The organism is Caulobacter sp. 17J65-9, assembly GCF_010975005.1.
Lineage (GTDB): Bacteria > Pseudomonadota > Alphaproteobacteria > Caulobacterales > Caulobacteraceae > 17J80-11.
The window spans coordinates 1-82,191 of record NZ_JAAIVC010000002.1 but is presented as its reverse complement, the minus strand read 5'-3'; the positions used below and the strand labels follow the sequence as shown (position 1 = coordinate 82,191).

Here is an 82,191-nt window from a genome sequence, read left to right as displayed (position 1 = left end):
CGCCGCCACCGCCGGCCTGCGCGCCGTGCGCCTGAAGCGCTCCACGCCGCCCAGCCGCCAGCTGTTCGACCTGACCCCGCCGGAGACGGCCCGTCCGGCCGCCGCCCAGCCCGCCCCGGCCCCGCAGCCGACCCGCACGGTCGAGCGCGTGGTGGAACGGGTGGTCGAGCGCGCCCGCGAGCGCCGCAAGCTCCCGGACCGTCGCAAGGGCTACATCCAGAAGGCCTCGGTCGGCGGCCACAAGGTCTACCTGCACACCGGCGAATACGACGACGGCGAAGTCGGCGAGATCTTCATCGACATGCACAAGGAAGGCGCCGCCTTCCGCTCGCTGATGAACAACTTCGCCATCGCGGTGTCGATCGGCCTGCAGTACGGCGTGCCGCTGGACGAGTTCGTCGACGCCTTCGTCTTCACTCGCTTCGAGCCGGCCGGCCGCGTGACCGGCAACGACTCGATCCGCTCGGCGACCTCGATCCTCGACTACATCTTCCGCGAGCTGGCGGTGTCCTACCTGGACCGCTCGGACCTGGCCAACGCCGAGCCCGAGACCGGCGCCGACGGCTTCGGTCACCGGGTCGACGCCGAGGAGGAAGAGGACGCGCCCCTGCCCGCCTCCAAGTTCATCTCCAAGGGCTTCGCCCGCGGCGCCGCCCCCGACAACCTGGTCGTGGTCCCGTTCGGGGCCAAGTCTCGCACCCGCGCCGCAGAAGAGGCCGCCCAGGCCGACGTCTGCTCGTCGTGCGGCGACCTGGCTGTGGTGCGCAAGGGACCGGACCTGGTCTGCGACAGCTGCGGCGCCACCCCGGCGGCGCGCGAGGACCTGGCGGGCTGATCCTCCCCCACCGCTTCGCTCGGGGGAGGAATGCTGGCCCCAATCCTGCTTGGCGCGCGGTGAACGTCCCGGAGCGACACCGCCCATGAAACCGCTGCTGCTCGCCGCCGCCCTCATGCTGGCCGCCGGCCCGGCCCTGGCCCAGAACGCGGCTCAGATCGAGCGCGCGCGCACCGGCGCGGCCTGTCCCAAGTGCAACCTGTTCCAGGCGGACCTGGGCGGGCTCGAGCTGCGGGCCCCGAACTTCGTCGGCGCGCGCCTGCGCCAGGCCGATTTCAGTCTCGCGACCATCGTCGGCGCGCGTCTGGCCGGCGCCGACCTGCGCGACATCGACGCCTACGGGGCGGTGCTCACCGGGGGGGACTTCTCCAACGCCGACCTGACCAACGCCTCCTTCGTGGGCGCGTACCTGAACCGGTCGAGCTTCGCCGGCGCGAAGCTGTCGGGGACCAACTTCTCCGGCGCCGACCTCAGCGGCGCGCGCGGACTGACGAGCGCGCAGTTGGTCGCAGCTTGCGGCGACGAGAGCACGCGCCTCCCGGCGGGCCTTCGGATTTCGGCGTGCCGCTGAAAGGCGCATTACCACGAATTAAGTGGCGTGCCGGGAACCGAGAGACCATGTCTGTTCCCATGGTTCTGCTTGGTTCCAGCTTGAAACTTTCGGCCCGCCTGGCCTCCGCCGCGCTCGCGCTTTCGCTCGCGGGGACGGCCCAGGCCCACGCCGATTCCGGCGATCGCGACGTCGCCCGCATGGTGTCGTTCGGCGGCTCCTGCGCGAAGTGCGAACTGTCGGGGCGCAAGCTGGCCGGCGCGACCTTCACCGGCGCCGACTTCGAAGGCGCCACCCTGGTCGGCGCCGACCTGCGCGGCGCGACCCTGATGGGGGTCAACTTCTCCGACGCCGACTTCTCGCGGGCCAACCTGACCGGCTCGGAAATGGTCGGCACGGTGTTCACCGGCGCCAACCTGACCGGCGCCAAGCTAGACGGCGTGGAAGCGCCGGCCGTGGTGTTCAACAACGCCGACCTGTCGGGCGCGCGCCTGACCGGGGCCGAACTGGTCGCCGCCAACTTCGTGCGCGCCAACCTGAACCACGCCAACTTCTCCAGCAGCGAACTGATCCACGCCCAGTTCACCAAGGCCGACGCCAGCCGCGCCGACTTCTCGGGCGCGGAGATGAACAACGCCGACCTGACCGCCGGGGTGTTCGAGCGCGCCTCCTTCCGCGGCGCCTCGCTGGAAGGCGCGCGGTTCCGCAAGGCCTCGTTCGGCGGTGCGGACTTCCGCGGCGCCTCGCTGGATGGCGCGGACCTGCGCTGGACCGACCTGTCGGACGCCCGCGGCCTGACCCAGGACCAGATCGACGACGCCTGCTCCGACCGCACCACCCTCCTGCCCAAGGGCCTGGTGGCGCACGAGTGCAGCAAGGTCATGCTGATCCGCCGCGAGGCGCCCAGGGCCCCGAAAGCGCCGGCCCCGCCGACGCCGCCCGTTCCGCCGCGCGACTGATCGGACGCATAAACAAAAAAGCCCCGCTCGAAAGAGCGGGGCTTTTGCTTATCCGACGGCTGGCGCCGGCTTACACCTTCACCGGCGGCACGATGCGGATGTGCAGCTCCTTGAGCTGCCTTTCCGTCACTTCCGACGGGGCGTTCATCATCAGGTCCATGCCCTGCTGGTTCAGCGGGAAGGCGATGACTTCGCGGATGTTCTCGGCGCCGGCCAGCAGCATGACGATGCGGTCGATGCCCGGAGCCAGACCGCCGTGCGGCGGCGCGCCGTAGCGGAAGGCGTTCAGCATGCCGCCGAACTTCTCCTCGACCACTTCCGGGCCGTAGCCGGCGATGCCGAAGGCCTTGAGCATGATTTCCGGACGGTGGTTCCGGATCGCGCCCGAGCACAGCTCCACGCCGTTGCAGACGATGTCGTACTGGTAGGCCAGCACGTCCAGCGGGTCCTTCGACTCCAGCGCTTCGAGCTCGCCCTGCGGCATGGAGAACGGGTTGTGCGAGAAGTCGACGCGCTTCTCGTCCTCGTTCCACTCGAACATCGGGTAGTCGACCACCCAGCAGAACTCGAAGCTGCCTTCCTTGGTCAGGCCCAGGTCGATACCGACCTTGGTGCGGGCCGAGCCGGCGAACTTGTGGAACTGGTCCGGGTCGCCGGCGGCGAAGAACACGGCGTCGCCGACGTTCAGGCCCAGCTGCTCGCGAATCGCGGTGGTGCGTTCCGGGCCGATGTTCTTGGCGATCGGACCGGCGCCGCCTTCCTCGCCCTCGCGCCAGAAGATGTAGCCGAGGCCCTTCTGGCCCTCGCCCTGCGCCCAGCTGTTCATGCGGTCGCAGAAGGCGCGGTTGCCGCCGGTCGGGGCCGGGATCGCCCACACGCGGTGCTTGGGCGAGGCGTCCAGGATCGAGGCGAACACGCCGAAGCCGCCGCCGCGGAAGTGCTCGGACACGTCCTGCATGCGGATCGGGTTGCGCAGGTCCGGCTTGTCGGAGCCGAACTGCTGAATGGCGTCGCGGTAGGCGATGCGCGGGAACGGGTAGTTCGTCACCGGGCGACCGGCCGCGAACTCTTCGAACACGCCGTACATGACGGGCTCGATGGCGGCGAACACGTCTTCCTGGGTGACGAAGCTCATCTCGACGTCGAGCTGGTAGAACTCGCCCGGCGAACGGTCGGCGCGGGCGTCTTCGTCGCGGAAGCACGGCGCGATCTGGAAGTAGCGGTCGAAGCCCGACACCATCAGCAGCTGCTTGAACTGCTGCGGGGCCTGCGGCAGGGCGTAGAACTTGCCCGGGTGCAGGCGCGAGGGCACCAGGAAGTCGCGCGCGCCTTCCGGCGAGGACGCCGTCAGGATCGGCGTCTGGAATTCCATGAAGCCCTGGTCGGTCATCCGGCGGCGGATCGAGGAGATCACGGCCGAGCGCAGGATGATGTTCCGGTGCAGGGTTTCCCGGCGCAGGTCCAGGAAGCGGTACTTCAGGCGCAGGTCTTCCGGGTAGTCCGGCTCGCCGAACACCGGCAGCGGCAGTTCCTGGGCCTCACCCAGAATCTCCGCCGACTTCGCGCGAACCTCGATCTGACCGGTCGGCAGGTTGGCGTTCACGGTCTCGGCCGTGCGGGCGACCACTTCGCCGTCGATGCGGATCACGCTCTCGGCGCGCAGCTTGTCGACCACGTCGAAGCCCGGCGTGCCGGGGTGCAGCACCAGCTGGGTCAGGCCGTAGTGGTCGCGAAGGTCCACGAACAGCAGACCGCCGTGGTCGCGCTTGCGGTGGATCCAACCCGACAGACGAACGGTCTGGCCGGCGTGTTCAAGGCGCAGCGCGCCACAGGTGTGCGAGCGATAGGCGTGCATGATCGTCGGGGGAGCGAACAAAAAAGGAAGCGCGGAAGGGCGCATGCAGGGCCTACCTTGTCAAGGTTCGCGGGAGAGGACGGGCAACTTCAAGGCGAAGCTCGCTGTTCCGGCTCTCCACAGCTGAACGCCAGATATCCACGCGCATCGCGCATCCGGCGCCCGCGCCTGCGTCGCCGCGCGGCGTGCGACTTGGTAAAGACGGCGCGTGAACGACGGCGTCCAACTCAGTCTGAAGCTCCAGCGGCCGGTCTCCTTCCGGCGCGAAGACTTCGTGGTCTCGCCGACCAACGAGGCGGCCGTGCGCGCGCTCGACGCCTGGCCCGACTGGCTGGGCGGCGCCCTCGCCCTGGTCGGGCCTGAGGGCGCGGGCAAGACCCACCTGGCCCGCGACTGGGCCGAGCGGACCGGCGCGGCCGTGCTGTCCCCCGAGGACGCCGGCGAGGTCGACCTGGCGGGGCTGGAAGGCCGGCCGGTGCTGGTCGACGACGCCGAGGGGCTCGACGACGAGACCCTGTTCCACCTGATCAACCTGGCGGCCCTGCCCGGCGGCGGCCTGCTGCTGACCTCGCGCCGCGCGCCGGCCGCCTGGGACAGCGCCCTGCCCGACCTGCGCTCGCGGCTGAACGCGCTGCGCGTCGTCGAGCTTGGCGGTCCGGACGACGTCGTCCTGCGCGGCGTGCTGCTGCGCTTCTTCGAGCAGAGCAGCATCCGCCCCTCCGAAGACCTGCTGGCCTATCTGGTGCGCCGCATCGAGCGGGCCGTGCCGAAGGCGCGAGAGGTCGTGGCCCAGCTGGAAGAAGCGGCCGGGCCGGAGCTTCGCCCGGTCACCCGGGCGCTGGCGCGCGAAATCCTCGACGCCGAGCCCGATCTTTTCGACTGACACACGTTTGAGCGACTTGCCCTGATAGGAAGGCGGCGCGCACACTCGCGCACTTCGTATTCCAAGGCCTGCCGATGACCGACGTTGCGATCGCCGACGCCGAGGTTCCTTCCTCCCACGCGCCCAAGTCCCGGCTGGACGAGGCGCTGATGGCGTCGCCGGAGCGCTTCTTCAACCGCGAACTGTCGTGGCTGGCCTTCAACCAGCGCGTCATCGAGGAGGCCGAGAACCCGCGCCACCCGCTGCTGGAGCGGCTGCGCTTCCTGTCGATCTCGGCCAACAACCTCGACGAATTCTACATGGTCCGCGTCGCCGGCCTGAAGGGCCAGGTGCGCGAGCGGGTGCGGGTGGTCAGCCAGGACGGCCTGACGCCCGGCGAGATCCTCGACAAGGTCAATGACGCGGCCGGCGCCCTGATGGCCCGCCAGCAGCGCCAGTGGCGGCTGCTGCGCGACCTCTTGGGCAAGGAGGGCCTGGAGGTTGTCCATCCGGACAAGGTCACCAAGTCCGAGCTGGCCAAGCTGGAGCCGGAATTCCTCAACCAGCTGTTCCCGGTGCTGACGCCGCTGGCGATCGACCCGGCCCACCCCTTCCCGTTCATTCCGAACCTCGGCTTCTCGCTGGCGTTGAAGCTGCGCCGCAAGGACGGCAAGCCGCTTTACGCCCTGGTGCCCGTGCCCCAGCAGGTGCACCGGTTCTGGGAGCTCCCCAACGGGGCCAAGAAGGTCGGCAAGGCGCACCGGCGCTACGTCTCGCTCGAAAACCTGCTGGTGCTGTTCATCGATCACCTCTTCCCCGGCTGCGTGGTCGAGGCCAAGGGCGTGTTCCGGGTCATCCGCGACAGCGACATCGAGCTGGAAGAAGAGGCCGAAGACCTGGTGCGCGAGTTCGAGGCCCTGCTGAAGCAGCGCCGCCTCGGCTCGGTGGTGCGCGTCGAGATCGAGGCGGCCATGGCCGCGGACCTGCGCGAGTTCATCGTCGAGCACCTGCACGCCGGCGCGCAGGACGTCATCCAGATCGACGGCGTGATCGGGCTGGCCCACGTCAACCAGCTGATCCCGGCCGACCGGCCGGACCTGAAGTTTTCGCAGTTCGAGCCGCGCTTCCCCGAGCGCATCCGCGACCACGGCGGCGACTGCTTCGCGGCGGTGCGCGAGAAGGACATCCTGGTCCACCACCCGTTCGAGAGCTTCGACGTGGTGGTCCAGTTCCTGCGCCAGGCCGCCCGCGACCCGAACGTCATCGCCATCAAGCAGACGCTCTACCGCACCTCGAAGGACAGCCCGATCGTGGCGGCCCTGATCGAGGCGGCCGAGAACGGCAAGAACGTCACCGCCCTGGTCGAGATCAAGGCGCGCTTCGACGAGGAGGCCAACCTGCGCTGGGCCCGCGCCATGGAGCGAGCGGGCGTCCACGTCGTGTTCGGCTTCGTGGAGTACAAGACCCACGCCAAGCTGTCGGTGGTGGTGCGCCGCGAGGGCGAGGCCCTGCGCACCTACTGCCACTTCGGCACCGGCAACTACCATCCGGTGACGGCCAAGATTTACACCGACCTGTCGCTGTTCACGACCGACCCGGCGATGGGCCGGGATTCGGTGCGGGTGTTCAACTACATCACCGGCTACGCCCGGCCCGAGACGATGGAGAAGCTGGTCGTCTCGCCGCTGGGCCTGAAGGCGCGCCTGATCGAGCTGATCGAGCAGGAGGTGAAGAACGCCCGGGCCGGCAAGCCGGCGGCCATCTGGGCCAAGCTGAACGCCCTGGTCCATCCCGAGGTGATCGACGCCCTCTACCGCGCCAGCCAGGCCGGCGTGCGCATCGAACTGGTGGTGCGCGGCATCTGCTGCCTGCGCCCCGGCGTGCCGGGCCTGTCGGAAAACATCCGGGTGAAGTCGATCGTCGGCCGCTTCCTGGAGCACAGCCGCATCGTCTGCTTCGCCAACGGCAAGCCCTTGCCCAGCGACGACGCGCGGGTGTTCATCTCCTCGGCCGACTGGATGCAGCGCAACCTCGACCGCCGCGTCGAGGCCCTGGTTCCGGTCGAAAACCCCACCGTCCACCGCCAGGTTCTGGACCAGATCATGGTCGCCAACCTGAAGGACGAGGCGCAAAGCTGGTATCTGGAACCCGACGGGCACTATCGCCGCTTCGATGTCGGCGGTATCGACAAGCCGTTTTCGGCCCACGAGTACTTCATGACCAATCCGAGCCTGTCCGGCCGCGGCCGTAGCGTCAAAGACCTGCCGGGCGCGATCGAGTATGCCGCACGCTGATCGGCCCGGACGCGACGCCGCCGTCGTCGACGTCGGGTCCAACTCCGTCCGCCTGGTGATCTACCGGCTGGAAGGCCGGGCGATCTGGACCGTCTTCAACGAGAAGGTCCTGGCCGGCCTCGGACGGGGTGTGGAGGCCACCGGCCGGCTGTCGCCGGACGGGGTTCGCGACGCCATGGCCGCGCTTCGCCGCTTCAAGGCGGTGATCGACGCCTCGCGCCCGGAAGAAATCCACACCGCCGCCACCGCCGCCGTGCGCGACGCCGAGGACGGGCCCGAGTTCATCGAGCGGGTCCGCCGCGAGATCGGCCTGGACATCCGCGTGCTCAGCGGCCCCGAGGAGGCCCGCTACGCGGCGCTGGGCGTGGTCGCCGGCTCCGCCGAGGCCGAGGGCGTGGTCGGCGACCTGGGCGGCTCCAGCCTGGAACTGACGCGGGTCGACCACGGCGACCTCTCGGCCGGCATCACCCTGCCGCTCGGGCCGTTCGCGCTCGGCGCGCCGAAGGGCTTCGACGCCGACGTGGTCCGGCGCACGGCGGTCGAGCGCCTGAAGGGCGCCAACGCCGACTTCAAGGGCCGCACCTTCCACGCGGTCGGCGGCGCCTGGCGTAACCTCGCCCTGATCCACATGCGGATGACCGACTATCCGCTGCAGATCGTCCACCAGTACGAAATCCCCGCCCGCGACGCCTCCGCCCTGGCCCGACTAATCGCAAAGCAGTCGAAGAGCTCGCTGGAACGCATTCCCGGCATTGCGAAAAAGCGACTCGACACCCTGCCCTATTCCGCCGTCGTGCTGGACGCCCTGGTCGACCGGCTGGGCTTCGAGCGGGTGGTGTTCTCCGCCTACGGCGTGCGCGAGGGCATGCTGTTCGAGGCCATGCCGCCCGAAGTGCGCCGGCTGGATCCGCTGGTCGAGGGCTGCTTCGCCATCGGCGCCCGCCAGGGGGCCTCGGAAGGCCTCGGCCAGGCGCTGGCGGCCTGGCTGCATCCGCTGTTCGACGATCTGGAGCCGGTTTTCGGCGACGGGCGCGACCGCATCGTGGTCGAATCGGCCGCGCGGCTGGCCGACATCGGCGCGCGCCTGCACCCCGATCATCGCGCCGACCTGGCCTTCACCCAGGTGCTGCGCGCGCCGGTGGGCGGCCAGAGCCACCCGGAGCGCGCCTTCCTGGCGACCTCCGTGTTCGCCCGCTACGGCGGCTCCGGCGCGACGCCGGAGCAGGATGCGATCAACCGGCTGCTCTACGACGAACGCGTCGACCGCGCGCGCGCCCTGGGCCTGGCCCTGCGGCTCGGCTGCGACCTGTCCGCCCGCAGCCCCGCCCTGCTGGCCCGCTCCGCCGTGTCGCTGCAAAGCGACGGCCGGCTGTGCCTGACCGCCCGGGCCGATTCGGCCGACATGCTGCTGGGCGAACAGACCGCCAAGCGCGCTCAGGCCCTGGCCACGGCGCTCGGCGTCGAATTGGTGATGAAGCCGGCCTGACCGGCCGGCTTCCGATCAGCCCGTCAGGCGCGTGCGCCAGGCGCGGCCCAGGACGTAGAAGGCGAAGTCCTGCCGGACGGCGGGGTCGGTGAGCTGAGAGGCCGGCAGCCCCAGGGCCGCGCCGAAGGCGTCGACACCCCGCTCGGCCGCGGCGTCGTCGTCAGACGTCGGCGGGGACCCGAGGGTCGAGAGCCTGTCCACCAGCGCCGACGGCAGGGCCGCGAACGCGGTGTCGAGCCGAGCGCGCGTCAGGCCGTGGCCGACGATCAGCTTGTTTTCGCTGTAGGTGAGCAAGCCGGAGATCCCGATCGCCCGGACCGCGTCCTGCTGGTTCACGTCGTCCAGGGATCGCGCGCAGCTGCGGGCGGCAGCCGCGACGCCCGACCCGTCGCTGAACAGCGTGCTCGCCGCCGCCTCCAGGTCGTCGACCTCAGCGCTCAGGAACGCCTGGCGCGCGCTCTCGGGGCGCGAGGCCCAATAAGCGTCCCAGAAGCAGACGTAATCGCGTCCGCTCCAGGCCTTCGCCTCAGCCTGCGCCGCGGCCGGTTGCGCGCCCGCCAGCGCCAAGACGACGGCGAACGCCGCCCAAAGCTTCGAAGCCATCTATCCCCCCTCGCGCCGAACGTGCCCCGGCTCAGCTCTCCAGTTCGACGACCTCGACCTTGGCGCCGTTCAGCACCAGGGCCAGCTCGCCGCGCTTCAGCTTCAGGGCGTCCTCGCCGAACACCTTGCGGCGCCAGCCGTTCAGTGCGTCCACGTCGGCCTTGTCGTCGACGGCGATACGCTCCAGATCGGCGACGGTGGCGATCAGCTTCGGGGCCACGCCGGCGTCCTCGGACTTGGCCTTCAGCAGCACCTTCAAGAGCTCGACCACGGCGCCCGGGGCCGGGTCGCGGCGCGGCTCGCGCTCGACTTCCGGCGCGTTGGCCTCCGGGTCCTGCAGGGCCTGCTTGAGGGTGATGATCAGGTCGGTGCCCAGCCGCGAGCTGCCGAAGCCCTTGGGCACGGCGCGCAGGCGGTTGAAGGCGTCCGGATCCAGCGGCAGCTGGGTCGCGATCTCGTCAATCGCCTCGTCCTTCAGGATGCGCCCGCGCGGCTGGTCGCGCTCCTGGGCGGTCCGTTCGCGCCACACCGCGGCGGCCTTGAAGGCGGCCAGGTACTTGGCCGCAAAACGCTTGGGTTTCAGACGCTTCCAGGCGTTTTCGGGATTGGTGTCGTAAAGCGCCGGATCGATCAGCGCCTTCATCTCCTCGGCCACCCAGGCCAGGCGGCCCTCGTTCTCCAGCCGCGCGCGCAGCTTCGGATACAGCTTGGCCAGGTGGGTCACGTCGGCCAGCGCATAGTCGTGCTGGGCCTGCGACAGCGGCCGGCGGCTCCAGTCGGTGAAGCGGCTGGCCTTGTCGATCTCGACCTTCAGCATCTGCCGGACCAGCGAATCATACGCGACCTGGTCGCCGAACCCGGCGGCCATGCCGGCCACCTGGGTGTCGAACATCGGTTGGGGAATCACCCCGAGGTTCGAGAAGATCTCCACGTCCTGGCGGGCGGCGTGGAACACCTTTTCGATCTTCGGATCAGCCAGAAGGTCCAGGAACGGCTTCAGGTCCAGGCCTTCGGCCAGCGGGTCGATCACCCCGGCCTCGTCCGGCGTCGCGGCCTGGATCAGGCACAGCTTGGGCCAGAAGGTGGTCTCGCGCATGAACTCCGTGTCCACGGCGACGAACGGAGACTTCGACAGGCGGGCGCAGAAGTCGACCAGCGCCTCGTTACTCGTGATGGGCGTCATAGAGGTGCTTATGGCCTCGCAAAGCCTTGAAATCTTGAAGATCCGGGTCGTCCGCCGTTAGTCCCGACCTGTCGGCTGAGCGAAAATCGGGCCGTCAAAGCAGCGCGTATCGGACGTTACCCCCGGTAATGCCGCTATCGCCCTCCAATCACAACAGGTCTCCGCAAGCTACCGCGTCCGCGCGAGGCTCCCCGCCCCCGGACTGCGACGCCAAAAGCCGCCCGACGGCCGCCTGGTTGGTTGTCATACGGTGCCTGAAGTCGTTATAGCCGCGCGTCGCGCGCGCTTGCGCAAGTGCACGCCCCAATTCGAGGTTTCCGTCATGACCGACCGCCCCAACGGCCTCACCTACGCGGACGCCGGCGTCGATATCGATGCGGGCGAGCGTCTCGTGGACGCCATCAAGCCGCTGGCCAAGTCGACCCGCCGCCCGGGGGCCGAGCCCTCGCTGGGCGGCTTCGGCGCGCTGTTCGACCTGAAGGCTGCCGGCTACGACGATCCGCTGCTGGTCACCACCACGGACGGCGTCGGCACCAAGCTGAAGATCGCCATCGAGACCGGCCGTCACGACACCGTCGGCGTCGACCTGGTGGCCATGTGCGTCAACGACCTGCTGGCGCAGGGCGCCGAGCCGCTGATGTTCCTGGACTACTACGCCACGGGCAAGCTGACGGTGGACGTGGCCAAGCGCGTGGTCTCCGGCATCGCCGAGGGCTGCCGCCAGGCCGGCTGCGCGCTGGTCGGCGGCGAGACGGCCGAAATGCCGGGCATGTACGGCGACGGCGACTACGACCTGGCCGGCTTCTCGGTCGGCGCGGTCAACCGCGGCGCCGTGCTGCCGGTGCTGGACCAGCAGAAGCCGGGCGACGTGCTGATCGCACTGGGCTCCTCGGGCCCGCACTCCAACGGCTATTCGCTGATCCGCAAGATCGTCGAGCGCTCGGGCCTGGGCTGGGGCGCCGACGCGCCCTTCGCCAAGGACCGCACCCTGGCCCAGGCGCTGATGGAGCCGACCCGCATCTACGTGAAGAGCCTGCTGCCCCTGATGAAAGGCGGCCTGGTCAAGGGCGGCGCGCACATCACCGGCGGCGGCCTGATCGAGAACCCGCCCCGCGCCATCGCCGAGGGCCTGGAGCCGAAGTTCGACTGGTCGGCCTGGGAGCTGCCGCCGCTGTTCCAGTGGCTGCAGGCGACCGGCGGCGTCAGCGAGCACGAGATGCGCCGCACCTTCAACTGCGGCGTCGGCTTCGTGCTGATCGTGGCCCCGGAGAACGTCGAGCCGGTGCTGGCCGCCCTGCTGAACGCCGGCGAGACCGCCTTCGTCTGCGGCGAGCTCCAGGCCGCATGAGCCGCACCAAGGTCGGCGTCCTGATTTCCGGACGCGGCTCCAATCTCAAGGCGCTGCTGGAGGCCGCGCGCGATCCCGCCTACCCGGCCGAGATCGCCGTGGTCGTCTCCAACCGCGCGGACGCCGGCGGCCTGGCTGTCGCCGCCGAGTACGGCGTCGAGCCGCTGGTGGTGGATCATCGCCCCTTCGGTCCGGACCGCGAGGCGCACGAACGCGCCATGCACGCGGCCCTGGTCGAGCGCGGCGTCGAGTTCGTAGCCCTGGCCGGCTACATGCGGGTGCTGACGCCCTGGTTCGTCGGCGCCTGGAGCGGGCGGATGCTCAACGTCCACCCGTCGCTGCTGCCGGCCTTCCCGGGCCTGGACACCCATCGCCGCGCGCTGGACGCAGGCGTGAAGATCCACGGCTGCACCGTGCACCTGGTCAGCGAAGGCGTGGACGAGGGCCCGATCCTGGGCCAGGCGGCCGTGCCGGTCCTGCCGGGCGACGGCGTCGAGAGCCTGGCGGCGCGGGTGCTGGAGGCCGAACACCAGCTCTATCCCGCCTGCCTAGCGGCGCTGACCGGCCAGGCCTCAGGGTCCGAAGCCACGCCGGCGGCGCTGTTCAGCTACTAGAGGCGGGCGGCGGCCCGCGTCGAGATTTCCGAAGGAAATCCGAGAGCTCGGCGACCGAACTCGCCTGCCCCGGGAGGAGCGCCCGCGGCCGAGGCGCGGGGCGTCCGCCCTGGCACGTCAGCACTTGCCCTTCTTCTTGCAGTCGCTGACGACCGCACCACCGACCGCGCCGGCCGCGCCGCCGATGATGGCGCCCTTGCCGCCGCCGGCCAACGCGCCGATGCCCGCGCCGCCCAGGGCGCCGGTCGCCACGCGCTGCTCCGTCGTGGTTCCGCAGGCCGCCAGAAACGCCATCGCCCCCGCAATCGAAACAGCCGTAGCAACTCGTTTCACGTTCACCATCCCTATTCGTTCGCCGCAGTAACGGCTTCACAGGAATAGGAAAACGTGCCGCTGAAACGATGGTTTCACTGAGCCGCCGGAAACGAACCCAAGGCGAGCCTCAGAAACGAAAACGGCGCCGGCCGAGGGCCGACGCCGCAGACGTTCAAGAGCCGTCGGGCGAAGACCTCAGCAGTCGCCCGACTTCTTGCACTGGTGCACCAGGAACCCGCCGATGCCGCCGACCACGGCGCCCGGGATGATGCCGCCGCCCAGGACCGCGCCGACGGCCGCGCCGCCGAGCGCGCCGGTGGCCGCCCGCTGCTCCAGCGTGTGACCACAGCCGCTCAACATGGCCGAGGCGCCCAGCACCGCAGCCACCATCACCGTCGTCTTCTTCATGGAGAACTCCCCTACGAAACTCGCGTCACAGGGGAAAATCGATAGCCAAGCTTGAACCGTCGCTGAACGAAAAAGGCTAACGGCGCCGCTATCGGCCGCACCCGCAAAGCTACGGACAAACAAAAACGGCGCCGGTTCGCACCGGCGCCGTCTTCATGTCCGAGGCCCGGCGTGCCGGGCGCTCAGTTCAGCCTCAGCCGACGATGTCGGCGTCGGTGAAGAACTGGGCGATCTCGATCTTGGCGTTGTCCAGGCTGTCCGAACCGTGCACCGAGTTCTCGCCGACGTTCTTGGCGAACAGCTTGCGGATGGTGCCCTCGTCGGCGTTGGCCGGGTTGGTGGCGCCCATGACTTCGCGGTAGCGGGCCACGGCGTTGTCGCCTTCCAGCACCTGGACGACGACCGGCGCCGAGGTCATGGAGCCGACCAGCTCGCCGAAGAACGGGCGTTCCTTGTGGATCTCGTAGAACTTCTCGGCCTGAGCCTGGCTCAGGCGGACGCGGCGCTGGGCGACGATGCGCAGGCCGGCGTCTTCGATGACGGCGTTGATCTTGCCGGTCAGGTTCCGCTCGGTGGCGTCCGGCTTGATGATGCTGAAGGTGCGTTCGGTCATGTCACACACGAAAGTTGGTGTTTGAAAGGTCGCGGGCTTATAGCGGCGCGCCTGCGTCTCGCCAACACCGGGCGACGCGGCGTCGCAAAACCTTCTCGCGGCCTTCGCGGCGCCTTGCTCGGGCGCTATGCAAGCCGACCGCCCAACCTCGTGCTTCCGTCCCCATGCTGCAGATCAAAGACCTGACCTTCGACGCCTGGGGACGCCGCTTCCTCGACAGCGCCAGCGTGACCATTCCGCCGGGCATGAAGGCCGGCCTGGTCGGCCGCAACGGCGTGGGCAAGTCGACCCTGTTCAAGCTGATCCTGGGCGAGCACTCGGCCGGCGGCGGCGACATCCTGACCCCGCGCGGCTGGCGGGTGGCCACGGTCGACCAGGAGGTGGCCGCCTCGCCCACCCTGCTGCTGGACGCGGTGCTGGCCCTGGACACCCGTCGCGCGCGCCTGCTGGCCGAGGTCGAGACCGCCCCGCCGGAACGCCAGGCCGAGCTGCACGCCGACCTCTACGCCATCGGCGCCGACCGCGCCCCGGCCCGGGCGGCGGAAATCCTCAACGGCCTGGGCTTCACCAACACCGACCTGTCGCGGCCCATGTCGGACTTCTCCGGCGGCTGGCGCATGCGCGCGACGCTGGCCGGCGCGCTGCTGGCCGAGCCCGACCTGCTGCTGTTGGACGAACCGACCAACTATCTCGATCTGGAAGGGGCGCTGTGGCTGGAGGCGCGGCTGAAGCGCTATCCGAACGCGGCGCTGGTCATCAGCCACGACCGCGAGCTGCTGAACAATTCGGTGCAGGCCATCATCCACCTGCGCGACGGCAAGCTGGACTTCTACCAGGGCGGCTACGACCAGTTCGAACGCCAGCGGGCCGAGAAGCTGCGCCTGCAGGAGGCCGCCCGCGTGAAGCAGGAGGCCGAGCGGGCCCACCTGCAGTCCTTCGTCGACCGATTCCGCGCCAAGGCGTCCAAGGCCAGCCAGGCCCAGTCGCGCCTGAAGCGCCTGGAGAAGCTGCAGCCGATCGCCGCCGTGGTCGAGGACCGGGTCGCGCCCTTCGTCCTGCCCTCGCCGGAAAAGCCGCTGGCCCCGCCGGTGGTGCGCATGGAGGCCGCCTCGGTCGGCTACGAAGGCAAGCCGATCCTGCGGAACCTGACGCTGCGGCTGAACCTCGACGACCGCATCGGCCTTCTGGGCGTCAACGGCGCGGGCAAGTCGACCTTCGCCAAGCTGCTGGCCGGCGCGCTGGAGCCGATCGGCGGCGAGGTCTGGAACGACCGTCGGCTCAAGGTCGGCTGGTTCCACCAGCACCAGATCGAGGCGCTGGATCCCAAGGAGACCCCGCTCGACATCGTCCGCCGCGCCCTGCCCGAGGCCACCGAGACCCAGCGGCGCTCCAAGCTGGGGCAATGGGGCTTCGACTCCGGCCGGGCCGAGACCACGGCCGCCAATCTGTCGGGCGGCGAGCGGGCGCGCCTGCTGCTCAACATGGTGGCGATGGACGCGCCGCACCTGCTGATCCTCGACGAACCGACCAACCACCTCGACATCGACAGCCGCCGCGCCCTGCTGGACGCGCTGAACGACTACGAGGGGGCGGTGGTGATCATCACCCACGACCGCTCGCTGATGGAGCTGGTGGCCGACCGGCTGTGGCTGACCGCCGACGGCGCGGTGAAGCCGTTCGACGGCGACATGGACGACTACGCCCGCTTCGTGCTGGAGCGCGCCAGGCAGGCCGCCTCGGAGGCCGCCGAGCCCAAGGCCGCCGTGGTGTCGAAGGTCGACCAGCGGCGCGCCGCGGCCGAGGCGCGCGCGCGCATCTCGCCGCTCAAGAAAAAGGTCGAGGCGATTGAAAAGCGGATGGAAACCTTCACCGTCCAGATCAACCGCCTGAACGACCAGCTGTCCGACCCGGCCCTGTTCACGAAGAACGCCGCCAAGGCCGCGGAGCTGGGCCGCGAGCGCGCCCGCGCCGAGGACGGGCTGGCCGCCGCCGAAGCCGAATGGATGGAGGCGGCCGAAGCCTACGAGACCGCCAAGGCCGAAGCGGGGGTCTAACCCCCGCCTACCCGCAGCTGACCTTGGTCACCACGCCTGTGGTCTCGTCGTAGACGATGTTCAGCCGCTCGGGGTTGTAGTCCATGGTCATGGCGCAGGTGCTGCAGACCACCCGCCAGGTCGCGCCGGCCGGCTTGGCCGGGATCTCCGACTTCCGACGCCCGATCAGGTTCTGGTAGTCCGACGCATGGCACTGGTTCTCGCCCATGGCGGGCGTGGCCGGGCCTTCGGCGGCCGGGGCGGCGCAGGCCGCCAGGGCGGCGGCGGCGGAAAACGCGAGGGCGACAAGCTTCATCGACGGAGCCTCCTGGTCAGCCGCAGCGGACTTCCTTCACCACGCCGCTCTTCAGATCATACAGCACGTTGACCCGCGCGGGATCGTACTCGGCCGGAGCCGGACAGGTCGTGCAGGTGATCCGCCGGCGCGACATGTCGGCGGTGACCGGGGCCATGGTCCGCAGGCGGCCGACCAGCCACTGCAGATCGTCGGCCCCGCACAGATCGTCGGCGCCGGCCGGCGCCTTCGGCTCCTGCTGGGGCCCGCCCTCGCCGCCGCGCGAGCAGGCCTGGACCGCAGCCGCGAGCGCCAGGACGACGGCCAGACGGATCAGGGGGCGCCGCCGCATCAGCCGCAGCGCACTTCGGTGACCAATCCGGAGCTCTGGTCGAAGAAGATGTTCAGCCGCTTGGGCACGAATTCCTCGGTGATCGGACAGGTGGTGCAGGCCACCCGGCGGTTGTCGACATCCACCGGAACCGGAATCTCGGTCTTCGGTTTCCCGATCAGGTACTGCAACGCTTGAGCGCCGCATTGGTCGGGGCCCCGAGGCGCGGAAACGACCGTCGGCGGATGCGGCGGCGGCGCGACCGCGGGCAGCGGCTCGGGCTTGGCTGGGGGCGAACACGAGGCGGCCGCGAGGGCCAGGACGAGGGCGGCGAGGGTCGCGCGCGTCATGCCTGCTTCTCCCACCTCCCCTGCTCGCTCTGGCGCCAGTAGGACACCGGCAGCCCCTCGGACTTGAACACCTTCCAACGCTGTCGGGCGTCGGCCAGGGCCTGCTCGTCGCGACCGTCGAACATGACGACGCAACGCGCGAAACCCTCCAATGGTCCCGCCTCGGCCCCGTCCACCAGGAACAGGGCGTGGGCGCCGTTGGGATTGTCCATGGCGGTGGTCAGCAGCACGGGCTGGCGCGGGGCTTCCTCTTCGCCGGCCACGCCGTGCGGCAGGAAGGCGTCCTCACGCCAGGTCCACAGATGCGAATCCAGGTGCTCGACGCGCTCGGCGCCGACCGTGCGCACCAGGGCGCGCCAGCCGCGCGCCAGCGTCTTCTCCAGGAGTTCGGGCAGGGCCTGGTCGAGCGCGGTGCGCTCGAGGTGATAGAACCAGACCTCGCAGGCCCCGCCCGTCATCCAGATCAGCCCTCGTACTTGGCCGCCACCATACGGTCGAGCATGCGCACGCCGAAGCCCGAAGCGCCGTCCGGCACGGTCGCGACCTTGGAATCCTTCTTCCAGGCGGTCGGCGCGATGTCGATGTGCGCCCACGGCACGCCGTTGGTGAACTTCTGCAGGAACAGGGCGGCGGTGATCGAGCCGGCCGGACGTCCGCCGGTGTTCTTAAGGTCGGCGCAGGCGCTCTCGATCTGCTTCTCGTACTGGGCCGGCAGCGGCAGGCGCCAGGTGTTCTCGCCAACCTCGGCCGAGCCGGCGGCGAGCGCCGCGGCCAGGTCGTCGTCATTGGCGAAAATACCTGCGTAATCGAGGCCCAGCGAAATGATCATGGCGCCGGTCAGGGTGGCCAGGTCGACCATGAACTTCGGCTTGAAGCGCTCCTGAGTGTACCAGAGCGCGTCGGCCAGAACGAGGCGGCCTTCGGCGTCGGTGTTGATGACCTCGACGGTCTGGCCCGACATCGACTTCACGACGTCGCCCGGACGCTGGGCGTCGCCGTCGGGCATGTTCTCGACCAGGCCCAGGACGCCGACGGCGTTGACCTTGGCCTTGCGGCCGGCCAGGGCGTGCATCAGGCCCGCGACGGCGGCGGCGCCGCCCATGTCGAACTTCATCTCCTCCATGCCCTCGGCGGGCTTGATGGAGATGCCGCCGGTGTCGAAGGTCACGCCCTTGCCGACGAAGGCGATCGGCTGGGCGTCCTTATCGGCCGCGCCGTTCCAGCGCATGACCACCAGCTGGCTTTCCTTGGCGCTGCCCTGGCCGACGGCCAGCAGGGTGTTCATGCCCAGCTTGGTCATTTCGGCTTCGCCCAGCACCTCGACCTGCAGGCCGAGCGGCTCCAGCGCCTTACAGCGGCGCGCGAACTCGGCCGGGTAAAGCACGTTGGGGACTTCGGAAACCAGGTCGCGGGCGAACAGCACGCCCTCGGCGATCGCGGCCAGCGGCGTGAAGGCGGCTTGGGCGGCGGCCGGATCGGCGGTCACGATCTGGACAGTCGCGATCGACGGCTTGCGCTCGGGCTTCTCGGTCGTGCGGTACTTGTCGAAGCGGTAGGCGGCCAGGCGAATCGCGAAGGCCGCGCGGGCGGCGTCGGCGGCGCTGCGGTCGGACAGGTCCAGCGCCAGGGTGTCGTGGCCCGACAGCTTCACCGACTGGTAGGCGTGGCCAGCGGCGCCTTCCAGCGCCAAGTCGTCGAACTTGTCCTTCGCGCCGGCGCCGACGGCGAGCAACTGCGGGGCCTCGAGCCCGTGCGGCGCGACCAGGGCCAGCGACGAGGCCTTGCCGCCGGTGAATCGGCCGCCGGCGACCGCGCGGGTCAGGGCGCCGCCGCTGCGTTGGTCGTAGGCCTGCGCCGGCGCGGAGAGCTCCCGCCCTTCATTGACCAGCACCGCGACGACCGCGGAGGGCGACGGCGCGCCGACGAACTCGATCTTCATTTTCTTATGGACTCCAACGGGACCGTGCGGTGAGGGGCGCCGCACGGACTGGACAGCTTGGCCGTCGCGGTTGTCCCCCGCGACTGGGCGCGTGTATTACATCTCTGCCCCTCCGGGCGCCAGCAACGCCTTCACCCGCCATATGACCCTGATCGAGCGATACCTGTTCCGCCAGATCCTCGGCCCGATCCTGGCCGCGGTGGCGGCTCTGGCGGCCGTAGCGCTGCTCAGCCAGGGCCTGCGTGGCCTGGATTTGATCGTCGAGCGCGGCCAGAGCGCCTGGATCCTGATCAAGGTCACGGCGCTCGCCCTGCCGCAGCTGATGACGATGATTCTGCCCATCGGCGTGTTCGTCGGCGCCCTGCTCTCGCTGAACCGTCTGCACACCGAACAAGAGATCGTCGTCTGCTTCGCCGGCGGCATGAGCCGCTGGCGCGTGATCTCGCCGGCCGTCCGGATCGCCGTGTTCGCCGCCCTGATCGCGCTGGCGGTGAACATCTGGGTCCAGCCGCTGGCTTCGCGCACCATGCGCGAGCAGCTCTACTCCGCGCGCACCGACCTGGCCGCCACCCTAGTGAAGGAAGGCGAGTTCGTTCAGGCGTCCAAGGGATTGACGGTCTACACCCAGAGCATCGACCAGAACGGCCTGCTGAAGAACCTGTTCATCAGCGTGGCGGGCGAGGACGGGCAGACGGTCTACACCGCCCAGGAAGGCCGCATCACCAAGAACGAGGGCAAACCGGTCCTCCTGATGCGCTACGGGTCGAGCCAGGAGTTCGCCAAGAACGGCGTGCTGAACTTCCTGTCGTTCGACGAATACGCCTTCGACCTGTCGCCTTACATGAAGAACGACGTCTACCTGCGGTACAAAACGTCGGACCGCTGGCTGCACGAACTGTTCTTCCCCAACCTGCAGGACCAGTGGGAGCAGCGCGACCAGCTGAAACTGCTGGCCGAGGGCCACGCGCGCCTGTCGGCGCCGCTCTACAACATCACCTTCATGGCGCTGGCCCTGGCCGCCGTGGTCGGCGGCGGCTTCAGCCGGGTGGGCTACGGCCGCCGGATCGCCGGCGCCGCCGGCATCGCCGCGGTCACCCGCATCGTCGGCTTCGGCATCCTGGCCGCCTGCGAGGACAGCGCCTGGCTGAACATCCTCCAGTACCTGGTGCCGGCGGTGACCGCCTGGTTCGCCTTCCGCGCCCTGTTCCGCCAGCGCGTCAACCGCTACGTTCCCGTGGCGTCCGATCAGGGCGCCCTGATGCCGAGCGCCTCATGAAGTCCGACTCGCTCCCCGGGGTATTCCGGAACTACCAGCGGCGGCTGACGCGCATCGAGCGCTACGTCCTGCGCCGCACCCTGTTCGCGGTCGGCGGCGCCCTGGCGATTCTCGCCGCGGTGATCATGCTGATCGACTTCGTCGAGATCTCCCGCACGGTGGGCGTGCGCTCGCAGACCTCGGCGCTGGACGTGTTCGGCCTGACCCTGATGAAGTCGCCGAACGTCATCCTGCTGCTGCTGCCGTTCAGCTTCCTGTTCGGGGTGCTGGCGGCGTTCGTGAACTTCAACCGCCGCAGCGAGCTGATCGCCATGCGCGCGGCCGGCGTGTCGGCCTGGCGCTTCATCTTCCCGGCCGCCGGCGCCGCCTTCCTGATCGGGGTGCTGACCATCCTGGCCCTGAACCCGGCGGCGTCCTGGCTGGACGGTCGGTTCGAGCGGCTGAGCGCGGCGCTGACCTCCGACTACCTGCCGGCCGCCAAGCAGCCGGGCGAGACCTGGCTGCGCCAGGGCGACGGGCGCACCCAGGTGGTCATCCACGCCCGCAGCCGCCAGTCGCCCGGCGACCGGCTGCAGGACGTGTCGATGTTCGTCTACACCATCAACAGCCAGGGCCGGCTGAACTTCCAGCGCCGAATCGAGGCGCGCGAAGCGGTGCTGCGCCCGGGCTTCTGGCAGCTGTACGGCGCGCGCGAGGCCGCCGCGGGCCAGCAGGCGGTCTACTACGACACCCTGTCGATCCCCTCGACCCTGGATCCGTCCACCGCCTACCAGGAGTTCGACCAGCCCCAGTCGGTGCCGTTCTGGGCGCTTCCGGGGGTGATTCAGAGGATCGAAGGCGCGGGCTTCTCGGCCACGTCATACAAGCTTAAATTCCACCAGTTGCTGGCGACCCCGATCCTGTTCGCCGCCATGTCGATCCTGGGCGCGGCCTTCTCGCTGCGTCTCATGCGGCTGGGCGGCCTGGCCCTGTTGGCCGGGTCCGGGGTGGCGCTGGGATTTGTGTTCTTCTTTTTCAACGAGTTGTGCGGCGCCCTCGGCAAGGCCGAGATCGTGCCGGCGGTCCTGGCGGGCTGGACCCCGCCCCTGTTAGCGCTTTTGTCCGGCTTCACGTTGCTGACCTATACGGAAGACGGCTGAACCGGCTAAGACGGATCAGCGTTACAGGGGACGAGGGGAAGGAATGCAGGACGCCGGTTCGCCGAGCCTGACGACCGCCGAGCCGGTGAAGGCGCGCCTGATGCTGGGCGCGGCCGCGCTGGTGCTCACCCTGTCGTCGCCGGCGTTCGCCCAGGTCGTCGCGCCCCCCGCCCCGTCCGCGCCCGCCGCGCCCGGCCCGGACGGCCTGGGTCCCGACGACCTCTACATCGAAGGCGACACGGTCACCGACGACCGCGAACACAAGGTTTTGGTGGCCAAGGGTAACGTTACGGCGCGGTATCGCGGCCGCACCCTGCGCGCCCAGGAAATCACCTACGCCACCGAGACCGGCCTGATCACCGCGCGCGGCCAGGCCCAGATCATCAACCCGGACGGCTCGGTCCAGTACGCCGACGAAGTGCACCTGGACGAGGACCTGAAGGCCGGCGTGGCCACCGGCTTCGCCACGCGCATGCCCGACAACTCCAAGCTGGCCGCCGCCGCCGCCGTGCGCCGCAGCGAGGACGTCAACGAGCTGCACCGGGCCATCTTCACGCCCTGCGAGATCTGTACCCCGGCGGGCAAGCCGAAGCAGCCCAGCTGGTCGATCCAGGCCGACGAGGTCATCCAGGACCGCCAGCGGCAGGTGGTCTACTACAAGAACGCCGTCATCAAGCTGAAGGGCGTTCCGGTCTTCTACTCGCCGGTGTTCTGGCACCCGGACCCGACCGCCGAGCGCAAGTCCGGCATGCTGGTCCCCAAGGCGTGGATCTCCGACCAGCGCGGCGTGTCCGTCGAGCTGCCGTACCTGTGGGTGATCTCGCCCTACCAGGACCTGGTCATCAGCCCGCAGATCTCGGCGAAGGTGAACCCGTTCCTGAACCTCGATTGGCGCAAGCGCTTCTATTCGGGGCAGATGCAGATCCGGGGCGGCTACACCTACGAGAAGAACTTCGGCGACGAGCCGGGCTTCACCGACCTGAACGGGAACGGCGTTCCCGGCGAAGACAGCGTCAAGTTCGGCCAGGAGACGTCGCGCAGCTACATCCTGGCCCAGGGCAAGTTCGACATCAGCCCGGAGTGGAAGTGGGGCTTCGCCGGCGAGCGGGCGTCCGACAAGACCATCTTCGACCGCTACGACATCGGCGACATCTACGAGAACCGGGGCCTGTTCTACGCCGACAGCCGGATGCTGACCTCGCAGCTCTACGCCGTGCGCCAGGACCAGCGGTCGTACTTCCAGGTCGCCGCCCTCAGCTTCCAGAGCCTGATCATCGGTCAGGACGACGCCCTGTTCCCGACCGTCGCGCCGCTGATCCAAGGCCGCTGGGAGCCGAAGCCGGACGTGCTGGGCGGGCGCCTGCGCTTCGCCGGCAGCGGCGTGGCCCTGTTCCGCGACGAGGACGCCGGCGGGCTTGAGCTGGTGCCCGGCGAGAGCGGAATGCGGACGCGCGCGCCGGATCCGAACCGCCCTGGCGTCGACAGCATGCGCGTCACCGGCGAGGCCGACTGGCGGCGCAACTTCACCACGCCGGGCGGCGTGCGCCTGGCGCCGTTCATCGACGTGCGCGGCGATTTCTACAAGCTGTCGGACGTCACCCAGACCAACCCCACGCCGCCGCCGAACTTTTTCGAGATCGGTAACGACACCGTCTCGCGCGGCACCGGGACGCTCGGCCTGGACGCCAGCTACCCGCTGATCAAGCGCGCGGGCACCATGTCGATCGTCATCGAGCCCATGGCTCAGCTCGCCCTGTCGCCGGACGCCGACATCAATCCGCACATCCCGATCGAGGACAGCTCGTCGCTGGAATTCGACGAGACCAATCTGCTCGACCCGAACAAGTTTCCGGGCTTCGACCTCTATGAGGGCGGCGTGCGCCTGAACGCCGGCGCGCGCGCCACGGTGGACTGGAGCGGCGGCAAATACGCGCGGGCCTTCGTCGGGCGCAGCTTCCGGGCCGAAGAAGAACCCGCCTTCCCGGTCAACACCGGCCTGCGCGAGACCGGCTCCGACTGGGTGGTGGCCGGCGAGACCGTCCCGATCGACGGCATTCGCGCCTGGACCCGGATGCGGATCACCGACTCCGGCCAGTTCCGCCGCGCCGAAGCGGCGATCAACTGGAGCCTGAAGCGCACCCGCGGCTACGCCCGCTACATCCTCAACGATCCGGACCTGGGCGCGCCGCTGCCCGCCGTCCAGCGCACCGAGGACCTGGTCGCCGGCGGCGAAGTGTTCGTCACCGAGCGCTGGGGCGCGATCTTCGACGTCAACTACGACCTGAAGGCGGAATCGATCCGGCAGTCTCAGGCCGGCATCGTCTACAAGGACGACTGCCTGCGCGCTGAGGTGGTTTACGAGCGAAATGAAACCATCTCGGGGCTACCAAGGGACGCAGTGTTTTTCCGTCTAAACCTCGCCACATTGGGCGACGCAGGATACAGAAGTTATGACGGCCGGTGACGGGACGCCGTGCGCGGCCGCGAAAGGAACGAGATCTGCCATGCGTTGGACGCGTTACGCGACGGGACTGGGGCTCGCCGCGCTTCTGGCTTACCCGGCCGCCGCCCAGCAGCAACCCGCCGGGGATCCGGCGGTTCAGGCCCAGCCTGTCCAGCGCAACGGCATGGCCGAAGGCGTGGCGGCTGTGGTCAACGACGAGATCATCTCCACCTACGACCTGCGTCAGCGGATGATGCTGCTGATCGCCACGTCCGGCGTGAAGGCCACGCAGGAGAACCTGCCGGCGCTGCAACAGAAAGCGCTGCGGTCGCTGGTCGACGAGCGCCTGCAGATGCAGGAGCTCAAGCGCTTCGACGTGAAGATCGACGACCGCGAAGTCGATGAAGAAATCGACGCCATGGCCAAGGACAACGAAATGTCCGGCGCCCAGCTGGTCGCGGGCCTGCGTTCGATCGGCGTCGCGCCCGACACCCTGCGCGAGCAGATCCGCGCCCAGATCGGCTGGCGTCACCTCGTGGGCGGCCGCTACGGCCAGCGCGCGCGCGTCGACGACAGCCAGGTCGACGCCACCCTGCAGCGCATCGCCGCGGCCGCGGCCAAGCCGCAGTACCTGGTCGGCGAGATCTTCCTCGACGCCTCCTCCACCGCCGGCGGCATGGACGGGGCGATGAACGGGGCCAACCAGCTCGTGCAGCAGCTGCTGCAGGGCGCGCCGTTCCAGGCGGTCGCGCGTCAGTTCTCCAACGCCTCGTCGGCCGCCAACGGCGGCGACGGCGGCTGGCTGATCTCGGGCGAGATCGTGCCCGAGGTGGAATCCGCGCTGGAGCAGCTGCAGCCGGGCCAGCTGTCGCGCCCGATCCAGACCGAGACCGGCGTCTACATCATGTACCTGCGCGAGAAGCGCAGCGGCGGCGGTCAGACCGTGGTCGACCTCAAGCAGGCCGCCGTGCGCCTGCCGGCCGGGGCCTCCGACGCCGACGTCGCCGCCGCCCAAACCAAGCTGAACGGCCTGCGCAACGGCCTGACCTGCTCGAACATCGAGGAGCGCGCCGGCAAGGTGGACGGCGTCGTCGCCGCGCCGCTGGGCGAAACCCCGGTCCAGGAACTGGCGCCGGCCTTCCGCGACATCGCCTCGGGCATGCAGGTCGGCCAGGTCAGCGAGCCGGTCCGCACCGACGTGGGCCTGCACCTGCTGGCCATGTGCGGCAAGCGCCAGGACGTCGCCGGCCTGCCCTCCAAGGACCAGGTCGAGAACCGCCTCTACAACCAGCAGATCTCCATGCTGGCCCGGCGCTATCTGCGCGACCTGCGCAACTCGGCCACCATCGAGACGCGGTGACGGCCGCGCCGCTCGCCGTCACCCTGGGCGACCCGGCGGGCGTCGGACCCGAGATCGTGGCGAAGACCTGGTCGGCGCTGAAAGGCGCCGGTCCGGCCTTCGTGGCCATCGGCGATCGCGACACCCTGGCCGCGGCCATGCCCGGCGCGACGGTCGAGCGTGTCGCCAACCTGGCCGAAGGCGCCGCCGTCTTTCCGAAGGCCCTGCCCGTCCTCGATCCGCCGTCGACCCGCGTCGGCGCCACCGCGGCCGAAGCCAAGGCGAGCGCCATCACCGGCTGGATCGAGACCGCCGTGGCTCTGGCCCTGGCGGGCGAAGCCTCGGGCGTGGTCACCGCGCCGATCTCCAAGGCCTCGCTCTACGCCGGCGGCTTCAAGTTTCCCGGGCACACCGAATTCCTCGCCGACCTGACCGCGCACGCCCCCATGGCGGGCGCGCGGGGGCCGGTGATGATGCTGACCGCCCGCGACCTGCGCGTGGCGCTGGTGACCATCCACACGCCCCTGCGCGACGTTGCCGACGCGGTCACGACCGAGCGGGTGATCCACACCGCCCGCGTCACCGCCGAGGCCCTGCGCCGGGATTTCGGGATCGAGCGCCCTCGCCTGGCCCTGGCCGGCCTCAACCCGCACGCCGGCGAGTCCGGCACGATCGGGCGCGAAGAGGTCGAGGTGCTGGCGCCGGCGGTGGCCGCCCTGCGGGCCGAAGGGATCGACATCACCGACCCGAAGCCGGCCGACACCCTGTTCCACGACGAGGCCCGGCGCGCCTACGACGCGGCCGTCTGCCTCTATCACGACCAGGCGCTCATCCCGCTCAAGACGCTGGACTTCTGGAGCGGCGTGAACGTCACCCTGGGCCTGCCGATCGTGCGCACCTCGCCCGATCACGGCACCGGATTCGACATCGCCGGGCGCGGGATCGCCCGGCCTGACAGCATGATCGCCGCCGTCCGCCTGGCCGGCCAGATCGCCAGCCACCGAAGCGTATGACCCTCGACAGTTTGCCGCCCCTGCGGGAGAGCCTGGCCCAGCACGGCCTGCTCGCCAAGAAGAGCTTTGGCCAGCACTTCCTCCTGGACCTCAACGTCACCCGCAAGATCGCCCGCCTGGCCGGCCCGTTCGAGGGCCGCGCCGTGATCGAGGTCGGGCCGGGGCCCGGCGGCCTGACGCGCGCCCTGCTGGAGAGCGACGCCTCCAAGGTGATCGCGGTGGAGAAGGACCCACGCTTCCTGCCCTTGCTGGCCGAGCTGACCGAGGCCACCAACGGCAAGCTGGTCGTGGTCGAGGCCGACGCCCTGGAGGTCGACGAAGCGGCCCTGCTGGCCGAGCACGCCGGCGGCGCGGCCGGGCACCTGGTGTCCAACCTGCCCTACAACGTCGGCACGCCGCTGCTGCTCAAGTGGCTGACCGGCCCGTGGCGGCCGCACGCGCTCACCCTGATGTTCCAGAAGGAAGTGGCCGACCGGGTCGCCGCGCACGCCGACGACGACGCCTACGGCCGCCTGGCGGTGATCTCCCAGGCGATCTGTGAGGCGCGCGTGGTCATGGACCTGCCGGCCCGCGCCTTCACCCCGCCGCCCAAGGTGGCCAGCGCCGTCGTCCACCTGACGCCCCTGCCCGTCCGCCCGTCCGACGCCGACCTGAAGGCGCTCGAGCGGGTCACCGCCGCCGCCTTCGGCCAGCGCCGCAAGATGCTGCGCTCCAGCCTGAAGGGCCTGGGCGGCGACGCGCTGTGCGAGAAGGCGGGGATCGAGCCCACCGCCCGCGCCGAGGAGATCGACGTGGCGGGATTCCTGCGGCTCGCGCGGGCGCTCTAAGCCCGGCCGGACCTACGCCGCCTCTGCTCAGTTGTCGGGCGAACTGAGGAGGCGGACATGCACAGGCGCACCTTTCTGGCGACGGCGGGCGCGATCGCGGTGGCCACAGCCGCTTTCCCAGCCGGCGCGGCGACGCCTGGCCTGCCGCCCTCGTTCAAGACCAAGACGGTCACCAGCGCCGACGGCACGCAGATCCACGTCGGCTACGGCGGATCGGGGCCCGCAGTCGTGCTCATCCACGGCTATGCCGACACCGGCGACATGTGGGGTCCGCTCGCCGCCGACCTGGCCAAAAACCACACGGTGATCGTCCCCGACCTGCGCGGCCTCGGCCGCTCGGCCCGCCCGCCGGGCGGCTACGACAAGAAGACCCAGGCCCAGGACATCCGCGCCGCCGTGACCGGCGTCGGGGCCGACCGGAGTTCGGTGGTCGCCCACGACATCGGCAACATGGTCGCTTACGCCTACGTGTCGACCTATCCCGACAAGGTCGACAAGCTCGTGGTGATGGACGCGCCCTTGCCCGGAGTGCCGCCCTGGGACGAGATCATCTGCAAGAACAAGCTGCTCTGGCACTTCAACGTCCGCGGCCCCGACATGGAGCGGCTGGTGGCCGGGCGCGAACGCATCTGGCTCGACCGGTTCTGGGACGAGTTCTCCGCCGATCCCAGCAAGATCGACGAGGCGACCCGGGCCCACTACGCCGCCCAGTACGCCCAGCCGGGCGCCATCCACGCCGGCTTCGAGCAGTTCGCCGCCTTCGACCAGGACGCCAAGGACAACCAGGCGTTCATGCGGACCAAGCTGACCGTTCCGGTGCTGGCGATCGGCGGCGAGAAGTCGTTCGGGCCCCAGATGGCCGCTCAGATGCGCAACGTCGCGACCAAGGTTCAGACGGTCGTCGTGCCGAACTCGGGCCACTGGCTGATGGAGGAGAACCCGGCGGGGACGGTCAAGGCGATCACGGACTTCCTGAACGCCCCGACCTGACGCCGTCGCCCGAGGAGATCGCGCGGATCACGCCGGCGCCGTTGCACCACGGCCCGGAACCCGATCAAAGTCGCAGGAACGACGTCGGAAGGATCCACTCACGCGATGGCTGACGAACCGATCAAGGGACCCGCGTCCTACTTCCCGTCCATCGAGAAGAAGTACGGGCGCCCCATATCCGAGTGGAAGGACGTGGTGCGGAAGCACTATCCGGCGAAGCACATGGAGCTGGTCGCGGTCCTGAAGACCGACCACGGCATGGGGCACGGCCACGCAAACGCGATCGTCGCGCACACCCTGGCGGAAGACCAGCCGTAGCCGGTTACGCGCGGACGGCTCAGACGTCCTCGTCCAGCAGGTGCTGGATGTAGGGGGCCAGCCACTCGTTGCGGCCGCGGTGGCTGCGCTCGGCGTGGTAGATGTGGGCCAGCTCGGCGTAGGAGCGGTCGAAGTCGTCGTTGACGACCACGTAGTCGTACTCGCGCCAGCGCTCGATCTCGCCCTTGGCGTTCTGGACGCGGCGCTCGATCACTTCGGGCTTGTCCTGGGCGCGGGCGACCAGGCGGCGGCGCAGCTCCGCGATCGACGGCGGCAGGATGAACACCCGCACCGCTTCGTCCGGGGCCTTGGCGGCGATGTCGCGCGCGCCCTGCCAGTCGATGTCGAACAGCACGTCCTGCCCCGAAGCCAGCGCGCGCTCCACCGGCTGGCGCGGCGAGCCGTAGCAGTTGCCGTGAACCTCGGCCCACTCCAGCAGGTCGTCGTCCTGGATCAGCAGGTCGAACTCGTCACGGGTGATGAAGTGGTACTCGCGGCCGTTCTCCTCGCCCGGGCGCGCCTGGCGGGTGGTCACCGAGGTGGACAGGACCAGGTCCGAATGGTCCGACATCAGGCGCCGGCACAGCGACGTCTTTCCCGCCCCCGAGGGGCTGGAGACGATCAGCATCAGGCCACGGCGGGGGGTACGCTCACTCGACATTCTGGATCTGCTCGCGGAGCTGTTCGATCACGGCTTTCAGCTCCAGGCCGACGGCGGTCAAGGCCGTGGTCGCGGACTTCGAGCACAGGGTGTTGGCCTCGCGCATAAATTCCTGCGCCAGGAAGTCGAGGCGACGTCCCGCCGCAGCCGGCGCGACGACCAGCTCGCGGGCCGAGGCGACGTGGCTCTTCAGCCGGTCCAGCTCCTCGCGCACGTCGGCCTTCACGGCCAGCACGGCGGCTTCCTGGACGATGCGTTCCTCCAGCTGGACGGCGTCGCCGACCAGCTCGGCCATGCGGCGCTGGAAGCGCTCGCGGATGGCGGCGGTCTGAGCCGCGGCCTCGCCTTCGGCCAGGTCGACCAGTTCGGCGATGCGGTCGATCTGCCCGGTCAGCACCGGGTGCAGGGCCGCGCCTTCCTGCAGGCGGGCGGCCTTCAGGCCGTCCATGGCGGCCAGCAGGGTCTCGGCCATGGCCGCCTCGACCGCGGCGCGGGCCTCGACGTCCTCGTCCTCCTCGGCCGCCTCCAGCACGCCGCGCAGCGCCAGCAGGCCGTCGGCGGTGGGGGCCAGGGCGACGCCCTTCGCCACCTGCTCGGAGGCCAGCTCGACGTAGCGGGTCAGCACGTCCTGGTTCACGCGAACGGCGACGGTCGCTTCGGCCCGCTTGGCCTGGACGCCGACGGTCACCTGGCCGCGTTGGAAGCGGGCCTGGGAGGCTTCGCGCGCCACCCGGTCCAGGCCTTCGAAGCCGGGCGGGCCGCGGAAGCGGGTTTCCAGGTTGCGGCCGTTGACCGAGCGGGCCTCGACGGCCCAGGTCCACGCTCCGCTCGCGCCCTCGACGCGGGCGAAACCGGTCATTCCGGATAGGCTCATCAGGTCCTCAGAGCGGCTTGTCAGCCGCCGGCGCGCCGGCGACGGCGGTCTGCGGCTTGGCGGCCGCCGCCTTGGCGCGGTCCGCTTCGATCCGCCGCCACTGGGCGACGTTCTTCAGATGCTGGTCGTAGCTCGCCGCGAACACGTGCCCGCCGGTGCCGTCGGCGACGAAGAACAGGTCCTGCGTCTTCGGCGGGTTCAGCACGGCGGCCAGGGCGTCGCGGCCGGGGTTGGTGATCGGCGTCGGCGGCAGGCCGGCGATCAGATAGGTGTTGTAGGGCGTGTCGCGCTCTTTTTCCGACAGGCGGATCCCGCGGCCCAGCGGCCGGCCCTTGGTGACCGGGTAGATCAGGGTCGGGTCCGACTCCAGGCGCATGCCCTTGTTCAGCCGGTTGACGAACACCGCCGCCACCTTCGGGCGCTCGCTGGCCAGACCGGTTTCCTTCTCGACGATCGAGGCCAGGATCACCGCCTCTTCCGGCGACTTCAGCGGCAGGCCGGCCTGGCGCTTGGCCCACAGCTCGGCCAGGGCCACGTCGCGGGCGACCTGCATGCGCTTCAGCACCGCCGCCCGGCTCTCGCCGCGGGTCAGTTCGTAGGTCTCGGGCAGGAGCGAGCCTTCGGCCGGGGCCTCGACCGTGCCGACCAGCACCGGCGAGGCGTTCAGCAGGTCCATGGCCTGGGCGACGCTGCGGCCCTCGGGCACCGTCAGGAACCAGCGGCGGACCTCGCCGTCGCGCATCATGCGCAGCACTTCGGTCAGCGGCGCGCGCGAGGGGAAGACGTATTCGCCCGCCTTCAGGCGGCGGTCGGCCTTGGTGATCTGGGCGGCCGCCTTGAACAGGTCGGCCGAACGGATCACGCCCTCGCGTTCGAGCTTGGCGGCGATCTCGGAGACGCCCGCGCCGTCGCGCATGACCACGACGGTCTCGGTCCCGTGGGGCGCCTTGGGGCCGGGGCCCCAGTAGAAGAACCACACTGCGACCGAAGCCAGGACGAGGCCGACGAAGATCGTGGCCGCGCCGCTGAGAATCGAGACGAGGAGGTTCGAGCGCCGGATCACGGCACCCGCTGGAACACGACCGAGGCGTTGGTGCCGCCGAAGCCGAAGCTGTTGGACAGCACCACGTCGATCTTCATGGGCTTGGCCTTGTTCGGCACCAGGTCCATGGCGGTTTCGACCGACGGGTTCTCGAGGTTGATGGTCGGCGGGGCGATCTGGTCACGGATGGCCAGGATCGAGAAGGCCGCCTCGATGGCGCCGGCGGCGCCCAGCAGGTGGCCGGTCGCGCCCTTGGTCGAGGACATGGTGATCTCGCCGACGTGGTTGCCCAGCATCCGCTCCACCGCGCGCAGCTCGATCTCGTCGCCGAGCGGCGTCGAGGTGCCGTGGGCGTTGATGTAGTCGATGTCGCCCGCGGTCAGGCCGGCGTCCTTCAGCGCGGCCTGCATGGCGCGGAAGCCGCCGTCGCCGTCTTCGGCCGGGGCGGTGATGTGATAGGCGTCGCCCGACAGGCCGTAGCCCTTCACTTCGGCGTAGATCTTCGCGCCGCGCTTCTTGGCGTGCTCGTATTCCTCCAGGACCAGGACGCCCGCGCCCTCGCCCATGACGAAGCCGTCGCGGCCCGTGTCGTAGGGGCGCGAGGCCTTGGTCGGTTCGTCGTTGTAGCCGGTCGACAGGGCGCGGCAGGCGATGAAGCCGGCGATGCCGATCGGCACGATGGCGGATTCAGCCCCGCCGGCGACCATCACGTCGGCGTCGCCGTACTTGATGATGCGGGCCGCGTCGCCGATCGCATGGGCGCCGGTGGCGCAGGCGGTGACGACGGAGTGGTTCGGTCCCTTGAAGCCGTGGCGGATCGACACCTGGCCCGAGGCCAGGTTGATCAGCGCCGAGGGGATGAAGAACGGGCTGACCCGGCGGGGGCCCTTCTCCTTGAGTTCGATGGCGGTCTCCGCGATCGGGCCGAGGCCGCCGATGCCGGAACCGATGATGACGCCGGTGCGCTCGCGCTCGTGCAGGTCCTCGGGCGTCCAGCCCGCGTCCTTCACCGCTTCGTCGGCGGCGGCGATCGCATAGAGAATGAAGTCGTCGACCCGCTTGCGGTCCTTGGCGGACATCACCTGGTCGGGATCGAACGAGCCCGGCACGTCGGGGCCGCCGCCGCCGCGACCGTCCACGGACGGGATCTCGCAGGCGACCTTGCAGGCGTAGTCAGTGGGGTCGAAGGCGGTGATGCGGCCGGCGCCCGATTCGCCCGCGAGCAGGCGCTGCCACGTGGTGTCCACGTTGGCGCCCAGCGGCGTGACCAGACCGATACCCGTGACGACGACTCGACGCATTCGCTTACTCCCCCGACTTTTCACCCAAAACGGAAAAAGGCGGCGCAGCCCCTATCGGAGCCGCGCCGCCCTCGATCCGTCAAGCTCAGGCGCCGAGCTTTTCGCCGATGAACTTCACAGCGTCGCCCACCGTCTGGATGTGCTCGGCGGCGTCGTCGGGGATTTCGATGTCGAACTCTTCCTCGAAGGCCATCACCAGCTCGACGTTGTCCAGGCTGTCAGCGCCCAGGTCGTCGATGAAGCTGGCCTTTTCGGTGACCTTGTCCGGGTCGGCGTCCAGGTGGTCGATGACGATCTTGCGGACGCGTTCGAGAATGTCGGACACTGAGTTGCCCCTTTTTAAAAACAGGTTGCCGTTACGTCGGCTTGCGCCGTTCGGTGTCACGCCGCCGCGGGTTTCGCAAGACCCTTTCGGGTCGGGGCGCACGCTTCGGCGCGAGCCCTAGCACATCCCCGCGGGGCGAGAAAAGCAGGGTCGCCCCCGTTAGACCATGGCCATGCCGCCGTTCACGTGCAGGGTCTGGCCCGTCACGTAGGCGGCCTGGTCGGACGCGAGATAGACAGCGGCGGCGGCGATTTCATCCCCGGTGCCCAGCCGGCCGGCCGGGATCTTGCCGAGAATCGCCTCGCGCTGCTGGTCGTTGAGGGCGTCGGTCATCGGGCTGGCGATGAAGCCGGGGGCGATGCAGTTCACGGTCACGCCCCTCGAGCCCACTTCCTGCGCGAGCGACTTTGAAAAGCCGATCATACCGGCCTTGGAGGCGGCGTAGTTGCTCTGGCCCGGGTTGCCGGTGACGCCGACCACGGAGGTGACGCCGATGATCCGGCCGGCGCGACGCTTCATCATGCCCTTCAGGGCGGCGCGCGACAGGCGGAAGTAGCTTTCCAGGTTCACCCGGATCACCTGCTCCCAGTCCTCGTCCTTCATGCGCAGCAGCAGGCCGTCCTTGGTGATGCCGGCGTTGGCCACCAGGATGTCGAGGCCGGCGCCGGCCAGGCCCTCGGCCTGCTCGACCAGGCCGTCGACGGCGGCGGCGTCGGACAGGTTGCAGACGGCGACGTGAACGCGCTCGCCGAAGCCCTTGGCCAGCTCCTGCAGCACCGCTTCGCGGGTGCCGGACAGCACCACGGTGGCGCCTTGCGCGTGCAGGGCGCGGGCGATGGCCCCGCCGATGCCGCCGGTCGCCCCGGTCACCAGGGCGGTCTTGCCGGTCAGGTCGAACATGCGTCGGCCTCCTTCGTATTTCTCGTGTTGGATCAGAGGGAAGCCGCGAAGCTTTCCAGGTCGGCCGGGCCGTTCAGGGCCACCGCCTCGGCGTCCGGCGCGATGCGCTTGGCCATGCCGGTCAGCACCTTGCCCGCGCCCAGCTCGGCGAAGCGGGTCACCCCGCCCTGCTCGGCCAGCCACTGCACGCTCTCGCGCCAGCGCACCCGCCCCGTGACCTGCTCGACCAGCAAGCGGCGGATCTCTTCCGGATCATGCACCGGACGGGCGGTGACGTTGGCCACGATCGGCACGCGCGGCGCGATGATCCTGGCCTCGGCCAGGGCGGCGGCCATTTCGTCGGCGGCCGGCTGCATCAGCGGGCAGTGGAAGGGGGCGGACACGTTCAGCGGAATCGCCCGCGCGCCCAGCTCCTTGGCCTTCTCGATGGCGCGGTCGACCCCGGCCTTGGCCCCGGAGATGACCACATTGCCCTGGTTGTTGTCGTTGGCGACCACGCAGACGCCCAGTTCGGCGCCGGCCGCGGCGGCCAGTTCGGCCAGCGCCACGTCGGTCTTCGGGCCGATCAGGGAGGCCATGGCCCCCTCGCCCACCGGCACGGCCCGCTGCATGGCCTGGCCACGCAGCTTCAGCAGGCGCGCGGTGTCGGCCAGGCTGATCGCCTCGGCCGCGGCCAGGGCGGAGTATTCGCCCAGCGAGTGGCCGGCGGCGAAGGCCGCGGCGGTCACGTCGACGCCGAAGTCGATCTTCAGGGTGCGCACGACCGCCAGGCTGACGGCCATCAGGGCCGGCTGGGCGTTCTCGGTCAGGGTCAGGTCGGCCTCGGGGCCTTCCTTCATCAGTCGCGAGAGGTGCTGACCCAGCGCCTCGTCGACTTCCTCGAACACGCGGCGGGCCGGCTCGAAAGCCTCCGCCAGCTCGACGCCCATCCCGACCGCCTGGCTGCCCTGGCCCGGGAAAAGGAAAGCGAGGCTCATCGACCCGTCCCTCTCGTTTGAATCGCGGCCGCGAGGGTTAGGGGAAAGGCGCCGCAGGGGCAAGTCGCCGCAGGCGTGTCGCCCCTGCTTAAGGCTCAGACGCCCGGTCAGGCGCAGCGAAAACTCAAGCTCGCCTGGACCGTAGAAATCCTGAACGCAGACACGCTCTTAGCCTGACAAGCGCAGGTCGGGGCTCAGCGAACCGCGCCGCCGCGTCGCCTCTGCGGAACAGCGCTCGCTTGACCGCGCCCCGACGCATTGCATATGCAATGATCAGGAGCATCGGCCATGTCGGACCCCACGCCGTCCCTTCCCTGCCTGTGCGCACGCGTGCGCCGGGCCTCGCGCGCCCTGACCCGGGCCTATGACGAGGCGCTGGCGCCGGCGGGCCTGACCGTCATGCAGTTCTCGGCCCTTCGGAACGTCGAGCGCATGGGCGACCCCACCCTGACCGTCCTGGCCCAGGCCACCGGCCACGAGCGCAGCGCCATGTGGCGCACCCTGCAGCCGCTGGCCCGCGAGGGCCTGCTGACGCTGGGCTCCGGCCGCGGCCGCGACGCCGGCAAGATCGAGATCACCGACGCGGGCCAGGCCCTCCTCGAACGCGCCCTGCCCTACTGGCAGGCGGCCCAGGACCGGCTGCACGTCGGCCTGGGCGAAGACCGCCGTCGCGCCCTGATCGCCCTTCTCTCCGAGGTGGAAGTTGTCCTCGCCTAGCCCCGCCGCCATCCCGTCCCGCGTCTGGTGGACCATCGCCAGCGCCGCCCTGATCGTCACCGTCGCCATGGGCGTGCGCCAGGCCTTCGGCCTGTTCCTGAGCCCGGTCAGCACGGACCTGGAGATCGGCCGACAGGCTTTCGGCCTGGCCATCGCCCTGAACAACCTGATGTTCGGCCTGGCCCAGCCGTTCATCGGCGCCTACGCCGACAAGCACGGGGCCGGGCGCGTGGTCGCGCTGAGCGCCGTGCTCTACGCCGTGGGCCTGGGGCTCACCACCCTGATCGGCGACGCGGTGGGCCTGAACCTGACCTTGGGCGCCCTGGTGGGCCTGGCCCTGTCGGGCACCACCTTCGTCGTCGTGCTGGGCGCGGTCGGGCGCGTGGTGGCGCCTGAGCGGCGCAGCCTGGCCTTCGGCGTGGTCACCGCCGGCGGGTCGCTGGGCCAGTTCCTGGTCGTGCCGGCCGCCTCGGGCCTCCTGGACGCGCTGGGCTGGCACGGGGCCATGCTGATGCTGGCGGCCTTCTGCGTGACCATGGTCGGCCTGGCCGTCGGTGTCGCCGGCAAGCCGCAAGCCCCCGCGCCGTCCACGGCGACGCCCGCGAGCGGCTCGCTGAAGGACGCCCTGGTCCAGGCCGCCGGTTCGAAGAGCTACTGGCTGCTCAACGCCGGCTTCTTCGTCTGCGGCTTCCACATCGCCTTCGTCGGCACCCACCTGCCCGCCTTCCTGCGCGACGGCGGGCTGGACCAGAACGTCGGCGCCTGGTGCCTGGCCCTGATAGGCCTGTTCAACATCCTGGGCTCGTGGCTGTGGGGCGCCTGGGGCGGCAAGCGCTCGAAGAAGCGCCTGCTCAGCGCCCTCTACTTCAGCCGCGCCGTCGCCGTGGTGATCTTCATCGCCGCGCCCCTGTCGGTCGCCTCGGCCCTGCTTTTCGCGGCGGTGTTCGGCTTCCTGTGGCTGGGCACGGTGCCGCTGACCTCTGGCCTGGTCGCCCAGATCTGGGGCGCGCGCTACCTGTCCACCCTCTACGGGATCGTCTTCCTCAGCCACCAGATCGGCAGCTTCCTGGGGGCCTGGCTGGGCGGCCTGGCCTTCGACGCGACCGGCTCGTACCTGTCGATCTGGCTGGCCTCGATCGCGCTGGGCCTGTTCGCGGCGGCCGTGCACTGGCCGATCGACGAGCGGCAGGCCGCGCCCCTGCCCCAGCCGGCCGCGGCCGAATGAAGCGCGCCCTGCCCTGGCTGATCGGCGCGGCCGTGCTGGCGGCCGGCGGCCTCTTGTGGTGGCGCTTCGGCGTGCCCGTGTGGTTGGCGCAGGCCGTGGCCTGGTGCACCTGAATCAAAAACGCCCCGCGCGATCGCTCGCGCGGGGCGTCTTCGCATCTGGCGCCAGCTCGGCGTCAGATCGGCTTCAGATCACTGGGCGAGGGCCTCGTTGTAGAAGCGCTCCAGGTCGACGCGCATCTGCTTCGCCACGTCCGGGCTCAGGTAAGCCATGTGGCCGGACGGGTAGTAGGTGAAGCTGACGTTGTTCTTGCGATCCCCGTCCAGGTGCATGTGGTTGAGGTCGTACTCGGTGCCGAAGAACGGCGTGGCCATGTCGTACCAGCCGTTCATCGACAGCACGTGCAGGTTCGGGTTGGTGCGCATGGCGTTGGCCAGGTCCAGCGCGGTGTCGGGCGCCAGCATCCGGCGGTTGTTGCCGCCGCCGTTCGGGAAGCGGTGACCCCAGTCCCAGGCGGCGTTCGCGCCGTCGGCCCGGGTCTTGTACTCAAGGTCGGTCTCGTAGCCGAGCTCGTTCTGCACGTAGTCGTGGTGGGTGGTGATGAAGGCGCTGGAGATCGCCGTCGACGACGGATCGGACTCCGGATCTTCACCGGCGGCGTCGCTGTCCACGCCCTCGAAGCGCGAGTCGAAGCGGCCGACGATCTTGCGCTCGTCACGCAGCAGCTCCTTGCGGAAGCGACCCAGCTCGACGCGCAGGTTGGCCGACTTCAGATAGTCGATCGACAGGCCGGTGTAGGCCGACAGCTGCTTGGCGATCGCGTCGCGCTCGGCGTCGGACAGGTTGTGACCCTTGGCCAGGGCGGCCGTGTACGGGCCGTCCGCCCAGGCGCGCACTTCCGCCAGGAAGGTCGGCAGGTCGGCCGGCTTGTTGGCCAGCTTGTCGTGATACCAGGCCGTGGCCGCATAGCTCGGCAGGTAGGTGGTGTAGACGCGGTCGTAGCCCGGCTGGCGCACGCCGTAGTTCAGGATCGACGACAGCAGCACCACGCCGTTGAAGTCGTAGCCGTCTTCCTGGAGCTTGTTGACCAGGGCCGCCGAACGGGTGGTGCCGTAGGACTCGCCGAACAGGAACTTGGGCGAATTCCAGCGCTTGTTGATCTCCAGCCAGCGCTCGATCGCCTTGGCGAAGGCGTCGACGTCCTGGTCGACGCCGTAGAAGTCCTTGCCCTTGGCCTCGCCCAGCGGGCGCGAATAGCCGGCGCCGACGGCGTCGATGAACACCAGGTCGGACTTGTCGAGCAGGCTGTAGGGGTTCTGCTCCACCGAATAGGGGGCCGGGGCGGTGTTGCCCGGCGAGCCGGTCTTCACCCGCACCGGGCCGACCGAGCCCATGGTCAGCCACAGCGAGGCCGAGCCGGGGCCGCCGTTGTACAGGAAGGTCACCGGCCGCTTGGCGCCCGGCGCGGCGTCGGCGGTGTAGGCGATGTAGAAGACGCTGGCGTTCGGCTTGCCCTCGCCGTTGCGGATCGTGACCGTGCCGGCGGTCGCCTTGTACTTGATCGACTTGCCGCCGACGTTCAGCACGTGGCTGGTGGTCTTGGCCTGTTCGACGACCGGCGCGGTCGCCGTGGCGGCCTCGACCTTCTCGACCTGGGCGTCCTTACCGCCGCCGCCCTTGTCGTCCGCGGCGAACGCGGCGGTGGCGGACGAGCTGAGCAACAGCGCCGCGAACGCGGCGTAGGCGACCTTACGCATTGTTGTTTCCCCGACTTTTTGTACCGCCGCAAAAAGCGGCGTTTCCCTTCGTTACGTTGAAACGGGGAAGCTGCGCAATTCCGTCGCGGAAACCGGTGTCGGGCCTCGGCTTTCCTATTCGATCACGTGCGGCACGAACCGCGCGGTGTTGTCGGTGATCGGCGAGGTCGATTCGCGCACGCCCATGCCGCAGGCCTGCCGGTTCACGACCCAGCTGCCCAGCACGGCCCAATTGCCGTCCGCCTGGGCCAGCTCGGCCCGGCGCTGGAACACGAACAGGTCGTCGTCATAGCTCCCGCCGCGGGCGGCCACCGGCGCGCCGGCCCGGACCACCTCGACGTTCGCGCCCTCGCGACCGCGCACCGGCTTCTTCACGTAGTCGCCCCAGGCCGCCGCCTCCGCCTGCGAGGTGGTGGCGTCCAGCAGGTACTCGCTGTCGGGGAACATCTCCTTCAGCGTCACCAGCAGGCGCTTGTTGGAGGCCACCATCTTCCAGGCCGGCTCGATCAGCTTCAGACGTCCGGCCTGCACCGCCTCGGCCAGCTTCGGCCCGAACGGCTCGTCCAGCAGCCATTCCCACGGGTAGAGCTTGAACAGGGCCCGGATCGGCCGGTTCTCGCCGTCGACGAAGCTCTCGCCGCGCAGGCCGATCTCGTGGATCGGCACGGCCAGGGGCTGGACGCCGGCCTCGGCCGCGCAGGCGGCCAGGTAGCCGACCGTGCCCTCGTCCTCGGGATGGGGGCTGACGCTGGCCAGGTGCAGGGGCGAGGCCGCTCCGCCGTGCCCGGCGTAAAGCTTCAGCGCGTCGATCAGCTTCTCGTGGATCGAGTTGAACTGGTCGAGCTCGGGGAAGCGCTCCTGCAGCCAGTACCACTGCACCACGGCCGCCTCGAGCAGCGAGGTCGGGGTGTCGCCGTTCAGCTCCAGGAGCTTCAGGTCCTCGCCGTCGAAGGCGAAGTCGAAACGGGCGTAGAAGGTCGGCTCCCAGCTGCGCTCGGCCCAGCTGCGCTCGATCAGGGCGATGGCCGGCTGCTCATAACCGAAGCCGGCCAGTTCGCGCCGCTCGATCACCCGGCCGACCGCGGCCAACACCATGTCGTAGAGCTCGGCGCTGGCCGCCTCGATCCAGTCGACCTCCTCGGCCGAGAAGGCCCAGTAGGCGCTCTCGTCCCAGTAGGGCTCGCCCTGGTCGGTGGTGTGCCACTGGAGGCCCAGATCCTCCACCCGCGTCCGCCAGTAGGGACGCGGGGCGATACGGACGCGGCGCACGCGCTCAGCCGCCGGCGTGTTCGCCGCGCGCGGTGGCGCCGAAGCCGCCCCGGCTGACGACGCCGCCGTTCGGCGTGGAGGTGACCGACACGCGGGCAGGCAGGGTCGCCTTGCCGTTGCGCACCGGCGCGTCCCCGACCCGATTACCGCCGGAATAGAGCCCGCCGCTGGGCGAGCCGTAGACCGGATAGCCGCCGCCCCCGAAGGCGCGGCCGATCAGGAAGCCCATCATCATCGGCATGAACACCGAGTGGCCGCCGGCGTGGACGGCGGGCTGCTCCTCGCACGAGCCCTCGCCCCAGTCGGCCTCGCAGGCCGTCTTGTCGGCGAACTTGGGCGCGGTCCTGGCGTGGTCGGCCCTGGCCTGCTGGAAGGCCGCGTCGCAGTCCTCGGCCATGTTCTCCCGCCGGCACTGCTCGACCGAGGCGTAGACCGGCGCCTCTTCGGCCGGCGTCTCGACCCGCTGCTCGCAGCCGGCCAGGACGGTCGCGGCCGACAGGCCCAGGACGGAGAAGCCGACGGAAGCGCTGCGACGACGGGAGGGCATAGGCATCAAATTTCTCAGGACTTTCCAGCCGACTTGGTGAGGCAACCGGCCTCGCGCTTGGTCTTGGCGCAGAACCGGGTTTCGTACTCGGTCATGATGGTCGGCGTCATCTCCTGCATCAGCTCCCCGCTTCGGGCGGCGAGCTGGTTGCCTTTCGCCAGCACCGACTGGCCGACGGGGCTTTCATAGAAGTCCACCATGGCCTGCAGCTCTTCGGCGCTGAAGACCCCGGCCACCATCAGCACGTAGTGCTCTTCGATCGCCCGGTAACCCGCGACGCTGGCCTCGCTCATCGACTCCATCATCGCCTGGCGGACTTCCGGAGACACGCTGTCGGACTTGGCCGTCATTGCGGAAAACATGCTCTCGCTCAAGGTGCGGAGCTTAGTCTCCACGTTGATCGCCTTGAAGTAACGCCGGGACAGCTCGAGCTTCCTGGCGTCGACGCCGGGGCCCGCGGTGGCCCGCGCCGTCGCAGCCGGGGCCGCCTGCGCGCCCGAGGGAGATTCCGCGGCCGCGACCGTGGACGAGACCAGCAACGCAGCGCAAACAACGACGGCCGAGACAAGACGCTTCATGACGCTCCCCCTAAAGCTGAGCCGTCACCTCGCACGCGCGCCGCGACGCGACAAGCCGGGGCGAAAGCGGGATTTCCCTTGCCGCCCCGGCGTTTTCCGTGTAGTCGCGCTCGCTTTCCTGGAAGGCGGTCTCTTCGCGGTTCCCAAGGAACGGGCTCTCGGTCCGTTCGCCGCGTCTAGATCCATCGGGACGGATCCGGGTCTTCCGCCGGCCGCTCCGCCGCCTTCCACCCGGAAGAGGACCAAATGGCACTCTACGAACACGTCATCATCGCGCGGCAGGATATCTCGCCGCAACAGGCCGAGGCCCTGAACGACACGCTCAAGGCCCTGCTCGAGGAACAAGGCGGCACCGTCGCCAAGATCGAGTACTGGGGTCTGCGTAACCTCACCTACCGCATCAAGAAGAACCGCAAGGGCCACTACTCCCTGCTCGCCATCGACGCTCCGTCGGCGGCGGTGAAGGAGATGGAGCGCCAGATCTCGCTCAACGAAGACGTGCTCCGCTACATGACCGTGCGCGTCGAAGAGCTCGACCTGGAACTGTCGCCGGTGCTGGCCCGTCGCGAGCGTGAACGCGAGCGCGGCGACCGTGACCGCGACCGTCCCGACCGCGGTCCCCGCGGCGGCTTCGAAGATATGGTCTGAGGAACCCGGACATGACCGACACGACCGCTCCGATCCCGGGCGCCCCGGCCGGCACCGGCCCCGCCCGTCGCCCGTTCTTCCGTCGCCGCAAGGTGTGCCCGTTCTCGGGCGCCAACGCGCCGAAGATCGACTACAAGGACGTGAAGCTGCTGCAGCGCTACGTCTCCGAGCGCGGCAAGATCGTCCCGTCGCGCATCACCGCGGTGTCCGCCAAGAAGCAACGCGAGCTGGCCAAGGCCATCAAGCGCGCCCGCTTCCTGGCCCTGCTGCCCTACGTCGTGAAGTGAGGACTGACCGATGAAAGTCATCCTGCTTGAACGCGTCGAGAAGCTCGGCACCATCGGCGACACGGTTTCGGTGAAGGACGGCTTCGCCCGTAACTTCCTGCTGCCGCGCCAGAAGGCCCTGCGCGCCACCTCGGCCAACCTGAAGCTGTTCGAAGCCCAGCGCGCCCAGATCGAGGCCCGCAACGCCCAGAACCGTACGGACGCCGAGAAGTCGGGCGAGAAGCTCGACAACACCCAGTACGTGATGATCCGTTCGGCCGGCGAAAGCGGCCAGCTGTACGGTTCGGTCGCGGCCCGCGACGTCGCCGAGGCCATCAAGGCCGAAGGCGGCAAGGTCGAGCGCAACCAGGTCGTCCTGGACGTGCCGATCAAGACGCTGGGCGTCCACTCGGTGAAGGTGAAGCTGCACCCCGAAGTGACGATCACCGTCACCGTGAACATCGCCCGTTCGGCCGACGAAGCCGAGCGTCAGGCGCGCGGTGAGAACGTGATCGCCTCGCAGTTCGAGGAAGAGCGCGCCTACGCCGCCGAAGCCGCCCAGGACATGCTGGAAGGCGGCGCCGGCCAGGCCGAGCGCGAAGCGGAAGCCTACTAAGCCTTTTTCCAAGGCTGAAAATTGAGACGGCGCGGGAGCTTCTCCCGCGCCGTTTTCTTTATTGCATCGCAAAAAATCTGTGCTTGACGCTGGCGCCGTTCAAGCGCAGCATTATCTCACTCATCGAGACCGGCTGAGGGACAGGCCCGAAGACGCCGGGGCAACCTGCGAACCGAATTCGCAAGGTGCCAACTCCTGCGGGGGCGCTTCGCCCGCGACAGATGAGACGGACACGCCCTACGGGCGCGAGGTCCGCTCCCTGCCGCAAACCGTCGGATTCTCTCGCGGAGCGTAGCGCAGGGGGCTTCAGTGTCTCAGATGACAGCGATGATCGAGCGACCGTACGCGGGCCTGCGCGCGCCGTGTTGTCGCTGCTGCTGTCCGGCTCGATGTAGCCTCTGACGGCCCGCGGCCCCGGCCGCACGTCTCTCACAACCGCATCATCGAAAATGTCGGCGACCGCTTGCTGCGGCGCCGAAACGACGGCGCACGAATGCTGCGCCGCGAAAGGCAACTGCAAATGTCTCTGTTCTCGACTCGCGCCCTGCTGCTGGGCGCCGTCTCGCTCGTCGCCCTCGCCTCGCCCGCCTTCGCCCAGGAAGCGGCCGACATCTCGCCCGAAGACGCCGCCGCCGTCGACGAGGTGGTGGTCACCGGCACCCGCGTCGCCGGCCGCTCGCGCCTGGACACCCTGGCCCCGGTCGACGTGATCCGCAGCGAGGCGCTGACCCGCCAGGGCACGACCGAACTGGCCGAGGCCCTGTCCACCACGGCCCCGTCGATCACCTTCCCGCGCGCCGCGGCGGTGGACGGCACCGACAGCGTGCGCCCGGCCGCGCTGCGCGGCCTCAGCCCCGACCAGACCCTGGTGCTGGTCAACGGCGTGCGCCGCCACGCCTCGGCCCTGGTCAACGTCAACGGCTCGGTGGGCCGCGGCTCGGCCGCCGTCGACCTGAACGCCATCCCGGTCACCGCGCTGGAGCGGGTCGAAGTCCTGCGCGACGGCGCCTCCGCCCAGTACGGCTCCGACGCCCTGGCGGGCGTGATCAACCTGCGCCTGCGCGAAGCCCGCGAAGGCGGCGGCGCCGCGGTGACGGTGGGCCAATACTTCACGGACGTGGACACCGCCCGCACCAGTCGCTCGGTGCAGGACGGCCAGACCGTCACCGTGTCCGGCTGGCAGGGCCTGCCGCTTGGCGCCGACGGCTTCCTGACCGTGTCGGGGGAGTACCGCGACCGCGAGCCGACCAGCCGCGGCGACCTCGACCCGCGGGTGACGCCCGCCCGGGTGACCTCGCGCTACGGGGATCCGGACGCGCAGGACCTGACCCTCTACGCCAACGCCGGCCTGCCGCTGACGAACGGCTGGGAGGCCTATGGCTGGGCCGGCCTGCAGAAGCGCGACAGCGAAAGCGCCGCCTTCTTCCGCATTCCGTCCAACTCGAACAACGTGCCGGCGATCTATCCGCACGGCTTCCTGCCGCTGATCGGGGTGGAGGTCGAGGACGTCTCGGCGGCGGCGGGCCTGCGCGGCGAAATCGGCGGCTGGAAGGCCGACCTGAACCTCAGCTACGGCCGCGACAAGCTCGACTACGGGGTTTCCAACAGCCTGAACCCGACCTACGGCGCCGCCTCTCCGACGTCCTTCGACGCCGGAGGCTTCACCTACGACCAGGTGGTGCTGGGCCTGGACGTGACCCGCGGCTTCGAGGTCGGCCTGGCCGGCTCGCTGAACGTGGCCTGGGGGCTCGAGGCGCGCAGCGAGAGCTATGAGATCCGCGCCGGCGACGCCAAGGCGTGGGACCAGGGCCCGATCGTCGGCCCCGCGCCGGGCGCCCAGGGTTTCCCGGGCCTGCGCCCCTCGAACGAGGTCGACGAGGACCGCCAGGCCATCGGCGCCTATGTCGACGTCGAGGCGCAGATCACCGACAAGTTCACCGCCTCGGCCGCGGCGCGGGCCGAGCACTATTCCGACTTCGGCGACTCCCTGACCGGCAAGCTGGCCGCCCGCTACGACTTCACCCCGGCCTTCGCGCTGCGCGGTTCGGTCTCGACCGGCTTCCGCGCGCCGTCGCTGCAACAGCAGTTCTACACGGCCACCTCGACCAACTTCACGGCGGGCGTGCCCTACGAGGTCGGCACCTTCCCGGCCGACAGCGCTGTCGCCCGCGCGCTGGGCGCCCAACCGCTGGACGCCGAGAAGTCGGTGAACGCCAGCCTGGGCGCGGTCTATCGCCGCGGTCCGTTCGAGCTGACCGTCGACGCCTATCAGATCAACATCGACGACCGCATCGTCCTGACCGACAACCTCGGCGGCGCCTCGCGCCCCGATATCGCCGCCCTGCTGACCCCCTTCGGCGTCACCCAGGCGCGCTTCTTCATCAACGGCGTGGACACCGAAACCCAGGGCGTCGACGTGGTCGCGCGCTATCGCTGGGACACCGACTTCGGCCGGTTCGACCTGACCGGCGCGGCCAACTTCAACTCGACCGACGTCACCCGCCTGCCCAGCACCAACGTGCTGTCCGCGCTGACGCCGCCGCCGGTCCTGTTCGGCCGGGTGTCGCAGAACATCATCGAGACCGGCACGCCGGAGAAGAAGCTGGTCGCCGCGCTGGACTGGCGCCTGGACCGCTGGGGCGCCAGCGCCAAGGCCACCCACTACGGCGAGGCGATCGAGCCGGGCTCGACCGCGGCCAGCGACATCTCGTCCGGCGACAAGACCCTGGTCGACCTCGAAGGTCGGTTCGACGTGACCGACAACTTCGAACTCGCGCTCGGCGTCGACAACCTGTTCGACGTCTATCCGGACGAGACCCCGGCGGCGCTCAACTCGACCGGCACGCTCGGCTTCACGCGCTATTCGCCGTTTGGCTTCAACGGCCGCTTCGCCTATGTGCGAGCGGCGTTCAACTGGTGAGCCCAGCATGTTGAAATTTCTGCTGAAACAGCCGCTCTGGCGGAAGGTGGCGGTCGGCTTCGGTCTCGGCGTTCTCGCCGGGGCCCTGGCCGGGCCGCAGGCCGAGCCCTGGTTCGGGCCGCTGGGCGACCTGTACGTGAACCTGATCAAGATGCTGGTCGTGCCGCTGGTGTTCTTCACCGTGGCCACCAGCCTCCCCAAGCTGGCCGGCGTCGGCAACGCCGCCCGCCTGGGCGGGCGCACCCTGGCCTGGTTCGTCGCCACCTCGACCCTGGCGGTCGGGGTGGGCCTGGGCTTCGGCCTGCTGTTCGATCCGGGCGCCGGGGTCTCCAACCTGGTGACCGAACCGGTCGTCCTGAAGGAGATCCCGACGATCACCGAAGTGCTGGTCGGCCTCGCGCCGGCCAACCTGTTCGCGGCCCTGGCCGAGGGCAAGGTGCTGCAGGTGCTGGTCGTCGCCGGCTTCGTCGGCGCCGGCCTGCTGGCGCTGGGCGACAAGACCGCCCGGCTTCGCGCCCTGCTGGACGAGGGCTCCAGCCTGATCTTCCAAATCACCCGCTGGATCATCCAGCTGACGCCCATCGGCGTGTTCGGCCTGATCGCCGGCGTGGTTGGCCATTACGGCCTGGCCTCGCTGGCCCCGCTGGCCAAGTTCATCGTCGCCGTCTACGTCGCCTGCCTGGTGCACATCGTCGTGGTCTACGGCGGCCTCCTGAAGCTGCACGGCCTGAAGGCCCTGCCGTTCTTCAGGGGCGCCCTGCCCGCCCAGCAGACCGCCTTCGCCAGCGCGTCGAGTATCGGCACCCTGCCGGTGTCGCTGCGCACGACCATCGACCGGCTGGGCGTGCCCCAGGCCTACGCCGGCTTCGCCGTGCCGCTGGGCGCGAACATGAAGATGGACGCCTGCGGCGCGATCTATCCGGCCATCGCCTCGATCTTCGTGGCCCGCTACTTCGGCGTGGAGCTGACCGGGGCGCACTACGGCCTGATCGCGCTCACCGCCGTCCTCGGCTCGCTGGCCACCGCCGGCGTGCCGGGCACCGCCACGGTCATGCTGACCCTGACCCTGTCCACCGCCGGCCTGCCGCTGGAGGGCCTGGGCCTGCTGGTCGCCATCGACCGCATCGTCGACATGATGCGCACGGCCACCAACGTCACCGGCCAGATGCTGGTGCCCGTGCTGGTCGCCCGCGAGGAAGGCCTCCTCGACGTCGCGGTCTACGAAGGACGGGTCGCGCAGACGGCGGAACCGGCGGCGTTGGCGGCGGAGTAGTCATGGGGCGTCGGGATCGGCAGGCAACTCCCCCTGCCCCGCTTGCCCCTTCACCTTGAAGGCGTAGCTGACGGGTTTCAGGTCTCGTGATCGCGAGTGCCAGAAGCGGATTTGGGTCTCCGTCCCCGGCGGGATCTCGAATCCGCTCCGCCGGACCCGGCGGCCCGTTTCACCGGCGTAGTGGTACGGGCCGTAGGCCTCGTTCGACTTGCCGGTGGCGTCCGATATGACGACGCTCAGGTCGCTGAGCTGCACCGTCGTCGGATCCTGGGTCCGATTGGTCAGCGACCATGTCGATTCCCAGTCCCCGTCGTCGCCCTTCTGGAGGCAGACGAAGGCCACGTCATAGGGTCCGATGCGCTGGGGCTTTCCGACCGGCGCCTGACAGGCGGCCGGACCGGTCTTGGCGGCCGTGTCGGCCACGCGCTTGCCGGAATAGGCGGTCGGCGGACTGGTTTTCGCGGTCGTGTAGACGCCCTGGCCCGTGAAACTCGAGGCGTCCGGTGCGAAACGGACCTCCAGATCAAGCCAGGCGTAGAGGCCCGGGCCGTTGGTTTCGCGCATGGCGCCTCTCAGGGCGCCGTCGGCGTAGAGTTTCAGCTTCACCATTTCCTTGGGGGTGGGATAGTCGACGGTCATGGCCTCGCCCGTCAGCTCGCCGTCGACGACCGCCAGCTTGATGATGGTGCCGCGGTTGGTGCGATAGCGCCCTTCGTATTTCTTCAGCTGTTCCAGGTCGGTGCTGACGGGCGGCAGGGTCGGCGCGGGCTTGACGCCGACGCTGCCGTCCAGGTTCAGGCGGTCGAGCGGGAAATCCTTCGCTCCCGCGTCGGTCACCACCGCCGGCGTGAGCGCCGAGCGGGGATGCTGCTCGATGATCGAGACGCTGTGCACCGTGCGCTGCCTGACGCTCTCCCCTACGTCGAAAACGAACCGCACCGTGATCCGGCCCTTGCGGGGGATCGGGCTCGTCGGTGGATAGTGCCACGCCGGCATGCGGGCTTCGTCAGTGTTGAGGTAGTCCATCCTGACAGGGGAAAGCCGCGTGTCGCCCGCGTTCAGCAAGGCCCGCACCGGCTTGGCGATCTTGTCCGAGAACGAATGCGTTTCGTTGCTGTCGTTGCGGAAGGTCATGGTGACGGCGACGTTGCGGCCCTTGCCGTCGTCGTATTCGACCTTGTCGACGCGCGCCGCCCACCAGTCGATACGAACGAAGCCGGTGTCGTCCGGCGGCCCGCCGGCCTCCTGGGCCGGAGCGCTGGAGGCAGGCCAGTCGGCGCGCTCGCCGATCTGGCGCATGAACAGATTGCGCCACGCGTCGGCCCCGTCACGCGCCAGGAAGAAGGCGCGCCCCTCGGCCTTCGTGGAACCGTGGGCCAGGCCTTGCCAGCGGTTGTCCCCGTCCATCGACGTCAGGAACCCCAGCATGGCGGTTTCGTAGGCGACGCCCTTGGGCATCTCCGGCGTCGTCAGCCCCTTGGCCTTCAGCGCCGCGAGCAGGTCGGCCATGCCCTTTTCGCTGAGGTACATCAGCTTGGTCATCTGGAGCGTGTTGAAGGCCGGCGCGAAGCCGTTCGGATCGAACTTCCGGTCCATGTGCTGGGCGCCCGGATCTGCGATCTTCAGGACGTCGCGGTTGAAGGCGGCCAGGGTCGTCAGGGTCGGAGCGCGCCCGCCGTACCCGCCGCCAGGCGCGTTCATCACTCGGTCGAAATGGGTCTCGGGGTTGCTGAGGTAGCCCTTGATCTCTTCCGGCGACATGCCGGTGGCTTGCTTCACCAGCCAGTTCAGCAACTCCTTCTTCAGCGCCTCAAGCGGCGCCAGCATGAAGTCGGGCAGAATGGCGTCGACCGTGTCGGCGATGAACTGGGCCGTGGCGATGACGGCGTCGGGCGCACCCGCCATGCTGAGCAGGTGGTCGCCCAGATAGGCCGAAGCGACTTCCTTGGCCCGGGCGATGTCCGCACCGTCGCCGTCGGGATTGTAGACGATCGCCTGCGAGATCTCGTGCGATACGCGCGGCCAGGCGCGCAGCCCCCGGTCGATGTCCGCGATCCAGGCGCGCTTGTATTCCGCCACCGGACCGTTGGCGGTGGAATAGGCGACGCGCGACGGGCCTGAGCGCGCCAGGCGCTCGCGATCGTAGCTGTCGACGTCCCGCTGCAAGCCGTTGCGCAGGTTGGAAAAGATGGAGGGAACCGACGCCTGCGTGCCGCCCCGGAGCAGCCGCTCTTCCAGCACCGAGCCGGGATAGGCGCGAACCATGTAGCGGTAGATGAACTCGTCCACGCCCTCGATGCTGGTCCGGGCGTGCGTGTCGGGCGTGCGCTTGCCGACATAGCCTTCCAGCACCACGTGCTTGATGGCGTTGCGCGGGTCCGGCTGGATCGCGAAGTCGCCACCCGCATAGTGATTGACGAAGGTGTGCATGAACATGTCGCCGGCGGCGTGCGTCATGTAGCCGGCCACGAAGGCGCGGATCTCGGGCGTGTCCGTCGGCGGAGCGACTTCGCCTAGCGGACCGCGGTTCAGCGCCTCGCGCACCCGCTCGGCGTTCGGGTCCTTTCGGCCGTAAGCCAGTCGCCAGAGATAGGTCAGCCAGGCGTCGGCGCCGCCGACGCTGGCGGGCTCGTTGTGAGCCGGATCGCCCAGCAGGCTGGGGTTGGTGCCCGGGTGAATGACCTGTTGTCCGGTCATCAGGTCGGGGTACGCGTCGGGACCGACGACGCCGGCCAGATACTGCTCCGGCTTGGCTCTCATCGCCGCCACCACCTCGGGGCGGACTTCGAAATCGCCCAGCGGGCCGATGATCCGGCCCGTGGCGTAGTCGGTCTGGTAGATCGTCACCTTGCCGTCGTCGACGGCGTCCCGCATCGCCAGCTCGGCCAGATAGACGTGCGTCTTGGGCTTCCACGCAAGGGCGGGCGTGGGCAGCGCCCCCAGGACCGCGGTGAGCGCCAGGCCGAAGGCGACCTTTCGCGACCGGCGAACGAATTGCATTGCGGCTCCCCGCGCGGACCACGCGTCCGAAGGCGGACTTCAAATCCTGGCTGCACACGGGGAAAGCCGACCGCGACCAACCCGGACGATTTGCGGTGAACCTGGTCCGCACGAAGCGTCCGCAAAGGTCTCCATAGCCGCAAGTCCGCTTGGTGGACGGCCTGCGACACCGCGCCGCCCGGCGTTCGCCGAACGCCCGGGCCTTGCGCCGAAAGGAGAACATCCACAGGACAGGGCCAATTGTTAACGGCTGCGGCGCGTCGCCGACTCGCCTGCGCGGCAGGCTCCGGTATGCCTTTCGCCCATGACGCTCCCCGCCTTCGCTCCGGGGGTGGCCGCGGACGGTTCCGCGATCACCCAGCTGCCGCACAACCTCGAAGTCGAGCAGGCCCTGCTCGGCATCCTGCTGTTCGACAACTCGGCCTACGAGCGCCTGCCCGACACCCTGTCGGCGCGCCACTTCTACGAGCCGTTCCACCAGCGGCTCTACACCGCCGTGGAAGACCACGTACGCAAGGGCATGCTGGCCGAGCCGGTGGTGCTGATGGAGCGCTTCAAGCGCGACCCGGCGTTCGAGGAGCTGGGCGGCCTGCGCTACCTGGCCGACCTGGTCGACCGCGCGCCGCCGGCGGCCAACGCCTTCGACTACTCCACCCTGATCTACGACCTGGCGCTGCGTCGCGACCTGATCCGCATCGGCGGCGAGATCTCCAAGGTGGCCATCGAGGGCGGCGACCCGGATCCGAAGACCGCGCGCGACCAGATCGAGAGCGCCGAACAGCAGCTCTACGTCCTGGCCGAGAGCGGCTCGTCCTCGACCGGCTTCGTCAGCTTCGGCGACGCGGTGAAGGGCGCCGTCGAGATGGCGGCCGAGGCGTTCGAGCGCGACGGCGGCCTGGCCGGCATCTCCACCGGCCTGATCGACCTGGACCAAAAGCTCGGCGGCCTGCACCCGTCCGACTTGCTGATCCTCGCCGGCCGCCCGTCGATGGGTAAGACGGCGCTCGCCACCAACATCGCCTTCAACATCGCCCGCAACTACGCCTACGAGATGCAGCCGGACGGCACGCGCAAGACCGTGCGCGGCGGCGTGGTGGCCTTCTACTCGCTGGAAATGAGCGCCGAACAGCTGGCCATGCGTATGCTGGCCGACGCCTCGGGCGTGTCCTCGGACAAGCTGCGTAAGGGCGAGATCGACGCCTCCGAGTTCGGCCGCCTGCGCGACGCCGCCATCGAGATCCAGGAAAGCCCGTTCTACATCGACGACACCGGCGGCATCTCGATCTCCAAGCTGACCGCCCGCGCGCGCCGCCTGAAGCGCCAGGTCGGCCTGGACCTGATCGTGGTCGACTACCTGCAGCTGGTCACCGCCTCCGAGCACAAGCAGGGCCAGGGCCGCGTGCAGGAAGTCTCGGAAATCACCATGGGCCTGAAGTCCCTGGCCAAGGAACTGGCGGTTCCGGTCATCGCCCTGTCGCAGCTGTCGCGTCAGGTCGAACAGCGCGAGGACAAGCGTCCGCAGCTGTCCGACCTTCGTGAATCCGGCTCGATCGAGCAGGACGCCGACGCCGTCATGTTCGTGTACCGCGAGGCCTACTACCTGGGCCGCTCCGAGCCGCGCGAGGGCACGCCCGAGCACCTGACCTGGCAGGAGAACATGGACCGCATGAAGGGCGTGGCCGAAGTGGTCATCGGCAAGCAGCGTCACGGTCCCATCGGCACCGTGCGCCTGTCGTTCGACGACAACACCGTCCGCTTCGGCAACCTGGCCCGCGACGGCCGCTTCGACAACTACCAGAACTACGAATAAGGGCGGTTCGCCGCACGCGGGCCCCTTCGCTTCCGCCGCGCGGGCGGATAGGACAGGGCCCGCCTCCCCCCTTCGAGTCCCCTTGATGTCCTACGCCCCGGCGACCGCCCGCCTGACCGTCGATCTCGACGCGCTCGCCGCCAACTACCGCCTGCTGATCGGCCAGTCCGGACGCGCCGAGGTCGCTCCGGTGGTGAAGGCGGACGGCTACGGCATGGGCGCGGCGCCGGTGGCGCGCCGGCTGTGGGCCGAGGGCGCGCGCACCTTCTTCACCGCGCGGGTGGCCGGCGGCGAACACCTGCGCGAGGCCCTAGGCCCGGACCGGCCAGCGACCATCTACGTGCTGGACGGCTGCCCGGACGGCCAGGCCGCCCGCCTGCACGCCGCCGACCTGATCCCGGTTCTCAGCAGCGTCGCGCAAGCCGCGGCCTGGCAAGCCTATTCGCGCGGGACCGGCGTGCTCCCCGCGGCGCTGCACGTCGACACCGGCATGAACCGGCTGGGCGTGCGGCCCGAGGAGCTGGAGGCCATGGCCCTGTCGCCCGACCGGCTGTCGGGCCTGGACGTGCGCATGGTGATGAGCCACCTGGCCTGCGGCGGCGAGCCGGGCAATCCGATGAACCGGCGCCAGCGCGGCCGTTTCGCCGAGGCCGCCGCCCTGTTCCCCAACGCCCGCGCCAGCCTGGCCAATTCCGGCGGCAGCTTCCTGGGCGACGACTACCTGTTCGACCTGACCCGTCCGGGGGTCACCCTCTACGGCGGCGGGCCGGAGGAGCGCTTCGACCCGCGCGTGAAGGCGGTCGCCACCCTGGAGGCCGAGATCCTGCAGGTGCGCGCCGTGCCCCCGGGCGAGACGGTCGGCTACGGCGGCGGCTGGACGGCCGCCCAGCCCACCCGCGCCGCCACCGTCGGCATCGGCTACGCCGACGGCGTCCTGCGCGCCAATTCGCCCAACGGCGCGGTCTGGTTCGCCGGCGCCGAGCGCGCCTTGCTCGGCCGCGTGTCCATGGACCTGACGACCGTCGACGTCACCGGTTGCGACGACGCCCGCCCGGGCGAGCGCGTCGAGCTGTTTGGCCCGAACCTGCCGGTCGACACGGCCGCCGCCCGCGCCGGCACCATCGCCTACGAGCTGCTGACCCGCATCGGCCCGCGGGTCGAGCGGCGCTACCTCGGCGCGGTGGACTGACGCCGCAAGCTTGACCGCACGGCGTTCGGCCAGTCTCCTGCGAGCATGTGGGGGAAAGTCTTCGAAGCATCGTGGCGACGCGCGCTTCTCGCTAGCGTGGTCGCATTCGCCTGGGCGGACGCAGCCAACGCGCAGGACACGCCTGTCTGCTCAGTCACTGAAGCTGCGACCACGGCAGGGTGGTCCGTTCAGACGCCTGTCGTTCTCGAGGACGTCGACGGGTTCACTTTCGTGGCGGATCGCAGGAGCATTCGGTCTCGAGGGCATGGACACGGCCCGGTGCGTCTCTGGGAAACCCGCACGGGACGGCTCCTTCGCGAACTCTATCCGAGCACGCCACCTACAGATCGATGGGAGTATTGGAGCGCTTCTCGGGACCGCCGCTACGAGCTGTGGTCAAGCGAGGTGCAGCCCGTCGTGCTCTGGGACACCTTGACCGGGGAGCCCGTCGCTACGGTTCCCGCCGTACCGTTCAACGGTAGCTCGGTACAGCTCACGGATGACGCCTCCCGCATCGTCTCACGCACGCTCGACGGTCGAATCGCAATCCACGACAGCCATACTGGCGCTCTCCTCACCTCCATGCAGGGCGATCCTGGCAAAGCCTCCGTGGATCGGTCGCCGGACGGGCGCAGCCTCATCGTCGACATCCTGGGAGGTCGGTCCGAGCTCTGGGACGTGTCGAACGGCCGCCTGCTCGCGACCTTCGTCGAGGATACGAGCGCTCTGTACAATCGAACGGGCGATCGCCTGATCACGGCCGGCCCTTGGGGCGCTCCAGGGGTGGCGCTCTGGGACGCCCACACCGGTCGCCAACTGGCGACAGGGGGCGATCCGGGCGACCTGTGGGAGCATCGTACAGGTCAGCCGTTCACCGCCGATGGAACTTACGTCGTGACGCCTTCAGAGGACGGACGAGTCGCGGTCCTCGACGTACGCACCGGCCAAGTCCATCTGAACCTGGGCCGCGTAGCCGACCCTCCTAAGATGGTCGACAAGTTCCGGGTACGCCTCGCCCCGGACGGCCGCACCCTCATCGCGCGCTATCCGGACGGAAACGCGGTTCTCTGGGACCTCGCCAAACGGCGGCGGCTCGCCCAGCTTGGGGCTTTTACGAAGTCCGCCGAGATCGAGCCGCCTTGGTACGACGAACTCGGACATCCCGAAGTCAGTGCGCCAAAAGAGTTCCTGTTCACACAGGACGGCGAGCGTCTCATCGCGCGTGACCGTTTCGGCGTCCTTACGTTGTGGAACACCCGTACTGGCCGCCCAATTCGAGAGCTAGGCGCCGTGCACGCGGACAGCGACATCACCGGAAACGACTACTTTGAGCTTTCGCCTGGCGACTCCTGGGTTGTCCTGAGCCGGGCGAAGGGGGCGACCGAGCTCTGGAGGGCACGGGACGGAAAGCACGTCGTCACCGGCCGGCACCAGCGGTTCGCGGACCTCACATTTTCGGCTGACGAGCGGTTCCTGGCGATCGACGGCGACGAGCAGCCCACGCTCTGGGATCTCGACAATGGTGTCCGCCTGGCCGACCTCGGCGAAAAGAGCTCCACGTCCGACGGAGAGTTCTCGGACGACGGAGCGCGGTTCGCATCGACCGTAGGGCCGCAGGCGAGCCTCACACCATCTTGTGGGACGTCGCGGGAAGGCGCGAGATCGCGGACCTGGGAAGCAACGCCACCATGTCTTACGCATCCCTCGGCGCGCTCACGCTTGCACTCAAAGGGAGCTCGGTTCGGGCTGGCGGCGTTGGAGTTTGGGATGCGAACTCAGGGGACGAACTCGTTTCCTGTACGCGTGCAGAGGAAATCCATCTAGTCCCCGACGCCGACAGCCATGAGGCATCCCTGGTCCTGAACTGGAACGGTAGCGCTGCGATCGCTCGGATATCGCCACCGCGCTGACGTCGCAGGGCGGCGGCCAGCGGCCCCATCGGTCCACGGGTCGAGCGCCGCTACCTCGGCGCGGTGGAATAAGCCGCAACGCCAGGCAGCACGACGCTCTGCGCCTGCGCGTCCTTCGTCAGGTCGGGCGCGATCGCGTCGCGCACCTTGGTCGCCGTCGCCGCGGACGCGACCAGGGCGCAGAACACCAGGATCGGCAAGGCCGCGCCCGCCGCCTCGGACGTCTTCAGTACGCGCGGCAGGCCCACGAACAGCTGGTAGGTGGCGTAGAGGAACAGGATGGCGGCGAGCAGGTCGCTCCACGAGGTCAGGGCGACGCCCAGCCAGAAGGCCGGCCCGGCCCAGCCGACCAGCGCCAGGGCCTGCGAGGCGCTGGCGCGCCCCTGCAGCAGGCGCGCGACCAGCATGATCAGGACAACGCTCGCCGACACATGCACGGCCGCCGCGGCGTAGAAGCCGGCGTAGTCGCGCCCCGCCCAGGCCACGGCGCCGGTCGGGATCAGGAACTGCAGTCCGAGCGCGGCGACCGACGCCATGACCACGCTCAGCGCCAGGGCCCAGAGCGGCCCGGGCGCCTCGGCGATCCGCTCCCACTCGAGGCTGGGCGTGCGCAGCAGGCCGGACAGTCGATCCACAATGAACACGCGCTTCTCCCACCGCTTCGTCTGAGCCTACACGGCCAAGCCCCTCGGCGCGTTCGCTTTTTCGGGTGAAAGGGTTGCAGCCCACGGTCGCTGCGGAACCACAGCTTCGAACCGCGGCACGCAGACCCCTTTCGCGCGGCGAACGAATGCGGAACCATCCGCCCGCGAATCAGGCGAAATTCCTCCGTCCCCGGAGACTAGTCCCCCATGGCGCGTGACGGCGCGGCTTACGTCTGCCAGTCCTGCGGCGCGGTCCACGCCAAGTGGTCCGGGCGCTGCGACGCCTGCGGCCAGTGGAACAGCCTGGTCGAGGAAGTCGGCGCGCGCCAGCCGGGCGCGCTGGCCACCACCAAGGCCACCCGCACCCGCGGCCTCGCCTTCGAGACCCTGCAGGCCGAAACGCCCGAGCCGCCGCGCATCGAGACCGGCGTGGCCGAGTTCGACCGGGTGTGCGGCGGCGGCGTGGTGCCGGGCTCGGCCATCCTGCTGGGCGGCGATCCGGGCGTGGGCAAGTCGACCCTGCTGATGCAGGTGGTCGGCCAGGCGGCGCTCCGCGGCGCCAAGGTCGCCTACGTGTCGGGCGAAGAGGCGGTCGAGCAGGTGCGCTCGCGCGCCCAGCGCATGGGCCTGGCCCAGGCCCCGGTGAACCTGGCGGCCGAGACCTCGGTGCGCGACATCCTCGACGCCCTGAAGCGCGACCAGTTCGACCTGGTGATCATCGACTCCATCCAGACCCTGTGGAGCGACGCCCACGAGGCCGGCCCGGGTTCGGTGACGCAGGTGCGCGCCTGCGCCGGCGAGCTGGTGCGGCTGGCCAAGAAAAAGCGCATCGCGGTGGTTCTGGTCGGCCACGTCACCAAGGACGGCCAGATCGCCGGTCCGCGCGTGGTCGAGCACATGGTCGACGCCGTGCTCTCCTTCGAGGGCGAGCGCGGCTATCCGTTCCGCGTGCTGCGCGCGGCCAAGAACCGCTTCGGCGCCACCGACGAGATCGGCGTGTTCGAAATGGGCGACAGCGGCCTTCGCGAAGTCGCCAACCCCTCGGCCCTGTTCCTCGGCGAAGGCGGCGAGCGGGCGGCCGGCGCGGCCGTATTCGCCGGCATCGAGGGCTCACGCCCGGTGCTGGTCGAATTCCAGGCCCTTGTGGCGCCCTCGGCCTACGGCACGCCGCGTCGCGCGGTGGTCGGCTGGGATTCCGGGCGCCTGGCCATGGTCCTGGCCGTGCTCGAAGCGCGCTGCGGCCTTCAATTCGGCAATCGCGACGTCTACCTCAATGTCGCAGGCGGGTTGCGGATCAACGAGCCGGCCGCAGATCTAGCGGCGGCGGCCGCCCTCGCCTCCTCGGCGCTTGAGGCGCCGTTGCCACAGGGCTGCGTCGTTTTCGGCGAAATCAGCCTTTCAGGCGAGGTTCGAGGGGTGGGACGCATGGAGGCGCGCTTGAAAGAAGCGGCCAAGCTTGGTTTCTCTCAGGCGCTCGCCCCGACCGCCGCGGCCGAGACCTCGCCCCTGCCCGTCACGGCCGTCGGCCGGCTGGCGGAGGCGGTCCGGCGGATCGCCGAAAGCGAGTGGCCTAAGGGAGCCGCCGCATGACCGCCTTCGACGTCTTCGCCCTGGTGGTGCTGATCGTGTCGGCCATGGCCGGCTTCGTGCGCGGCGGCGCGCGCGAGATCGTCACCCTGTTCGCCTTCCTGTTCGCCGGCCTGATGGCCGCCCTCGCCCTGCCGCTGACCGCGCCCTTGGGCCGCAAGCTGGTCGACCCGGACTTCCTGGGCACCATCGCCGCCTTCCTGGTGGTCGCGGTGCTGGTCTACGCCGTGGTGCGCCTGCTGGGCGCCTGGGCTGGCCAGAAGCTGCGCCAGACCGAGCGTCTGGGCGGGCTGGACCGCAGCGTCGGCGTCGGCTTCGGCGTGGCGCGGACCCTTGTGTTCCTGGGCATGGTTCATCTGCTGATGTTCGGCTACGTGCCCCACGATCGAATTCCCGGCTGGTACCGGGGCGCGGCGGTCTATCCGGTGTCGGTGGCCGCCGCGAAAGGCATCCAGGCGATCCTGCCCGGAGGCGCCAAGCTGGCCGACAAGATTGCTCCGAAGGTGGAACATTCTGTCCGGGTGGGCGCCTCGTCTAAGCCGCATTCGAAAACTAAGGAGCGCGCCGAATACGACCGGCGTGAGCGCGACCGTATGGACGCGCTGGTGGAGAAGTCCCGATGAGTGAGCACCGCGAGTACGTCCACACCACCTTTGAGCGCGATCCGGACGACGACCGCCCGCGCCTGGAGTGCGGCGTCTTCGGGGTGTTCGGCGTCGCCGACGCCAGCGCCATCGCCGCGCTGGGCCTGCACGCCCTGCAGCACCGCGGCCAGGAAGCCTGCGGCATCGCCTCCTCGGACGGCGCCCGCTTCCACACCGAACGCCACATGGGCCATGTCGGCGACGCCTTCACCGGCGCCGACCTGGTGGAGCGCCTGCCCGGGCGCGCGGCCATCGGCCACACCCGCTATTCCACCGCCGGCGGCTCGTTCCTGCGCAACGTCCAGCCGATGTTCGCCGACCTGGACACCGGCGGCATCGCCATCGCCCACAACGGCAACCTGACCAACTTCACGACCATCCGCTCGGAGCTGGTCGCCGAGGGCGCGATCTTCCAGTCGACCTCGGACTCCGAGGCGATCCTCCACCTGATCGCTCGCTCGCGTAAGGCCAAGATCGTCGACCGCTTCGTCGAGGCCCTGTCGAAGATCGAGGGCGGCTACGCCCTGGTGGCCCTGACCAACAAGAAGCTGATCGGCGCGCGCGACCCGCTGGGCATCCGCCCGCTGGTGCTGGGTGAGATGAACGGCAAGTACGTGCTGGCGTCGGAGACCTGCGCGCTCGACATGATCGGCGCCAAGTTCGTCCGCGACATCGAGCACGGCGAAGTCGTGGTCATCGACGAGAACGGCATCGAGAGCCTGCGCCCGTTCCCGGCCGAACGCGCCCGTCCGTGCGTGTTCGAATACGTCTACTTCGCCCGCCCCGACAGCGTGGTGAACGGCCGCTCGGTCTACGAGGTGCGCAAGCGCATGGGGCGCCGCATCTCGCAGGAATCGGGCGTCGAGGCCGACGTGGTCGTGCCGGTGCCGGACTCCGGCGTGCCGGCCGCGCTGGGCTACGCCCAGGAGAGCGGCCTGCCCTTCGAGATGGGCATCATCCGCAACCACTATGTGGGCCGTACCTTCATCCAGCCGACGCAGGGCGTGCGCGAGCTGGGCGTGCGCATGAAGCACAGCCCCAACCGCGCCGTGCTGGCCGGCAAGCGCGTCGTGCTGATCGACGACTCCATCGTGCGCGGCACCACCTCGGTGAAGATCGTGCGCATGGTCCGCGAGGCCGGCGCCAAGGAAGTGCACTTGCGCTCGGCCTCGCCGCCGATCATGTGGCCGGACTTCTACGGCATCGACATGCCCGACCGCGACAAGCTGCTGGCGGCCAACAAGTCGCTGGAAGAGATGCGCCAGATGCTCGAGGTGGACAGCCTGGGCTTCCTGTCGGTCGACGGCCTGTACTGGGCCATGGAGGCCGGTCCGCGCGACCCGGCCACCCCGCAGTTCACCGACCACTACTTCACCGGCGACTATCCGACCCGCCTGCTGGACCGCGAAATCGCCGAAGGCCGCGACGACCTGGTGAAGCGCCAGCTGTCGCTGCTGGTCAGCGCGTAAGCGCCTGAGCCGAAACAGAGCAAGAAGGCCCGCGCGGACACCGCGTGGGCCTTTCTTCTGCCGGGACGACAAGAGTAGAAGCCGCCCATGACCGACTCTTCCTCCAAGCCCCTGGCCGGCCGCGTGGCCCTGGTCACCGGCGCCTCCCGCGGCATCGGCCGCGCCTCCGCCCTCGCCCTGGCCGCCGCCGGCGCGCACGTGATCGCCTGCGCCAAGACGCAGGGCGGGCTCGAGGAGCTGGACGACGACATCCGCAAGGCCGGCGGCGAAGGCGCCACCCTGGTGCCCTTCGACCTGACCGACGCCAGCGCGCTCGATCGCCTGGGCGGCGCGGTCTACGAGCGCTGGGGCAAGCTGGACATCATCGTCCACGCTGGCGGCATGCTGGGCGGGCTCTCGCCGGTGTCGCACTTCGACGTGCGCCAGTGGGCCAAGGTGATGGCGGTGAACCTGACCTCGGTCTACCGCATGATCCGCTCGTTCGAGCCGCTGCTGAAGCAGTCGGACGCCGCGCGCGCGGTGTTCTTCACCTCCAACGCCGCCGAGCGCCCGCGCGCCTTCTGGGGCCCCTACGCCGCCTCCAAGGCCGGCATGGAGGCCCTGGTGCGCAGCTGGGGCGACGAGGTCGAGAACACCTCGATCCGCGTGGCCGTGATCAATCCCGACAAGATGGCCACCCGCATGCGCGCCGAAGCCTATCCGGGCGAGGATCCGGAAAAGCTGCCCGATCCTTCGGAGATCGGCCCGCTCATCGTCGAGCTGGTCGCGCCGGGCCGGATCCCGCCCAAGGAGACGGTCAATTTCAAGGACTGGAAGGCGGGCCTGAGCGCCGAGGCGCTGGTCTGAGCCAATCTCTCCCTCCCCTTCATGGGGAGGGTGGCCCCGAAAGGGGCCGGGTGGGGAAACGCTCAGCTGCTTCCCCACCCTGGCCCGCTGCGCGGGCCCTTCCCTCCCCATAAAGGGGAGGGAGAACGCACTTTACCGACCCTTCGGCCGGCCGCCGGGCTTCGGCTTCGACCCCGGGCCCGAGCGCGGGCGCACGACCGCGCGGGCGACCGGGCCCTTGCCGACGTTGGCGCCCTTGGCCGCCTTGGGCTTGGGTCTGGGCGGTTTGGCCGCCGCCGCCGCAGCCTTGCCGGCCGCGGTCCGGGCGATCCGGCGCGGCGCGGTCTTGCTCGGCCCCTTCTCGCCGCCCTCGGCGTAAGGGTTCGAGCCCGACTTGACGGTCACGCGCACCGGCACGCCCGGCAGGTCGAAGCTCTCCCGGATCGAATTGACCAGATAGCGGCGATAGTGCTCCGGCATCTCGTCGGCGCGGCTGGAGAACAGCACGAACGTCGGCGGCCGGGCCTTGGTCTGGGCCATGTACTTCGGCTTGATGCGCTTGCCGTTCACGGCCGGCGGCGGGTGCCTCTGCACCGCCATGGCCAGCCAGTCGTTCAGGTCGCGGGTCTTGATCTTGGCCGACCAGTCCTTGTGACACTTCAGGATGGCCGGCATCAGCCGCTCCAGGCCGCGCCCCGTGAGGCCCGACAGCGCCACCAGCGGCGCGCCGCGCAGCTGCGGCAGCACCCGGTCGGCCTCTTCACGCAGCTCGGCCAGGCGGACGTTCGGCTCCTTGGCCAGGTCCCACTTGGACACGGCGTAGACCAGGGCGCGCCCTTCCCGCTCGACCAGGTCGGCGATCTGCAGGTCCTGGGTCTCGAAGGCGTTGGCCTCGTCCATCACCAGGATCACCACCTCGGCGAAGGTGATGGCGCGGATGGTGTCGGCGGTCGACAGCTTCTCCAGCTTCTCCTGCACCCGCGCCTTGCGGCGCAGGCCGGCGGTGTCGACCAGGCGGATGCGGCGGTTGTCCCACTCCCAGTCGACCGAGATGGAGTCCCGCGTGATGCCGGCCTCCGGGCCGGTCAGCATGCGGTCCTCGCCGATCAGCCGGTTGACCAGGGTCGACTTGCCCGCGTTCGGGCGGCCGACGATGGCGATGCGGATGGGCTTTTCGAGGTCCTCGACCTCTTCCTCCCAGTCCTGCGGCGCGGTCGCCATGATCGCGGCGTAGAGGTCGGCCAGACCCTCGCCGTGCTCGGCCGACAGCGGCACCGGCTCGCCGAAGCCCAGCGCATAGGCCTCGCCGATGCCGGCGTCGCCGGCCTTGCCCTCGGCCTTGTTGGCGATCATCACGACCGGCATGTCGCGCCGGCGCAGCAGGTCGGCGAAGATGCGGTCCAGCGGCACCACGCCCTCGCGCGCGTCGATCACGAACAGCACCAGGTCCGCTTCGTCGACGGCCTTCTCGGTCTGGGTGCGCATGCGCGCCTCCAGGCTCTCGTCGGACACGTCCTCGAAGCCGGCGGTGTCGATCAGCTCCAGGTCCAGGTCGCCGATGCGGCCGCTCGCATAGCGGCGGTCGCGGGTGACGCCGGGGCGGTCGTCCACGATCGCCAGCTTCTTGCCGGCCAGGCGGTTGAACAGGGTCGACTTGCCGACGTTGGGCCGGCCGACGATGGCGACTTTCAGCGCCATGACGCCTCTCTTTCAAAAACAGCGGCGCCCCCCGCCGGACCGGCGGGGGGCGCCCCTCTAGTCATTTCTAGCGCGAAACTGCGCGCCGCGTCAGCGGATCGCGATCAGATCCGCCTTGTCGGTGACGACGTAGATCTTGTCGCCGTAGGCGATCGGCGACAGGTAGGACGCCGCGCCGATCTTCAGGGTCTTCTGGATTTCGCCGGTCAGGGCGTCGATGGCCACGGCCTCGCCCCAGTTGTTGACCAGCACCAGGCGCCCCGAGGCCAGCAGCGGGCCCGACCAGATCGGCCGGGTCTGCACGTCCAGCACGCCCAGGAAGCCGCCTTCGTTGCGCACGCGGCCCTTGTTCAGGTCCTTGATCCAGTAAACCTGGCCGTTCTCGCGGTTGGCGGCGATCAGCTCGCCGGCCTGGTCGACGATGTAGACCACGTCGCCGGCCGGAACCGGAGCGTTGACGCTGGCCACCGGCAGGTCCCACTTGCGGGCGCCCGTGCGCGCGTCCACCGCGGCGAACACGCCTGAGTGGCTGGCGGCGTAGACGTCGCCCTTGTAGATCGCCGGACGGCCCGCGATGTCGCGGATTTCCGACAGGGCGTTGGTGCGGCTGGTGCGCGACAGCACCTCGCTCCACAGGGCGTTGCCGTTGGCGGCGCGCAGCGCCACCAGTTCGCCCGACGAGAACGGCGTGATCACCGCGTCGCCCTGCACCGCCGGGCTCGAGGCCTTCATGATGCGGGCCGGTTCGACGATGGCCTGGTAGCTCCAGGCGATCTCGCCGGTGTTGATGTCGAAGGCCAGGATCTGGTTGTCGACGTCCACGACGTAGACGCGGCTGCCCGAGACGGTCGGCGCGGCGTGGATCGGCGACTCGACGTCGGTCTTCCACAGCACCTTGCCGGTCGCGGAGTCGACCGCCGCCATGAAGCGGTAGCCGGAGCTGACGAACACCTTGCCGTTGGCCACGGCCAGGCCGCCGCCGAAGGCTTCCTTGTCCTTGCCTTCACGGCGCTCCAGGTCGGCGCGCCAGGCCTGACCGCCGCCGGCCGCGTCGGTGGCGGTGACGGTCGCGTGAGCGTCCATGGTGAAGATGCGGCCGTCGACGGCGACCGGCGGCGCGGTCACCTGGCCCTTGCGCGAGGAGCCCTCGCCGACGCCGTGCTTCCAGGCGATCTCGAAGGCCGGAGCGGCGGCGACGTTCTCGACCGCCTGCGCCTCGTTGCCGCCCGGCAGCGGCCAGGCCGTCACCGGCTGGGCTTCCGGGATGTAGAACGTCTGGCCGGCCAGGGTGTCGGACACCTGCAGCTGGCGTTCGAACCCGATCACCGGGATGCGCTCGCCCTTGGCCGCCGTGGTCTTGGAGCCCTCCTTCTTGTCGAAGGGGTTGAGCTTGCTGACCGTGGCGCAGGCGGACAGCCCCGCGCAGCAGGCCAGGGCGACGGCGGCGACCTTCAGCTTCTGGTTCATTGCTTGCCGGCTCCGGCTTGCGGGACCGGCGCGCCGGTCTGGGGGGCGAACGGGTTCTGACCGGCCGGGGCCGCCTGCGGCTTGGGCAGCTCGGCGGCGGCCTTGGCCAGGGCCGGCAGCTTGGCGGCCGTGCCGGAGTCGATCATCTGGATGGCGGCCTGGGCGCGGGCGCGCACACCTTCCGGCGCGTCCGAGAGCAGCGACAGCACCACGAAGTCGCCGCGCGCTTCCTTCACCTTGCCGGCCTGAATCTTGGCCATGGCCAGCGCTTCCTTCGCGGTCGCGCGGTACGGACGGCCGTCCTCGGTCAGCGGCGTCAGCCGCTTTTCCATTTCCTCGTAGGAGGCCTTGTCCATCAGGGCGAAGGCCGCCTTCAGGCTGGCGTTGTCGCCGAGGATCGGGGACGGGGCGACCTTGGCCGCCTCGTCGAACAGCTTCACGGCTTCGTCCGACTTGTCCTGGCCGACCAGGATATGGCCCTGCTGCATCAGCGCCAGGGTACGGTAGCCCCGGGTGCCCAGCTTGCCGGCCTCGGCGAAGGCCGCGTCGGCGCCGGCGCGATCGCCGGTCTGCAGCGCCTTCAGGCCGCGGTCGTAGGCGACCGACGCCTTGCCCGCGCGGCTTTCCTGCCAGGCGCTCCAGCCGTAGGTCCCGCCGACCCCGATGACCAGCGCCGCAGCGGCGCCGCCGACCCAGGGCAGATAGCGGCGGGCGAGCGTGCGCCACTTGTGGGCGCGCATCTCATCCTCGACCTCTTCAAACACGTCGACCACGACAGGACGCTCCTCGCCGGCGCAAAACAGTAAATTCGTCGCGAAACTATAGCCTAGCCGCGCGAACGGCAACGCGGCTCACGCGCGCTGCGCCGCCCTTGAAAGAAAAAGGGGAGCCGCGAGGCTCCCCAAACTCAGGCCGGCTTCTTCGCGAAGTAGGTTTCGGCCCCCGCCGGGAAGCGGCGGGCGCGCACGTCGTCCTTGTAGGCGGCGGCGGCGCGGCCGATCTCGCCGCGCAGGTCGGCGTAGCGGCGGACGAACTTGGGCGTCCAGTCGAACAGGCCCAGCATGTCGTCGATCACCAGGACCTGACCGTCGCAGGCGGCCGAGGCGCCGATGCCGATGGTCGGCACATGCAGGGCCTCGGTGATGTCGCGGGCCAGCCCCTCGGCCACGCCCTCGACCACGACGCTGAACGCGCCGGCGTCGGCGGTGGCTTCCGCCACGGCCAGGATGCGCAGCCGCTCGTCCTCGGTCTTGCCCTTGGCCTTGAAGGCGCCGTCGGTCAGCACCGACTGCGGGAGAAGGCCGACGTGGCCCATCACCGGAATGCCGCGGCGGACCAGATAGTTGATGGTCTCCGGCACGGTCGGGCCGCTCTCGACCTTCACGGCCTGGGCCCCGGTCTCCTTCATGAGCCGAGCGGCGTTGGCGTAGGCCTGCTCCGGCCCGGCCTCGTAAGAGCCGAACGGCATGTCGATCACGACCATCGCACGACGGGCCCCACGCATCACGGCCTGGCCGTGCATGATCATCATGTCCATGGTCACGGCCACCGTGTTGGGCAGGCCGTGCATGACCATGCCGACCGAGTCCCCGACCAGCAGCAGGTCGCAGTGGTCGTCCAGGATCTCCGCCATGGGGGCGGTGTAGGCGGTCAGACAGACGATAGGATCGCCGCCCTTGCGGGCGGCGATGTCCGGGGCCGCCAGACGGCGGACCTTCTCTTCACGTTGGGAAGACAGTTTTAGACCTCTTCGAACAGGCGCAGAGCCGCGGCCCCGGCAGCGATCACCATCATCGCCGAAACCGCCCAGAACATGCCCGCGCTGGTGGACAGTCCCACCAGAGATTCCGTCTGGGAGACGGCCCCGTCAACCGCGGCGTCGACCGTCCGGAAGGAATTGGCCAGCGACTGTTGCATGTGCAGGGTCAGGTTCGAGCCCAGCGTCTGGCTGATCGCGATCACGCCGCCGACGGCGCCGGCCGCGCCGATGCCCAGACGACGCCAGCGCCAGCTCCGGTCGAGCTTGGCCAGCACCCTGTCCGAGAACATCTCGGCGTCGGGATAGACCGGGGCCTGGGCGAACATCCGTTCCAGGCCAGCTTCAAACTCGCGCTCAACCATGCGCCCTGCTCCCCGCCTGCCCGCCATCCGGCGCCAAGCGTTCTCTGAGCTTATCCAGACCACGTCTGACATGCGATTTGACCGTTCCCAGCGGCGTGTTCAAGGTCTCGGCCACCTCGGCGTGAGAAAGTCCCGCGCCGTAGCATAAAGACACGCACAGCCGTTCCGCCGGGCTCAACAGCTTCAGCGCGCCGTCCAGGTCGATCCGCCCGGCCGCGTCGGCGAAGCCGATGGGCTGGTCGGGCTCGTGGTCCTGGCCGTCGAGCACGAAGCGGGCCTCCTTCTGGCGCCGCTTCAGATAAAGCCGCGCGGCGATGCGTTTGACCCAGCCCGCGAAGGTGCCTTCGCCCCGGAACTCGGCGATGGCCTCGAACGCCTGCATGAAGGCGTCCTGGGCCAGGTCGTCGGCCGAGGCCGCGTCGGCGCCCATCCGGCGCAACAGGGCGCGGACTGCGCTCCCGTGGCGGCGGACCAGCTCGCCGAACTCCCGCCGTCCGCCCGCCGCCGCGAGGGCGGCGAGCTCGACGTCGTGGAGGCGGTGCAGGGCCCGGTCGGATTGTGAGGCGCTCATCAGCGCGCTCCTCCCCCTTCAGTGCCCGATCAAGCCTTACGGTCCTTGGCGAACAGGCCCAGCAGCAGGAAGGCGATCCCGATGAAGCCCGGGAAAGCCGCGGCCGCGTACCAGCCCCAGGTCTCGTCGAAACCTTCGAAGTAGCCGTGGGCGACCCCGATGGCGCTGAAGGCGCCGGCGAGCGCCAGCATGATCACGCCGCGGCGCACGTCGCGGTAGGGCGACACGGACGGCTTGATGTCGCGGGTCATGGCGTCGAGCACTTCGGGCGGGACGTCCTGGCCCTTCTCAAACGCGACGCGGAGCGTGTCCTGGAGCTTCTGCCGCTCCTGACTCTTCAGATAGCCCGGGACGATCACGATAGCCGCGATCATCAGGAAGAAACCAAGCGGAACCAGAATTTCGGGACCCATAGCGATTCACCTTTTTCTCGACGTCAGGGGAGCGTCTCGCTCCAGCCTTCTGATCACAAGAGGCGGCGACGCAGCCTTACGGATGCGGATCGCGAGGTGAAATGTTCGTCATGTTTGTAAAGGCGCCTCCAACGGCGCCACGAACACCACCTCGTAGGCGCCGGAGACCTCCGATATCGTGACGTCCGCGATCCGATAACCCTGCCCTTCCCGCTCCACCGCGACTTCGGCGAGCGCCTGGAACGCCTCGCGCGCGGCGGCGTCCTCGCCCACCGGCGCGATGCAGAACCCGCTCTCGCAGGGCGTGACGCGGTGCAGAGGCGAGCCCGTGCGTAGGAAATCGAGATAGGTCATCGCCCGCCACATACGCCGGCGCGCGCGCCCGCTCCACCGTCGCCCACGACGCCGCACAGCTCTGAACTTCCGGCAGCGTCACCGAGTTAAGCCCCACGGTACTGACCGCGCCGCTTTCGGGCCGGTCGCGGGCATGGGAGTTCCAGGTGGCGTATTTCGATTATCGCGGCCGGGCCATGCCCGAAGGCGCCGCGCCGACCCGGACGTTCCTGGGCACGGGGGCCGGCGGCGAGACGATCACGGGCTCCTCGGGCGCCGACACCCTCAGCGGCAACGGCGGCGGCGACATTCATATCGGCGGCGCCGGCGACGACCGCTACATTCTCAAGCACAAGGCCGACGTGGTGATCGAGAAGCCCGGCGAGGGCGTCGACACCATCACCGCCTGGCACTCGGTGATCCTGCCGGACAACGTCGAGAACCTGATCGTGGGCGGCGGCGACGGCCGCTACGCCGGCGGCAACGCGCTGGCCAACCTGATCCAGGGCCAGGACGGCGCCCAGACCATCTGGGGCGGGGCCGGCGACGACGTGCTGCTGGGCGGCGCGGGTCGCGACCTGTTCGTGATCGTGCGCGGCGAAGGCGCCGACGTGATCTACGACTTCGAGCCGGGGGCCGGGATCGGCGACTTCCTGCGGCTCCAGGGCTCGGATTTCCACACCTTCGAGCAGGTCCGCGCGGCCATGCGCCAGGAGGGCGCCGACGTCGTCCTGCAGAACGGCGCCGAGGTGATCGTCTTCCGCAACCTGACCATCGACCGGTTCGCGGCCGACGACTTCCAGCTGACGCTGGACCGCGCCACCCTGGGCGCCCAGAGCTTCGACGAGAACTTCGACAGCCTGTCGCTCTTCCACGCGACCGAGGCGCCGAACGGGATCTGGAAGCCGCACTTCGGCTACCAGGGCGAGAGCGGGCTCGGCAGCTACACCCTGGCCACCAACGGCGAGCTGCAGGTCTATCTGAACCCCTGGCTGAAGGGCACGACCAACCAGCCGCTGGGCCTGAGCCCGTTCTCGACCGCCGACGGGGTGCTGACCATCCGGGCCCAGCCGCTGAGCGCCGCCCAGCAGTCGCAGCTGTGGGACTACAAGTACGGCTCGGGCCTGATCACCACCCAGCCCAGCTTCTCCCAGACCTACGGCTATTTCGAAATGCGGGCCGAGACGCCGCGAGGCGGCAGCTTCTGGCCCGCCTTCTGGCTGCTGCCGGTCGACGGCGTCGGCGTCGAGCTCGACGTCATGGAGGCCCTGGGCGGCGAGCCCAACCAGGTCTGGACCAGCGCCCACAACCACCCCGCCGGCCAGCACTACACGGCGGCCTCCTTCCTGCCGGACGCCGGCGGTTTCCACACCTACGGCGTGCTGTGGTCCCCGACGGACCTGGTCTTCTATGTGGACGGGGCCGAGGTCTACCGCCTCGCCACGCCGGCCGGCATGGACAAGCCGATGTACATGCTGGCGAACCTGGCCATGGGCGGCTGGGGCGGCCAGCCGGACGGGACGACCGCCTTCCCGGCCGACTTCAGGATCGACTACATCAAGGCCTGGGCGCTCCCGCAAAACGTCACGACCAACACGATCACGGGCGGCGCGGGGGCCGACGAGCTGACCGGCACGTCCCAGGCCGACCGCATCGAGGGCGGCGACGGAAACGACCGGCTTACCGGCGGCGCGGGCTTCGACCTGCTGATCGGCGGCGCGGGCGACGACACCTACATAATCGGCGACACCGGCGACCAGGTGGTCGAGCGGCCCGGCGAGGGCGTCGACACCATCTTCTCCTCGGTGACCTTCACCCTGCCCGACAATGTCGAGGACCTGACCCTCACGGGCACGGGCGCGATCCAGGCGTACGGCAACGCCCTCGACAACGTGCTGACCGGCGCCGTCGGAAACAACCGGCTGGACGGCCGGGCCGGGAACGACGTGCTGATCGGCGGCGACGGCAAGGACGTGCTGTGGGGCGGCACGGGCGACGACGTCATGACCGGGGGCGCCGGCGACGACCGCTTCTTCTTCCGCCCGGGCGACGGTCACGACGTGATCCTGGACTTCGTGGCCGGCGGCACGGAGGACGCGCTCGACTTCTTCGCCTACGAGGGCCTGGGCTTCACCTTCACCCTGACCCAGGTCGGGGCCGACGCGGAGATCGACGTCTCCAACGGCGACCGCGTCACCCTGAAGAACGTCGACGCCTCTCAGCTCCAGTTCAAGGAGCTGAACATCCCCGGCTGGACCGACCCGACCGATCCGCCGCCCCCGCCGCCGCCTCCCCCGCCGCCACCACCGCCTCCGCCCCCTCCTCCGCCGCCGCCCACGGGCCTGCACCTGATCGGGACCGAGGCGCGCGACGTGATGCAGGGCGGGTCGGGCGACGACACGCTGGAGGGCCTGGGCGGGGCGGACTACCTGAAGGGCGGCGCTGGCGCGGACCGGATGATCGGCGGCGCGGGCGACGACTACTATGTCGTCGACGCCGCCGGCGACGTGGTGGTCGAGCAGGCCGGCCAGGGCTTCGACACGGTCGAGGCCTGGGTCTCCTACGTCCTGCCCGACCAGGTCGAGTACCTGACCCTGGCCGGCGCCTCGGCCGACGGGACCGGCAACGCCCTGAACAACGTCCTGCGCGGCCACGACGGCGCCAACACGCTCAAGGGCCTGGCCGGCGACGACCAGCTGTTCGGCTACGGCGGCGACGACCGGCTGGAGGGCGGCGCGGGCGCGGACCGGATCACCGGCGGCGCGGGCCGCGACATCATCGTGGTCGGCGTCGGCACGGGGCAGGACACGGTCGAGGACTTCAAGCCTGGCGAGGACGTGCTGGAGGTCCAGGGCTATTCCGCCTGGAAGCACCTGCTCCAGCAGGGCGCCGACACCATCGTGGTGTTCTCGGACGGCGACACCGTCCGGCTGAAGAACGTGCAGGTCGACACCCTGACCGCGTCCGACTTCGTCTACACCGGCGGCGGCACGCCGCCGCCGCCGCCCCCTCCTCCTCCGCCGCCACCGCCCCCTCCGCCGCCCGGGACCATCACTGGCACGGCCGGGAACGACAGCCTGGCGGGGACGGCCGGCGACGACCGGATCGAGGGCCTGGACGGCAACGACTATCTGGACGGGCGCGCCGGCGCCGACGTGCTGGTCGGCGGGCTCGGCGCCGACGCCTATATCGTCGACCGCGCCGACGACCTCGTGATCGAACGCCCCGGCGAAGGGACCGACACCATCGGCGCCTATGTCAGCTACACCCTGCCCGCCGAGGTCGAGTACCTGATGCTGAAGGGCACGGCGGCGATCGACGGGGTCGGCAACGAACTGGCCAACCGCCTGACCGGCAACGACGCCGCCAACCGGCTGGACGGCATGGCGGGGAACGACGTCATCGAGGGCGGCCGCGGGAACGACGTGCTCAGCGGCGGCTCGGGCGACGACCTGTTCGTCTTCCGTCCCGGCTTCGGGGCCGACCGGATCCTCGACTTCACCGCCGGCGGGCTCGAGGACCGGATGCAGTTCGTGGGCTTCGGCAGCGAGCGGCCGACCGTCACCCAGGTCGGAGCCGACACCGTGCTCACCTTCGCGGCCGGAGACACCGTGACCCTGGTGGGCGTCGACGCCACCCATCTGACCACCAAGGACTGGGTCTGGAGCTAGGCCGCCGCATGAGCGAGGCCCGGCCACCCGGCGTCGTTAGACTGTTCCTCGCCGGCGACGTCATGCTGGGTCGCGGCGTCGACCAGATCCTGCCGCACCCGAGCGATCCTGTTCTGTACGAACGCTGGATGACCTCGGCCCTGGGCTATCTGGAGCTGGCCGAGCGGGCGTCCGGACCGATCCCGCGCCCGGTCGGCTTCGACTACGTCTGGGGCGACGCGCTCGAGATCTGGCGCGAGCGCGAGCCGGACCTACGGCTGGTCAACCTCGAGACCGCGGTCACCCGCAGCGACCGGGCCGTCCCAAAGGGCATCAACTACCGCATGAGCCCGGCCAACGCGGCCTGCCTGACGTCGGCGGGGATCGACGGCTGCACGCTCGCCAACAACCACGTGCTGGACTGGGGCCGGGCCGGCCTGCTGGAGACGCGCGACACCCTGGCCGGGCTGGGCCTGCGGATCGCGGGGGCCGGGCGCGATCTCGACGCGGCCCTCGCGCCGGCGGTGTTCGACCTGGGCGACGGCAAGCGGCTGCTGTTCTACGCCTTCTGCACACGCTCCAGCGGCGTGCCCACGGACTGGGCCGCGACGCCCGTTCAGCCGGGGGTGAACCTGATCGAGCTGACCCCGCGCGCGGCGACGGAGGCCGCGGAACGGATCGGCGGCGCCCGTCGTCCGGGCGACCTGGTCGTCGCCTCCATCCACTGGGGCCCGAACTGGGGCTGGGAGGTCCCGCCGGCGCAACGGGACTTCGCCCACGCCCTGATCGAGGCCGGCGCCTCGGTCGTGCACGGCCACTCCTCCCACCACGCCAAGGGGATCGAGCTCCACCGCGACGGGCTGATCCTCTACGGCGCCGGCGACTTTCTGAACGACTACGAGGGCATTTCCGGCGAGGAGGGCTATCGCGGCGACCTGGCGGTCATGTGGTTCGTCGACCTCCACCGGAAGACCGGCGCCCTCGCGGGCCTCGAACTCGTCCCTATGCAGATCCGCAAGATGCGCCTGAACCGTGCCGCGCCGGCCGACGTCCGCTGGCTGCAGCGCGAGATCGCCGCCCGTTCGCCGGAGCGCGTCGAGCTGAAGCTCACCGACTCTGGCGCGATGCGCCTCGCCTGACCGACTCTGACCGATACGTCCGAAGACGCCTCAAGCCGGCTCCGACGCACGATTTTACCCGCTTATGCCCGGCCTCAACCGTTAACGCCCGTTAACGATCGAACGAATCTCTCTATGTCTGGGTCCGACCCGCTCGCTCCAGAAAGCCCCGGACCACCATGGCTGCCCGTTCCGACCTCAAGCTGACCGCCAATGTCTGCGCCATCCACGCCTGCCTGAAGCGTGAAGACCGCTGGTGGAGCGTGAACGAGCTGGCCGACGCCCATCCGGCCATGAGCCTGGGCACGGTGAAGAACGTGATCGGGGCGCTGGTGAAGGCCGGCCTGGTGCGCTGCGTGACGGTCACCCACCCCTGGCAGTACCGGCTGGTGCAGGCCGAAAAGATGGACCTGGTGCACATGAGCCAGCTGTCGCGCCTGTCCGACGCCCAGGCGGTGTTCGAAGAGAAGCGCGCGGCCATCGGCTGACGCGACCGCGCCGGGCGGCTAGAACGCGCTTCGCAGTTTTCGATTCAAGAAAGGGCGAGGCGCGATGACCGCCCCCATCACCTACGCCGGCTATCTCGCGCTGGACGACCTTCTGGCCTGCCAGCATCCGCGCTCGGACGAGCACGACGAGATGCTGTTCATCGTCATCCACCAGGCCAAGGAGCTGTGGCTGAAGGAGATCCTCCACGAGGTCGCCTTCGCCCAGAAGCAGGTCCGCGCCGGCGACCTGGTGCCCGCCTACAAGAGCCTGGCCCGCGTCTCCCGCATCCAGGCGGTCATGACCATGTCCTGGGACGTGCTCGCGACCATGACGCCGTCCGACTACACCAGCTTCCGCGGCGCGCTGGGCACCAGCTCGGGCTTCCAGTCCGACCAGTTCCGGCGGCTGGAGTTCATGCTGGGCCTGAAGGACGCCTCGTTCCTGCGCTTCCACGAGGAACGCCCGGCGGCGCTGAAGGCGCTTGAGGACGCCCTGGCCGCCCCCAGCCTCTATGACGACGCGCTAGCCCAGCTGGCCGCCCACGGCGTGGACGTGCCGCAGGCCGCCCTGACCCGCGACGTCAGCCAGCCCTACGTGGCCTCCCCCGAGGTCGAGGCCGCCTGGCTGACCGTCTATCGCGACACCAAAAAGTACTGGGAGCTCTACCAGCTGGCCGAGAAGCTGGTGGACCTGGACGACGCGCTCGTCACCTGGCGGCACAAGCACGTCATCACCGTGGAGCGGATCATCGGCTCCAAGCGCGGCACCGGCGGCACCGAGGGCGTCGGCTACCTGCAAAAGACCCTGGAACGCCGCTGCTTCCCCGAGCTTTGGTCGCTGCGCACCCGCCTGTGAGGCATAGATGAGCTACAAGCGCCTGTTCTCCCGCGCGCTGTCGGCCGCCCCCGGGCGCCTGCACGTCGCCGCCCACAGCCACCACCTGTGGCCCGACGCCAGCCGCGAGGCGCAGATCCAGGCGTGGGAAGACGCCGCGGTCCTCGCCGACAACAAGTGGGACAAGGTGTTCGGCGAGGTCTATCCGGGCGCCCAGGCGCACGTGGCCCGCGAACTGAACCTGCCGTCGCCGCAGACGGTGCTGTTCGCGCCCAACACCCACGAACTGATGGTCCGGCTGCTGTCGGCCTTCGACAAGCGGCCAGTGCGCGCCCTGTCCACCGACGGCGAGTTCCACTCCTTCCGCCGCCAGTCGGCGCGCTGGATCGAGGCTGGCGAGCTGATCCTCGACGTGGTCCCGACCGAGCCGTTCGAGGACTTCGAGGAGGCCTTCCTGTCGAAGGCCCGCTCCGGCGACTACGACCTGATCTTCACCAGCCACGTGTTCTTCAAGACCGGGCGGGTGTTCGAGCGCGTGTTCGAACTGGCCGAGCTGACCCGGCCCGAGGGCCCCTGGGTGGTGGTCGACGGCTATCACGGCTTCCGCGCCGTCCCGACCGACCTGTCGGCGGTGGCGGACCGGCTGTTCTACGTGGCCGGGGGCTACAAGTACGCCATGGCCGGCGAAGGCGCGGCCTTCCTGCACGCGCCGTCAGGCTTCGGCGAGCGGCCGAAGGTGACCGGCTGGTACGCCGAGTTCGCCGACCTGATCGCCCCCCCAGGCGGCGTCGGCTACGGCCGCGACGCCAGCCGCTTCCTGGGCGCCACCTTCGACCCCAGCGGGCTGTACCGGTTCGGCGCGGTGGCCGACATGCTGGACGCCGAGGGCCTGACCACCGCCGACGTCTCCGCCCACGTGCGCGCCCTGCAGGACCAGCTGGTCGCCGCGGTCCGCGCGGGCCAGGCCGGACGGCTGTCGGAGGCCGAGATCCTCAACCCGCCCGGCAACCACGCCCAGGCGCGCTTCATCGCCTTCCGCCACCCCGACGCCCAGGCCTGGAAGAAGGCGCTGTTGGCCAGGGACGTGGTCACCGACGTGCGCGACGACGTGCTGCGCGTGGGCCTGGGCCTCTATCACGACCCCGAGGACATCGAGCGGTTCTGCGCGATCGCGCGCGAGACTCTGGCCTGATCAGGCGGCTTGCAGGCCTTGCAGGGCCTGGACGCTGATCAGCTTCAGGTCCAGGGCGCGTCGCACCACGTCCAGCGGCTCGATGGTCTGACGGCGGACGGCGGCGTCAACCTGGGCCTGGCTGACCACGCCGGTGCGCACGAGATACTGGTCGAGCCGGCCGGCCGCATTGGTGCGCCAGTAGTCCGACAGCGCCGCGTGCAGCGTGCGGTGGTCGATCGCCTCCTCCTGGATCAGGACGTCGCCGAGGCTTCGATAGCCGGAGCGGATCGAGCGCCACAGCTGGGCCGCGCCGACCGCGTCCAGCAGGCCGCATTCGACCAGCCGCTCGACCTGGCGCCGCTCGCGAGCCAGCGCGCCGGGCGTCCAGGCGTAGCGAACCCCGAAGGCAATGTCGCTGAGCGGGGCGTAGACCACCCGCAGGCTCTTGACCCCGACCGCGCCGAGCCGCCGTTCCAGCTCCACGCGTTCGGCCTTTTCCAGCGGCTCGGCCAGCGCGATGTCGAGCACGGACTCGTTCCAGCGCAGCGGCACCGCCCCGAACCGGGCCGCGTCGCGCGCGCTCAGCAGGCGCAGCACGTCCGGCGTGACCCGGAACGGATCGAAGCTGGACGACACGGTCTCGCTCCACTCGGCGAAGGCCTCGGCCAGATGCTCGTCGGAAATCACGCCGCGGTCGACCAGCAGCCGCCCGATCGGGCGATAGCGGTCGGCCTGGGCCTGAATGGCCGCATCCAGGTCCTCGGCGGTGACGTGGTTCCAGAACCGCAGCACGTCGCCCAGACGCCCGCGGCGGTTCTGCAGCTCGGCCAGCGACGGGAAGGAGTGCTGGGTCTTGTCCCAGGCGATCGGTCGGCCGGTCGCCAGATGGGTCAGGAACAGCCGCATGGAGCGCCAGAAGGCGGCGAAGCCCACGCAGTTCGACAGGGCCGCGCGCAGCGGCGTCAGCCACACGTACTTCAGCCCGTGATGCTTGAAGGTGAACAGAGCTCTGTGCGCCAAGCGGTTCATCAGGAACAGGAAATTGATCTGGACCAGCAGCAGGACCCAGGCGTGGTCGATCAGCGGCGGCAGGCCGCGCACGGCCGGCAGGAACCAGCCCAGCACGGTCCAGCCGGTGACCTGCAGCACCAGCAGGTAGGCGATCACGCCGGTGGGCGCGGTGATCAGCGCCTTGCGGTCGCGGAACAGGAAGTAGCGGTTGTTGACGTCGCCGAACCAGCCCAGCTGGCGCCAGCCCAGATAGGAGATGCCCAGCATCCAGCGTGCCTTCTGGCGCACGCTGGCGGTCCACTGGTCGGGGAAGAACTCCTTGGTGGCGACCAGCTCGTGGCGCTCGACCTCGACCTCGCCCTTGCGGAACCAGGCCTTGCGGAAGCGCTTGGTCTTGGCGTGGTAGGCCACGAAGCGCGAGGTCATGCCCACCGAGCGCAGCCGGTGGCCGACGTCGTAGTCCTCGGTCAGGCTGTCGGTGTTGAAGGGCTGGTTGTCCTTCTCCCGGCACAGCTCGACCATGGCCTCGCGCGAGAAGGCGGTGGCCACGCCGGCCGACGGCGTCATGCGCGCCAGGAGCGAGCGGACCGGCAGGTCCTTGCCGTGGAACTCGGCGAACTCGTCCATGTAGTGGCAGGCGATCATGCTCCACCACCGCCGGTTCATGGACAGCACCGGCAGCTGGATCATGCCGCGGCCCTCGATGAACCAGTTGACCACCTTCAGGCCGAACGGGTGCACCACGTCCTCGGCGTCGTGCATCAGGATGACGTCGAAGGGACGGCCGGTCTTCTCGCCATGCAGGAAGATGTTCTGCACCAGCCAATTCAGGCAGTCGGCCTTGCTGGTCGGGCCGTCGTGCGGGACGTCGGCGCGGTGCACGTTGGGAAAGCGCTGGCGGATTCGGTCCACCTCGCGGCGCGTGTCCGGGTCGTTGGCGTAGACCCCGACGAAGATCTCGTAGTTGGAATAGTCGAAGGTGTTGGTCGTGTTCGCGATCATGTTCGCGATCACGTCCGACTCCTGCCAGGCTGGCACCATCAGCGCGATGCGCTTTTCCGGATGCGCGGCCAGGGCCTCCTGAGACGGCGGCTTCTTGACCAGGCCGCGCCAGCCGCGCCGCCAGGCCCGGTGCCAGTAGTAGAAATCGATGATCAGGTCGTCGATCGACGACACGAAGATGATCACCGCCACCATGGCGATGGCGATCTTCAGCCCGCCCCAATAGGCGAGCAGCACGTCGAACAGCAGGGTCTGGAGACCGTCCACGAAGCCGTGCGTCCTCAGGCCTGCGGGGCGATGTCGGCCCCGCGGGGCGAAGTCGGACGCACAGTCATGGGACGCTCACGGACGCTACCCGTCTGACGTACCCGAATTCGCTGAACAGGCCGCTCGGGCACGGCGTCGCACCCCACGGGAACCCGCTTCCCCGCCGGCGCTTTCAAAGCGTGCAGCCGGACACGCCCATGGCGGATCTCGAGACCTATCGAGCCAAGCGGGACTTCTCCCAGACGCCGGAGCCCAGTGGCGAACGCCGCGTCGCGCGCTCGGACCGCCCGCGCTTCGTGATCCAGAAGCACGCGGCCACGCGGCTGCACTACGACCTGCGGCTGGAGCACGAGGGCAGCTTCTATTCCTGGGCGGTCACGCGCGGCCCCTCGCTCGACCCCGACGACAAGCGCCTGGCCGTGGAGGTCGAGCCGCATCCGCTCGACTACGGCGATTTCGAGGGCACCATCCCCAAGGGCCAGTACGGGGGCGGCGCGGTCATGCTGTGGGACCGCGGCTATTTCCGCGAGGAGAAGGGCCGCGCCTTCGAACAGGGCCTGAAGAAGGGCCACCTGTCGCTGGAGTTCGACGGCAAGCGCATGCAGGGCGGCTGGTCGCTGATCCGCATCGCCAACGACCGCAGCAAGAGCAAGCGGCCCAACTGGCTGCTGATCAAGCACGACGACGAGACCGCCCATCCGGGCGACCACGACGCCTTCCTGGAGGACACCGCCTTCTCGGTCGCTTCGCGCCGCACCATGGAGCAGATCGCCGCCGGCAAGGGCCGCGCGCCGACGCCTTTCATGCTCAAGGACGCCAAGACCTCGGCCAAGGCGGTCTGGAACTCGAAGGGCGCCAGCCCGGAGGCCTCGGGCGAAGAGGTCGCCCAGCGCACGCACGCGCCCAAGGCGAAGCCCGCCGAGCGGCCGCCCAAGGCCAAGCCCGCCAAGGGGACGAAGACCGCGCGCATGCCCGAGCACGTCGAGCCGCAGCTCTGCAAGCTGGTCGACCGGCCCCCGTCCGGCCCCGGCTGGGTGCACGAGATCAAGTTCGACGGCTATCGCGTCCAGGCGCGGATCGAGCGCGGCCGGGCTGTGCTGTGGACCCGCAAGCCGCTCGACTGGACCGACCGCTTCCCGGAGGTCGCCAGGGACTGCGCCGCCCTGCCCGACTGCTATCTCGACGGCGAGATCTGCGCGCTCGACCAGGAGGGCCGGCCGGACTTCTCGGGCCTGCAGGCGGCGCTGTCGTCCGGCCAGACGGCCAAGCTGGTGTTCTTCCTGTTCGACGTCACCTTCGCCGAGGGCGAGGACCTGCGGAAGCAGCCGCTGGACGCGCGCAAGGCGCGCCTGGAGGTGCTGCTGGAGGACGCCGGCGCGTCCTCGCGCCTGCGCTTCGTCGACCACTTCGACATGGGCGGCGAAGCGGTGCTGAAGTCGGCCTGCCGCATGGGCCTGGAAGGCGTGGTCTCCAAGCGCCGGGACGCGCCCTACCGGTCGGGCCGCAGCGACACCTGGACCAAATCCAAGTGCCGGGGCGGCCAGGAGGTGGTGATCGGCGGCTGGACCACCACGGGTTCGAAGTTCCGCTCCCTGCTGGCCGGCGTGTGGCGCGACGGGAAGCTGGCCTATGTGGGCCGGGTGGGCACCGGCTTCGGCGGCGACAAGGTCAAGGTTCTGCTGCCGCAGCTGAGGGCCGTCGCGGCGAAGGACTCCCCCTTCTCAGGCGAGGGCGCCCCGCGCGGCGGGGCCGACATCCACTGGGTGAAGCCCGAACTGGTCGCCGAGATCGCCCACGCCGGCTGGACCGGCGACGGCAACGTGCGCCAGGCCAGCTTCAAGGGCCTGCGCGAAGACAAGAGCGCCCAGGAGGTCGTCCCGGAAACGCTGGAGGCCCGCGAGGCGGTGGCGCGTCACCCGCCGGCGCGCGCGGCGGCGGGGAAGCCAGGCGCGCCCGTCGTGCTGGGCGTGACGCTGTCCAACCCGGACAAGCCGCTGTGGCCGGACAGCGATCTGGGCCCGTCGGTCAGCAAGCTGGACCTGGCCCGCTATTACGAGACCGTGGCTCAGCACCTGCTGCCCTACGTGAAGGGCCGCCCCTGCTCGATCATCCGCACGCCGGACGGGATCACCGGCGAGCGGTTCTTCCAGCGTCACGCCGGGGCCGGCCAATCCAGGCTGATCACCCTGACCACGGTCAGCGGCGACCGGCAGCCCTACATCCAGTTCGACACGGCCGAGGCCCTGATCGCCGCCGCCCAGATCGGTGCGACCGAGCTGCACCCGTGGAACTGCCTGCCCGGCAAGCCGGAGGTCCCGGGCCGGTTCGTGTTCGACCTCGACCCGGACGAGGACCTGCCGTTCGAGCGGGTGATCGCCGCCGCGCGCGAACTGAAGGACCGTCTGGAGGCCCTGGGCCTGGCCGCCTTCCTGAAGACCACCGGCGGCAAGGGCCTGCACGTGGTCACGCCGTTCGCGCAATCCGCGAAGGCGCCCGTGGCCTGGCCCGATGCCAAGGCCTTCGCCAAGGCGCTGTGCGAGCGCGTCGCGGCCGACGATCCGGACGCCTACACCACCAACATGAGCAAGAAGGTCCGCGGCGGCCGCATCTTCCTCGACTATCTGCGCAACGACCGCATGGCCACCGCGGTCGCCCTGCTCTCGCCCCGCGCCCGCCCCGGCGCGACGGTTTCCTTCCCCCTGACCTGGGCGCAGGCGCGAAAAGGTCTGGATCCGAAGAAGTACACCCTGCGCACCGCGCCCGGCCTGCTGAAGCGCGCCGATCCGTGGGCCGGCTACGATGACGCGGCCGCGCCGCTCAAGCCCGCCATCGCGAAGCTCGCGAAAACCTGATCGGCCGTCACTGATCTGAACGACAACGCTCGGAACAGCGACGCCCCCGGCCCCGTTTGCCCCGCGTCCGCCGGAGGAAACGTTCATGGCCCGCAACTTCTACGACACGCTGCTTCCCCTCGGTCGCGAGGCGCGGCTGTCGATCGACGGCGACCATCGCGCCATCACCGTGCTGGGCGACGGCAGCGTCGCGGAGCTCTACCAGGGCTTTTCCGGCGATCTGGGCGACACCCTCCAGGTGCAGCGGTTCAGCGTGACCGGCAAGGCGCTGTCGACACCGGCATCGGCCGGCGCGAACGGCCCCACCGGCGCCAACAGTTTCGAGGGCGGCCTGGCGCCTCTGGACGGCGGCGGCTTCGTGGCCACCTGGATGGTCGCCTTCAGCCACTCGGTGACCCCGCAGTTCTCGACCTTCGACAAGTCGGGGACCTTGCGCGGCGGCGGCGACGGCCTCAGCGGCCAGGCCTCGTCGGTGGCGGCGGGCGGCCTGCCGGGCGGCGGCTTCGTCATGGCCGAGGCGGCGTCGGACCTGTTCGGCCAGTTCGCGGCGATCGTGGTGCAGCGCTACACCGCCGCGCACACCCCCGACGGCGAGGCCATGCTGATCGCCACGCGCGAGGACCCGTTCGGCGGCGGCCTGTTCTACAACGACCTGCAGGTCCAGCGCGTCGCCGGCGGCGGGGTCGAACTGCTGTGGACCTCCCGCGAGGGCGTGCACGCCGCACTGGTGAAGGCCGACGGCACGGTGGTCGAGAGCCTGCTCAGCGACGGCTTCGCCGCCGACCTCGACACCGCCCGGCTGGCGGACGGCCGTATCGTGGCGACCTGGGCCGAAGCCGACGGGGCGACCTCGCACATTCGCGCGGCGGTGTTCGACGCCGCCGACCTGGCCAACGGCCACCTGCCGTCCGAGATCGCGGTCGGCGACGCCTCGGTGTTCGCCGGCGAGGCCGAGCCGGAGGTCGTGGCCCTGCGCAGCGGCGGCTGGGCGGTCAGCTGGCACGACGGCGACGCCGACGGCGGCACGCTGGGCCGCACCTACGGCGCCCGCGGCGCGGCCGGCGAGGTGTTCGAGGCCCACGGCGACTTCATCGGGACCGACGCGACCGGCCGGGTGGTGTCGGCGCGGGTCGACGCGGAGGGCGACGTGTTCATCGCCCGCTATCACGTGATCTCGGCCCCGATCTGGATCCCCGGGCTGGACCGCATCCCCATGCGCCTGCCCGGCCACGAGCAGCAGCACGCCTTCCACAGCGAATGGGCTTTCTGAATGAAGAGAGCCCGCGCATCGCTGCGCGGGCTCTCCTAACGCTTCGGCCGGCCTAGGGAACCGGCCGAACCGTCAATCCTTCTTGCCGGCTTCCTGCTCGATGGCGTTGGCCTTTTCCTTGCCCGCTTCACGGGTCACGTCGGCCTTCTCCTCAAGCGTCTTGGCGGTCTCCGCCCCAGCGGCCGTGCCGGTCGACTTGGCCGCGGCGGCCTGGGCTTCCATCGACTGTGCGGTCGCTTCCGACTGCGCCTCGACGGCGTTCGACTGATGCTCGGCGACCTTGTCGGCCTTGCTTTCGCAGGCGGTCAGGGCAAAGGCGGCGACGCCCGCCAGCATCACGTGTCCGATACGCAGCATCTGTGATCCTCCGTTGGTCCTCACACAAAGCGCACGGGAACGTGATTGGTTCAGCCCGAGCGGAGCAAAAACCTCATTTCTGCCTTGGCGGTTCCAGATCGGCCCCCGGGCGCGCCAGCCGCCCCTCGCGAAGCGCGCGCACCGCCTCGGCCAGCGCCTTGGCCGCGTTGGTCCGCTCCGGCCGGGATCAGCTGCATCGAGGTCAGCCAGTCACGCACGCTGCGGCCAACGTCCATCGCCCCTTCGGCTTGCCCTCGGTGGTGAAGTCGCGGTCCGCTCTGGTCATCGGCGTTTCCTGGGGCGGTTTCCCGGCCGACCCGGGAGAACGCCGTTCGGTTTCGGAGGTTGCCCGACCTGCGGCGGGCTCTGCGGAAATACGGCCAAGCTGCGGATTTCCAAGGCGAAGCTTGAACCCTCACGCCGCGCGTTCGTTCAGCCTTTGCGGCAGTTCGCTTTGCTTAAGGAGATCCCCGATGCCGACCAGAGGAGAATTCGAACAGGGCGGCGGCAAGTCCAAACGCGGCTTCGCCTCCATGGATCGCGACCGCCAACGCGCGATCGCCGCCGAAGGCGGTCGCAGCGTGCCGAACGAAAAGCGCAGCTTCTCGCAGAACCGCCAGCTGGCCGCCGAGGCCGGCCGCAAGGGCGGCCAGGCTTCGCACGCCGGCCGCGACGGCGCCCCGGAAGCCCGCGGACGTCAATAAACTTAAATTCCCCTGGCGACGCCCGCGCCCCGAATCCCAACCGGGTCCCGCGGGGTGCACGCTCGACGTCGCCCAGATCGGCGGGCCTTTCCCCAAGGCCCGCCGATCGCCTTGTTCACTTCCCGACCTTGAACTTGCCGACCAGCTGGCCGTCGCGCTCGTCGCGGGTCAGCTCGATCTCCAGCTGCTCCATGGTCTCGTCCGCCCGTCCCCAGTTGCGGTAGAGCCGCGCGCGGACGCTGGTCGCCCCGTTCGGATTGAGCCGGTCGAAGGCGTAGCCGTGCACGCGCACGGCGTACTCGCCGTTCGGCGCCCGGCGCAGCAGGTACTCCTCCGGCCCGTAGCCGCGGGTCATGTCGTTGGACAGCCGCCCGCCGATCCCGGTCTTCGGGTGGCTGTAGATCGCCCGTTCGCCAGAGGGCTCGTCCAGCCACAGGTCCATGTCGGTCTTGTCGGTGTTCCACTCCAGAACCACCCGCAGGTCGACGTCGAGCAAGGCCTCCAGCCGCGGGTCCAGCCAGCGCCGAGCCGGCGCTTTCGCCCTGGCGGCGGCGCGGTTGGCCTCCATCAACGAGATCAACTCGATCCCGTCGTAATCACGGTCCCACGGCGTCTGGATCACCTCGGCCAGCAGATCCAGCGCCCGGGCGTAGTCGACCGCCGATCCGTCGCCGCCCCGGTCGGCCCGCTCGATCAGGGCCAGCGCCAGGTTGCGCCGGGGCTGGGGCCGGTCCGGCTCGCGCTTCAGGATCAGCTCGTAGAGCGCGATCGCCCGGTCGGTCCGGCCGTAGCGCATCAGCCGGTCAGCGAGGATGGTCAGGGTCGTGGTGTCGGTGCTCGGCAGTTCGAGCGCGTTCAGCGCCACCGCCACGGCCGCGTCCGTCCGCCCTTTGCGGAACAGGAACTCGCCGACGTCCAGGTAGAAGGCCGGCAGGTCGCCGTGGGCCTTCTCCTGCTCGCGATAGACGTTCCAGAACGCGTCGGGCGCGGCCTCGGCCAGAGCCTTCAGATAGGGGCGATCCGGGTTCCAAGGTTCGATCTCGACCTTGATGGACTCGGCCTCCGCGCCCACGGTCGCCACCGGAGACATCTCCGTGAAATCCTGTCGCACCATGCGCGCGCCCGTGACCACCACCTCGTCGACCGAGGCCGCCGCGTCAGCCGCCGGCGCGGCCTCTTCCACGGACGGCGGGGGCGGAGGCGGAGGCGGAGGCGGAGGGGCCATGGCGGCGGCCGGCACCGGCGCGTCGCGCCTCGACTCCCGCGGCTGCTCACGGCGCAGCTGAGCCTGTACCTCCTTCAACGACTTGTGGGCGGCGTTCCACCAGGCCTTCTGCTCGTCCCAGGCCTCGACGACCGCGTCGACCCGCTCGGCCCGTTCGGCCGCCTTGCGCGCCTCGCGTTCGGCGGTGAGCTCGCGCCACTGCGCCAGCGCCTCCTTGCCCAGCGCCGCCGGCGGCTCGATCTCCGCCTCGGCGTAGTCTTCGACCCGTTCCAGCACCACGAACACCGCGTCGGGGCCGGCCACCGACCAGCGCCGCGCCGCGGCCAGCACCTTGTCCTGCGGGGCCTTGCGGGCGGCCAGCTCGCTCACCCGCGCCGCGCCCCAGAGCGCTCCGGCCGCGTCGTGCGGACGCGCGCTCGCGCGATCGATCCGGTAGACCCGGT

73 protein-coding genes, 1 pseudogene and 1 riboswitch are annotated in these 82,191 nt (G+C 69.9%); of the genes and pseudogenes, 39 read left to right on the top strand and 35 right to left on the bottom strand.

All coding sequences use genetic code 11. The features are described from left to right. From G3573_RS01010 to G3573_RS01000, 3 genes and pseudogenes are all read left to right on the top strand, one after another. Positions 1-835 (top strand): annotated as a pseudogene (locus tag G3573_RS01010) (ribonucleotide reductase); the annotation flags it as partial. Positions 836-920: 85 nt separating this feature from the next. Then, positions 921-1,406 (top strand): pentapeptide repeat-containing protein, encoded by a 486-nt coding sequence (locus G3573_RS01005; protein ID WP_163258980.1) that lies wholly within the window; start codon positions 921-923, stop codon positions 1,404-1,406. 47 nt (positions 1,407-1,453) lie between these two features. Then, positions 1,454-2,344, top strand: a complete 891-nt coding sequence (locus G3573_RS01000; RefSeq protein ID WP_240454443.1) for a pentapeptide repeat-containing protein — start codon at positions 1,454-1,456, stop codon at positions 2,342-2,344. 70 nt (positions 2,345-2,414) lie between these two features. Here G3573_RS01000 and aspS read toward each other — a convergent pair whose 3' ends face one another. Then, positions 2,415-4,199 carry an aspartate--tRNA ligase gene (aspS, locus tag G3573_RS00995; protein WP_163258979.1) on the bottom strand — a complete coding sequence of 595 codons (1,785 nt, stop codon included), beginning with the start codon at positions 4,197-4,199 and terminating at the stop codon, positions 2,415-2,417. A gap of 208 nt (positions 4,200-4,407) precedes the next feature. On the opposite strand from aspS, the gene G3573_RS00990 reads away from it, so the two are divergent. The 3 genes from G3573_RS00990 (at position 4,408) to G3573_RS00980 (ending at position 8,841) form a co-directional block, all read left to right on the top strand. Further along, the gene (locus G3573_RS00990) at positions 4,408-5,082 is read left to right on the top strand and encodes a chromosomal replication initiator DnaA (RefSeq protein WP_163258978.1); all 675 of its coding nucleotides are present in this window, start codon (positions 4,408-4,410) and stop codon (positions 5,080-5,082) included. A gap of 74 nt (positions 5,083-5,156) precedes the next feature. Beyond that, positions 5,157-7,355, top strand: a complete 2,199-nt coding sequence (locus G3573_RS00985) for an RNA degradosome polyphosphate kinase (RefSeq protein ID WP_163258977.1) — start codon at positions 5,157-5,159, stop codon at positions 7,353-7,355. Beyond that, positions 7,342-8,841: a Ppx/GppA phosphatase family protein gene (locus G3573_RS00980; protein ID WP_163258976.1), complete on the top strand. Its 1,500-nt coding sequence runs from the start codon at positions 7,342-7,344 to the stop codon at positions 8,839-8,841. The genes G3573_RS00985 and G3573_RS00980 overlap by 14 nt, the downstream gene beginning before the upstream one ends. Before the next feature lie 15 nt (positions 8,842-8,856). On the opposite strand, the gene G3573_RS00975 is transcribed toward G3573_RS00980, so the two are convergent. Continuing rightward, positions 8,857-9,444 carry a hypothetical protein gene (locus G3573_RS00975; protein ID WP_163258975.1) on the bottom strand — a complete coding sequence of 196 codons (588 nt, stop codon included), beginning with the start codon at positions 9,442-9,444 and terminating at the stop codon, positions 8,857-8,859. A gap of 31 nt (positions 9,445-9,475) precedes the next feature. Beyond that, on the bottom strand, positions 9,476-10,627 hold the full coding sequence (rnd, locus tag G3573_RS00970) for a ribonuclease D (RefSeq protein WP_163258974.1): 1,152 nt from the start codon (positions 10,625-10,627) through the stop codon (positions 9,476-9,478). 322 nt (positions 10,628-10,949) lie between these two features. Between rnd and purM the strand changes: the two genes are divergently transcribed. Beyond that, entirely contained in the window at positions 10,950-11,975 is a 1,026-nt protein-coding gene (gene purM / locus G3573_RS00965; RefSeq protein WP_163258973.1) for a phosphoribosylformylglycinamidine cyclo-ligase, read from the top strand. Continuing rightward, entirely contained in the window at positions 11,972-12,589 is a 618-nt protein-coding gene (purN, locus tag G3573_RS00960) for a phosphoribosylglycinamide formyltransferase (protein WP_163258972.1), read from the top strand. The genes purM and purN overlap by 4 nt, the downstream gene beginning before the upstream one ends. 117 nt (positions 12,590-12,706) lie before the next feature. Here purN and G3573_RS22385 read toward each other — a convergent pair whose 3' ends face one another. From G3573_RS22385 to ndk, 3 genes are all read right to left on the bottom strand, one after another. Further along, positions 12,707-12,841, bottom strand: coding sequence for a glycine zipper domain-containing protein (locus G3573_RS22385; protein WP_276208653.1), 135 nt, complete (start codon positions 12,839-12,841; stop codon positions 12,707-12,709). A 258-nt stretch (positions 12,842-13,099) separates the two neighbouring features. Beyond that, entirely contained in the window at positions 13,100-13,312 is a 213-nt protein-coding gene (locus tag G3573_RS00955) for a hypothetical protein (RefSeq protein ID WP_163258971.1), read from the bottom strand. A 193-nt stretch (positions 13,313-13,505) separates the two neighbouring features. Next, positions 13,506-13,925 (bottom strand): nucleoside-diphosphate kinase, encoded by a 420-nt coding sequence (ndk, locus tag G3573_RS00950; protein WP_163258970.1) that lies wholly within the window; start codon positions 13,923-13,925, stop codon positions 13,506-13,508. Positions 13,926-14,089: 164 nt separating this feature from the next. Between ndk and G3573_RS00945 the strand changes: the two genes are divergently transcribed. Then, on the top strand, positions 14,090-15,979 hold the full coding sequence (locus G3573_RS00945; protein ID WP_163258969.1) for an ABC-F family ATP-binding cassette domain-containing protein: 1,890 nt from the start codon (positions 14,090-14,092) through the stop codon (positions 15,977-15,979). 7 nt (positions 15,980-15,986) lie between these two features. Here the strand turns inward: G3573_RS00945 and G3573_RS00940 are convergent, their stop codons facing one another. Genes G3573_RS00940 through G3573_RS00920 form a run of 5 tightly spaced genes read right to left on the bottom strand, consistent with a single transcriptional unit; the run spans position 15,987 to position 18,873 of the window. Then, the gene (locus G3573_RS00940; RefSeq protein ID WP_163258968.1) at positions 15,987-16,274 is read right to left on the bottom strand and encodes an I78 family peptidase inhibitor; all 288 of its coding nucleotides are present in this window, start codon (positions 16,272-16,274) and stop codon (positions 15,987-15,989) included. Positions 16,275-16,290: 16 nt separating this feature from the next. Next, positions 16,291-16,605, bottom strand: a complete 315-nt coding sequence (locus G3573_RS00935; protein ID WP_163258967.1) for a hypothetical protein — start codon at positions 16,603-16,605, stop codon at positions 16,291-16,293. Continuing rightward, complete coding sequence (locus G3573_RS00930; RefSeq protein WP_163258917.1) at positions 16,605-16,934, bottom strand: peptidase inhibitor I78; 330 nt, start codon at positions 16,932-16,934, stop codon at positions 16,605-16,607. The genes G3573_RS00935 and G3573_RS00930 overlap by 1 nt, the downstream gene beginning before the upstream one ends. After that, positions 16,931-17,392 carry a DNA polymerase III subunit chi gene (locus G3573_RS00925; protein ID WP_163258966.1) on the bottom strand — a complete coding sequence of 154 codons (462 nt, stop codon included), beginning with the start codon at positions 17,390-17,392 and terminating at the stop codon, positions 16,931-16,933. The genes G3573_RS00930 and G3573_RS00925 overlap by 4 nt, the downstream gene beginning before the upstream one ends. Positions 17,393-17,397: 5 nt before the next feature. Further along, positions 17,398-18,873: a leucyl aminopeptidase gene (locus G3573_RS00920; protein ID WP_163258965.1), complete on the bottom strand. Its 1,476-nt coding sequence runs from the start codon at positions 18,871-18,873 to the stop codon at positions 17,398-17,400. Between the two features lie 91 nt (positions 18,874-18,964). Here G3573_RS00920 and lptF point away from each other — a divergent pair, with 91 nt between their 5' ends. The 8 genes from lptF to G3573_RS00880 all read left to right on the top strand — a co-directional run bounded on the left by lptF (position 18,965) and on the right by G3573_RS00880 (position 28,218). After that, positions 18,965-20,149, top strand: coding sequence for an LPS export ABC transporter permease LptF (gene lptF, locus G3573_RS00915; RefSeq protein WP_346427319.1), 1,185 nt, complete (start codon positions 18,965-18,967; stop codon positions 20,147-20,149). Further along, positions 20,146-21,288, top strand: a complete 1,143-nt coding sequence (gene lptG, locus G3573_RS00910; RefSeq protein WP_163258964.1) for an LPS export ABC transporter permease LptG — start codon at positions 20,146-20,148, stop codon at positions 21,286-21,288. The genes lptF and lptG overlap by 4 nt, the downstream gene beginning before the upstream one ends. Before the next feature lie 43 nt (positions 21,289-21,331). After that, a complete protein-coding gene (lptD, locus tag G3573_RS00905) occupies positions 21,332-23,752 on the top strand; it encodes an LPS assembly protein LptD (RefSeq protein ID WP_163258963.1) in 2,421 nt (806 codons plus the stop codon). Positions 23,753-23,792: 40 nt separating this feature from the next. After that, the gene (locus G3573_RS00900; protein ID WP_205597983.1) at positions 23,793-25,091 is read left to right on the top strand and encodes a peptidylprolyl isomerase; all 1,299 of its coding nucleotides are present in this window, start codon (positions 23,793-23,795) and stop codon (positions 25,089-25,091) included. Then, positions 25,088-26,083, top strand: a complete 996-nt coding sequence (gene pdxA, locus G3573_RS00895; protein WP_163258962.1) for a 4-hydroxythreonine-4-phosphate dehydrogenase PdxA — start codon at positions 25,088-25,090, stop codon at positions 26,081-26,083. Before G3573_RS00900 ends, pdxA begins: the two co-directional genes overlap by 4 nt. Continuing rightward, a complete protein-coding gene (rsmA, locus tag G3573_RS00890; protein WP_163258961.1) occupies positions 26,080-26,910 on the top strand; it encodes a 16S rRNA (adenine(1518)-N(6)/adenine(1519)-N(6))-dimethyltransferase RsmA in 831 nt (276 codons plus the stop codon). The genes pdxA and rsmA overlap by 4 nt, the downstream gene beginning before the upstream one ends. A gap of 57 nt (positions 26,911-26,967) precedes the next feature. Continuing rightward, positions 26,968-27,900: an alpha/beta hydrolase gene (locus G3573_RS00885; protein ID WP_163258960.1), complete on the top strand. Its 933-nt coding sequence runs from the start codon at positions 26,968-26,970 to the stop codon at positions 27,898-27,900. A 105-nt stretch (positions 27,901-28,005) separates the two neighbouring features. Next, complete coding sequence (locus G3573_RS00880) at positions 28,006-28,218, top strand: DUF4287 domain-containing protein (RefSeq protein WP_163258959.1); 213 nt, start codon at positions 28,006-28,008, stop codon at positions 28,216-28,218. 19 nt (positions 28,219-28,237) lie between these two features. On the opposite strand, the gene gmk is transcribed toward G3573_RS00880, so the two are convergent. The 7 genes from gmk to fabD all read right to left on the bottom strand — a co-directional run bounded on the left by gmk (position 28,238) and on the right by fabD (position 34,298). Then, a complete protein-coding gene (gmk, locus tag G3573_RS00875) occupies positions 28,238-28,879 on the bottom strand; it encodes a guanylate kinase (protein ID WP_163258958.1) in 642 nt (213 codons plus the stop codon). Further along, positions 28,869-29,753 (bottom strand): YicC/YloC family endoribonuclease, encoded by an 885-nt coding sequence (locus tag G3573_RS00870; RefSeq protein WP_163258957.1) that lies wholly within the window; start codon positions 29,751-29,753, stop codon positions 28,869-28,871. Before G3573_RS00870 ends, gmk begins: the two co-directional genes overlap by 11 nt. Before the next feature lie 7 nt (positions 29,754-29,760). Further along, entirely contained in the window at positions 29,761-30,816 is a 1,056-nt protein-coding gene (mltG, locus tag G3573_RS00865) for an endolytic transglycosylase MltG (RefSeq protein WP_163258956.1), read from the bottom strand. Beyond that, positions 30,813-32,096, bottom strand: coding sequence for a beta-ketoacyl-ACP synthase II (gene fabF / locus G3573_RS00860; protein WP_163258955.1), 1,284 nt, complete (start codon positions 32,094-32,096; stop codon positions 30,813-30,815). The genes mltG and fabF overlap by 4 nt, the downstream gene beginning before the upstream one ends. A gap of 85 nt (positions 32,097-32,181) precedes the next feature. Continuing rightward, positions 32,182-32,421 (bottom strand): acyl carrier protein, encoded by a 240-nt coding sequence (locus G3573_RS00855; RefSeq protein ID WP_163258954.1) that lies wholly within the window; start codon positions 32,419-32,421, stop codon positions 32,182-32,184. Between the two features lie 159 nt (positions 32,422-32,580). Next, positions 32,581-33,321 (bottom strand): 3-oxoacyl-[acyl-carrier-protein] reductase, encoded by a 741-nt coding sequence (gene fabG, locus G3573_RS00850; protein WP_163258953.1) that lies wholly within the window; start codon positions 33,319-33,321, stop codon positions 32,581-32,583. A 32-nt stretch (positions 33,322-33,353) separates the two neighbouring features. Beyond that, complete coding sequence (gene fabD / locus G3573_RS00845; protein WP_163258952.1) at positions 33,354-34,298, bottom strand: ACP S-malonyltransferase; 945 nt, start codon at positions 34,296-34,298, stop codon at positions 33,354-33,356. A 288-nt stretch (positions 34,299-34,586) separates the two neighbouring features. Here fabD and G3573_RS00840 point away from each other — a divergent pair, with 288 nt between their 5' ends. Next, the gene (locus G3573_RS00840; protein ID WP_163258951.1) at positions 34,587-35,015 is read left to right on the top strand and encodes a MarR family winged helix-turn-helix transcriptional regulator; all 429 of its coding nucleotides are present in this window, start codon (positions 34,587-34,589) and stop codon (positions 35,013-35,015) included. After that, positions 35,002-36,240 (top strand): MFS transporter, encoded by a 1,239-nt coding sequence (locus G3573_RS00835; protein WP_205597982.1) that lies wholly within the window; start codon positions 35,002-35,004, stop codon positions 36,238-36,240. The genes G3573_RS00840 and G3573_RS00835 overlap by 14 nt, the downstream gene beginning before the upstream one ends. A gap of 191 nt (positions 36,241-36,431) precedes the next feature. Here G3573_RS00835 and G3573_RS00830 read toward each other — a convergent pair whose 3' ends face one another. The 4 genes from G3573_RS00830 to G3573_RS00815 all read right to left on the bottom strand — a co-directional run bounded on the left by G3573_RS00830 (position 36,432) and on the right by G3573_RS00815 (position 40,391). Further along, positions 36,432-37,997: a peptidase S10 gene (locus G3573_RS00830; protein WP_163258950.1), complete on the bottom strand. Its 1,566-nt coding sequence runs from the start codon at positions 37,995-37,997 to the stop codon at positions 36,432-36,434. Positions 37,998-38,111: 114 nt separating this feature from the next. Continuing rightward, positions 38,112-39,266: a glutathionylspermidine synthase family protein gene (locus G3573_RS00825; RefSeq protein ID WP_163258949.1), complete on the bottom strand. Its 1,155-nt coding sequence runs from the start codon at positions 39,264-39,266 to the stop codon at positions 38,112-38,114. A 4-nt stretch (positions 39,267-39,270) separates the two neighbouring features. After that, positions 39,271-39,819, bottom strand: coding sequence for a DUF1190 domain-containing protein (locus G3573_RS00820; protein ID WP_205597981.1), 549 nt, complete (start codon positions 39,817-39,819; stop codon positions 39,271-39,273). Positions 39,820-39,827: 8 nt separating this feature from the next. Further along, the gene (locus G3573_RS00815) at positions 39,828-40,391 is read right to left on the bottom strand and encodes a DUF2059 domain-containing protein (protein WP_163258948.1); all 564 of its coding nucleotides are present in this window, start codon (positions 40,389-40,391) and stop codon (positions 39,828-39,830) included. Positions 40,392-40,637: 246 nt separating this feature from the next. On the opposite strand from G3573_RS00815, the gene rpsF reads away from it, so the two are divergent. From rpsF to G3573_RS00790, 5 genes are all read left to right on the top strand, one after another. Continuing rightward, on the top strand, positions 40,638-41,039 hold the full coding sequence (gene rpsF / locus G3573_RS00810) for a 30S ribosomal protein S6 (RefSeq protein WP_163258947.1): 402 nt from the start codon (positions 40,638-40,640) through the stop codon (positions 41,037-41,039). An 11-nt stretch (positions 41,040-41,050) separates the two neighbouring features. Beyond that, positions 41,051-41,326 (top strand): 30S ribosomal protein S18, encoded by a 276-nt coding sequence (gene rpsR, locus G3573_RS00805; protein ID WP_163258946.1) that lies wholly within the window; start codon positions 41,051-41,053, stop codon positions 41,324-41,326. Between the two features lie 10 nt (positions 41,327-41,336). Beyond that, positions 41,337-41,921 (top strand): 50S ribosomal protein L9, encoded by a 585-nt coding sequence (gene rplI, locus G3573_RS00800; RefSeq protein ID WP_163258945.1) that lies wholly within the window; start codon positions 41,337-41,339, stop codon positions 41,919-41,921. A 117-nt stretch (positions 41,922-42,038) separates the two neighbouring features. After that, a riboswitch (SAM riboswitch) is annotated at positions 42,039-42,149 on the top strand. 292 nt (positions 42,150-42,441) lie between these two features. Beyond that, on the top strand, positions 42,442-44,841 hold the full coding sequence (locus tag G3573_RS00795) for a TonB-dependent receptor (RefSeq protein WP_163258944.1): 2,400 nt from the start codon (positions 42,442-42,444) through the stop codon (positions 44,839-44,841). Between the two features lie 7 nt (positions 44,842-44,848). Further along, positions 44,849-46,114: a dicarboxylate/amino acid:cation symporter gene (locus tag G3573_RS00790; protein ID WP_163258943.1), complete on the top strand. Its 1,266-nt coding sequence runs from the start codon at positions 44,849-44,851 to the stop codon at positions 46,112-46,114. On the opposite strand, the gene G3573_RS00785 is transcribed toward G3573_RS00790, so the two are convergent. Beyond that, a complete protein-coding gene (locus G3573_RS00785) occupies positions 46,115-49,114 on the bottom strand; it encodes a hypothetical protein (RefSeq protein ID WP_163258942.1) in 3,000 nt (999 codons plus the stop codon). A 304-nt stretch (positions 49,115-49,418) separates the two neighbouring features. On the opposite strand from G3573_RS00785, the gene G3573_RS00780 reads away from it, so the two are divergent. The 3 genes from G3573_RS00780 (at position 49,419) to G3573_RS00770 (ending at position 53,937) form a co-directional block, all read left to right on the top strand. Continuing rightward, the gene (locus G3573_RS00780; protein WP_163258941.1) at positions 49,419-50,924 is read left to right on the top strand and encodes a replicative DNA helicase; all 1,506 of its coding nucleotides are present in this window, start codon (positions 49,419-49,421) and stop codon (positions 50,922-50,924) included. Positions 50,925-51,009: 85 nt separating this feature from the next. After that, positions 51,010-52,113 (top strand): alanine racemase, encoded by a 1,104-nt coding sequence (gene alr / locus G3573_RS00775; RefSeq protein WP_163258940.1) that lies wholly within the window; start codon positions 51,010-51,012, stop codon positions 52,111-52,113. Between the two features lie 417 nt (positions 52,114-52,530). Further along, positions 52,531-53,937, top strand: a complete 1,407-nt coding sequence (locus G3573_RS00770; RefSeq protein WP_163258939.1) for a WD40 repeat domain-containing protein — start codon at positions 52,531-52,533, stop codon at positions 53,935-53,937. 136 nt (positions 53,938-54,073) lie between these two features. On the opposite strand, the gene G3573_RS00765 is transcribed toward G3573_RS00770, so the two are convergent. Then, positions 54,074-54,667, bottom strand: coding sequence for a Yip1 family protein (locus G3573_RS00765; RefSeq protein ID WP_163258938.1), 594 nt, complete (start codon positions 54,665-54,667; stop codon positions 54,074-54,076). A gap of 207 nt (positions 54,668-54,874) precedes the next feature. Here G3573_RS00765 and radA point away from each other — a divergent pair, with 207 nt between their 5' ends. The 4 genes from radA (at position 54,875) to G3573_RS00745 (ending at position 59,213) form a co-directional block, all read left to right on the top strand. After that, on the top strand, positions 54,875-56,257 hold the full coding sequence (gene radA, locus G3573_RS00760; protein WP_163258937.1) for a DNA repair protein RadA: 1,383 nt from the start codon (positions 54,875-54,877) through the stop codon (positions 56,255-56,257). After that, positions 56,254-56,877: a CvpA family protein gene (locus G3573_RS00755; protein WP_163258936.1), complete on the top strand. Its 624-nt coding sequence runs from the start codon at positions 56,254-56,256 to the stop codon at positions 56,875-56,877. The genes radA and G3573_RS00755 overlap by 4 nt, the downstream gene beginning before the upstream one ends. Beyond that, positions 56,874-58,367, top strand: a complete 1,494-nt coding sequence (gene purF, locus G3573_RS00750; protein ID WP_163258935.1) for an amidophosphoribosyltransferase — start codon at positions 56,874-56,876, stop codon at positions 58,365-58,367. Before G3573_RS00755 ends, purF begins: the two co-directional genes overlap by 4 nt. 87 nt (positions 58,368-58,454) lie before the next feature. Beyond that, complete coding sequence (locus G3573_RS00745; protein WP_163258934.1) at positions 58,455-59,213, top strand: SDR family NAD(P)-dependent oxidoreductase; 759 nt, start codon at positions 58,455-58,457, stop codon at positions 59,211-59,213. Between the two features lie 132 nt (positions 59,214-59,345). Here the strand turns inward: G3573_RS00745 and der are convergent, their stop codons facing one another. From der to G3573_RS00705, 8 genes are all read right to left on the bottom strand, one after another. Next, a complete protein-coding gene (gene der, locus G3573_RS00740; RefSeq protein ID WP_163258933.1) occupies positions 59,346-60,890 on the bottom strand; it encodes a ribosome biogenesis GTPase Der in 1,545 nt (514 codons plus the stop codon). Positions 60,891-60,980: 90 nt separating this feature from the next. Continuing rightward, positions 60,981-62,357 carry a PQQ-binding-like beta-propeller repeat protein gene (locus tag G3573_RS00735; RefSeq protein ID WP_163258932.1) on the bottom strand — a complete coding sequence of 459 codons (1,377 nt, stop codon included), beginning with the start codon at positions 62,355-62,357 and terminating at the stop codon, positions 60,981-60,983. Continuing rightward, a complete protein-coding gene (locus G3573_RS00730; protein WP_163258931.1) occupies positions 62,354-63,130 on the bottom strand; it encodes a tetratricopeptide repeat protein in 777 nt (258 codons plus the stop codon). The genes G3573_RS00735 and G3573_RS00730 overlap by 4 nt, the downstream gene beginning before the upstream one ends. A 134-nt stretch (positions 63,131-63,264) precedes the next feature. Beyond that, on the bottom strand, positions 63,265-64,095 hold the full coding sequence (gene panB, locus G3573_RS00725) for a 3-methyl-2-oxobutanoate hydroxymethyltransferase (RefSeq protein WP_163258982.1): 831 nt from the start codon (positions 64,093-64,095) through the stop codon (positions 63,265-63,267). Positions 64,096-64,097: 2 nt separating this feature from the next. After that, complete coding sequence (locus G3573_RS00720; protein ID WP_163258930.1) at positions 64,098-64,478, bottom strand: hypothetical protein; 381 nt, start codon at positions 64,476-64,478, stop codon at positions 64,098-64,100. Further along, a complete protein-coding gene (locus G3573_RS00715) occupies positions 64,471-65,049 on the bottom strand; it encodes a sigma-70 family RNA polymerase sigma factor (RefSeq protein WP_163258929.1) in 579 nt (192 codons plus the stop codon). The genes G3573_RS00720 and G3573_RS00715 overlap by 8 nt, the downstream gene beginning before the upstream one ends. A gap of 29 nt (positions 65,050-65,078) precedes the next feature. Further along, positions 65,079-65,423: a DUF6249 domain-containing protein gene (locus G3573_RS00710; protein WP_163258928.1), complete on the bottom strand. Its 345-nt coding sequence runs from the start codon at positions 65,421-65,423 to the stop codon at positions 65,079-65,081. Positions 65,424-65,570: 147 nt separating this feature from the next. Continuing rightward, complete coding sequence (locus G3573_RS00705) at positions 65,571-65,816, bottom strand: hypothetical protein (protein ID WP_163258927.1); 246 nt, start codon at positions 65,814-65,816, stop codon at positions 65,571-65,573. 146 nt (positions 65,817-65,962) lie between these two features. Here G3573_RS00705 and G3573_RS22380 point away from each other — a divergent pair, with 146 nt between their 5' ends. The 5 genes from G3573_RS22380 (at position 65,963) to G3573_RS00680 (ending at position 73,078) form a co-directional block, all read left to right on the top strand. Further along, positions 65,963-69,466: a family 16 glycosylhydrolase gene (locus G3573_RS22380; protein ID WP_163258926.1), complete on the top strand. Its 3,504-nt coding sequence runs from the start codon at positions 65,963-65,965 to the stop codon at positions 69,464-69,466. An 8-nt stretch (positions 69,467-69,474) separates the two neighbouring features. Continuing rightward, positions 69,475-70,584 carry a CapA family protein gene (locus G3573_RS00695; RefSeq protein ID WP_163258925.1) on the top strand — a complete coding sequence of 370 codons (1,110 nt, stop codon included), beginning with the start codon at positions 69,475-69,477 and terminating at the stop codon, positions 70,582-70,584. Between the two features lie 158 nt (positions 70,585-70,742). Next, complete coding sequence (locus G3573_RS00690) at positions 70,743-71,051, top strand: hypothetical protein (protein WP_163258924.1); 309 nt, start codon at positions 70,743-70,745, stop codon at positions 71,049-71,051. Between the two features lie 64 nt (positions 71,052-71,115). Beyond that, positions 71,116-71,907 (top strand): tryptophan 2,3-dioxygenase, encoded by a 792-nt coding sequence (locus tag G3573_RS00685; RefSeq protein ID WP_163258923.1) that lies wholly within the window; start codon positions 71,116-71,118, stop codon positions 71,905-71,907. A 7-nt stretch (positions 71,908-71,914) separates the two neighbouring features. After that, positions 71,915-73,078: an aminotransferase class V-fold PLP-dependent enzyme gene (locus G3573_RS00680; RefSeq protein WP_163258922.1), complete on the top strand. Its 1,164-nt coding sequence runs from the start codon at positions 71,915-71,917 to the stop codon at positions 73,076-73,078. Here the strand turns inward: G3573_RS00680 and G3573_RS00675 are convergent, their stop codons facing one another. Beyond that, positions 73,079-75,340 (bottom strand): glycosyl transferase family protein, encoded by a 2,262-nt coding sequence (locus G3573_RS00675; protein ID WP_163258921.1) that lies wholly within the window; start codon positions 75,338-75,340, stop codon positions 73,079-73,081. Positions 75,341-75,537: 197 nt separating this feature from the next. On the opposite strand from G3573_RS00675, the gene ligD reads away from it, so the two are divergent. Together ligD and G3573_RS00665 are read left to right on the top strand one after the other, a co-directional pair. Continuing rightward, positions 75,538-78,192: a DNA ligase D gene (ligD, locus tag G3573_RS00670; protein WP_163258920.1), complete on the top strand. Its 2,655-nt coding sequence runs from the start codon at positions 75,538-75,540 to the stop codon at positions 78,190-78,192. An 85-nt stretch (positions 78,193-78,277) separates the two neighbouring features. Further along, the gene (locus tag G3573_RS00665) at positions 78,278-79,462 is read left to right on the top strand and encodes a hypothetical protein (RefSeq protein WP_163258919.1); all 1,185 of its coding nucleotides are present in this window, start codon (positions 78,278-78,280) and stop codon (positions 79,460-79,462) included. A gap of 72 nt (positions 79,463-79,534) precedes the next feature. Here G3573_RS00665 and G3573_RS00660 read toward each other — a convergent pair whose 3' ends face one another. Then, positions 79,535-79,819 carry a hypothetical protein gene (locus G3573_RS00660; RefSeq protein WP_240454442.1) on the bottom strand — a complete coding sequence of 95 codons (285 nt, stop codon included), beginning with the start codon at positions 79,817-79,819 and terminating at the stop codon, positions 79,535-79,537. Between the two features lie 473 nt (positions 79,820-80,292). Between G3573_RS00660 and G3573_RS00655 the strand changes: the two genes are divergently transcribed. Next, a complete protein-coding gene (locus tag G3573_RS00655; RefSeq protein ID WP_163258918.1) occupies positions 80,293-80,523 on the top strand; it encodes a KGG domain-containing protein in 231 nt (76 codons plus the stop codon). Between the two features lie 115 nt (positions 80,524-80,638). On the opposite strand, the gene G3573_RS00650 is transcribed toward G3573_RS00655, so the two are convergent. After that, positions 80,639-82,191, bottom strand: a 1,553-nt coding sequence (locus tag G3573_RS00650) for a hypothetical protein (RefSeq protein WP_205597980.1), incomplete at its 5' end; no start/stop codon positions are given.

Coding starts and splice junctions, on each gene's coding strand:
- G3573_RS01005 (WP_163258980.1), top strand. CDS start 921: ATGAAACCGCTGCTGCTCGCCGCCGCCCTCATGCTGGCCGCCGGCCCG.
- G3573_RS01000 (WP_240454443.1), top strand. CDS start 1,454: ATGTCTGTTCCCATGGTTCTGCTTGGTTCCAGCTTGAAACTTTCGGCC.
- aspS (WP_163258979.1), bottom strand. CDS start 4,199: ATGCACGCCTATCGCTCGCACACCTGTGGCGCGCTGCGCCTTGAACAC.
- G3573_RS00985 (WP_163258977.1), top strand. CDS start 5,157: ATGACCGACGTTGCGATCGCCGACGCCGAGGTTCCTTCCTCCCACGCG.
- G3573_RS00980 (WP_163258976.1), top strand. CDS start 7,342: ATGCCGCACGCTGATCGGCCCGGACGCGACGCCGCCGTCGTCGACGTC.
- G3573_RS00975 (WP_163258975.1), bottom strand. CDS start 9,444: ATGGCTTCGAAGCTTTGGGCGGCGTTCGCCGTCGTCTTGGCGCTGGCG.
- rnd (WP_163258974.1), bottom strand. CDS start 10,627: ATGACGCCCATCACGAGTAACGAGGCGCTGGTCGACTTCTGCGCCCGC.
- purM (WP_163258973.1), top strand. CDS start 10,950: ATGACCGACCGCCCCAACGGCCTCACCTACGCGGACGCCGGCGTCGAT.
- purN (WP_163258972.1), top strand. CDS start 11,972: ATGAGCCGCACCAAGGTCGGCGTCCTGATTTCCGGACGCGGCTCCAAT.
- G3573_RS00955 (WP_163258971.1), bottom strand. CDS start 13,312: ATGAAGAAGACGACGGTGATGGTGGCTGCGGTGCTGGGCGCCTCGGCC.
- ndk (WP_163258970.1), bottom strand. CDS start 13,925: ATGACCGAACGCACCTTCAGCATCATCAAGCCGGACGCCACCGAGCGG.
- G3573_RS00945 (WP_163258969.1), top strand. CDS start 14,090: ATGCTGCAGATCAAAGACCTGACCTTCGACGCCTGGGGACGCCGCTTC.
- G3573_RS00940 (WP_163258968.1), bottom strand. CDS start 16,274: ATGAAGCTTGTCGCCCTCGCGTTTTCCGCCGCCGCCGCCCTGGCGGCC.
- G3573_RS00935 (WP_163258967.1), bottom strand. CDS start 16,605: ATGCGGCGGCGCCCCCTGATCCGTCTGGCCGTCGTCCTGGCGCTCGCG.
- G3573_RS00930 (WP_163258917.1), bottom strand. CDS start 16,934: ATGACGCGCGCGACCCTCGCCGCCCTCGTCCTGGCCCTCGCGGCCGCC.
- G3573_RS00925 (WP_163258966.1), bottom strand. CDS start 17,392: ATGACGGGCGGGGCCTGCGAGGTCTGGTTCTATCACCTCGAGCGCACC.
- G3573_RS00920 (WP_163258965.1), bottom strand. CDS start 18,873: ATGAAGATCGAGTTCGTCGGCGCGCCGTCGCCCTCCGCGGTCGTCGCG.
- lptG (WP_163258964.1), top strand. CDS start 20,146: ATGAAGTCCGACTCGCTCCCCGGGGTATTCCGGAACTACCAGCGGCGG.
- lptD (WP_163258963.1), top strand. CDS start 21,332: ATGCAGGACGCCGGTTCGCCGAGCCTGACGACCGCCGAGCCGGTGAAG.
- G3573_RS00900 (WP_205597983.1), top strand. CDS start 23,793: ATGCGTTGGACGCGTTACGCGACGGGACTGGGGCTCGCCGCGCTTCTG.
- rsmA (WP_163258961.1), top strand. CDS start 26,080: ATGACCCTCGACAGTTTGCCGCCCCTGCGGGAGAGCCTGGCCCAGCAC.
- G3573_RS00885 (WP_163258960.1), top strand. CDS start 26,968: ATGCACAGGCGCACCTTTCTGGCGACGGCGGGCGCGATCGCGGTGGCC.
- G3573_RS00880 (WP_163258959.1), top strand. CDS start 28,006: ATGGCTGACGAACCGATCAAGGGACCCGCGTCCTACTTCCCGTCCATC.
- gmk (WP_163258958.1), bottom strand. CDS start 28,879: ATGTCGAGTGAGCGTACCCCCCGCCGTGGCCTGATGCTGATCGTCTCC.
- G3573_RS00870 (WP_163258957.1), bottom strand. CDS start 29,753: ATGAGCCTATCCGGAATGACCGGTTTCGCCCGCGTCGAGGGCGCGAGC.
- fabF (WP_163258955.1), bottom strand. CDS start 32,096: ATGCGTCGAGTCGTCGTCACGGGTATCGGTCTGGTCACGCCGCTGGGC.
- fabG (WP_163258953.1), bottom strand. CDS start 33,321: ATGTTCGACCTGACCGGCAAGACCGCCCTGGTGACCGGGGCGACCGGC.
- fabD (WP_163258952.1), bottom strand. CDS start 34,298: ATGAGCCTCGCTTTCCTTTTCCCGGGCCAGGGCAGCCAGGCGGTCGGG.
- G3573_RS00840 (WP_163258951.1), top strand. CDS start 34,587: ATGTCGGACCCCACGCCGTCCCTTCCCTGCCTGTGCGCACGCGTGCGC.
- G3573_RS00830 (WP_163258950.1), bottom strand. CDS start 37,997: ATGCGTAAGGTCGCCTACGCCGCGTTCGCGGCGCTGTTGCTCAGCTCG.
- G3573_RS00820 (WP_205597981.1), bottom strand. CDS start 39,819: ATGCCTATGCCCTCCCGTCGTCGCAGCGCTTCCGTCGGCTTCTCCGTC.
- G3573_RS00815 (WP_163258948.1), bottom strand. CDS start 40,391: ATGAAGCGTCTTGTCTCGGCCGTCGTTGTTTGCGCTGCGTTGCTGGTC.
- rpsF (WP_163258947.1), top strand. CDS start 40,638: ATGGCACTCTACGAACACGTCATCATCGCGCGGCAGGATATCTCGCCG.
- rpsR (WP_163258946.1), top strand. CDS start 41,051: ATGACCGACACGACCGCTCCGATCCCGGGCGCCCCGGCCGGCACCGGC.
- rplI (WP_163258945.1), top strand. CDS start 41,337: ATGAAAGTCATCCTGCTTGAACGCGTCGAGAAGCTCGGCACCATCGGC.
- G3573_RS00795 (WP_163258944.1), top strand. CDS start 42,442: ATGTCTCTGTTCTCGACTCGCGCCCTGCTGCTGGGCGCCGTCTCGCTC.
- G3573_RS00790 (WP_163258943.1), top strand. CDS start 44,849: ATGTTGAAATTTCTGCTGAAACAGCCGCTCTGGCGGAAGGTGGCGGTC.
- G3573_RS00785 (WP_163258942.1), bottom strand. CDS start 49,114: ATGCAATTCGTTCGCCGGTCGCGAAAGGTCGCCTTCGGCCTGGCGCTC.
- G3573_RS00780 (WP_163258941.1), top strand. CDS start 49,419: ATGACGCTCCCCGCCTTCGCTCCGGGGGTGGCCGCGGACGGTTCCGCG.
- alr (WP_163258940.1), top strand. CDS start 51,010: ATGTCCTACGCCCCGGCGACCGCCCGCCTGACCGTCGATCTCGACGCG.
- radA (WP_163258937.1), top strand. CDS start 54,875: ATGGCGCGTGACGGCGCGGCTTACGTCTGCCAGTCCTGCGGCGCGGTC.
- G3573_RS00755 (WP_163258936.1), top strand. CDS start 56,254: ATGACCGCCTTCGACGTCTTCGCCCTGGTGGTGCTGATCGTGTCGGCC.
- purF (WP_163258935.1), top strand. CDS start 56,874: ATGAGTGAGCACCGCGAGTACGTCCACACCACCTTTGAGCGCGATCCG.
- G3573_RS00745 (WP_163258934.1), top strand. CDS start 58,455: ATGACCGACTCTTCCTCCAAGCCCCTGGCCGGCCGCGTGGCCCTGGTC.
- der (WP_163258933.1), bottom strand. CDS start 60,890: ATGGCGCTGAAAGTCGCCATCGTCGGCCGGCCCAACGTCGGCAAGTCG.
- G3573_RS00735 (WP_163258932.1), bottom strand. CDS start 62,357: ATGAACCAGAAGCTGAAGGTCGCCGCCGTCGCCCTGGCCTGCTGCGCG.
- G3573_RS00720 (WP_163258930.1), bottom strand. CDS start 64,478: ATGGTTGAGCGCGAGTTTGAAGCTGGCCTGGAACGGATGTTCGCCCAG.
- G3573_RS00715 (WP_163258929.1), bottom strand. CDS start 65,049: ATGAGCGCCTCACAATCCGACCGGGCCCTGCACCGCCTCCACGACGTC.
- G3573_RS00710 (WP_163258928.1), bottom strand. CDS start 65,423: ATGATCGCGGCTATCGTGATCGTCCCGGGCTATCTGAAGAGTCAGGAG.
- G3573_RS00705 (WP_163258927.1), bottom strand. CDS start 65,816: ATGACCTATCTCGATTTCCTACGCACGGGCTCGCCTCTGCACCGCGTC.
- G3573_RS00695 (WP_163258925.1), top strand. CDS start 69,475: ATGAGCGAGGCCCGGCCACCCGGCGTCGTTAGACTGTTCCTCGCCGGC.
- G3573_RS00690 (WP_163258924.1), top strand. CDS start 70,743: ATGGCTGCCCGTTCCGACCTCAAGCTGACCGCCAATGTCTGCGCCATC.
- G3573_RS00685 (WP_163258923.1), top strand. CDS start 71,116: ATGACCGCCCCCATCACCTACGCCGGCTATCTCGCGCTGGACGACCTT.
- G3573_RS00680 (WP_163258922.1), top strand. CDS start 71,915: ATGAGCTACAAGCGCCTGTTCTCCCGCGCGCTGTCGGCCGCCCCCGGG.
- ligD (WP_163258920.1), top strand. CDS start 75,538: ATGGCGGATCTCGAGACCTATCGAGCCAAGCGGGACTTCTCCCAGACG.
- G3573_RS00665 (WP_163258919.1), top strand. CDS start 78,278: ATGGCCCGCAACTTCTACGACACGCTGCTTCCCCTCGGTCGCGAGGCG.
- G3573_RS00660 (WP_240454442.1), bottom strand. CDS start 79,819: ATGCTGCGTATCGGACACGTGATGCTGGCGGGCGTCGCCGCCTTTGCC.
- G3573_RS00655 (WP_163258918.1), top strand. CDS start 80,293: ATGCCGACCAGAGGAGAATTCGAACAGGGCGGCGGCAAGTCCAAACGC.